General features: G+C 67.3%; 103 protein-coding genes (2 of these 103 only partly in view). 61 read left to right on the top strand and 42 right to left on the bottom strand.

The window, feature by feature from the left end; all coding sequences use genetic code 11:
- The 4 genes from GV027_RS02765 to GV027_RS02780 all read left to right on the top strand — a co-directional run.
- Positions 1–1,771: the 3' portion of a TonB-dependent receptor gene (locus GV027_RS02765; protein WP_236559019.1), read on the top strand. 1,271 nt of this gene lie to the left of the window's left edge; the window shows 1,771 of its 3,042 coding nt (coding positions 1,272–3,042); its start codon lies beyond the left edge, outside the window; it ends in the stop codon at positions 1,769–1,771.
- A gap of 137 nt (positions 1,772–1,908) precedes the next feature.
- Positions 1,909–2,628 carry a SapC family protein gene (locus GV027_RS02770; protein WP_159510912.1) on the top strand — a complete coding sequence of 240 codons (720 nt, stop codon included), beginning with the start codon at positions 1,909–1,911 and terminating at the stop codon, positions 2,626–2,628.
- A gap of 5 nt (positions 2,629–2,633) precedes the next feature.
- Positions 2,634–3,665 carry a cupin-like domain-containing protein gene (locus GV027_RS02775; RefSeq protein WP_159510913.1) on the top strand — a complete coding sequence of 344 codons (1,032 nt, stop codon included), beginning with the start codon at positions 2,634–2,636 and terminating at the stop codon, positions 3,663–3,665.
- An 11-nt stretch (positions 3,666–3,676) separates the two neighbouring features.
- Entirely contained in the window at positions 3,677–5,179 is a 1,503-nt protein-coding gene (locus GV027_RS02780; protein WP_159510914.1) for a tryptophan halogenase family protein, read from the top strand.
- A gap of 36 nt (positions 5,180–5,215) precedes the next feature.
- Here GV027_RS02780 and GV027_RS02785 read toward each other — a convergent pair whose 3' ends face one another.
- Positions 5,216–5,707, bottom strand: coding sequence for a nucleoside deaminase (locus tag GV027_RS02785; protein ID WP_159510915.1), 492 nt, complete (start codon positions 5,705–5,707; stop codon positions 5,216–5,218).
- Between the two features lie 215 nt (positions 5,708–5,922).
- Here GV027_RS02785 and GV027_RS02790 point away from each other — a divergent pair, with 215 nt between their 5' ends.
- Together GV027_RS02790 and GV027_RS02795 are read left to right on the top strand one after the other, a co-directional pair.
- Entirely contained in the window at positions 5,923–6,231 is a 309-nt protein-coding gene (locus GV027_RS02790) for a hypothetical protein (RefSeq protein ID WP_159510916.1), read from the top strand.
- Between the two features lie 86 nt (positions 6,232–6,317).
- Positions 6,318–6,554: a hypothetical protein gene (locus GV027_RS02795; RefSeq protein ID WP_037528414.1), complete on the top strand. Its 237-nt coding sequence runs from the start codon at positions 6,318–6,320 to the stop codon at positions 6,552–6,554.
- A 54-nt stretch (positions 6,555–6,608) separates the two neighbouring features.
- Here the strand turns inward: GV027_RS02795 and GV027_RS02800 are convergent, their stop codons facing one another.
- Together GV027_RS02800 and GV027_RS02805 are read right to left on the bottom strand one after the other, a co-directional pair.
- Positions 6,609–8,471 carry a glycoside hydrolase family 15 protein gene (locus GV027_RS02800; RefSeq protein ID WP_159510917.1) on the bottom strand — a complete coding sequence of 621 codons (1,863 nt, stop codon included), beginning with the start codon at positions 8,469–8,471 and terminating at the stop codon, positions 6,609–6,611.
- 161 nt (positions 8,472–8,632) lie between these two features.
- Positions 8,633–9,475 (bottom strand): response regulator, encoded by an 843-nt coding sequence (locus GV027_RS02805; protein ID WP_159510918.1) that lies wholly within the window; start codon positions 9,473–9,475, stop codon positions 8,633–8,635.
- Between the two features lie 141 nt (positions 9,476–9,616).
- Here GV027_RS02805 and GV027_RS02810 point away from each other — a divergent pair, with 141 nt between their 5' ends.
- The 3 genes from GV027_RS02810 to GV027_RS02820 are packed head-to-tail and all read left to right on the top strand — an operon-like array spanning position 9,617 to position 12,452.
- On the top strand, positions 9,617–10,336 hold the full coding sequence (locus GV027_RS02810; protein WP_159510919.1) for a response regulator: 720 nt from the start codon (positions 9,617–9,619) through the stop codon (positions 10,334–10,336).
- Complete coding sequence (locus GV027_RS02815) at positions 10,333–11,709, top strand: ATP-binding protein (RefSeq protein ID WP_159510920.1); 1,377 nt, start codon at positions 10,333–10,335, stop codon at positions 11,707–11,709. Before GV027_RS02810 ends, GV027_RS02815 begins: the two co-directional genes overlap by 4 nt.
- 26 nt (positions 11,710–11,735) lie before the next feature.
- Positions 11,736–12,452, top strand: coding sequence for a hypothetical protein (locus tag GV027_RS02820; protein WP_159510921.1), 717 nt, complete (start codon positions 11,736–11,738; stop codon positions 12,450–12,452).
- A gap of 9 nt (positions 12,453–12,461) precedes the next feature.
- On the opposite strand, the gene GV027_RS02825 is transcribed toward GV027_RS02820, so the two are convergent.
- From GV027_RS02825 to GV027_RS02835, 3 genes are all read right to left on the bottom strand, one after another.
- Positions 12,462–12,965 carry a Spy/CpxP family protein refolding chaperone gene (locus GV027_RS02825; RefSeq protein ID WP_159510922.1) on the bottom strand — a complete coding sequence of 168 codons (504 nt, stop codon included), beginning with the start codon at positions 12,963–12,965 and terminating at the stop codon, positions 12,462–12,464.
- A 346-nt stretch (positions 12,966–13,311) separates the two neighbouring features.
- Positions 13,312–16,134, bottom strand: a complete 2,823-nt coding sequence (locus tag GV027_RS02830) for a TonB-dependent receptor (protein WP_159510923.1) — start codon at positions 16,132–16,134, stop codon at positions 13,312–13,314.
- 389 nt (positions 16,135–16,523) lie between these two features.
- Positions 16,524–16,850: a hypothetical protein gene (locus GV027_RS02835; RefSeq protein WP_031394510.1), complete on the bottom strand. Its 327-nt coding sequence runs from the start codon at positions 16,848–16,850 to the stop codon at positions 16,524–16,526.
- Between the two features lie 225 nt (positions 16,851–17,075).
- On the opposite strand from GV027_RS02835, the gene bamA reads away from it, so the two are divergent.
- Positions 17,076–19,679 carry an outer membrane protein assembly factor BamA gene (gene bamA, locus GV027_RS02840; protein ID WP_159510924.1) on the top strand — a complete coding sequence of 868 codons (2,604 nt, stop codon included), beginning with the start codon at positions 17,076–17,078 and terminating at the stop codon, positions 19,677–19,679.
- A gap of 206 nt (positions 19,680–19,885) precedes the next feature.
- Positions 19,886–20,722 (top strand): glycoside hydrolase family 16 protein, encoded by an 837-nt coding sequence (locus GV027_RS02845; RefSeq protein ID WP_159510925.1) that lies wholly within the window; start codon positions 19,886–19,888, stop codon positions 20,720–20,722.
- A 12-nt stretch (positions 20,723–20,734) separates the two neighbouring features.
- Here the strand turns inward: GV027_RS02845 and GV027_RS02850 are convergent, their stop codons facing one another.
- Together GV027_RS02850 and GV027_RS02855 are read right to left on the bottom strand one after the other, a co-directional pair.
- The gene (locus GV027_RS02850; protein WP_201302563.1) at positions 20,735–21,958 is read right to left on the bottom strand and encodes an MFS transporter; all 1,224 of its coding nucleotides are present in this window, start codon (positions 21,956–21,958) and stop codon (positions 20,735–20,737) included.
- An 82-nt stretch (positions 21,959–22,040) separates the two neighbouring features.
- Positions 22,041–24,338, bottom strand: a complete 2,298-nt coding sequence (locus GV027_RS02855) for a beta-glucosidase (RefSeq protein ID WP_236559020.1) — start codon at positions 24,336–24,338, stop codon at positions 22,041–22,043.
- 203 nt (positions 24,339–24,541) lie between these two features.
- Here GV027_RS02855 and GV027_RS02860 point away from each other — a divergent pair, with 203 nt between their 5' ends.
- The 7 genes from GV027_RS02860 to GV027_RS02890 all read left to right on the top strand — a co-directional run bounded on the left by GV027_RS02860 (position 24,542) and on the right by GV027_RS02890 (position 34,821).
- On the top strand, positions 24,542–27,598 hold the full coding sequence (locus tag GV027_RS02860) for a TonB-dependent receptor (RefSeq protein ID WP_159510926.1): 3,057 nt from the start codon (positions 24,542–24,544) through the stop codon (positions 27,596–27,598).
- 112 nt (positions 27,599–27,710) lie between these two features.
- The gene (locus GV027_RS02865; RefSeq protein WP_159512693.1) at positions 27,711–29,264 is read left to right on the top strand and encodes a tryptophan halogenase family protein; all 1,554 of its coding nucleotides are present in this window, start codon (positions 27,711–27,713) and stop codon (positions 29,262–29,264) included.
- Positions 29,264–29,980: a SapC family protein gene (locus tag GV027_RS02870; protein WP_192139024.1), complete on the top strand. Its 717-nt coding sequence runs from the start codon at positions 29,264–29,266 to the stop codon at positions 29,978–29,980. The genes GV027_RS02865 and GV027_RS02870 overlap by 1 nt, the downstream gene beginning before the upstream one ends.
- On the top strand, positions 29,973–31,007 hold the full coding sequence (locus GV027_RS02875; RefSeq protein WP_159510927.1) for a cupin-like domain-containing protein: 1,035 nt from the start codon (positions 29,973–29,975) through the stop codon (positions 31,005–31,007). The genes GV027_RS02870 and GV027_RS02875 overlap by 8 nt, the downstream gene beginning before the upstream one ends.
- Positions 31,004–32,521 carry a tryptophan halogenase family protein gene (locus GV027_RS02880; RefSeq protein WP_159510928.1) on the top strand — a complete coding sequence of 506 codons (1,518 nt, stop codon included), beginning with the start codon at positions 31,004–31,006 and terminating at the stop codon, positions 32,519–32,521. Before GV027_RS02875 ends, GV027_RS02880 begins: the two co-directional genes overlap by 4 nt.
- Positions 32,514–33,572 carry a LacI family DNA-binding transcriptional regulator gene (locus GV027_RS02885; protein ID WP_236559021.1) on the top strand — a complete coding sequence of 353 codons (1,059 nt, stop codon included), beginning with the start codon at positions 32,514–32,516 and terminating at the stop codon, positions 33,570–33,572. The genes GV027_RS02880 and GV027_RS02885 overlap by 8 nt, the downstream gene beginning before the upstream one ends.
- A 154-nt stretch (positions 33,573–33,726) precedes the next feature.
- Positions 33,727–34,821: a metallophosphoesterase gene (locus GV027_RS02890; RefSeq protein WP_159510930.1), complete on the top strand. Its 1,095-nt coding sequence runs from the start codon at positions 33,727–33,729 to the stop codon at positions 34,819–34,821.
- Here GV027_RS02890 and GV027_RS02895 read toward each other — a convergent pair.
- A complete protein-coding gene (locus GV027_RS02895; RefSeq protein ID WP_159510931.1) occupies positions 34,784–36,055 on the bottom strand; it encodes an NAD(P)/FAD-dependent oxidoreductase in 1,272 nt (423 codons plus the stop codon). The genes GV027_RS02890 and GV027_RS02895 overlap by 38 nt on opposite strands.
- A 196-nt stretch (positions 36,056–36,251) precedes the next feature.
- On the opposite strand from GV027_RS02895, the gene GV027_RS02900 reads away from it, so the two are divergent.
- From GV027_RS02900 to GV027_RS02925, 6 genes are all read left to right on the top strand, one after another.
- A complete protein-coding gene (locus tag GV027_RS02900) occupies positions 36,252–36,812 on the top strand; it encodes a gluconokinase (RefSeq protein ID WP_236559022.1) in 561 nt (186 codons plus the stop codon).
- 84 nt (positions 36,813–36,896) lie between these two features.
- Entirely contained in the window at positions 36,897–38,006 is a 1,110-nt protein-coding gene (locus GV027_RS02905; protein WP_236559023.1) for a Gfo/Idh/MocA family protein, read from the top strand.
- Positions 38,006–38,491 carry a cupin domain-containing protein gene (locus tag GV027_RS02910; protein ID WP_159510933.1) on the top strand — a complete coding sequence of 162 codons (486 nt, stop codon included), beginning with the start codon at positions 38,006–38,008 and terminating at the stop codon, positions 38,489–38,491. The genes GV027_RS02905 and GV027_RS02910 overlap by 1 nt, the downstream gene beginning before the upstream one ends.
- Before the next feature lie 326 nt (positions 38,492–38,817).
- A complete protein-coding gene (locus tag GV027_RS02915) occupies positions 38,818–39,333 on the top strand; it encodes a MucR family transcriptional regulator (protein ID WP_236559024.1) in 516 nt (171 codons plus the stop codon).
- 128 nt (positions 39,334–39,461) lie between these two features.
- The gene (locus tag GV027_RS02920; RefSeq protein WP_159510934.1) at positions 39,462–40,241 is read left to right on the top strand and encodes an NUDIX hydrolase; all 780 of its coding nucleotides are present in this window, start codon (positions 39,462–39,464) and stop codon (positions 40,239–40,241) included.
- Entirely contained in the window at positions 40,241–40,972 is a 732-nt protein-coding gene (locus tag GV027_RS02925) for an extensin-like domain-containing protein (RefSeq protein ID WP_159510935.1), read from the top strand. The genes GV027_RS02920 and GV027_RS02925 overlap by 1 nt, the downstream gene beginning before the upstream one ends.
- A gap of 4 nt (positions 40,973–40,976) precedes the next feature.
- Here GV027_RS02925 and GV027_RS02930 read toward each other — a convergent pair whose 3' ends face one another.
- From GV027_RS02930 to GV027_RS02945, 4 genes are all read right to left on the bottom strand, one after another.
- Positions 40,977–41,519 carry a hypothetical protein gene (locus GV027_RS02930; protein ID WP_236559025.1) on the bottom strand — a complete coding sequence of 181 codons (543 nt, stop codon included), beginning with the start codon at positions 41,517–41,519 and terminating at the stop codon, positions 40,977–40,979.
- A 264-nt stretch (positions 41,520–41,783) separates the two neighbouring features.
- A complete protein-coding gene (locus GV027_RS02935) occupies positions 41,784–42,092 on the bottom strand; it encodes a hypothetical protein (RefSeq protein ID WP_056407889.1) in 309 nt (102 codons plus the stop codon).
- Between the two features lie 93 nt (positions 42,093–42,185).
- Positions 42,186–42,977: a transglutaminase-like domain-containing protein gene (locus GV027_RS02940; RefSeq protein ID WP_031393946.1), complete on the bottom strand. Its 792-nt coding sequence runs from the start codon at positions 42,975–42,977 to the stop codon at positions 42,186–42,188.
- An 82-nt stretch (positions 42,978–43,059) separates the two neighbouring features.
- Complete coding sequence (locus tag GV027_RS02945; RefSeq protein ID WP_159510936.1) at positions 43,060–43,809, bottom strand: Bax inhibitor-1/YccA family protein; 750 nt, start codon at positions 43,807–43,809, stop codon at positions 43,060–43,062.
- 119 nt (positions 43,810–43,928) lie between these two features.
- On the opposite strand from GV027_RS02945, the gene thpR reads away from it, so the two are divergent.
- Positions 43,929–44,531 (top strand): RNA 2',3'-cyclic phosphodiesterase, encoded by a 603-nt coding sequence (thpR, locus tag GV027_RS02950; protein WP_159510937.1) that lies wholly within the window; start codon positions 43,929–43,931, stop codon positions 44,529–44,531.
- 12 nt (positions 44,532–44,543) lie between these two features.
- On the top strand, positions 44,544–45,080 hold the full coding sequence (locus GV027_RS02955; RefSeq protein WP_159510938.1) for a superoxide dismutase family protein: 537 nt from the start codon (positions 44,544–44,546) through the stop codon (positions 45,078–45,080).
- Between the two features lie 42 nt (positions 45,081–45,122).
- Here the strand turns inward: GV027_RS02955 and GV027_RS02960 are convergent, their stop codons facing one another.
- From GV027_RS02960 to GV027_RS02970, 3 genes are all read right to left on the bottom strand, one after another.
- The gene (locus GV027_RS02960) at positions 45,123–46,721 is read right to left on the bottom strand and encodes a spinster family MFS transporter (RefSeq protein WP_159510939.1); all 1,599 of its coding nucleotides are present in this window, start codon (positions 46,719–46,721) and stop codon (positions 45,123–45,125) included.
- 81 nt (positions 46,722–46,802) lie between these two features.
- Positions 46,803–47,666 carry a hypothetical protein gene (locus GV027_RS02965; protein ID WP_159510940.1) on the bottom strand — a complete coding sequence of 288 codons (864 nt, stop codon included), beginning with the start codon at positions 47,664–47,666 and terminating at the stop codon, positions 46,803–46,805.
- A gap of 11 nt (positions 47,667–47,677) precedes the next feature.
- Positions 47,678–48,874, bottom strand: a complete 1,197-nt coding sequence (locus GV027_RS02970) for a TIGR04063 family PEP-CTERM/XrtA system glycosyltransferase (protein WP_159510941.1) — start codon at positions 48,872–48,874, stop codon at positions 47,678–47,680.
- Between the two features lie 18 nt (positions 48,875–48,892).
- Here GV027_RS02970 and GV027_RS02975 point away from each other — a divergent pair, with 18 nt between their 5' ends.
- The 3 genes from GV027_RS02975 to GV027_RS02985 are packed head-to-tail and all read left to right on the top strand — an operon-like array spanning position 48,893 to position 51,571.
- Complete coding sequence (locus tag GV027_RS02975; RefSeq protein WP_159510942.1) at positions 48,893–49,147, top strand: hypothetical protein; 255 nt, start codon at positions 48,893–48,895, stop codon at positions 49,145–49,147.
- Positions 49,140–50,483 (top strand): putative O-glycosylation ligase, exosortase A system-associated, encoded by a 1,344-nt coding sequence (locus GV027_RS02980; RefSeq protein WP_159512697.1) that lies wholly within the window; start codon positions 49,140–49,142, stop codon positions 50,481–50,483. Before GV027_RS02975 ends, GV027_RS02980 begins: the two co-directional genes overlap by 8 nt.
- Entirely contained in the window at positions 50,480–51,571 is a 1,092-nt protein-coding gene (locus GV027_RS02985) for an acyltransferase family protein (RefSeq protein WP_159510943.1), read from the top strand. Before GV027_RS02980 ends, GV027_RS02985 begins: the two co-directional genes overlap by 4 nt.
- Before the next feature lie 36 nt (positions 51,572–51,607).
- Here GV027_RS02985 and GV027_RS02990 read toward each other — a convergent pair whose 3' ends face one another.
- Positions 51,608–52,171, bottom strand: a complete 564-nt coding sequence (locus GV027_RS02990) for a type 1 glutamine amidotransferase domain-containing protein (RefSeq protein WP_031394328.1) — start codon at positions 52,169–52,171, stop codon at positions 51,608–51,610.
- Positions 52,172–52,257: 86 nt separating this feature from the next.
- Here GV027_RS02990 and GV027_RS02995 point away from each other — a divergent pair, with 86 nt between their 5' ends.
- Together GV027_RS02995 and GV027_RS03000 are read left to right on the top strand one after the other, a co-directional pair.
- The gene (locus GV027_RS02995) at positions 52,258–53,289 is read left to right on the top strand and encodes a DNA topoisomerase IB (protein ID WP_236559026.1); all 1,032 of its coding nucleotides are present in this window, start codon (positions 52,258–52,260) and stop codon (positions 53,287–53,289) included.
- 11 nt (positions 53,290–53,300) lie between these two features.
- Complete coding sequence (locus GV027_RS03000; protein WP_159510944.1) at positions 53,301–54,476, top strand: mechanosensitive ion channel family protein; 1,176 nt, start codon at positions 53,301–53,303, stop codon at positions 54,474–54,476.
- A 320-nt stretch (positions 54,477–54,796) separates the two neighbouring features.
- Here the strand turns inward: GV027_RS03000 and putA are convergent, their stop codons facing one another.
- Complete coding sequence (gene putA / locus GV027_RS03005) at positions 54,797–57,847, bottom strand: bifunctional proline dehydrogenase/L-glutamate gamma-semialdehyde dehydrogenase PutA (RefSeq protein ID WP_236559302.1); 3,051 nt, start codon at positions 57,845–57,847, stop codon at positions 54,797–54,799.
- Positions 57,848–57,980: 133 nt separating this feature from the next.
- Between putA and GV027_RS03010 the strand changes: the two genes are divergently transcribed.
- The 3 genes from GV027_RS03010 to GV027_RS03020 all read left to right on the top strand — a co-directional run bounded on the left by GV027_RS03010 (position 57,981) and on the right by GV027_RS03020 (position 60,231).
- The gene (locus tag GV027_RS03010; protein WP_082451336.1) at positions 57,981–58,439 is read left to right on the top strand and encodes a MaoC family dehydratase; all 459 of its coding nucleotides are present in this window, start codon (positions 57,981–57,983) and stop codon (positions 58,437–58,439) included.
- Positions 58,440–58,491: 52 nt separating this feature from the next.
- The gene (locus tag GV027_RS03015; protein WP_159510946.1) at positions 58,492–59,670 is read left to right on the top strand and encodes an acetyl-CoA C-acyltransferase; all 1,179 of its coding nucleotides are present in this window, start codon (positions 58,492–58,494) and stop codon (positions 59,668–59,670) included.
- Between the two features lie 78 nt (positions 59,671–59,748).
- Positions 59,749–60,231 (top strand): pyridoxamine 5'-phosphate oxidase family protein, encoded by a 483-nt coding sequence (locus GV027_RS03020; protein WP_159510947.1) that lies wholly within the window; start codon positions 59,749–59,751, stop codon positions 60,229–60,231.
- Positions 60,232–60,300: 69 nt separating this feature from the next.
- Here the strand turns inward: GV027_RS03020 and GV027_RS03025 are convergent, their stop codons facing one another.
- A complete protein-coding gene (locus GV027_RS03025; RefSeq protein WP_159510948.1) occupies positions 60,301–61,533 on the bottom strand; it encodes a polyhydroxyalkanoate depolymerase in 1,233 nt (410 codons plus the stop codon).
- Positions 61,534–61,718: 185 nt separating this feature from the next.
- Here GV027_RS03025 and GV027_RS03030 point away from each other — a divergent pair, with 185 nt between their 5' ends.
- Positions 61,719–63,494, top strand: coding sequence for an ABC transporter transmembrane domain-containing protein (locus GV027_RS03030; protein ID WP_159510949.1), 1,776 nt, complete (start codon positions 61,719–61,721; stop codon positions 63,492–63,494).
- Here the strand turns inward: GV027_RS03030 and GV027_RS03035 are convergent.
- Entirely contained in the window at positions 63,491–63,841 is a 351-nt protein-coding gene (locus tag GV027_RS03035) for a TfoX/Sxy family protein (protein ID WP_159510950.1), read from the bottom strand. The two genes, GV027_RS03030 and GV027_RS03035, sit on opposite strands and share 4 nt — an antisense overlap.
- Before the next feature lie 101 nt (positions 63,842–63,942).
- Between GV027_RS03035 and GV027_RS03040 the strand changes: the two genes are divergently transcribed.
- The 3 genes from GV027_RS03040 to trhO all read left to right on the top strand — a co-directional run bounded on the left by GV027_RS03040 (position 63,943) and on the right by trhO (position 66,917).
- Positions 63,943–65,100, top strand: a complete 1,158-nt coding sequence (locus GV027_RS03040) for a saccharopine dehydrogenase family protein (RefSeq protein WP_159510951.1) — start codon at positions 63,943–63,945, stop codon at positions 65,098–65,100.
- 78 nt (positions 65,101–65,178) lie between these two features.
- Positions 65,179–65,850 carry a PAS domain-containing protein gene (locus tag GV027_RS03045; protein ID WP_159510952.1) on the top strand — a complete coding sequence of 224 codons (672 nt, stop codon included), beginning with the start codon at positions 65,179–65,181 and terminating at the stop codon, positions 65,848–65,850.
- 38 nt (positions 65,851–65,888) lie between these two features.
- On the top strand, positions 65,889–66,917 hold the full coding sequence (gene trhO, locus GV027_RS03050; protein WP_159510953.1) for an oxygen-dependent tRNA uridine(34) hydroxylase TrhO: 1,029 nt from the start codon (positions 65,889–65,891) through the stop codon (positions 66,915–66,917).
- Between the two features lie 112 nt (positions 66,918–67,029).
- Here trhO and GV027_RS03055 read toward each other — a convergent pair whose 3' ends face one another.
- From GV027_RS03055 to GV027_RS03070, 4 genes are read right to left on the bottom strand one after another with little or no spacing between them, the layout of a single operon-like run.
- Positions 67,030–67,569, bottom strand: coding sequence for an ankyrin repeat domain-containing protein (locus tag GV027_RS03055; RefSeq protein ID WP_159510954.1), 540 nt, complete (start codon positions 67,567–67,569; stop codon positions 67,030–67,032).
- Complete coding sequence (locus GV027_RS03060) at positions 67,562–68,749, bottom strand: glutathionylspermidine synthase family protein (RefSeq protein WP_159510955.1); 1,188 nt, start codon at positions 68,747–68,749, stop codon at positions 67,562–67,564. Before GV027_RS03060 ends, GV027_RS03055 begins: the two co-directional genes overlap by 8 nt.
- Positions 68,749–69,498, bottom strand: coding sequence for a PspA/IM30 family protein (locus GV027_RS03065; RefSeq protein ID WP_031440688.1), 750 nt, complete (start codon positions 69,496–69,498; stop codon positions 68,749–68,751). The genes GV027_RS03060 and GV027_RS03065 overlap by 1 nt, the downstream gene beginning before the upstream one ends.
- 27 nt (positions 69,499–69,525) lie before the next feature.
- Positions 69,526–69,960, bottom strand: a complete 435-nt coding sequence (locus tag GV027_RS03070) for a YjfI family protein (protein ID WP_201302564.1) — start codon at positions 69,958–69,960, stop codon at positions 69,526–69,528.
- A 313-nt stretch (positions 69,961–70,273) separates the two neighbouring features.
- On the opposite strand from GV027_RS03070, the gene GV027_RS03075 reads away from it, so the two are divergent.
- From GV027_RS03075 to GV027_RS03085, 3 genes are read left to right on the top strand one after another with little or no spacing between them, the layout of a single operon-like run.
- Positions 70,274–70,915, top strand: a complete 642-nt coding sequence (locus GV027_RS03075) for a DUF2491 family protein (RefSeq protein ID WP_159510957.1) — start codon at positions 70,274–70,276, stop codon at positions 70,913–70,915.
- A gap of 31 nt (positions 70,916–70,946) precedes the next feature.
- Positions 70,947–71,360, top strand: a complete 414-nt coding sequence (locus tag GV027_RS03080) for a DUF350 domain-containing protein (protein ID WP_159510958.1) — start codon at positions 70,947–70,949, stop codon at positions 71,358–71,360.
- Positions 71,361–71,371: 11 nt separating this feature from the next.
- Entirely contained in the window at positions 71,372–71,944 is a 573-nt protein-coding gene (locus tag GV027_RS03085) for a DUF1190 domain-containing protein (protein ID WP_159510959.1), read from the top strand.
- Between the two features lie 36 nt (positions 71,945–71,980).
- On the opposite strand, the gene GV027_RS03090 is transcribed toward GV027_RS03085, so the two are convergent.
- Both GV027_RS03090 and GV027_RS03095 read right to left on the bottom strand, forming a co-directional pair.
- Entirely contained in the window at positions 71,981–73,474 is a 1,494-nt protein-coding gene (locus tag GV027_RS03090; protein ID WP_159510960.1) for an MFS transporter, read from the bottom strand.
- Complete coding sequence (locus tag GV027_RS03095; protein WP_159510961.1) at positions 73,471–74,508, bottom strand: LacI family DNA-binding transcriptional regulator; 1,038 nt, start codon at positions 74,506–74,508, stop codon at positions 73,471–73,473. The genes GV027_RS03090 and GV027_RS03095 overlap by 4 nt, the downstream gene beginning before the upstream one ends.
- 236 nt (positions 74,509–74,744) lie before the next feature.
- Here GV027_RS03095 and GV027_RS03100 point away from each other — a divergent pair, with 236 nt between their 5' ends.
- The 4 genes from GV027_RS03100 to GV027_RS03115 all read left to right on the top strand — a co-directional run bounded on the left by GV027_RS03100 (position 74,745) and on the right by GV027_RS03115 (position 83,233).
- Positions 74,745–77,582 carry a TonB-dependent receptor gene (locus GV027_RS03100; protein ID WP_159510962.1) on the top strand — a complete coding sequence of 946 codons (2,838 nt, stop codon included), beginning with the start codon at positions 74,745–74,747 and terminating at the stop codon, positions 77,580–77,582.
- A gap of 97 nt (positions 77,583–77,679) precedes the next feature.
- Entirely contained in the window at positions 77,680–79,518 is a 1,839-nt protein-coding gene (locus GV027_RS03105) for an alpha-amylase family glycosyl hydrolase (protein WP_159510963.1), read from the top strand.
- A complete protein-coding gene (locus GV027_RS03110) occupies positions 79,518–81,134 on the top strand; it encodes an alpha-glucosidase (protein WP_159510964.1) in 1,617 nt (538 codons plus the stop codon). The genes GV027_RS03105 and GV027_RS03110 overlap by 1 nt, the downstream gene beginning before the upstream one ends.
- Positions 81,131–83,233: a glycoside hydrolase family 97 protein gene (locus tag GV027_RS03115; protein WP_159510965.1), complete on the top strand. Its 2,103-nt coding sequence runs from the start codon at positions 81,131–81,133 to the stop codon at positions 83,231–83,233. Before GV027_RS03110 ends, GV027_RS03115 begins: the two co-directional genes overlap by 4 nt.
- Before the next feature lie 48 nt (positions 83,234–83,281).
- Here the strand turns inward: GV027_RS03115 and GV027_RS03120 are convergent, their stop codons facing one another.
- Complete coding sequence (locus GV027_RS03120; RefSeq protein ID WP_159510966.1) at positions 83,282–83,908, bottom strand: glutathione S-transferase family protein; 627 nt, start codon at positions 83,906–83,908, stop codon at positions 83,282–83,284.
- A 106-nt stretch (positions 83,909–84,014) separates the two neighbouring features.
- On the opposite strand from GV027_RS03120, the gene GV027_RS03125 reads away from it, so the two are divergent.
- Positions 84,015–85,442, top strand: a complete 1,428-nt coding sequence (locus GV027_RS03125) for a dihydrolipoyl dehydrogenase (protein ID WP_159510967.1) — start codon at positions 84,015–84,017, stop codon at positions 85,440–85,442.
- A 3-nt stretch (positions 85,443–85,445) separates the two neighbouring features.
- On the opposite strand, the gene GV027_RS03130 is transcribed toward GV027_RS03125, so the two are convergent.
- From GV027_RS03130 to GV027_RS03140, 3 genes are read right to left on the bottom strand one after another with little or no spacing between them, the layout of a single operon-like run.
- Positions 85,446–85,646 carry a hypothetical protein gene (locus GV027_RS03130; RefSeq protein ID WP_159510968.1) on the bottom strand — a complete coding sequence of 67 codons (201 nt, stop codon included), beginning with the start codon at positions 85,644–85,646 and terminating at the stop codon, positions 85,446–85,448.
- A 56-nt stretch (positions 85,647–85,702) separates the two neighbouring features.
- Entirely contained in the window at positions 85,703–86,086 is a 384-nt protein-coding gene (locus tag GV027_RS03135) for a MerR family transcriptional regulator (protein WP_031440676.1), read from the bottom strand.
- Positions 86,083–87,786, bottom strand: a complete 1,704-nt coding sequence (locus tag GV027_RS03140; RefSeq protein WP_236559027.1) for a long-chain-fatty-acid--CoA ligase — start codon at positions 87,784–87,786, stop codon at positions 86,083–86,085. Before GV027_RS03140 ends, GV027_RS03135 begins: the two co-directional genes overlap by 4 nt.
- Before the next feature lie 133 nt (positions 87,787–87,919).
- On the opposite strand from GV027_RS03140, the gene GV027_RS03145 reads away from it, so the two are divergent.
- The 4 genes from GV027_RS03145 to GV027_RS03160 all read left to right on the top strand — a co-directional run bounded on the left by GV027_RS03145 (position 87,920) and on the right by GV027_RS03160 (position 93,420).
- Positions 87,920–89,056, top strand: coding sequence for a thiolase family protein (locus tag GV027_RS03145; protein ID WP_031395136.1), 1,137 nt, complete (start codon positions 87,920–87,922; stop codon positions 89,054–89,056).
- Positions 89,056–91,374 carry a 3-hydroxyacyl-CoA dehydrogenase/enoyl-CoA hydratase family protein gene (locus GV027_RS03150; RefSeq protein WP_159512700.1) on the top strand — a complete coding sequence of 773 codons (2,319 nt, stop codon included), beginning with the start codon at positions 89,056–89,058 and terminating at the stop codon, positions 91,372–91,374. Before GV027_RS03145 ends, GV027_RS03150 begins: the two co-directional genes overlap by 1 nt.
- A gap of 292 nt (positions 91,375–91,666) precedes the next feature.
- Positions 91,667–92,077 (top strand): DUF2147 domain-containing protein, encoded by a 411-nt coding sequence (locus GV027_RS03155; protein WP_031395134.1) that lies wholly within the window; start codon positions 91,667–91,669, stop codon positions 92,075–92,077.
- Positions 92,078–92,127: 50 nt separating this feature from the next.
- Positions 92,128–93,420, top strand: coding sequence for an OmpP1/FadL family transporter (locus GV027_RS03160; RefSeq protein WP_159510969.1), 1,293 nt, complete (start codon positions 92,128–92,130; stop codon positions 93,418–93,420).
- A 36-nt stretch (positions 93,421–93,456) separates the two neighbouring features.
- Here GV027_RS03160 and cobU read toward each other — a convergent pair whose 3' ends face one another.
- Positions 93,457–93,993, bottom strand: a complete 537-nt coding sequence (cobU, locus tag GV027_RS03165) for a bifunctional adenosylcobinamide kinase/adenosylcobinamide-phosphate guanylyltransferase (RefSeq protein ID WP_443029519.1) — start codon at positions 93,991–93,993, stop codon at positions 93,457–93,459.
- 102 nt (positions 93,994–94,095) lie between these two features.
- On the opposite strand from cobU, the gene GV027_RS03170 reads away from it, so the two are divergent.
- From GV027_RS03170 to GV027_RS03180, 3 genes are read left to right on the top strand one after another with little or no spacing between them, the layout of a single operon-like run.
- A complete protein-coding gene (locus GV027_RS03170) occupies positions 94,096–95,070 on the top strand; it encodes a threonine-phosphate decarboxylase (RefSeq protein WP_159512701.1) in 975 nt (324 codons plus the stop codon).
- Positions 95,063–96,001 carry an adenosylcobinamide-phosphate synthase CbiB gene (gene cbiB / locus GV027_RS03175; RefSeq protein ID WP_159510971.1) on the top strand — a complete coding sequence of 313 codons (939 nt, stop codon included), beginning with the start codon at positions 95,063–95,065 and terminating at the stop codon, positions 95,999–96,001. Before GV027_RS03170 ends, cbiB begins: the two co-directional genes overlap by 8 nt.
- Positions 95,989–97,479 (top strand): cobyric acid synthase, encoded by a 1,491-nt coding sequence (locus tag GV027_RS03180; protein ID WP_159510972.1) that lies wholly within the window; start codon positions 95,989–95,991, stop codon positions 97,477–97,479. Before cbiB ends, GV027_RS03180 begins: the two co-directional genes overlap by 13 nt.
- On the opposite strand, the gene GV027_RS03185 is transcribed toward GV027_RS03180, so the two are convergent.
- Positions 97,447–97,722, bottom strand: a complete 276-nt coding sequence (locus tag GV027_RS03185; RefSeq protein ID WP_159510973.1) for an adenosylcobinamide-GDP ribazoletransferase — start codon at positions 97,720–97,722, stop codon at positions 97,447–97,449. The two genes, GV027_RS03180 and GV027_RS03185, sit on opposite strands and share 33 nt — an antisense overlap.
- Before the next feature lie 100 nt (positions 97,723–97,822).
- Positions 97,823–98,305 (bottom strand): hypothetical protein, encoded by a 483-nt coding sequence (locus tag GV027_RS21360; protein ID WP_236559028.1) that lies wholly within the window; start codon positions 98,303–98,305, stop codon positions 97,823–97,825.
- Here GV027_RS21360 and GV027_RS03190 point away from each other — a divergent pair.
- On the top strand, positions 98,250–100,652 hold the full coding sequence (locus GV027_RS03190) for a glycoside hydrolase family 3 protein (RefSeq protein ID WP_236559029.1): 2,403 nt from the start codon (positions 98,250–98,252) through the stop codon (positions 100,650–100,652). The genes GV027_RS21360 and GV027_RS03190 overlap by 56 nt on opposite strands.
- Positions 100,653–100,674: 22 nt before the next feature.
- Here the strand turns inward: GV027_RS03190 and GV027_RS03195 are convergent, their stop codons facing one another.
- A complete protein-coding gene (locus GV027_RS03195) occupies positions 100,675–102,309 on the bottom strand; it encodes a hypothetical protein (RefSeq protein ID WP_236559030.1) in 1,635 nt (544 codons plus the stop codon).
- A gap of 335 nt (positions 102,310–102,644) precedes the next feature.
- Positions 102,645–102,815 carry a hypothetical protein gene (locus GV027_RS03200; protein ID WP_156363498.1) on the bottom strand — a complete coding sequence of 57 codons (171 nt, stop codon included), beginning with the start codon at positions 102,813–102,815 and terminating at the stop codon, positions 102,645–102,647.
- A 274-nt stretch (positions 102,816–103,089) separates the two neighbouring features.
- Here GV027_RS03200 and paoA point away from each other — a divergent pair, with 274 nt between their 5' ends.
- The 4 genes from paoA (at position 103,090) to GV027_RS03220 (ending at position 107,535) form a co-directional block, all read left to right on the top strand.
- Positions 103,090–103,731 carry an aldehyde dehydrogenase iron-sulfur subunit PaoA gene (paoA, locus tag GV027_RS03205; protein ID WP_037529025.1) on the top strand — a complete coding sequence of 214 codons (642 nt, stop codon included), beginning with the start codon at positions 103,090–103,092 and terminating at the stop codon, positions 103,729–103,731.
- Positions 103,728–104,678, top strand: a complete 951-nt coding sequence (locus tag GV027_RS03210) for an FAD binding domain-containing protein (RefSeq protein ID WP_159510976.1) — start codon at positions 103,728–103,730, stop codon at positions 104,676–104,678. The genes paoA and GV027_RS03210 overlap by 4 nt, the downstream gene beginning before the upstream one ends.
- Before the next feature lie 5 nt (positions 104,679–104,683).
- On the top strand, positions 104,684–106,885 hold the full coding sequence (paoC, locus tag GV027_RS03215; RefSeq protein ID WP_159510977.1) for an aldehyde oxidoreductase molybdenum-binding subunit PaoC: 2,202 nt from the start codon (positions 104,684–104,686) through the stop codon (positions 106,883–106,885).
- A 125-nt stretch (positions 106,886–107,010) separates the two neighbouring features.
- A complete protein-coding gene (locus GV027_RS03220) occupies positions 107,011–107,535 on the top strand; it encodes a gamma carbonic anhydrase family protein (protein ID WP_056678790.1) in 525 nt (174 codons plus the stop codon).
- 49 nt (positions 107,536–107,584) lie between these two features.
- Here GV027_RS03220 and GV027_RS03225 read toward each other — a convergent pair whose 3' ends face one another.
- Entirely contained in the window at positions 107,585–110,170 is a 2,586-nt protein-coding gene (locus tag GV027_RS03225) for a M1 family metallopeptidase (protein ID WP_159510978.1), read from the bottom strand.
- Between the two features lie 128 nt (positions 110,171–110,298).
- On the opposite strand from GV027_RS03225, the gene GV027_RS03230 reads away from it, so the two are divergent.
- Complete coding sequence (locus GV027_RS03230) at positions 110,299–111,273, top strand: NAD(P)H-dependent flavin oxidoreductase (RefSeq protein ID WP_031441824.1); 975 nt, start codon at positions 110,299–110,301, stop codon at positions 111,271–111,273.
- A gap of 36 nt (positions 111,274–111,309) precedes the next feature.
- Here the strand turns inward: GV027_RS03230 and GV027_RS03235 are convergent, their stop codons facing one another.
- Together GV027_RS03235 and GV027_RS03240 are read right to left on the bottom strand one after the other, a co-directional pair.
- Positions 111,310–111,771, bottom strand: a complete 462-nt coding sequence (locus GV027_RS03235) for a DUF1465 family protein (protein WP_031441823.1) — start codon at positions 111,769–111,771, stop codon at positions 111,310–111,312.
- 168 nt (positions 111,772–111,939) lie between these two features.
- On the bottom strand, positions 111,940–112,137 hold the full coding sequence (locus tag GV027_RS03240) for a YdcH family protein (RefSeq protein ID WP_031393918.1): 198 nt from the start codon (positions 112,135–112,137) through the stop codon (positions 111,940–111,942).
- 221 nt (positions 112,138–112,358) lie between these two features.
- Here GV027_RS03240 and GV027_RS03245 point away from each other — a divergent pair, with 221 nt between their 5' ends.
- A complete protein-coding gene (locus GV027_RS03245) occupies positions 112,359–112,514 on the top strand; it encodes a YdcH family protein (protein ID WP_081874429.1) in 156 nt (51 codons plus the stop codon).
- A gap of 185 nt (positions 112,515–112,699) precedes the next feature.
- Here GV027_RS03245 and GV027_RS03250 read toward each other — a convergent pair whose 3' ends face one another.
- From GV027_RS03250 to GV027_RS03260, 3 genes are all read right to left on the bottom strand, one after another.
- Positions 112,700–113,122, bottom strand: coding sequence for a PilZ domain-containing protein (locus tag GV027_RS03250; RefSeq protein WP_235188463.1), 423 nt, complete (start codon positions 113,120–113,122; stop codon positions 112,700–112,702).
- A gap of 87 nt (positions 113,123–113,209) precedes the next feature.
- Complete coding sequence (dksA, locus tag GV027_RS03255) at positions 113,210–113,671, bottom strand: RNA polymerase-binding protein DksA (RefSeq protein ID WP_031393916.1); 462 nt, start codon at positions 113,669–113,671, stop codon at positions 113,210–113,212.
- A gap of 523 nt (positions 113,672–114,194) precedes the next feature.
- On the bottom strand, positions 114,195–114,851 hold the full coding sequence (locus GV027_RS03260; RefSeq protein ID WP_236559031.1) for a hypothetical protein: 657 nt from the start codon (positions 114,849–114,851) through the stop codon (positions 114,195–114,197).
- A gap of 1 nt (position 114,852) precedes the next feature.
- On the opposite strand from GV027_RS03260, the gene GV027_RS03265 reads away from it, so the two are divergent.
- Positions 114,853–115,107 carry a PEP-CTERM sorting domain-containing protein gene (locus GV027_RS03265; protein ID WP_107934354.1) on the top strand — a complete coding sequence of 85 codons (255 nt, stop codon included), beginning with the start codon at positions 114,853–114,855 and terminating at the stop codon, positions 115,105–115,107.
- A gap of 77 nt (positions 115,108–115,184) precedes the next feature.
- Here the strand turns inward: GV027_RS03265 and GV027_RS03270 are convergent, their stop codons facing one another.
- Positions 115,185–115,343 carry the 3' portion of a host attachment family protein gene (locus tag GV027_RS03270; protein WP_031441820.1) on the bottom strand. It continues 282 nt past the right edge of the window, so 159 of the gene's 441 nt are visible here — the last part of the coding sequence; the start codon falls outside the window, past its right edge — the gene reads right to left on this strand; its stop codon occupies positions 115,185–115,187.

The following is a 115,343-nucleotide window of genomic DNA, read 5'->3' on the forward strand; positions in this document are numbered from 1 at the left end:
CGAGACGATCAACGACTGCACCGCAACCAACGGTGGTCGCGGCGGCAACTGCAACAACACGCTCGACATCGCGGATCTGGGCAGCCAGGTCGCGCGGAAGATCACGTCGACCCAGGAAGCCCGGATCAACCAGTTCGGCGGCGACGTCGCCTGGGACCTGGGCGGGGGCAGCAAGTTCAACGTCGGCGGCAACTATATCGACGCGAACATGCGCTCGACCACGGTCAACACGATCCAGACGCTCGGTGACTGGGGCATCACGGATACCGGTCGCGTCGCAGAACTCGCCGGCGATCTCGTCGACACCTTCTGCCTGACCTGCAAGTTCGACAAATATGATCCGAAGTCGACAGGCTCGTCACTGGTCGCCTTCCGCGCCAACGCGGTCGATCTGCTCAACGTGTTCGAGCCTTATTATGCCGGCCGCGGCAACGCGGTCTCGCCGAGCCCGTCCTCGGACGACACCGTCGGTGAAAAGACCTGGGCAGCTTATGGCCAGATCACCTGGGCCGGCGAACTCGGCGGACGCCGTGCCAATGCGCTGATCGGCGCCCGCTATGAAAAGACGCGGGTCAAGTCGATCGGTATCCAGTCGGTGCCGAGCGGCATTCGCTGGTCGCAGGACAATGATTTCGCGGTCGATGGCGGGCCGCCCAGCGGCGCCGTCACGGTCAAGGCGAGCTACGACAATCTCTTGCCATCGCTCGATTTCAACATCGAACCGATCGACAACGTCATGGCGCGCGCCTCGTTCAGCCGCACGCTCGCCCGTCCCGACTATGGCAACCTCTTTGCTTCCGTCAGCGCCGGGGCACCGAACCGCCCGACCGCGCTCGGCGCAGCTCCTGCGGGCGCAACGCGCCAGGATCCGGCGCTGCTGCCGCTGGTCTCGGACAATTTCGACGTGTCGCTCGAATGGTATTACAAGCCGGAGAGCTTCGTGTCGGTCGGCTTCTTCAACAAGGACGTCCGCAACTTCATCGGCAACCAGGTCACCAGCGGCAATCTGTTCGGGCTGCGTGACCCGGGTTCGGGCGCTGCCGGTTCGCGCTCGGGTACCGCGCTGGCCTATCTCCAGGCCAACGGCCTCCCGCTCAGCGATATCAACCTGTTCTCCTACACCGCGTTGCTGACGCAGAATAACGGCAACCAGGCGGCCGCATCCGCCGCGTTCCAGAACAATATCGATCCCGCGACGGGTGGCCTGAGGACGCAGTTCGTCGTCGATCTGGCCAATGCGGTCGATATCGTCGCCGATCCCAACGATCCCCTGTTCAATTTCGCGATCAGCGGCCCGGTCAACAACCGCGAGGGCAACATCCACGGGTTCGAGGTCGCCTGGACCAACTTCTTCGGTCAGACCGGCTTCGGCTTCGCGGTGTCGTACACCAAGGTCAATGGCGACGTGAACGTCGATCCCTATGCCGATCCCAACGTCAACATCTTCGCCCTGACCGGCCTCGGCGACAGCGCGAACCTGACCGGGATCTATGACAAGAACGGGCTTTCGGCGCGTGTCTCGTACAACTGGCGCGACAAATATCTGTCGGGCACAAACCAGGGCGGCAACCGCAACCCGCTCTTCACCGCAGCCTTCGGGACGCTCGACGCGAGCATCAGCTACGACATCGCGCAGAGCTTCTCGATCTCGCTCGAGGCGGTCAATCTGACGAGCGAGCCGTTCCGCCAATATGCCCGCACCGAGACCAATCTGGTCTATGTGCAGGAATTGAAGCCGCGCTTCTATCTCGGCGCGCGCTACCGCTTCTGAGCACAGGCCGGCGTGCGCCTCGGCGCGCGCCGGACACCGCATCGGGCAATGGAGGGGCCGCAGCACCGTGCCGCGGCCTTTTCCTGTTGTCCGACGCCGCCTGGCTGATAGACCCGGATAAAAAGGGACCGGAGCGGATGAACCCCGTACAGATCAACAATATCGATCATGCCGACCTGCGCGTCAGCCCGCGCGCCGGCGCCGCATTCAATGACGCGGCCAATCAGGCGCTGGTCTTCCCCGCCGAATTCGAGGAACTGCAACGCGAATTCGCAATCGTGTTCCGCCGCCGCGACGAAGGTCTTCAGGCCTATGCGCTGCTGGGGCTCGACCGTGACGAAAATCTCTTTCTCGCCGACGACCGCTGGACCAGCCGCTACGTTCCCGCCAGCCACCGGCGCGGTCCCTTCTCGATCGGCATGACCCGGTCCGCACCGGACGATGTCGGCGAGGCGATGCTGCAGGTTGATCTGGACGATCCGCGCGTCGGTGACCCGGCGGGTCTGCCGCTGTTCCTCGAGCATGGCGGCAACACGCCCTATCTCGATCATGTCACCGGCGTATTACGGCTGCTGTACGAGGGGATGGAATCCGCGCCCGCCGCCTATGTCGCGCTTGACGCCGCCGGGCTGCTCGCGCCGTTCACGCTCACGATCGATGTCAGCGACGAACGCCGCTACACCGTACCCGACGTACTCGTCGTCGACCTAGAGCAGCTCGCGGCGCTCAGCGGCGCCCCGCTCGAACAGCTGCATCGTTCGGGCATCCTGCGGCTCGCCATCCTTGCCGCGTCATCGCTCGGCAATATCCAGCAGCTGATTGCACACAAGCAACAGCGGCTCGCGGCAGTCGGTTGACCCCGGTGCCCGCCATCACCCGCCGGACCCGCGTGATCGAAGGGGCGGACGCGCGGACCCTGCCCGTCGCCGATCTGATCGCGGAGGGCCGCCCGACGATCCTGCGAGGGCTCGCACGCGACGTCCCGCTCGTCGCCGCGGCCCGTCAGGGTCCCGCGGCCGCGGTCGGCTGGCTCAAGCAGTTCGATGGCGGCCAGCCGGTGACGGCCTATATCGGCGACCCCGCCATAGGCGGCCGCTTCGGATACACGGCCGACTGCACCGCGCTCAACTTCACCCGCGAGCGCGGGTCGCTGTCCGCCTATCTCGACCGGCTTCTCGCCAGCATCGACGATCCTGCCGCACCCAGCATCTATATCGGCTCGACCGACATCGATCAGTATCTCCCCGGCCTCCGGGGCCAGGCGGTGCTCCCCTTCGGCGACCCCGAACTCATCGAACATCCGCCGCTGGTCAGCATCTGGATCGGCAACCGGACGACCGCGTCGGCGCATCACGACATGTCGAACAACATCGCGGTCACGTTGGTCGGGCGGCGGCGCTTCACTCTCTTCCCGCCCGATCAGGTCTCCAACCTCTATCCAGGGCCGCTCGAACCGACGCCCGCGGGTCAGGTCGTCTCGATGGTCGATTTCGACGCCCCCGACTTCACCCGCCATCCCGGCTTTGCCGATGCGCTGGCCGTGGCCGAAGTCGCGGAGATGGAGGCCGGCGACGCGCTCATCTACCCCGCCTTGTGGTGGCACCAGGTCGAGGCGCTCGATCCGTTCAACGCGATGATCAACTATTGGTGGAACACGACGCCGCGCTTCATGGACACGCCGCAGAACACGTTGCTGCACGGCCTGCTCAGCCTGCGCGACCGGCCCGAGCATGAGAAGCGCGGGTGGCAGGCGCTGTTCGACTATTATGTCTTCGGCGATGCGGCGCGCGCCGGTGCGCATCTGCCGGCAGACGCGCGGGGCGCACTCGCACCGCTGGATGCGATGGCCGCGCGAAGGCTGCGCGCCACGCTGTTGCAACGGCTCAATCGATGAAGGGATATGCGATGGATACCCCGCCAAAGACCCGCGTGATCATCGCCGGCGGCGGCACCGCCGGCTGGCTCGCCGCGGCGCTGCTGACGCGACAACTCGGCGCGCTGGTCGACGTCACGCTCATCGAGTCGGACGAAATCGGCACCGTCGGCGTCGGCGAAGCGACCATCCCCACGGTCCAGGCCTTTCACGCGCTGCTCGGCCTCGACGAGCGCGCGTTCATGGCCGCCACCGGCGCGACCTTCAAGCTCGGCATCGCGTTCGAGGGCTGGGCACGCCCCGACGATCGCTATGTCCATTCGTTCGGCGATGTCGGGCGGTCCACCTGGATGGGCGACTTCCAGCATTTCTGGCTCGAAGCCCGCGCCAACGGTCTGGCCGGCGACTTTGGCGACTATTGCCTTGAGCTCCAGGCCGCAGAGGCGCGCCGCTTCACCATCGGCCAGCAGGGTTTGCAGCTCAACTATGCCTATCATTTCGACGCGGGCCGCTATGCCCGCTTCCTGCGCGAGCGCTGCGAGACCGCGGGGCTGACCCGGATCGAGGGACGGATCGCCGGGATCGATCGCTCGGCGGAGACCGGCCATATCGATGCGGTCATCCTTGCCAACGGATCGCGTGTCGCAGGCGATCTGTTTCTCGACTGCAGCGGGTTTCGCGGGCTGCTGATCGGCGATGCGCTGGGTGTCGGCTATGAAGACTGGAGCCACTGGCTCCCCGCCAACCGCGCACTCGCGGTGCAGACGACGTCGGTCGAGCCCGCCCGGCCCTATACCCGCGCGATCGCGCATGATGCCGGCTGGCAATGGCGGATCCCGCTGCAGCACCGCGTCGGCAACGGCATCGTCTATTCGAGCGAGTACCTCTCCGATGATGCGGCCCGGGACCGTCTGCTGGCGTCCGTCCAGGGCCAACCGCTGACCGACCCGCGCCTGCTGCGCTTCACGACCGGTCGTCGCCTGCGCGCCTGGGAAGGCAATTGCATCGCGCTAAGCCTCGCCGGCGGGTTCGTCGAACCGCTCGAATCGACCAGCATCCATCTCGTCATGACCGCGCTGACGCGGCTGCTCCGCGCCTTCCCCTTCGACGGGATCAGCCCCGCGGTCGTTGCGCAGTTCAACGCGCAGACGCGGCGCGAGATCGAAGGGGTGCGCGATTTCGTCATCCTCCACTATCATTTGAATCAGCGCAGCGAACCGTTCTGGAAGGCCTGTGCCGCAATGCCGATCCCCGACACGTTGGCGGAGCGCATCGCGCTGTTCGCCGACGCAGCGCAGGCCTATCAATCGCCGGACGACCTGTTCCGCGTCAGTTCTTGGACCCAGGTCATGCTGGGCCAGCGGCTCGAGCCGCGCGACTGGCATCGCCTCGCGCGGATGATGCCGCCCGAACGGCTCGGATCGTCGCTCGCGGAGCTGAAGGCGGGGATCGCGCAACAGGTCGACCGGCTGCCCGCGCACCAGGCGTTCGTCGATCGCTATTGTGCCCAGGCCGCGACCGGGGTCGCCGCTTGAGCGTCGGCAAACCCTGACCCGACGCGTCGCCTCAGCTCAGAGATTGGCCTGTTCATCGGTCGGCAGCTCCGCGTCCGGGCCATAATAAAGCACGGAGCATTCTGCCTTCAGACACCCGCCCTCGATGACGATGTCGTCGCGATAGGCGTCGTGGATGAAGGCGAGCGTGTCGACGTGCTTCGCCTCGAAATACATCGGATGCACGTCGTCGCGGCCAGCGCCATAGACGACGCGCCCGACCTTCGACCAGATCGACGCCATCGTGCACATCCCGCAGGGTTGCAGTGTCGAGTAGAGTGTCGCCCCGCGCAGTTCGAGTTCGCCGGTATCTTCGCAGGCGCGCCGGATCGCCATCATCTCGGCATGCGCGGTTGCGTCGGGAAGCTCGTGCGTCTGGTTGCGTTCGCCCGCGATGATCTTGCCGTCGAGCACGATCACGCAGCCCAGCGGTGAGGTCGACGGATCCGATCCCTTCGACCGTGCGATCGCGATCGCCTCGCGCATCCAGCGTTCATCATCCTGCATCATGGCGTCACCTCCCGGAATCACCGTGTAACGCACGGAAGCAGGTCTTGTTCGCCCGGTCCGGCAGAGCGAGCCCGTAAATCGGAGATCGGCCTTTGCCGCCGGGTCAAATTCTTTGAAACGGCTGGGCGAAATCCGCCGATGCGCGTTGTTATCTCGCGTTGCAGGACGGCCGATAGCCCGTCGTGCAGGACCTTTCGCATCCCGAGGAGCCATTGATGCCGACCACTCTCAAAGCCAAGTTCGACACGCGCCGCGAAGCCGAGATGACGGTGGAACGTCTCGTCCAGGAAATGAAGGTCGAGCGGACCGATATCTTCATCACGACCGACGGCGCGGACAACAGCGCTGGCGACGAACGCGCCGGTGCCGACACTGCAGGCGATAATCCCACGCCCGCGTCGCGCGCCGACGCCGCGCTCGAGGGCAAGATCATCGTTTCGGTCGATATCGCGGACGCCGGGCGCGCCAGCGACATCAAGGCCGCATTCGCCGAATTCGACGCCTCCGAGGTGGCAGAGCGCTAAACGCCGTGAGGGCGGGGCGGACGACACGGTGTCCGCCCCGCCCCTGCGACCGTCTCTACTCCCTCCCCGACACCATGGAATCCGACATGACCGACACCACCGCCATCATGGCCCGCCAGCGCGAGATCGCGTCCGAACATCTGCTGTTCAAATTGATGGAATATGTCGAGGCGCAGCACCCGGGGCTGCTCGACTTCATGGAAGCCAGCCTCGACCATCTCGGCGACCCGGCGACCGACGAGACCAAGGATGATGCCGGAGTCCGGCAGATTGCCGCGCGCATGATCACCGGCGCGCGCAAACAGGGCGTCGACGCGGGCTGACACGTCCGGTGACAGGCTGACGGCGGGGCGGCGAAACGCCGCCCCGCCCCGTCGCTAGCAGGCGTCCTGTCCGCCAAGCACGTCGAGCGCCATGACGTGCGCAAGGTGCGACAGACCCTGCGGCAGGTTGCCGAGAAACATGCCCGTCTTCGGATCGGCCATTTCCGTCATGATCCCGACACCGCGATTAAGCGCCTCGGAAATGCCCGCAAGCGCCGCCTCCGCCCGATCACGCTGGCCGAGTAGCGCACGGGCCTCGATCATCCAGAAGGTGCACGCCAGGAAACACCCTTCCTCGGACCACACGTCGCTGTAGCGATAGTGATAGGGCCCCGCCCCCAGTTCGCGGTCGATCGCGTCGAGCGTCTTTTCCAGCCGCTCGCGCCCGTCGAAGCCGAACCGCACCGCCAGCGCGAGCGACGCGTCGAGCTTGTCGCTGCCAGGATAGAAGACGAACGCCTGCTTGGTCTCGGACCAGCATTCATCCTCGATCCACTGCGCGATCCGGTCGCGTTCGCGCGACCACCGATCGCGGCACGTGGTCGGCAACTGCCCCTGGTCCGCCAGTTCGACCGCGCGCGCCAGCGCCTGCCAGCAGCTGATCTTCGACATGGTGTAATGCTGCGACTCCTCGAGCTCCCAGATGCCCGCATCCTTCTGCCGCCACGCGTCCGCACACCGGTCCGCCAGATGCGACAGCAGTTCGGCGCTCGACGCGTCGAGGATATTGCCGCAACTGACGAAGCGGGCGGCGGTCTCGAATATGTCGCCATAGACGCCGTGCTGGTTCTGGTCGGTCGCGGTGTTGCCGACCTGCACGGGTTTCGACCGCCGATATCCCGGCACGTCGATTTCGCTCAGATCGGGGACCAGCGCGCCGTCGAGCGTATAGCAGACGCGCGGCCCGTGTTCGGCCAGCCGCTTCAACAGCCAGGTGAATGCCGCCTTGGCCTCCATCTGCGCCCCCGCGGCGAGAAACGCCTTGATCGTATAGCCGGCGTCGCGGATCCAGGCGTAGCGATAGTCGTAATTCTTCTTGCCGCCGATCCCCTCGGGGACCGAGGTGGTCGCGGCGGCTGCGATCGCGCCGGTCGGTGAATAGAGCAGCAGCTTCAGCGCGAGGACGCTGCGGATGAACGCGGGGCGCCGTTCGCCGTCATAGTCGATCCGGTGCGACCATTGCCGCCACTCCGCGTCTGAAATATCGATACGCTCGTCGATGTCGGCGATCGTCGGCACGACTAGCGGCTCGTCCTCACCCGCGACGATCGCGACGACCTCGCGCTGCCCCTGCGCGACCGTCAGCACGCCCGTCACCGCCTCGTCAGCGCGCTCCACGACGACGCCGTCGCTGTGCAGAAACAGGCCCAGCACGCGGTCGACATGGAAGACCGGATATTCGCCGATCTTCGACTGATACGGGCTCGCCCCGCTGGCCCTGCGTCCCGGGCGCATCTCGAGCGCGAACCGGACTGCACCGTCGAGCCCGTCGATCCGCCGTGCAAGTTCGGTCCAGGGCAACCGGCCCGCCGTACCGCTGTTCATCGATTCGGTTAGCCGCGCGCGGCCGCCATCCGTGATGAAGAGCGTCTCGAGCACGTTGCTGCCGGGCAGATAGCGGCGCTCGACGATGAACGGCTCGGTCGGGGTGATGCTGAACCGTCCCCCCTCCTCCGGATCGAGCAGCCGGTCGAACAGCGGCTGCGAATCGAGATTGGGCACGCACCACCAGTCGATCGACCCGTCCGCGCCCGACAGCGCGACCGACCGCCCGTCGCCGAGCGCGCCATAATCCTCCAGCCGAAGATAGCCGTCTTCGCGCACCCCCTCGCGCGCGCCATCGCGTGCGTCGTCGCGCGCGGGCCGGGTGGTGGCGCGCAGCACGTCGCTAGCCAATGCGGCAAGGGTCTTGGCCATGGAAGTGTCTGTCCGATCGCGTCTTTGCCCCCCACCAGGCCGGGTATTCGACGCTGGGAAAGCCGTGGTCGGACATGAACGCCGCGGGATGCGCCAATATCCCGCCCCTGCGCTATTTTCTGGCGGCAGCGCGCAACGCGCCGGCCGGGTCGGGCCGCCGCTCAGAGCGGGGACACGTCGGGCATGAAGATATAGCCGTTGCCGCGTACCGTCCGGATCAGTTCGGTGCGGTCGTGCCGCTGAACCTTGCGCCGCAGCCGGCTGATATTGACGTCGATCGTGCGGCCCTTCGCCGGACCGTCGCTGCGCCCCAGCGTCGCGATCATGTCGTCGCGCGAATGGATCGTCTGCGGTTGCGCGACGAACAGGTGGAGCATCTGGAACTCGCCATCGGTCAGCCGGACATTGGTGCCGTCGGGGGCGGTCAGTGTCCGCATCCGGCAGTTCAGCGCCCAGCCCGCAAAGCCGACCAGATCGTGGCTCTGGACGGGACTTGCGGCGCCAACGGGTCGCTCGGCCGGCGCGGGGTCGGCAGGATCGGGCGCCGCGCCGTTCGCAAGCTGCGCCCGTTGACGCCGCAGGACCGACCGGATCCGCGCGAGGATCTCGCGCGGGCTCGACGGCTTGGTGACATAATCGTCCGCGCCCAGCTCGAGCGCGACGACCCGGTCGATCTCGCTCGACAGCGCGGAGAACATGATCACCCGCGGCGGATCCTGAGTCTGCGTCAGCGCGCGCAGCACCGACAGGCCGTCCTCGCCGGGCATCATCATGTCGAGCACGACGAGATCGCAGGGGCGATGCGCGAGCCGGGTCCGCAACGCGGCGCCGCTCGCCACGGCTTCGGCGCGCAGGCCGTGATCGACCAGAAACCCCGTCAGCAACTCTCGCAGCCCGGGATCGTCGTCGACGATGACGATCCGCGCGCTGTCATCCGCCCCTCGCGTGCCGGCATGGAGATCAGGGCCGGGCACGGCGACGGAAACGCTGTTGGTCAAAATCATGCGCCTCGCCTGCAGGTCAGTTCTTTCCGGCATATGTCTGGATGTTGCGCAATCCGTCGCGCCGGCAACGACCGGCGGTGGCGTGGCATGATGCGAAATCGCTGAAACATCACGAACACATACGTGGCATAGTGGCCGGCGATGCACTGCGCCGCTCCCGAACCCGCCGATACGATGCTGCTCGTGGTCGATGACGACCATGCGATCCGGACGCTGCTCGCGCAGAGTCTGGGGATGCACGGGTACCGCGTCGAAACCGCGACGAATGCACAGGAAATGGACGTCGCGCTCGCACGGCATCCGATCGCGCTGATCCTGCTCGACGTGATGATGCCGGGCGAGGACGGTCTTGCAGCCTGTCGCCGCCTGACCCGCAAGGGCGCGCCCCCCGTCGTCATGCTCAGCGCGCTGGGCGACGAACCCGACCGGATTCTCGGGCTCGAGATCGGCGCGAGCCATTATCTGACCAAGCCGTGCAGCCCGCGCGAGATCCTCGCCACGGTCCGCGCCGCACTGCGCGAACGCAATGGCGCGGCTGTCGAGACCGGCCGCAGCTATGGCTTTCTCGGCTGGCGGGTCGATTTCGCCGCGCACGAACTGCTCGACGGCGACGGCATGCTCGTCGACCTGACCGACGGCGAATTCTCGGTGCTGCGCGCCTTTGTCGAACGCCCGCGCCGGGTGCTTGCGCGCGACGCGTTGCTGGAGGCGGCGCGGGGTCCGGATACCGACGCATTCGACCGGGCGATCGACGTCCAGGTCAGCCGGCTGCGACGCAAGCTGCGTTCGCGCGGTGACGAGATCATCCGGACGATCCGCAACGAAGGCTATTTCTTCGTTCCCCGCGTGATCCGGCTATGACCACGCCGCCACGCACGGCCGGCGCGAATCCGGCCGGCACCAGGGTCGGGCATCCGCGGCGCTGGCCGCTGTTCCTGCGCATCTTCGCGTTCATCCTGTTCACCGTCCTGCTCGTCCAGCTGCTCAATTTCGCCGCCGTCCTTCTGGTCCCGCCGCCGACGCCGGTGGTCTATTCGACCAGCCGGATCGCCTCGGTCGTGCGCGCCGGACGCGACCCGAGCGGGCTGCTGACGATCGCGGTTGCGACCGCCCCGCCGACCGAGCAGGGCGATGCGCGCGACCGCCATCTCGGCCGGGTGATCGCCGCCGATCTCGGGGTGCCGGCACGCGCGGTGATCGTCGAGGCGCGGCGCTATGGTCCACCCTTGATGGCGGGCGCGTTTCGTCCGCCCATGCCGATGGGCATGCCCAAGATGCCGCCACAGTCGGTCGTCGACAACACGCTGTTCGGCGCGTTCGTCGTCTGGGTGCATGCCCCCGACGGCCAGTGGCGGACGATCCGCCCGGCGCGTCCGGCGTTCGGCTTGTGGCAGGCGCGGCTGATCCTGTGGTTCCTCGTCGCGATGGCGGTCGCGGCACCGGTCGCACTGGTGCTGGCGCGGCGCATCGCCCGGCCCGTCGCGCTGTTCGCCGCCGCTGCCGACCGGCTTGGTCGCGACCCCCGCGCCGATCCGATCCCGCTAACCGGACCGCCCGAGATCATGGAGGCCGCGACCGCCTTCAACGTCATGCAGGAGCGACTCAATCGCTATGTCGAGGATCGCACGACCCTGATCGCCGCGGTCGCGCACGATCTGCGCACGCCGCTGATGCGTCTCGCGCTCCGGCTCGAAAAGGCGCCGGACGAGATCCGCGAGGCGAGCGAGGAGGATATCCAGGAGATGAGCCAGCGGATCGGCGCGGCGATGGCGTTCGTCCGCGACATGACCCGGCATGTCCGCCGCCAGCGGCTCGACCTGCGCTCGCTGGCGGAAAGCATCACCGACGATTATGCCGACCGCGGCGAACAGGTGGTGCTGTCGCCCGGTCCATCGCTTGCGATCGACGGCGATGCGCCCGCACTCAAGGCGTTGCTGGTCAATCTGGTCGACAACGCGGTCAAATATGCCGGGCATGCCGAGGTCCAACTCTACCGCGACCGCGACACGGTGGTGATCGAGGTCGGCGATCGCGGTCCGGGCCTGTCCGCCGCCGATGCGGCGCATGCCTTCGAGCCGTTCTTCCGGGCGGAGCGGTCGCGCAACCGCGATACCGGTGGCACCGGCCTCGGGCTCGCCAGCGTCCGCGCGGTGGCGCATGCGCATGGCGGTGCCGCGTCGCTGGAAAATCGCCCCGAAGGCGGTCTGATCGTGCGCGTCATTCTGCCGGCATGATCCGGCACCGAAACAGGAGAAGACCGATGTCGATGCGCGCATGGACCGTGATCGCCGGCGGGATGCTGGCCGCGGTGGCGCCCGCCCCGAATGCCGCGGCAACAGCGCAGTCGAGCCCCGAGCCGGCGCGATCCCCCAGCCAGCGCCCGCAACAGGGCCGCGGCCAGCTGTTCATCAGCCCGATGGGCGAGCCGTTCCGCTCGACCCAGAAGGCCGGCGCGGCGCAGGCGTTATGGTTCCAGGGTGCCGACCGCGACGGCGATGGCCGGATCACCCGTGCGGAGTTTCAGGCGGATGCGACCCGGGTCTTCGCGCATTTCGACCGCGGCCGCGACGGCGAGATCGACCCTGAAGATATCGCCTGGTACGAGAATATCCTCGTCCCCGAGATCCGCGTCCGCGGTGGAGGACGGGGCGGATCGGCGGGACGGCCCGACACCGGGTCCGGCAAGCGTGGCAGCGCCGCCAGCCGCAGGACCAGCACCGCCGACGCGACCTTGCGGATCGGCGCCGGCCGCTTCGGCCTGTTCGACCTGCCCGAACCGGTGACGTCGGCGGATCTGGATTTCAACCGCGGCGTCGACCGGGCAGAGTTCGCCAAGGCCGCCGCCGACCGGTTCGCCGCGCTCGACCGCAATGGCGACGGCGCGATCCGGCGTCGCGAAGTGCCGCGCGCGGGCGGCGACACCTGGCGCAACGGCGACGACCAACTCGGGGCGGCACCGCTGACGCCCGCGCGCTGACAGGCCGCATCAGCCGGGTGGCGGCCCGGCCCCCAACGGACCGCCCGGCCCACCCGGCCCCGGAGGCGCATGGCGAAGCCGCATCAGCGCCTCGAACCCCGCGCGCTGGGGCGTGTCAAGACTGTCGTAGAAGCTGCGGGCTGCGATCAAGCGCGACCGGTCATGCGCTGCGTGCGCGGTCGCCTGCGCCTCGAACCGTTCGAGATGGCGGGCGAAATCCTCGCTACCCGGCATCGACGGGCCCGGGCGCATGTTCGGCCCCTCCCCGCCATCGCGCGGCGGCGGAGGCGGCCCCCACTCGGACAGGAACGCAACGAGCGCGCCACGCTGATCGGGCCGCAGGCGCAGCAGCAGCGCGATATCGTCAGCCTCCCGGGTCCGCATCGCATCGACATTTGCGGGCCCACGCTCCGGCCCGCGCGGGCGCTCGGCACTGGCAGTGCATGTCACACCGAGCAGCAGCATCGCGGCCAGCCAGCGTGCCGAACGTGGTTTCTGCAAAATCATCGTCATCGTCCTTCCCCCGGTATCAGCCGAGCATCCCGGATATGATCCAGCGTCGGCTAAGCGCAGATTTGGTGATCGTCGCCCCGCATCCACGGCAGGCGGCGCGCTGGATCGACGCGCCAGCGACGTCGCGGTGCCGCGACCGGGGCAGATGACGCCCGACGCTGCAATCAGTGGTGCGCGGTGATGGCATCGACATGGCTGGCTCCCCGGTTCATTCCGTCGGACCGGATATCGCAACTCCGTTTGTCCTGAATATTTCCGCGAGCTGCCCCCCGGGCGACAGACGCGAAAAAGCCCCGCCATCACGATGGATGGCGGGGGCGTTTCGCGGTCGTACCAGTCCTCGTTCCTAGAACTTCACGTTGGTGCTGACGAAGAAGGCGCGACCATAGGGGTCGTAGGTCGACGGATAGGTGTTCGCCTGTTGCTGATTGTCGCCCAGGATCGGCGGCTGCTTGTCGAAGACGTTGTTGACCCCGACCGACCAGGTGAAGCCGTCCTTGATCCGGAAAGCCGCGGTCAGGTCAAAGTAATCATAGGCCTTGATCCGCTCGACCGCATAGGTCGTCGCGCTGTCGTCGTCCTTCACCGCCGACAGGTGACGATACAGCACCGATACCGTCATCGGCCCGGTCGAATAGGTCGCCCGCGTCGACAGCCGCCATTTCGCATAGGGGTTGCCACAGGTCTGACCGAACTTGCCCGCACAGTCGATCGTCAGGTCGGGAATCGCCGCCAGCGGGTTATAGTCGAACGCGATCAGCCGCGTACCGCTGAAGCGCAGGTCGAGCCGGCTGGTGTCGCTGCCGAACGCCCCGAAGCCGAGCGGCAGGCCGTAACGCGCCTCGAAATCGACCCCGCGCGTCGTCACGCCCCCCGTATTGGCCAGCGTGTTGGCCGCATCGGTGATCGCAAAGCTGTTCGCGTCGCGCGGCAACGACCCGCAATAGCTCGCGTCATAGGGCGTGTAGCCATTTTCGGCGTCGCCGTAACAGGCGCGGATCAGGTTGGTCGTGCCGACCGTCGAGATGTAGTTCGCGATCTTGATCTTGTAGTAATCCGCGGTGAACGAGAAGCCGGGCAGGAAGCGCGGCTGGAGCACGATGCCCGCGGTATAGGTGTCGGACGTCTCCTCGCGCAGCGCGGGGTTGCCGCCATTCACCGTCTGGATCTGCGTGCTGCCGCCGTCATAGGCGGTGCCGATCACCGACGCCGCGACACCGTTCGACAGGCAGCTCGCATTCAGGTTGGTGTTCGTCAGCGCCACCGCGGTCGTGCACGGATCGGTCGCGGCGGGAAAGTCCTGCGACGCGCCGCTGAACAGGTCCGACACGGTCGGCGCGCGCACTGCCCTCGAATATTGGCCGCGCAGTGCGATGTCGTCGATGAGCGACCAGACCGCGCCACCCGAATAGGTGTTCACCGATTTCGCCGCGGTCGAATAATAGGAATAGCGATAGGCGCCGTTGACCTCGAGCTTCTTCACGAAGGGAAGGTCCGCGAGCAACGGCACCGCAACCTCGGTATAGACTTCCTTGACGTTATACCCGCCGCCCAGGCCTTCGCCCGCGTTGAAGCCGACCACGTCGCCCGACGACAGCGAGAAATCGGGATTGTAGCTGCCCTGCTCGCGGCGATATTCGGTCCCGAACACGATGCCCACCGGGCCCGCCCCCAGATCGAACAGCTCGCGATTCGAGATAGACGCGCTGGCGACCTGCTCGCTGATCGTGCTCGAATTCTGCACCGGAATGGTGATGAACGCGGCGGCCGCGTCGCTGATGTTGCCCGCCCCGAAGATGTTCAGCGGGACGCAGCCATTGCTCGTATCCGAACACACCAGATTGCCGCCGGTGTCATAGGTCGTCCGCAGCGCCTGGAGCACGCGGCTGCGTGAGACGTTCCCGGTTTGGCTCTCGATCGATTTGGTCCGCGAATAGCTGTAATAGGCGTCGTAGTTCCAGCCGCCGCCGATATCGCCCTTCGCGCCCAGCACGGTGCGATAGGCGGTGTTGTCGAGGCTCGACACGCGATTGCCGACCTCGCTCAGCCGCCGGTAGATGGTCGAGGTGACAAAGCCGTCGCCATCCGTATCGAGCCCCTGGAGCAGCGCGCGCGAGCCTGTGGAGAGAAACGAGGAATCGGCGTCGAGCGAGACCGACCCGGTGAACGGCGTCGGCGCAAGCTGGTTCTTCACGCGGTTGTTGATGAACTGGCCCTCGGCATAGACGGTCAGCGCATCGCTGACGTCGTAATGCGTTTGCGCGCTCATCAGGAACCGCTCCTGCGGGACCTGCAGATAGTTGGACGGCGCGTAATTATAGGCGTCGGTCGCGGCGCTATAGGCCGAAAAGCTCCCATCGGGTTCGAACTTGCGGTTCACCCCGCCGATCGCGAACCGCGTGCCCTCGATCGAGCCCGACCCGCCTGCGATCAGGCCACCCTCGCCGTCATCGACCTGCGCCTGTCGCGAATAGTCGCGCGCCGACTGCAGGATGCCGTTGCGCTTGGTATAATCGAAATAGACCGTCGCGTTGCCGCGTCCGTCCTCGAAATTTCCCCCGAGCAGCAAATTGCCGTTGAACGTGCCGCCATCGCCCGCTTCGTTGATGCGGTAGTTCGCATTCACCTCCGCGCCGCTGAAATCCTTCTTCATGACGAAGTTGATCACGCCCGAGATCGCGTCGGAACCATAGACCGCGGACCGGCCACCGCTGACGATGTCGACGCGTTCGATCAGCCCGGCGGGGATGGTGTTCAGATCGACGACCTGGTTCGAGTCATAGGCGACGTAGCGACGGTTATCGACGAGCACGAGCGTTCGCGTCGAACCCAGCCCGCGCAGATCCGCGGTTGCCACCCCGCCCCCGGGATTGTTCGACGCACCCGTCGTGCTCGGCACCAGCTGCGGCAGATCCTTCAGGACATTCTCGACATTGGGCTGGCCCGACAGTGCGAAGTCCTGCGCGCTGACCACCGCGATCGGTGACGCCTGCTGCAACTGGAGACCGCCCAGCCGCGATCCGGTGACGACGATCGTCTCGCCATCGGCCGGCGCGGCGTTGTCCGGCACCGCCTGCGTTGCCGGGTCGACGGTCTGCGCGACGGCCGGTGCACTCAAGCCAAGCAGAAGCGTGGACGCCAGAAGGCGTTTGCGAAAGTCCAGACGCATGGTGATACTCCCTGAGCCGCAACACTTTGGGTTGCGCGGCATTTTTTGCGATGACGGATATGGTCCGCCCCGCAAAGCTGCAGGGATTTGACGGGGTCGACAACGGCTAAGTCGTCATCGAACCGTCATACGTTCGACCTGTTGTTACGCAGCCACGGTTTGTTACAAACCGTGTCGCAAGCAAGACTGTATCGTGACTTTGATCGCAGCGCGGACATCAGGCATGCATCACGCCGCCGGTCGGCGGAACACGACGGTCACGCTCCGCACGCGCTGATCCACAGGTCGGCTCTGTACTCTAACGCCAAACCGCAGCGCTTCGATCGCCACGGTAAAGCCGGTGGCCGACGACCCGCGGATACCGGCTGGGGGCGGCACGGTCGCGCGGCTCATTGGAATGTCGACCCGGCGGCCATCGCCTTGCTCGGGCTCAGCCCCTGCTGCTCGAGGAACTGGTTCAGCGCCGCGACCAGATCCTGCGCGGCGCCGCTGGTCAGCGCAACCCGCCCGACGACGACCCGCTCGACCGATGGCGCGTCGCGCGTGTGATCGCACCGCGCACTCTCCAGCGTCAGCACGATCACGCCCGACAGATTGGCGAGCCCGGCGAGCCCCGTGGCAAAGACTTCGGGCGCGAACGGATTGTCGACGAGCGGCGGCAGCGTCGGCGCGCTGATCGGCGCGGATGACGGGACGGATTTGATGGCGACACGCATGGCGATGGTCCTCGCAGGATGAACGGGCGAGCCGATTGGCCCGCACGGCGCTCTAGCCAGCGACCATGTCCCGAACATTTCCCGCCACTTGCTCCATGTGTCAGCCGGGCCCGGCGACCGCGCGGTCACGGTCGTTGATGACCCAGTGTTGCAATCCGGCCGGCGCGCGCCATCCGCCGGAAACATCGCCCGCCCAGGCGCCCGGTCTCACCCGGAGACCTCCCCATGATGTTCGAATTTGGCGCCAGTACGATGGCCCTGGCCTTGGCCGGCACGCTCGGCGGCACGGCGGTCGCAGCGCCCGTCCAGCATGCGAAGCCCCCCGCCCCGACGCCACCGGCCGATCCCGCAGTCCGGACGATCCGCACCTTGCGCGTCGAGGGCGCGCAGCGGATCGAGCCCGAAACCGTGCTGAGCTACACCAAGCTGCGCGCCGGCATCCCCTACACGGCGGAGACGCTCGATCAGGCGCTAAAGGATCTCCAGGCCAGCGACCTGTTCGCCGATTATTCGATCGCCGGGGTCGAGGACGGCAATATCGTCGTCCGCATCCGCGAGAACCCGATCATCAACCGCATCGTCGTCGAGGGCAACAAGGCGCTCAAGAGCGACAAGATCACCAAGGAGATCAGGCTCGCACCGCGGCAGATCTTCACGCGCAGCGCGGTGCGGCAGGATGTCGCGCGGATCGTCGAGCTCTATCGCCGGCAGGGCCGCTTCGCCGCGATGGTCGATCCCAAGATGGTCAGCCTCGACCAGAACCGCGTCGACATCGTCTTCGAGGTCAGCGAGGGCCCGAAATCGAAGGTCCGCCAGATCAACATCCTCGGCAACAGCGTGTTTTCGGACGCACAAATTCGCGGGCAGATGGCGACCAAACAGGCGCGGCTCAGCCGCATGCTGTCGTCCGCAACCAGCTACGACCAGGATCGCCTGAGCTACGACCAGCAGAAGCTGCGGCAATTCTACCTGACGCAGGGCTATGCCGATTTCCGCGTGACGTCCGCGGTCGCCGAACTCACCCCGGACAAGAAGGACTTCATCATCACCTATGTGGTGGAGGAGGGCAAACGCTACACGTTCGGCGCCGTCACCGTCGACAGCCAGATCCGCGACTTCGACAGCAGCAAGCTCGCCGCCACGCTGCCGCTCAAGAAAGGCGCCTGGTACAACGCCAAGCAGGTGGAGGACGCGGTCGACAGCCTGAGCCAGACCGCAGGCCTGTTCGGCTATGCCTTCACCGAGGTCAATCCGGAGTTCCAGAAGGACGCCGATACGCTGACGATGGGGATCAACCTCAACATCGCCGAAGCCAAGCGCACCTATGTCGAACGCGTCGAGATCAACGGCAACACACAGACCAAGGACAAGGTCGTGCGGCGTGAAATCCGCTTGGCGGAGGGCGACGCGTTCAACAGCTTCCAGGTCAAACGCTCGGAGGACCGGATCAATTCGCTCGGCTATTTTCAGGACAAGACGGAGATCAAGCAGAAGCCCGGCTCCGCGCCCGATCGCGTCATCCTCGAGACCAACCTCGAGGAGAAATCGAGCGGCGAGCTCCAGCTCTCGGCCGGCTATTCCAGTCTGGAGAATTTCATCGCGTCCGCCACGATCACCCAGCGCAACTTCCGCGGCATGGGACAGGAGCTACGGGCCGGGGTCAGCTATTCGAGCTATTCGAAATCGGTCAATCTCGGCTTCACCGAACCCTATCTGTTCGACACCAACATCGCGCTGGGCGGCGACATATTCCGGCGGGATTACAGCTCGTACAGCACCACCGGCGACACCGACAGCACGACCTATGAACAGATCTCGACCGGGTTCCAGATCCGCGCGGCGGTGCCGCTGACCGAATATTGGTCGGCCACCGCCCGCTACGGCCTGTCCTATGATCAGGTCACGCTCGACGCGGACACCTATTACACGAACGGCGCGTGCGATCCCGCGGTCGCCGGCCAGTATCTGTGCGACGCGGTCGGCAATCGCTGGACCTCGTCGATCGGCTATTCGCTGGTGTTCGACAGCACGAACAGCCGCACCCGCCCGTCCAAGGGCAGCAAGTTCAGCGTCAGCCAGGATTTCGCCGGTCTCGGCGGCGACACGCGGTATCTCCGCAGCACCGCCAACTATTCGAAATATGTCGATCTCGGCTCGCGCTTCATCCTCACCGCGCATGCCGAGGGCGGCTATATCAGAGGGCTCGGGCAGCAGGTGCGACTGACCGACCGCTTCTATCTGGGCGACCCGCAGATGCGCGGCTTCGATATCCGCGGCGTCGGACCACGCGTGACGCGGACCTATTACGACACCAGCACGATCCCTGCGACGATCTCGACCGACAGCAGTTCGAACACGCAGACCGCGCTGGGCGGCACGGCCTATTACCAGGCCCGCCTCGAGGTCGAGCTGCCGCTTGGCTCGGGCGCGCGCGAACTCGGTCTGCGCCCCTCCGTCTACATGGACGTCGGCGCGGTGTTCGGCGGCAGGACGCCGACGCTGACCGACAGCTGCGCTGCCGCGAACGCGACCTCGATCGCGTGCGTCGCTGCGACCCGCCAATATACCGACAGCGCCGGCAATCTGCTCTATCTCGATTCCGCCGGCGCAAGCACGACGACCAACACCGGCACGCCCTACAGCTATTCGCTCGGCGCCTATCGCGAGACCTATACGGGCAATAGCGCCAGCCCGCGGCTGTCGGTCGGCATCGGCGTCAACTGGGCCTCCCCGTTCGGCCCGCTGCGGATCGATCTCGCCAAGGCACTGCTCAAGGCCGATGGCGACGACAGCAAGCTCATCACCTTCAATATCGGCGGCCAGTTCTGATGTGCACGGCCTCGCGCTGCGAAACGCCCTGCGCGCGGGGAAGCCGCCCGGTTGAGCTTGCCGCGGGGCTGCCCTAGACCCGTCACGCCACCGGCTCGCGTCCGCACATCGCGGCGACGATCCGGGGCGTGATGGAGAGCGCCGCGCATGTATTCTGACCCCGCCCCGAAGCGCAAAGCTGCGAAGCCCCCGACGGCGGTGACACGATGATCCTCCTGCTGCTGGCCGCGCAGGCCGCGACGCTCGGTGCGACCAATTACGGGCTCGACGCACCGATGCCGACGCCCAGGACGACGCCAGCCTTTGCCGACGAATTCAACGGGCGAACGATCGATCGCAACAAATGGCGGTTCGACACCTCGCGCAATGCCGAGGGCTGGGCCAATCACGAGCGCCAATATTATGCCAAGGACCGGCCCCGGAATGCACGGATCGAAAAGGGCTCGCTGATCATCGAGGCGCGTCGCGAGACGCTGTCGAAGGCGCGCTTCCCCGACTGGGGCGGCCAGAGCTACAGCTCGGCCAAGCTCGTCTCGCGGGTGCCACGCGGCTATGGCTTCTACGAAGTCCGCGCGATGCTGCCCTGCGGTCGCGGCAGCTGGCCCGCGGTCTGGCTGCTGCCAAGCGGCGGCCGCTGGCCCGACGAGGGCGAGATCGACATCGTCGAGCTGGTCGGATGGGACCCGAACGTCGTCCATGCGACGGTACACAGCGGCGCGTTCAACCACACCAAGGGCACCCAGCGCGGCGCGCAGAAGCGCGTGGCGACCGCCTGCACCCGCTATCATCGCTATCAGCTCGACTGGCGCGCCGATGTCATCACGATCGGCGTCGACGGCCGCGCGGTCATGCGCGTCGCCAATGACCAGCCCGGCGGCAAGGCGGCCTGGCCGTTCACCCGGCCCTATGACCTGATCCTCAACCTTGCGGTCGGCGGCGACTGGGGCGGGCAGAAGGGGATCGACGACACAGCCTTCCCGCAGCGCATGGCGGTCGACTATGTCCGCTACTGGCGCCCTGCCCCGAACCGGTCGCGCCGCTGATCGCCATCAGCCTCAGCGCCGCCCGCGCGCGGCGAGCAGGATCATCCCCCCGCCCAGCGTCAGCACCGCGAGCACGACCAGCACCGCATCGAAATCGCGCGGCGTCGCCAGCGCCCAGGTGATCACCGGCCCGAGCAGCCCGGGCAGGGTGTTGGCGAGGTTGAGCAGTCCGAGGTCGCGTCCCCGGTGCCGCGCGCTCGGCAACAGCTGCATCGCAAAGCCCGCGTGCAGCGCCAGGAAGACGGACGTCCCGCCCGTATAGACGCAGAACGCCGCCGCACCGCTGGTGAAGTCGCGCGCCGCCATCATCGCGATCAGCCCCGCCGCCGCGACCAGCGCCGCCGCGAACAAAAACGGCTTGGTCCGCCCGGTCCGATCGGCAAGCCGGCCGACGAGCACCGCGATCGGCAGCGGCACGCTATAGGCGACGATCATCACGGTCCCCATCCTTGCGGCGAGCACCGACTCCGGTACCGAGGGGGCGACGGTCTCGAAATAATAGAGAAGATAGACGAACAGCGCGCTGCCCGCGATCTGCACGAGCAGCCGCGCGGTCCAGGCGAGCAGCAGATCGCGCCGCAGCATCGACCGCAACACCGGCGGCGGCGCCCCCGCCTGCCGCGTCCCGCGCACGATCACGAGCGGGAGTGTGCACATCGCGACGGTGACCGCGATCACCGCGAACCGCGCCGGCTCGCCGAACCGGCTCGCCCCGACCAGCGCGGCGGACAGCGTCGCCGCGACCGGATTGGCCATTGCCAGCAGCCCGCCCGCGACCCCCTTGCGGCCATCGGGCACCTCTTCGGCGATGATCGCCATCAGCGGCGCGATCACCGCGTTCAGCGCGACCTGGAACAGGACGATCCCCGCCACCAGCAAGGCAGGCGTGGTCGCGGCCGCGAGCCCCGCATAGGACGCCATCGTCGCAACGACGCCCCCCGCCATGATCCCGCGGCGGCCTCCGCCCCGGCTGACCAACCGGTCGCCCAGCCAGCCAAAGCCGATATTCGCCACGCTAGCCGCGATCGCTCCCGCGATCACCGTCACCGTCAGCAGATCGAGACGACCGTCGCCCGCCACCTGATCGACCTTGATCGGCAGCAGCAGCGTCAGCAGCGGCAGATAGCCGACGACCGCCCCCGCATAGGCAAGCGCGCAGACGAAGAGGAAAGCTGCCGGTCGCGGCGCGGGTGACGGCGACCGGCCATGCGGGGAGGAGGAAACGGTACGCGGCACGATGGCGCCCTTGTGACCCGCTCGCCGCCGTCGGGCAACTCGGAACCACCCCCGCCGCCGCCGCGGCTGGTCTACGCCCCGGTCAGGGTTTCATCGTCATCGGCTCGAGCGTCGTCGTCAGCAGCTGCGACCGATCTGCGGCATCATGCGCCAGCGCGACGCGGTAGCGGCCCCCGGCAATCCGCCACCCCGGCAGCGCGGTGTCGTACTGCGCGACGACCCGCGGCTCCGCGGTCAGCGTCACACGCCGCGACTCGCCCGGTTTGAGCGTCAGCCGCGTGAACCCCGCAAGCCGCATCGGCGTCGCCGTCCCCGCCCCGTCCGCCGCCGCCTGCGCGACATAGATCTGCGGAACGTCCGCGCCCGCACGGCGCCCGGTGTTGACGACGTCGAACGTCACGCTGAGCCGCCGGCCGCCGGTCACCACCGGATTGCGATAGGCGAAGCTGGTGAAGCTCAGCCCGTGCCCGAAGGCGAACAGCGGCCGCTGGCGCTGCTTCTCGTACCAGCGATAGCCGACGTCCGCGCCCTCGAAATAGTCGACCGGAAAGCTTTCGAGCTGGATCGCGGCGGCGTTCGCCGGATTGGCGGCCGCCTGCGCCTCGACCGACGTCAGCCGGTCGAGACCGACCGGCGCCGGGCGTGGCGCCTGGGACGCGGCGGCGGGGAAGGTGATCGGCAGCCGGCCCGACGGCGACACCCTGCCGGTCAGGATGTTCGCGATCGCCTCGCCGCCGCGCTGTCCCGGATACCAGGCCTGCAGCACCGCCGGCACCGCATGGATCCAGGGCATCAGCACCGGCCCGCCGGTTTCGAGCACTGCCACCGTCCGCGGCTGCGCCTTCGCCACCGCCGCGATCAGCGCGTCCTGATTATCGGGCAGCGACAGCGTCGGCACGTCCTGCGCCTCGGTCGTCCACTGCGTCGCAAAGACGATCGCCATGTCCGCGTCGCCGGCGGCGCGCGCCGCCGCATCCGTATCCTTGCCGTCGACAAAGGTCACCACCGCGCCCGGCATCGCCGCGGTGATCGCCTTGAGCGGCGACGAGGCATGATAAGTATAGCGCGCGAACGACATCGCCGCGCCCGAGGTCAGCGGGATCTCGATCGGCGCGCCACCGACCGAGCGGACCTGGCTCGATCCCCCGCCCGACAGCACGCCAACGTCCGCTCGTCCACCGATCAGCACGATGCGTTTGGCGGTGCGTGCGATCGGCAGCATGTCGCGGTCGTTCTTGAGCAGCACGATCCCCACTTCCGCCGCGTCCTGCGCAACGGTGGCATGACGCGCATAGGGGATCGGCGCCTCTGCGGCGGGCATCGGCGTGTCATAGGCGCCGGTTTCGATCAGGCCGGTCAGATAGCGGACGATCATGTCGTCGAGCCTCGCCCGAGACACGCTGCCGTCAGCCACCGCGGCCTTGAGCGGCGCGCCGAAGTAGATCGCCTTGTCGAGTTCCTGTCCCGACTGCTGGTCGAGCCCGGCATTGGCCGCCTTCGCGGTCGAATGCACCGCACCCCAGTCGCTCATCACCCAGCCGCGATAGCCCCAGTCGCGCTTGAGCACGTCGGTCATCAGATGCTTGTTCTCGCACGCCCAGTCGCCATTGACCTTGTTGTACGCGCACATCACCGAGCCCGGCTTCCCGCGCTCGATCGCGATCTGGAACGCGAGCAGGTCGCTCATCCGCAGATCGGCCTCGCCGATCCGCGCGTCGACGACCATGCGACCGGTCTCCTGCGCGTTGAGCGCGAGGTGCTTGACGGTCGAGACGATATGGTTCGACTGGACCCCGGCGATATGCGCGCCGGCCATCGAGCCCGCCAGCAGCGGATCCTCGCCGAGATATTCGAAGTTGCGCCCGTTCCAGGGATCACGCGTCAGGTTGACGCCCCCTGCCAGCAGCACGTTGAACCGCTTCGCCCGCGCCTCCGCGCCGATCATCGCGCCGCCTGCGCGTGCGATTTCGGGGTCGAAGCTCGCCGCGGTGGCAAGCCCCGACGGCAGCGCGGTCGCGACGTCACCCTTGCGCTGTTCGACCTGGTTGGCGACGCCGAGCGACGCGTCGCTCTCGCGGACCAGCGGCACGCCCAGCCGCGCAATGCCGTCGATATGACCCGCCGACGGGATCAGCGTGTCCGTCGTCTTGCCCGCCGCCATCGGCGGGAACAGGCCGTGTGCCAGCTTGATCTTCTCGTCGATCGTCATCCCCGCGACGATCGCCGCAGCCCGCCGTCGCGCATCGGGTCCGGCGTCCTGCGCCGCCGTCGCTGGCGCCTTGGGCGGAGCGACCTTCGCAGGCGTCTCGCGCGCCTCGACCATGGCGGCGATCCCCATCAGTGACACGCCCAGCATCAGCGCCCGATACCCCGTCGACATCCTCATTCCCTTCCGATTTTTCGCCTCCCCCTGCGGACTGCGACACGCGTCCGGCCGGGCTGTGGCACCATTGTCACTATTCACAGCATATTTAGTGAACGTTCACAACCAGCAGCCCAAATCCTTGACACGAATCGCGAAAAGGGAAAGTGAACGTTCACACGGAAGGCGCACTCATAGCGTCGGCTACAGGGAGGATTACCATGCGTGGCTTCACGGCTCGCTCGCTTTCGCGTCTTGTCATCGGCACATCGGCACTGGCGCTCGCCGCTATTCCCGGCGTCGCTCTGGCGCAGGATGCCGCAGCCACGGTCGGCAATCCCGGCCCGTCCGACATCGATCCGCAGGCCGCACCCGCCACGCCCGCCGATCCGAACGCGGTCACCGACGACATCGTCGTAACCGGCATCCGCGCGTCGCTGCGCGAGGCGATCGACATCAAGCGCAACGGCCAGGGCGTGGTCGACGCGATCTCGTCCGAGGATATCGGCAAGTTCCCCGATACCAACCTCGCGGAATCGCTCCAGCGCATCACCGGCGTCTCGATCGACCGCTCGAACGGCGAAGGCTCGACCGTCACGGTCCGCGGCTTTGGTCCTGAGTACAACCTCGTCACGCTCAACGGGCGCCAGATGCCGACCTCGACGCTCGGCGACGGTGCCAGCGCGCCCGCCTCGCGCTCGTTCGATTTCGCCAACCTCGCCTCCGAAGGCGTCGCCGCGGTCGAGGTCTACAAGACCGGTCGCGCCGCAGTCCCGTCGGGCGGGATCGGCTCGTCGATCAACATCCGCACCCCGCGTCCGATCGACAAGCCCGGCACGCGCGGCAGCATCGCGGTCAAGGGCGTGCTCGACAGCTCGCGCAACGGCAAGGATCCGATCACTCCCGAAGTGTCGGGCATCCTGTCCACCACCTTCGCCGACGACCGCATCGGCGTCCTGCTCAGCGGCGCGTATCAGCGGCGCAAGGCGAGCAACAATTCGGCGGGCGTCGGCTTCCGCGACGGCTTTCTCGGCGCGGAGAACAACTGGGGCACGCTCGCCCAGCCCGGCACGCCCGGCGGTGCGAACATCACCAACCGTCCCGGCCCGACCGACGTCTACGAAATTCCGCAAAGCGCCAATTACGATGTCGTCGACATCGATCGCGAGCGCATCAATGGTCAGCTCGTGCTGCAGGCCAAGCCGACCGACACGCTGACCGCCACGCTCGACTTCACCTATTCGAGCAACAAGGTCGAAGTCCGCAACAGCAGCGTCGGCATCTGGTTCAACTTCGGCGACACGCGCAGCGCCTGGACCGATGGTCCCGCGGCTGGCCCCGTCTTCTATTCGGAGAATTTCGCGCCCGGCAAGGATCTGTCGTACAGCAGCTCGCTGACCGCGAACAAGTCCGAGAACAAGTCGCTCGGCGGCAACCTGACCTGGGAAGCGCCCGGCAACGTCACGATGTCGCTCGACGCGCATCATTCGACCGCGGTGTCGAAGCCGACCAACGATTACGGCAGCAGCACGTCGATTGGTGGCGCGATCTTCGGCGTCCAGTCGCAGAGCATCAATTTCGAGAAGGACCTGCCGGTCATCTCGTACCAGATGTATCCCGGCATCGACCCGCTGAACGCGTCGCTGATCACGCCCACCGGCAACGCGTTCCGCAACGCCTATTTCAAGAACGAGATCAACCAGCTCCAGCTGAAGGGTCATTACGACCATGACGGCGATTTCCTGAGCAGCATCGACTGGGGTTTCTCCTATGTCGATAACAAGGTGCGCTCGGCTTACGGCTTCATCCAGAACGAGACCTGGGGCGGTGTCGACCCGCGCGGTGCGTCGTTCGGCGCGGCGGCCGTGCCAGACGATTTCTTCAACCTCACCAGCCTGCCCGACAAGTTCAAGGGCGTCGCCGGATCGAACGATCCCGCGCTGCCGCCGTCGATCTACACGTTCAATTTCGAGCAGATGGCCGAACTGCTGCGCTCGCAATATGCGATCTGCAGCGCACCGCAGACGGGTGTCGCGGCGGAAGGCACCTGCCTTGCCAATTACACCAACGATCGCCGCATCCGCGAACGCACGATCTCGCCCTATATTCAGTTCAACGGCAAGTTCGACATGTTCTCGATGCCGGCGCACCTGATCGGCGGCGTCCGCTATGACGAAACGCAGGTGAACTCGTCGGCGCTGGTGCCGATCCCGAACGGTACGCGCTGGACGGGCGCGAACGAATTTGCGCTCACCTACGGCGCCAATTCGTTCACCTCGCTGAAGGGCCGCTATCACAACTGGTTGCCCGCGGTCGATTTCGACATCGAACCCCTCCGCAACGTCAAGCTGCGCGCGTCCTACAGCCACACCATCACGCGCGCCGATTACGGCAGCCTGCAAGGTGGCCTGAACATCGATTCGAACCCGCGCATCGGTGGCGGCACGGGCAGCCAGGGCAATCCGAACCTCGTTCCCTTCAAGTCGAAGAACATCGATCTGTCGGCGGAATGGTATTACGGTGCCGAAAGCTACATCTCGGTCGGCTATTTCAACAAGGACGTGAAGAACTTCATCGGCACGACCCAGGTCAACACGTCCGCGTTCAACCTGCGCAACCCGGGCTCGGGGCCCCGCTATCGTCAGGCGGTCGCAGCGCTTGGAACGACGGACAATCTCCAGGTTCGCGATTACATCCTGCGCAACTTCCCCGCCTCGTCGCAGGTCACGGGCACCAGCGATTCCGGTCTGCTGAACGGCAACATCTTCGGCCTGCCCGAAGACGACCTGTTCAACTTCCAGCTGAGCCAGCCGTTCAACAGCGACCAGACCGCCAATATCGACGGGTGGGAATTCGCGCTGCAGCACAGGCTCTGGAACACCGGGCTCGGCGTCATCCTGAACTACACGATCGTCAATGGCGACGCGAAGTATGACAACACGCTCGATCCAAACATCGGCCAGTTCGCGCTGACCGGGCTCAGCGACAGCGCCAACGCGGTCGCCTATTACGACAAGAACGGCATCCAGGCGCGTGTGGCCTATAACTGGCGCGGCGAATTCTATGCCGGCGGCGCCTTTGATCCGCTCTATGTCGAATCCTATGGGCAGGTCGACGCCAGTGCGAGCTATCAGGTCACCACGGGGCTGGCGGTGTTCGGCGAGGTCATCAACCTCACCGGCCAGGGCCGTCGCGGTCACCGTCGCTCTGACAATTTCGCCACCTTCGCGCAGCCGGGCTATGCCCGCTACGCAGCCGGCCTGCGGTTCAACTTCTGACCCGCGGCGCCGCCCGACCTACGGAACGACCACTCCCCCACGGGGGGTGGTCTTTTCGGCGCCGGGGCGGCACAAAATGACAGTGTCGGACATGCAAACTGACGGGCTGGACATGGATCGGGCGATCACCTCGATCGTGATCGTCGGCGGTGGCACCGCCGGATGGCTCGCCGCGTGCCTCATCGCCGCCCGCGCGGACCGTGATGCTGAGCGACCGCTTCAGGTCACCCTGATCGAATCGCCCGACGTCGCAACGATCGGCGTGGGTGAAGGCACATGGCCGACGATGCGCCGTACGCTCGAACGGATCGGGATTTCAGAAACCGAATTCCTCCTCGCCTGCGATGCCGCGTTCAAACAGGGATCGCGCTTCGACGGATGGCGCACCGGCGCGCCCGACGACCGCTATCTCCACCCCTTCACGACCCCCGCCGAGGCAGCCCCCCGCGATCTCGCCTCGGCTTGGTCCGACAGCGGCGTGGCCTATGCCGAAGTGGTCTGCGCGCAACATGCCGTCTGCAGCCAGGACCTTGCCCCGCGTCAGCGCGCGATGCCCGATTATGCGGGCACGCTGAACTATGCCTATCATCTCGATGCCGGCAAGTTCGCCGCCCTGCTCGCCCGGCACGCGACCGAACGACTCGGGGTGCGCCATGTGCGCGACCATGTCGTCGGCGTCGATGGCGCGGCCGATGGCGACATCGCCGCGGTCCGCACGCGCGTATCGGGCCGGATCGAAGGCGACCTGTTCCTCGATTGCACGGGTCATGCCGCAATTCTGATCGGCGAGCATTACGGCGTCGGCACGATCGACCGCGGACGCGAACTCTTCAATGACCGCGCGCTCGCAGTCCAGCTGCCGGTCGCCGCCGACAGCGCGATCGCGTCGCAGACCAATGCCACCGCGCACGCCGCGGGCTGGATCTGGGATATCGGCCTGCCAGCGCGTCGCGGCATCGGCTGCGTCTATTCGTCCGCGCATCTCGACGACGACGCGGCCGCCGACACGCTCACCCGCTATTTGCGCGCGACCGCCCCCGACGCACCGCTCCCCGACTTTCGCCCCCTGCGGTTCCAGTCGCGCCACCGCGACCGTTTCTGGCACCGCAACTGCCTCGCCATCGGCCTGTCCGCCGGCTTCCTCGAACCGCTCGAGGCATCTGCGATCGTGCTCGTCGAGCTCTCGGTCGACGCGCTGCTCGACAATTTCCCGGCCACCCGCCGCACGATGGATCTCCACGCCGCGCGCTTCAACACGCTGTTCCGCTATCGCTGGGACCGGATCGTCGAGTTCCTCAAGCTGCATTATGTCCTCAGCCAGCGCGACGAGCCCTATTGGCGCGACCACCGCGATCCCGGGTCGATCCCGCCGCGTCTCGCCGAGCTGCTGCAGCTATGGGCGGACCAGCCCCCGTCGCACGCCGATTTCCCGATGGTCGACGAGATCTTTCCCGCGGCGAGCTATCAATACGTGCTCTACGGCATGGGCTTTCCCGCGCCGCGCCGCACGCCAGTCCGCACGGGCGCGCGCGGTGCCGCCGACATGCTCGTGCAGCAGGTCGACCGGCACGGTCGCATGCTCGCCGCCGCCCTGCCGACCAATCGCGCCTATCTCGATGCCCTGCGGCATGCGATGACAAGCGCTACCATGGAAACGAGAGCCTGATGCCCGACCACGCGATCCTGACGCCCGAAGAGCACCGCGACCTGCGGATCCGCACCGACCGGTCGGATGCGCTCGGCGACGCCGTGATGGCGTGCATCACCGTCCCCAGCGAATTCCGCCGCGTCCAGACCCATTATCCGATCCTCTTCCAGCGCGACCAGACCCGCGACGGCTTCACCGCGCTCGCGATGTTCGGGTTCGAAGCGGGCGAAAACCTGTTTCTCGAGGGCGGGCGCTGGGATGCCCGCTATCGCCCGCTCGCGATCGACAGCCAGCCCTTCCTCGTCGGTCGTGGGCCGGAGGGTTCGTCGCTGCGCCAGGTGCATATCGACATGGCGAGCCCGCGGATCGGCGCCGGCGAAGGCATGCGCGTGTTCGACGATACCGGTCGCCCGACGCCGTTTCTCGAACGTATCGCCGATCAATTGCGCGCGCTCGACGAGGATTATGTCGCCGCGACCGCGTTCTTCGCCGCGCTCCAGCGCCACGACCTGCTCGAACCGCTGACACTCGACGTTACGCTCGAGGATGGCTCGAAGAACCGCCTGGTCGGCTATCACGTCATCGACGAGGATCGCCTGGAAGCGCTCGATCCCGCATCCGTCGCCGAGCTTCACGCCGAAGGCCATTTGCTGCCGATCTTCATGGCGCTCGCCTCGCTCGGCCAGATCGGGGATCTCGTCGCGCGCAAGAACCGACGGCTCGCGCATGGCTGACGCCGGCACCGCGGGGATCTTCGCCGCCCTGCCGCGGATCCGCGAAGTCGACATCAGCGGGGCGGCGGCGCTCGACACGCTGCTGCGCGAGGCGACGACGCCGTTCATCGTCCGCGGGCTCGTCGCCGACTGGCCGATGGTCGAGGCCGGACGCCAGTCGGGACGTGCGGCGCGTGATTATATCGAGCGCCATGCCCGGCCCACGCCCTTTGCCGTCTCGGTCGGTGCGTCGCAGAGCGGCGGCCGGCTCTTCTACGGCGACATGCAGGGCATGAACTTCCAGATGATGCGCGCGCCGCTGCCCGAGATCTTCGCGCGGATGACCGAGAATGAGGGGGTCGACGGCGCACCGTCCATCTATCTCGCCTCGATCGACATGCAGAATTTCTTCACCGGGCTGCACGAGGCCAATCACGTCGATCTCGGCGACCGCACGCCGCTCGCGAGCATCTGGATGGGGACGCCGACCCGGATCGCGGCGCATAACGACGCGCCCGACAATCTGGCCTGCGTCGCGGTCGGTCGTCGCCGCTTCACGCTGTTTCCGCGCGACCAGTTCCGCAATCTCTATCTCGGGCCGGTCGACAATACCCCCGCGGGCCGCGCGGTGAGCATGGTCGACTTCCACGACCCCGACTTCGCCGCCTATCCCGGCTTCCGCGATGCGCTGGCGCAGGCGCAGGTCGCCGAGCTCGACGCCGGCGATGCGCTCTATATCCCTGCCCTGTGGTGGCACCATGTCGAGGGGCTTTCGGACTTCAACGTGCTGGTCAATTACTGGTGGCGCGACACGCCGCGCTGGCTCGGCCAGCCGCAGGATGCGCTCAACCACGCGCTGCTCGCGATCCGCGACCTGCCCGAGGACGAGAAACGGCACTGGCGCGCCATGTTCGATCATTATGTCTTCTCCGACGACCCCGCGGTCGCGGCGCATATCCCCGAGCCCGAACGCGGCGTCCTCGCCCCGCTCACCCCCGACAGCGCAGGCAAGCTGCGCGCCTTCCTCCTGAGAGCACTCAGCCGATGACCACGCCCCCGATCCACCGCGTCGTCATCGCCGGCGGCGGCACCGCCGGCTGGATGGCCGCCGCCGCGATCGCGCGGACGATGGGCCGCACGGTCGCGGTGACGCTGGTCGAATCCGAGGCGATCGGCACCGTCGGCGTCGGCGAATCGACGATCCCGCCGATCGTGACGTTCAACCGCCTGCTCGGGATCAACGAAGCCGAGTTCATGCGAGAGACGCAGGCGACGTTCAAGCTCGGCATCCTGTTCGACAACTGGAAGGATCGCGGCGACACCTATTTCCATTCGTTCGGCACGACCGGCAAGGATCACTGGTCCGCAGGCTTCCAGCATTTCTGGTTGCACGGCCTGACGCGCGGCCATCACCAGCCGTTCGACGATTACTGCCTCGAACTGCGCGCCGCATTGCAGGGCAAGTTCGCACATCTTCCCGATGGCCGGATGAACTATGCCTATCAGCTCGATTCAGGCCTCTACGCCCGCTTCCTGCGCAAGATGGCGGAGGCCGACGGCACGACCCGGATCGAGGGCCGGATCGCGCAGGTCGAGCTCAACGGCGAGAGTGGCGACATCGCCGCGCTGACGCTCGACTCGGGCGATCGGATCGAGGGCGACCTGTTCCTCGACTGTACCGGCTTTCGCGCTCTGCTAATCGAACAGGCGCTGCATGCCGGGTTCGACGACTGGACGCATTTCCTGCCGTGCGATTCCGCGATCGCGGTCCAGACCGAAAGCGTCCGGCCCGCCCTGCCCTATACCCGCGCAATCGCGCACGACGCCGGATGGCAATGGCGCATCCCGCTGCAGCACCGCACCGGCAACGGCATCGTCTATTGCAGCCGCTATCTCGATCACGATGCCGCGCTCGAGCGTCTGCTCGGCACCGTCGAGGGACCGACATTGACCGAGCCGAACAGGATCCGCTTCGTCACCGGCGCGCGACGCCAGCAATGGCACCGCAACTGCGTCGCGATCGGCCTGTCCGGCGGGTTCATGGAGCCGCTCGAATCGACGAGCATCCACCTGATCCAGCGCGCCATCCTCCGTCTGCTGCGGATGTTTCCGTCCGCCGGGATCAGTCCGCGCGACGTCGCCGAATTCAACGAACAGCAGAATACCGACATGCTGCAGATCCGCGATTTCCTGATCCTCCACTACAAGGCGACCGACCGCCGCGACAGCGCCTTCTGGCGGCAATGCGCGTCGATGCCGGTGCCCGACTCGCTCGCGCACAAGATCGCACTGTTTCGCGAAACCGGCCGCGTCTTCCGCAAGAATGACGAACTGTTCGCCGAAAACAGCTGGGTCCAGGTGATGCTCGGCCAGGGCATCGTCCCGGAAAGCTATCACCCGATCGCGACCAAGATGCGCGACGACGAACTTGTCCGGCTGCTCGGCGGGCTGCGCGACACGACCAACGCGACCGTCGACGCGCTGCCCGATCATGCCGCCTATGTCGCGCATTACTGCAGTACAGCGCCGTCCGCCTCGGCGGGATCCCCGCATCTTGGCTAGGCGCCGTCAGGCTGTGACGATCAAGCATGTTGCAGCGGACGCCGGCGTCTCGCTGCAGACGGTCAGTCGCGTCGTCAACAAGGAAACCGGCGTCCGCCCGCAAATGGCCGAGCGCGTGCAGGCGTCGATCGACCGGCTCGGCTATGTCCCCTCGATCGCCGCCCAGCGGATGGGCGGTTCGCGCTCCTATCTGATCCTCGCGCTCAACGACCGCGAACGCACGATCGCCGACTGGCGCGCGCGACAGGGGACCGACTGGGTCGACCAGATGCTGCTCGGCGGGATGCTCACCTGCGCCGAACATGGCTATCGCCTGATCGTCGAGCTGGTCGATACGCACAGCGATCATATCGAACGCGAGCTGCTGGGCGCGATCGCCGCGCTGCAGCCCGACGGGGTGATCCTCACCCCGCCGCATTCGGGCAATCCGCTGATCATCGACCTGCTCGAGGCGCAGGACATCCGGTTCGTGCGGATCGGCTCGATCAGCGAAGGCCCCGGCGTGCGCCTGATGATGGACGACGCGCGCGCGGCGCGGATCGCGACCGAGCATCTCGTCGCGCTCGGTCACCGCCGGATCGGCTTCATCGCCGGGCCTGCGGACTATGAACTCAGCGGCTGGCGCGTCGATGGCTGGCGCGCGGCGATGGCGGATGCAGGGCTCGACAGTACCGATCTGCTCGCGTCGGGGGATTTCAGCCATACTTCGGGCCGGGCCGCCGCCCGTACCCTGCTCGCGCTCTCCGAGCCGCCGACCGCGATCATCGGCAGCAACGACCAGATGACGCTCGCGACGCTCGAACTCGCGCGCGAAACCGGGTTGCGCGTGCCCGAGGATCTGTCGCTGATCAGCTTCGACGACACGCCAATCATCCGCCTCGCCCACCCGCCGCTGACCGCGATCGTCCAGCCGATCGCCGAGGCGTCGGCGCGCGCGGTGAGCCTCATCATCGCCGGGCTGGCGGGCGATCCTCCGCCGGACCTACCGATCACCGTCGCGGCGGAACTGACAGTCCGCCGTTCGACCGCGCGCCCACCCGCGAGCGGTTGACCGGTCTGCTCGCGCCAACGGGTCCGGCGGGCCTTGCGACGCCCGGCCAACTCCCCCACAGGCGGCGCGGGGACGAACGGAGACCGTCATTTTCAATCTCATTTTCGCGACGCCCTGTCTGGTCGTCCTTGCCCGCTGGCTCTGGCCGCTGTCGATGTCGCTCTGGCTCAAGGCCGGCGTGGCGCTGCTCCTGCTGTTCGCCTCACAGTTCCATTTCTGGAACCGGCTGTCCTCGGGATCGATCTTCGCGCCTGAATTTCCGCGTAGCGTCGTCATCCTGTTCAACTGGGCGTTCGCGGCGATCGTGCTGCTCGCGATGCTCCAGCTGCTGCTCGACATCGGCACGCTCGCGACCGCGATCCTGCGTCGCAGCACCACCGCCGCGCCAGACGGGCTGCGTTATGCGATCGCGGGGCTCGCGGCACTGATCTCCGCGATCGGGGTCTCGAACGCGCTGCGCGTGCCGCCGGTCAAGGACGTCGCCGTCACGATCGCCGGCCTGCCGCCGCGGTTCGAGGGGTATCGCATCCTCCAGCTCACCGATTTGCACATCAGCCGGCTGTTCCCCGCGCGCTGGGCCGAGGCAGTGGTCACCCGCGCCAATGCGGCAGGCACGAACCTGATCGTCGTCACCGGCGACTTCATCGACGGATCGGTTGCGATGCGCCGCGCCGACGTCGCCCCGTTGCGCGCGCTCCGCGCCCCCGATGGCGTCTATGCGATCCCGGGCAATCACGAATATTTCTTCGATTACGCCGCCTGGATGCGGCACCTCGACGGGCTCGGCTTCCGCATGCTCCCCAACAGCCACGCCATACTGTCCCGCGACGACGCGCAGCTGGTGCTTGCAGGGCTCACCGACCTGTCCGCCCCTTCGGCCGGCCAGCCGGGTCCCGATCTCGACGGCGCATTGCGCGGCGCGCCGGCTGGTGCCCCGGTAGTGCTGCTCGATCACCAGCCCCGCAATGCGCGCAACGCCGCGGCGCACGGCGTCGCACTCCAGCTGTCGGGGCATACGCATGGCGGCGTCGCGCCCGGCTTCGACCGCCTGTTCGCGCGCGCCAATGGCGGGTTCGTGTCCGGCCGCTACGACGTCGCGGGGATGACGCTCTATGTCGGCAACGGCACCGGGTTGTGGCCGGGCTTCGCGGTCCGGCTCGGCCGCCCGTCAGAGATGACGCGGTTCACGCTTCACGCCGCCGGGTCGGACGTCAATCCACGGGCACCAGCGTCTTCAGGTCGACCGTGATATCGGCCAGCAGCGCCGGCTCGACCTCCGCCGACGCGACGACCAGCGCGCGCCCCTGCACATAATCCCGCGTCTTGTTGACGCAGTCGAGCGCGACCACGCGGCCCCCCTTCAGATACACCACCGAGAAGCTGCGGCTCGCCGGGTCGCCGCGCAGCAGCGCGAGATCATGCCCCGTCGACAGCCCGACGCTCTGCAGCTTCAGGTCATACTGGTTCGACCAGAACCACGGCACCGCATCATACGCCTCCTCGACGCCCGTCAGCGCCTTGGCGACTATCGCCGCCTGGTCGTTCGCATTCTGCACCGATTCCACCCGGATCACGTCCCCGCCGGCAAAGCGACTGGCATGCGCCGCGCAATCGCCGACCGCAAAGACATCGGCCAAGCTCGTGCGACACTGCGCGTCGACCATCACACCGTTACCGCCCGCCGAACCGGCCCCTGCCGCGATCAGCGGCGCGACCGCGGGCACGATGCCGATCCCGACGATGACTATTTCGCACGGCAGCACCGTACCGTCCGCCAGCCGCACGCCCGACGCGGCTCCGCCAGCGCCCTCGATCGCCGCCACCGTCACACCGGTTCGCAGGTCGACGCCGTGCGCGCGGTGCTCGGCCTCGTAAAAGCGCGACAGCGCCGCCCCCGCCACCCGCGCGAGCACCCGGTCCTGCGCCTCGAGCACCGTCACCTGCTTGCCGAGCTTGGTCAGCACCGCCGCCGCCTCCAGCCCGATATAGCCGCCCCCGACGACCACGACCCGCGTGACACCCGGCAGTTCGGCGATCATCCGGTCGACATCGTCGCGCGTGCGCACCCCGTGGACCCCGGCGAGATCATGCCCGTCGCACCCCAGCCGTCGCGGCGATCCCCCCGCGGCCCAGACGAGCGTGCCGTAGTGCAGGATCGTCTCGTCGGCGCTCTCGGTCACCTGCGCGTCGACATGGCTGACGCAGTGCGCGGCCGCGTCGACCCGGGTCACGCGACGCCCGGGGATCAGCGTGATCCCGCGCTCCCCCCAGAAGCTGGCCGGGCGCAACAGGATGCGATCGAACGCCTTTTCGCCGGCCAGATAGTCCTTCGACAGTGGCGGCCGCTCATAGGGGGGCGACGTCTCGTCACCGATCAGCCCGATCGTCCCCGCATAGCCGCGTTGCCGCAGCGCGATCGCGACCTGCGCTCCGGCATGGCCGGCCCCCACGATCAGGACGTCATGATGATTGCGAGCGGACATGCATCGACCTCTGTGATTGGCCGGTCTCGATGCCCGTCCCGACGCCGGTCGACAAGGGCGCGACGATGGTCGTAATGGCCAATTGTCGCGATCGACCGGATAGAGGCCTGGAACCAGGCGCCGCCGGACGCGCTCAACCCGCGAGTCAGGAACTGTGCAAACCACCCCCTCCCCCCAGGCCCGCTCCGCTGACGGCATGCCCCACGCGATCCCGCGCGGTTGCGCGATCATCGTCATGGGCGTCAGCGGCAGCGGCAAGTCGACGCTCGGCCAGCGTCTCGCCGATCAGACCGGCCACCGCTTTCTTGAGGGCGATGGCTTCCACAGCGCGGAGGCGGTCGCAAAGATGCGCGCCGGCCATCCGCTCGACGATGCCGACCGATGGCCCTGGCTCGACCGCGTCGGTCACGCGGTCGGCGATGCGGTCGCGGCCGACGGCTTTGCGGTCGCCGCCTGCTCCGCGCTGAAGCTTGTCTATCGCGAGCGGCTCGGCGCTGCGGCGGGCGTACCGCTGCTGTTCGTCCTGCTCGACACGGATCCGGCGGAACTCGCACGACGGCTCGGCGCGCGCGCGGGGCATTACATGCCGGCCAGCCTGCTCGACAGCCAGCGCGCGACGCTCGAGCGCCCCGGGCCCGACGAAGCCGCGATCACGCTCGATGCGCAGGCGACGCCCGACACGCTGGTACGCGACGTCTGGGCCTGGATCGATGACCGCGCCAGCGCGGATGGCGCTGACGGCACCGATCGGCGATAAGACCGACCAAGGTCGTAATGGCCACGCGACAACTGGTAGCCGAACAGGGTGACCGACAGCGCTTGCAGGATGGGGGATCTGATCGTGACGATAGGACGACGCGAATTTGTCATCGGCGCAACCGCGCTGGCCGCGGTGCCCGCGATCACGCAGGCGGCCGACCCGACACGCAAGCTCGGCTATGCGATCGTCGGGCTGGGCTATTATGGCCTCGACGTCATCATCCCCGAATTCGCCAAATGTGCGCACAGCCGGCTCGCCGCGGTGGTCAGCGGTGACCCCGCCAAGGCGCGCCGTGTCGCGGCGGCGCATGGCCTGCCCGACCGGTCGGTCTACAGCTATGCGACCTTCGACCGGATCCGCGACAATCCCGATATCGATATCGTCTATATCTGCCTGCCCAACGCGATGCATGCCGAGTACACGATCCGGGCCGCGCGCGCCGGCAAGCATGTGCTGTGCGAAAAGCCGATGGCGGTCTCGGTCGCCGAATGCGAGGCGATGATCGCGGCCTGCAAGGCGGCGGATCGCAAGCTGATGATCGGCTATCGCTGCCATTTCGAGCCCTGCAACGTCGAGGCGATGCGGCTCGCGCGTGCGGGAACGATGGGCAAGACGCGCTATGTCCGGTCCGAACATGGCTTCGTCCAGCGTGATCCGTCGAAGTGGCGGCTGAACAAGGCGCTGGCGGGCGGGGGCTCGTTGATGGACATGGGCATCTACAGCCTCCAGGCGGCGCGCTACATGACCGGCGAGGAGCCCGTCGCGGTGACCGCGCGCGAGTCCACCGATCGCACCGATCCGCGGTTTCGCGAGGTCGAGGACATGATCGACTGGACGCTCGAATTCCCGTCCGGCGCGATCGCCAGCTGCCAGTCAATGTACAGCGCGAACCAGAACCACATCCTGCTGATGGGCGAACGCGGCCGGATCGAGCTCGAACCCGCGACCCGCTATGCCGACAACCGGATGTGGACGGGCGCCGACGGGCGCGAGCGCGATGTCACGCCAGCAGCATCCGGCCGAACCCAGTTCGCCGGCCAGCTCGATCATCTCGTCACCTGCATCCGCACCGGCCGCGAACCGATCGTGTCGGGCGCGGAGGGCCTGCGCGACCTGCGTATCGTCGAGGCGATCTATCGCTCGGCGCGCGAAGGGCGGACGATCCGGCTGGCGTCGGGCACCAAGGCGTGATGCGCCTCCTGCTCGCGCTGGCGACGCTCGCGGTCGCCACGGTCGCGCCGGCGCAGAAGGCGGCGCGTGATTTCGCCGCGGCGACCGATATCCCCCGCGCGGTCGCGGCGCTCGGAGCGACGATGAAACCGGGTCAGGGCTTCGCGATGCAGACGCTCGTCAGCGGCGGCGGCAGCGTCGTCGCGCTCGAATATTGGAAAGCCGAAGGCCGTCCCGCGGTGCATCCCGATGACAATGAATATGCGACCGTCGTCGCGGGATCGGGGACGTTGCTTTCGGGCGGACGCCTCGTCGATCCGCATGTCGTCAATCCCGGCGTCACCGACGGCGCGCGGATCGAGGGCGGCACGACCCGCGCGCTCCGCCCCGGCGACGTCCTGCTCATCCCCGCCGGCGTTCCGCACGGCTTCGGTGTCAGCGCGAACGGGCTGGTCCTGCTCGGTACCAAGATCACGCCGCGCCGACCGGCTGCCCCTGCGCGATAAGATGCATCTGCCAATCGCGACGTCCCGATCGGGCGTCTCGATCCGCACCCTGATCTGCCGGATCTGATGACTGCGCCGGATGTCGGACCCGCTGCGAGAGCACGCATGCTACAACCGCGAATGCGCGTATTTGTGAGGATCTATAGGGCTGGTCTGGCGCGCGTATAACATCAGCAAACCGCAAGATCAGCGCTCGGATTCGACGTCGCGAACAGAATTCCCGGTCAATTGAGCGCTTTAATAATAATTGCGGGTGTCATTTTCTGCCAATAGCGCGTAGTCGCGCGAATGGAGGGGGAAAATTTTTCAACAATCAAGGATCCCGTGTGACCGAAACCATCAATACCGTCGAACTGGCGGCAGAACTGACGGCAGCCTGGCTGGCGAACCCCAACACCCGCACCGCTGCCGAAGACGTTCCTGCGTTTCTCCTGTCGATGCACACCGCCGTGACCAAGCTCACGACCGGCGCAGAGATGACGGGCGATACCGCCGAGGCGACGACCTATGAGCCCGCCGTGACGGCGCGCAAGTCGCTTGCATCGCCTGACCATATCGTCTCGATGATCGACGGCAAGAAGTACAAGACACTGCGTCGCCACCTGACGACGCATGGCATGACGCCGCAGCAGTATCGCGAACGCTTCAACCTGAAGGCCGACTATCCGATGGTCGCTGCGACCTATTCGGAAGCACGCCGTGCGATGGCGAAGTCGATCGGCCTCGGCCGCAAGGCTGGTTCGAAGGTCGAAGCCGCTGCGGAAGACGCAGGCAAGACTTCGCGCAAGACCGGCAAGGCCGCGCTCGATGCCGCCAAGCGTACGCTCGGCAGCGACGATTGATGCGCCACGGGGAGGGCTGATCGCCCTCCCCGACCGTTAAAGCCATCCTGAGCGCTCTGCCGATCGCGCTCTGAATCACGCTATAATGCCGTCTGGCCCGATCCGGGTTTCGCGCGTTACACAGATCGATGACCGAACCGATCTCCCCCGCCATTCCGGCTGCCACGTTGGTGATCTTTCGCGATCGCCCGTCGCTCGCCCCCGAACTGCTGATGGTCGAGCGCGCGGGATCGATGGCGTTTGCCGGCGGTGCACTCGTCTTCCCCGGTGGCCGCGTCGACCCTGCCGACCGCATGCTAGCAGAGCAACTCATCCAGCAGCCCGCTGATCAGACCGCGATCGAAGAGGTCGCCGCCCGTATCGCCGCAATCCGCGAGACGATCGAGGAGGTCGGGCTCGCCATCGGTCTTCATCCCGCACCGTCCGCCGATACGCTCGCGACACTGCGCGCGGCGTTGCATGCCGGACAGGAACTGGGGCCGATGCTCGACGCGCTAGGGCTCCGCTGTGATCCGCACATGCTCACCTATTTTGCGCGGTGGCGTCCGGCGCATCATCTGACCCGCATCTTCGACACGCGCTTCTATCTCGCGCGCCTGCCTGCCGACGCCGCCCCCGCCCGCGTCGACGAGACGGAGAATGTCCGCCTGCTCTGGGCGACCGCTGCCGAGATCCTCGCGCATGCCGATGCCGGCCGCGCACAGGTGATCTTCCCCACCCGCCGCAACCTCGAACGCCTCGCGCTGTTCGCTGGCTTCGACGACGCGGTCGACGACACACGACGCAGACCGGTCCGCACCGTGACGCCGTGGATCGAGCCGCGCGACGGGATCGACCATTTCTGCATCCCCGATGATCTCGGCTATCCGGTGACCAGCGAGCCCGTCACGCGTGTGGCGCACGGTTGATGCGTGCGGTGCGAAGGACGCTGGGCTGGATCGTCGCACTGGCGGTGATCACGGGCCTCGGCCTGATACTCTGGTCGACGCTGCGCGGTCGTCCGCAGGACCTGCCCTGGACCCCGCTCGACCTCGGCCAGCCGATCGGGCTGATGACCGGGCGCAAGCTCAACGCGCTGACTCAGTCCTATCCCGCCTGTCAGGCCGCGCTCGAGCGTGCCGGTGTCCGCTACACCGCGCTGCCGCCTCGCAGCGGTGAAGGCCAATGCGGCTATAGCGACGGCGTTCGGTTCACATCCGGTGGCGCGCGACGGATCGACTTCGCGCCCGCGGGTCTCGGCATCGCCTGTCCGGTCGCCGCCGCGCTCGCGATATGGGAATGGAATGTCGTCCAGCCCGCGGCCGAACGGCATTTCGGCACCAAGGTCACGAGCATCGACCATTTCGGCAGCTATAGCTGTCGCCGCATCTACGGCCGCGATGCCGGCACGTGGAGCGAGCATTCGACCGCCGACGCGGTCGACATTGCCGGCTTTCGGCTGGGCAATGGCACGCGGATTACCGTAGCCCGCGACTGGAAAGGCGATGCCGCCAAGGCCGCCTTCCTCCGGGAGGTACGCGACGGCGCCTGCCAGCTGTTCGCGACGACGCTCTCGCCCGATTACAACGCCGCACATGCCGACCACTTCCATCTCGATCAGGCGGATCGCGGCGCGATGGGCTGGCGCGCCTGCCGCTGAGCCGTCAGGTGGCGAGCGACGTCCCGCTGTCGACCTTCTCCACCCAATAGGGAAAGAAGACCGGCTCCCGGCTCGACCAGCCCGACGCGGTCGCCGCGGCTTCGCTGATCGATTGGAGCAGCTTGCGGCGCAGTTCGGGGTGGAGATGCGGCAACGCCGCCGCGGCGCAGAAGGCGGACGGCAGCCACGGTCGGACATCCGCGCCGGCAAGCCGCTCGTACAGGAACCGGAACGCGGAAAAGCTCGTCAGCCGCCCCTGCCCCAGATCGAACGCGGCCAGCGTCACCAGCTTTCCCAGAAACCGGTCCGCCCCGCCGAGCCCCGCATCCTCGGGCAGAAGCTCGCGAAGATCGTCAAGACCAAGATAGAGCCGCGCCTGTGCACGGATGCTGGCCTCCTCGACCACGTCGCGCGACCAGCGCGTCATCGCATCCTCGCGGTCGAGGCCGACATCGAGCGAGCGCCGGATGTAGCGCTGCGTCGCGCTGGAAAAGCCTGCGAATTCCTTCATCTCGGCGAGCGTCGTGATGCCCTTTGCCGGTTTCATTCGTGAAGCCATATCGTCACCCCGCCTTGCTGCAAGTAACAGGCGTTCCCATGCATTTGGGGCAGAGGAGGGTCCCTAACGCATCGTCACGTCACGGTTATAAGCGACCATGAAATCTGTTGCGCTGCAACACGCAATGCGACCAGTCGAGGCCAGGCATCAAACTTTTCGCCAGTGGCGGTATTTACGCAACATTCGAACTTGGAACGGTGGAGCGCCGCCCGCGCCCGGCATCGGCCAGGCGCGAGCAGACTCCAGGATAGATCAGCTATTCTTTTCGGCCAGCTTGCGTTCTGCTTCGGCATCATAGCCCGACGACGGCGCCGGCCCCTGATTGTGCACCGGCTGAGTCGAGGCGGGCGGATCGCTCGCATCCATCGACTCGTCGAGCGCATTGTCGAGACGCGCATCGTTGCTCGACGGGTTCTTCTGCAGCCGCTTGCCGATCGACTTGTCCTGACCGGCCTCCTGGCGCGGGTCGCGGCCGTCGGTCCGGCCGTTGGCAGCATCGCCATCCTGCCCATCCGGTGCCACCGACAGGCTGTCGAGCGCGCGTTTGTCGATATCGGTCATGTCGAGACTCCTGTGAAAATCGTTACGGACGCAAACGGTTCAGCACGCTCGGTGTTCCTGCCTCTGCGACGAGCGACTCGCGTCGCGGACCGGTCACGCCGTTTCGTCGTCGAGCGCGCGGACCCGGACGGTCTGCGTCCAGAGCGTCGCCTGCCCGAACACCGTCATGAACGCGATGTCGGTGGCGTCGCGCCCGATGCAGACACGCGCGATATCGCCGCACGATGCCATCCCCGTCGGATCGACCAGCCGCCACGCGCCGTCGAGCCAGAGCTCGGCGACCGCGTGAAAGTCGGGCGGATCGACCCCCGGCGCATAGGCCGACACGCAGCGCGCCGGGATCCCGCCTGCGCGCGCGAGCGCGACCAGCAGATGCGCATAGTCGCGGCACACGCCCGACCGCGATGCGAAGGTGTCGAGCGCGGTCGTCTCCCCCGAACTCGATCCCATCCGGTAATCGAGCGCATTGCCGACCCAGGCACTCAGCGCCGCCGCCAGCGCGCCGCCGTCGAGCCCGGGAAACTCGCGCGCGACGAACCCCTCGAACCGGTCCGACTGGCAATAACGGCTGGGCATCAGATAGGCGGTGACGTCGCCGGGCAGCAGCCGGGGCGGCGTCGTGCCATAGGCGCCGAGCGCGACGACCGGCCGCTCGACCTTCACCACCGCGCGGTACGCCGCGGTCAGCCGGCCATGCCCCCGCGCCCAGCAGCGCTGGCCGATGCCGTCCTCGCCCGGGACTGCGCGGATCGGGCTGTCCGACCAGATCGTCAGCGACTGTTCCTCGATCCGCTGGTCGGGCATCGCCGCCGCCTCAATCTGCAGTAACACGTCGGCGTCGCCGGCAATTCCATAATCCAGATGAACGTCGATCGAGAGACGCATTGTGGTCTTAAATCCTGGCCAGGATGCAAAAACGGCCCGGCAGTTTCCCGCCGGACCGTCACTGAGAGAAGGTGCGAAGCGCTTAGTTGCGGCTGCTGCCGAACAGGCGAAGCACGAACATGAACATGTTGATGAAGTCGAGATACAGGCTCAGCGCCGACATGATCACGACCTTGCCGACCATGTCCGTACCCGCGACCTGCATGTACAGGCTCTTGGTACGCTGCGTGTCATAGGCCGTCAGACCTGCGAACAGCAGCACGCCGACGCCGCTGATGACCAGCTGCATGACACCCGACTGGAGGAAGATGTTGATGATGCTCGCCACCAGCAGACCGACGACGCCGATGATCAGGAACGTCCCGAACGCCGACAGATCGCGCTTCGTGGTGTAACCGTACAGGCTCAGCCCGGCAAAGCCGGCAGCCGTCGCGAAAAACGCGCTGGCGATCGACGTGCCGCTATAGACCAGGAAGATCGTCGACAGCGACAGACCCATCAGGATCGCAAAGCCCCAGAACAGCATCAGCAGCGTCGCGGTGCTCATCCGGTTCTGGCCAAAGCTCATGCCGAACACGATCGCGAGCGGCGCGAACATGATGACGTACTTCAGCGGACCGCCGCCCATGAACACCTGTGCAGCAGGCGACGATGCACCGCCCCAGGCGAACAGCAGCGCGACGATGCCGGTTAGCAGCACGCCCGAGCCCATATAGTTATAGACCGACAGCATGTACGAACGGAGACCCGCGTCATACGCTGCCGAACCGGTGGTGGTGGCCGTCGCTCCGAACGGCGCGGCACGAGGCCGGGGATCAGACCAATTAGCCATTGAAATTACAACTCCTCTATCCGGCCACATGCCGATTGCGTGCAACATCGGTGCTGGAAGGACGATTTTCAAGCGGAGACGTTCCCAATTCGGGGCGATCGGCGCTATGATTCCTGCCGATGTTACGCCTGTTTCTCGCGCTCCGCCCGCCCCTCGACATCCGCGAACAGCTGTTCGATCTGATGGACGGGATCGGCGGTGCGCGCTGGCAGGATGACGAGCAGCTTCACGTCACGACCCGCTTCCTTGGCGAGGTCGATCCGCGTCTCGCCGACGACATCGTGACCGAGATCGACCGGCTCCGCCTGTCGCTGACGCCGGCGGCGCCAACGGTGGCGTTGCATGCGGTCGGCCAGTTCGCGAGCCGCGGGCGTACCGACACGCTCTGGGCGGGCGTCACCCCGCACGCCGCGCTCACCGCGCTGCACCGCAAGGTCGATCAGGCGGTAGTCCGCGCCGGGCTTCCCCCCGACCGCCGCGCCTATCTGCCGCACGTCACGCTCGCCCGGCTGCCGCGGTCGCTCGGCACGTCGCCGGAGATCGACGGCTGGATCGCCCGCCATGCCGGGCTCGCCAGCGCGCCGTTTGCGATGACCCATCTGACGCTGTACCAGAGCCACCTCGGCCGCGACGGTGCCTGGTACGAACCGCTGCTGCGCTGGCCGCTCGAACCCGACGCCGGAACCGCCGGCGACTTTGGCGGGTTCGCGTCGGATCAATAGGGAGAGACGGACATGCGGATTGCAACATTTGCGCTGGTCGGTGCAGCGGCGCTCACGCTGGCGGCCTGCGATCAGAAAGGGCTCGAGACCGGCACGCCGGTTGCAGGCGGGCAGAGCGCACGCGCGATGCTGATGAACGCCGCCGGGGTCGATGTCGGCCGCGCGACCGCGACCGACGTCGCCGGCGGACTGCGCTTCACCGTCGATGCCAAGGCGCTGCCGCCGGGCACGCACGGCGTCCACATCCACACGACCGGTCGCTGCGACGCCCCCGACTTCACGACCGCGGGGGGCCACTGGAACCCGACGTCGATGAAGCACGGGTCGATGAACCCGCAGGGGCCGCATGAGGGCGATCTGCCCAATCTGATCACCGGCACCGACGGCCGCGGCACGGTCGGCGTCACGATCCCCGGCGCGACGATGGCCGGGCTGCTCGATGCCGATGGTTCGGCGTTCGTGGTCCATGCCGGTCCCGACGATTTGATGACCGACCCCGCCGGCAACAGCGGCGGCCGCATCGCCTGCGGCGTGTTCCAGCCGAGCTGAACCACTTAGCCTAGCCATGGCATCCTCGGCGAGGGGCCATGGCTAGGCGACCTCCCCCGCCGCCCGGGCCCGCGCCTCGCGCGTGGCCTCGGCGGCGGGGACCAGCCGGTACGCCGCGACCGCCGTGGCCAGGGTGATCGGCACGCTGACCAGCAGCGACAGCATCCCGACCGACAGGCTCCCGCTGAGCGTCGACACGCGACCCGCCAGATACGGCCCGAGCGCCAGTCCGATCAGCGTCGTGCCGATGAAGAAGGTGGCGGTCGCCGTCCCCCGCATCCGCGGCAGCACCAGATCCTGCGTCGTCGCCGCGGCCGCGCCGAGCGCACAGCTCGCGGTGATCTGCGCGAGGAAGATTCCGGCATAGAAGGGCAGCGGCGCCGATGCGGTGAACGCGAGGCACAGGAACGGCACCGGCACGACCGCGCCGAAGATCACGACCAAGAGCCGCCCCGCCGGGTTGGTCCGCCGCAACCGGTCGGAGACGACCCCACCCATCGTCAGCCCGAGAAACCCCGCAAGCGCGCCCAGCCCGCCGAGCAGGAACCCAGCGCTCGACGGCGTCGCGCCGAGCACGCGCAGCGCATAGGGCGCCGCCCAGAAGCTCGCCGCATAGCTCAGGAACGCGTTCAGGCCATAGGCGACGACCGTGCACAGGAACGCCGGCGTGCCGATGATCAGCGCGAAGGTCGGCGGATCGCGACGGCGCAGCGCACAGGCCCAGGAGAACACGGCATAGACGCCGGTCCCGATCGCCACCCATTGCGGCCAGGGCTCGCCCGCGGCCACCAGTCCGACCACCGCCAGCGTGACGATCGCCAGCCCGGCAAGGTTGACGACGAACGCCCCGACCCCGCCCATCGCCGCACCGATCAGCGTCAGCGGCGGCACGATCGTCAGCAGCTCGCCGGCAAAGGCGCGGAACGGCGCGGGGTGCGGCGCCGGTTCGGGAAGCCCCTCGACATGCCCGCGGATCGGTTCCCTCAGCGTCGCGATCCAGATCGCGAGCAGCAGACCCGGCACGCCGACCGCCATGAACGCCGCCTGCCACCCGACGAGGCCGAAGGGCCCGCCCCCCGGATAGGCCCGGTTCCAGCCCTGCACGATCGCCCCGCCAATGAACAGCGAGCAGCCGCCACCGACATAAAGCCCGGCCGAATAGATCGACAACGCGGTCGCACGCAGCCTTTTGGGGAAATAATCGGAGATCAGCGAATAGGCCGACGGGCTGGCGGTCGCCTCGCCGATGCCGACGCCGATCCGCGCCGCCGCGAGATGCCCGCCGGTCCGCGACAGGCCGGACACCGCCGTCATCACCGACCAGAGCGTCAGGCCGATCGTCATCAGCCGGACGCGGTGCCAATTGTCCGCAAGCCGCCCGAGCGGTATGCCGAACAGCGCATAGAAGACCCCGAAGGCGGTCCCGTAGAGAAACCCGAGATCCTGATCCTTCAACCCCAGATCGCGCTTTATGTCCTCGGCAAGGATCGAGATGATCTGCCGGTCGACGAAGTTGAGCACATAGACCAGGAACAGGATCGACAGCACATACCAGCCATAGCGGGTTGCCCCCGCCTGCCCGTCCGGCTCCGCAGGCGGCGCCGCTTCTTCGAACTTCGATTGATCCGCGACCTGCGCCATGACCCCTCCGACCGTCGTTTTCGAGCAATCGGTATCAGAGGTTTCTTCGTATCAACAGCGGTTTCACGCGGTCGCGGTATGTCAGCCCGATGTGGCCTGACGACGCCGGGTCGCGCCCTGCTCCAGCCGCCGCAACAGCGACTCGATCGAGGGCGGTGACGCCGATGCAGCCGGCGCCGGCGCATCGACCAGACGCGGCTCATGCCGCGCCGCACCGTTGACGGCGCCAACTGACGGTGGAGCCGATGATGGCGCTGACCAAGCCACCGAGACCCGCGGTGCAACCGGCTCGCTCACCATGATCGGGACCGTCGCGGCCTCCGCCGGCTCGTTGATCGCGACGGATTCGTCAGCTAATGCTTCGACCCGCTCATCGTCTTCCACCGGAGCGGCTGGCGCGACCGGCGGCGTCTCGGCCTGGACCAGCGGCGTGACCGGCCGGATCGGCGCCATCGGCACCGGCAGGATAGCATGCGGGTCGAACGCCGCGAGCGGCTGGTCGAGGTCCGCCGGGATCGACCGCTCGAGCGTGACCGGGTTCGCCGCGGTCACCTCCATCATCGGCGTGCCGAGATCGGCGGCAGTCATCGGCCGGCGTGGCGGCGCGTCGGGATGCGCATCGGCCCGGCGGACGACCGGCACCCCGTCGTCGCGGCGACGCGGCGGACGGACCAGCAAGCCCCCCGGCCCCACCAGCAAGAACAGCGCCGACCAGGTCACCGCCGCGCCGATGACCGCGGTGGCGAGCGCGAGGACGACGCGCGCGGTCATCCCCAGCGGCGGCTGTGCGGCGGGGATCAGCGCGGCGACGCCGGTCCGCCAGACCAGCTCCTCGAGCATCGTCCCCGGCATCGCGACGAAGCCAATGATCGCGGCGACCGCGACGAGCAGTGCTGCGGCAACGGGAAGGTGGCGGATCGGGGACTGTCGATGGAATTCGGTCATGCCATGGTCCGTCATTCGGCCTGTATCAGCCGATGGTAAAGCGGTTCGTAACGCAAAATGTTTGACGACCAGTTACGGTCGCGCTCGACGAACGCCCGCGCGCGCTGGCGGCGCGACGGCCAGTCCGCGCGATCGTCGAACATCCCCGCCAGTGCCGCCGCGATCGCTGGCGGATCGTCGGGTGCGAACAGCGTGCCCGTATCCCCGTCACGAATCAACTCGCGGTGTCCGCCCACGTCCGACGCGGCCACCATCCGCCCCTGCGCCATCGCCTCGAGCGGCTTGAGCGGCGTCACCAGATCGGTCAGCCGCATCCGCTTGCGCGGATAGGCGAGGATGTCGATCAGCCCGTAATAGCGCTCGACCTCGGCATGCGGCACCCGGCCGACGAAATGGATCGCGTCCGCGACCGGCGAGGCCGCGGCCTGCGCCGCCAGCGCATCCGCCATCGGCCCGCCCCCGACCAGCAGCAGCCGCGCGTCCGGCCGTGCGGCGACCAGCGCGGGCATCGCCGCGATCAGGTCGTCCAGCCCTTCGTAATCGTAGAAGCTGCCGATGAAGCCGACCACGTCCCTGCCGTCGAGCCCCAGCGTCGCCGCCAGCGCGTCATCGCGCGGCGGGACCGCCCCGAACAGCGTCAGGTCGACGCCGTTGGGCGACACCATGATCTTGCCCCCGTCGATCCCCCGCGCGATCAGGTCGTCGCGCAGCCCCTCGCAGATCACCGCGACGCCGTCCGCACGACCGACCGCCCAGGTCTCGAGCGCGCGCGTCGTCCGATAGGCGAGCGATCCCTCGGTCCCGGTCCCGTTGCCAACCGCGGCATCCTCCCAGAACGCCCGGATCTCGTAGACCAGCGGCAGTTTGCGCCGCCGCGCGACGATGAGGCCGGCCAACGCATCGAGCACCGGCGAATGCGCGTGCAGGATATCGGGGCGAAAGGCATCGACCGCCGCCTCGATCCGCCGGGCAAAGGCGCGGATCCCGGCAATCTCCCCCAGCGGCCCCGACCGGCGCGTCGCCGGCGTCCGGTGAAAGGTCAGCCCGTCGACCGACTCCACCGCGGCGGCGGCCGACCCATGACGCTGCCCGGTCACCGCCGCGACCGTCCAGCCGCGCGCCTCCTGCGCCTTGAGGATCGCCCGCGTGCGAAAGGTATAGCCGCTCTGCAGGGGCAGGCCGTGGTCGAGGATATGAAGAATGCGCATCGTGAGTAGCGTGTTGCCATGACAGCGCTTAACGGCGCGTCAACCGCCATGGCCTATGCCGCGGCGACGGACACAGGCGGCAACGGGACCGCGCAGACACGGAAAGGCGGGCCGATGATCGACAATTTCGCGCTGGGCCTGACGCACGGCCTGATGATGATCGCCGCGATCCTGCTCCTGCGCCGCCCCGATCTCGATTCCGAGCCGAAATCCGACGACGATCGCACGGGTACCGACACGCTCGACCGTGACGGACGCCGCCCGCGTGCGTGATCTCGCCTTCATTGCCTTTCTGGGTGCGATCTTCGCGCTCGGGTTCCGGCGTCCGTTCCTGCTCGTCCTCGCCTATGTCTATATCGACATCGTCTCGCCGCAGCGGCTGACCTATCTGCTGCTCAACACCGTCCCGATCTCGCTGATCGCGGTCGCGCTGGCGGTCGGCGGCTGGCTGATCGCCGACGACAAGCGCGACACCCGCGTCGCGCCGCGTCAGCTGCTGATCGTCGTGCTGCTGCTCTATTGCTGGGCGACCACGCTCGCCGCCGACTTCCCGATCGAGGCGAAGGACAAATGGGACTGGGTCTGGAAGGCGCTCGCCTTTGCCGCCTTCCTGCCGCTGACGCTGCGCACCCGGCTCCGGATCGAGGCGCTGCTGCTGTTCATGATCCTGTCGGCGGCCTCGATCATCATCGTCGGCGGGATCAAGACGATCGCCAGCGGCGGCGGCGGCTATGGCCAGCTGAACCTGATGGTCGACAATAATTCGGGGCTCTATGAAGGCAGCACGATCAGCGCGGTCGCGGTCGCGATCATCCCGATCATTATCTGGTTCATGCGCTACGGGACGATCTTCAAACCCGACTGGCGCGTCCGCGGCTTCTGCGTCGCGCTCGTCTTCGCCTGCCTGCTGATCCCGGTCGGCACCTCGACGCGCACCGGTCTGCTCTGCATCGCGCTGCTCGCGGTCCTGTCGCTCCGCGTCGTCAAGCGCAAGGCACTGTATCTGGCGGGGCTGGCCGCACTCGGGCTGATCGCGATCCCCTTCCTGCCCTCGACCTTCACCGACCGCATGAACACGATCAAGACCTACCAGGCCGACGAATCCGCCTCGACCCGGATCGCGGTGTGGCAGTGGACGATCGACTATGCGAAATCGCATCCGTTCGGCGGCGGGTTCGAGGCGTATCGCGGCAACCGCATCCGCTACGACCTCGCCGGCACCGGTGCTGCGACGCCGGGTCGGGTAGAGGAAGACAAGGCGCGCGCCTATCACAGCGCCTATTTCGAGATGCTTGGCGAACAGGGCTATTTCGGGCTCGCGCTGTGGCTGGTCCTCAATCTGGGCGGCCTCGTCCGGATGGAGATACTGCGCCGCCGCTACCGCGATCCCGTGGGAGAGTTCGCCTGGGCTGGTCCGCTCGCCGCCGCGCTGCAGAGCGGCCATCTCGTCTATCTGCTCGGCGCGGCGTTCATCGCGATCGCGTTCCAGCCGTTCATCTACATGTTGATCGGCGCGCAGATCGGGCTCGACACCTATCTCGGGCGCAAGCGCCGCGACGCGAGCTTCCGGCCGATGCGTCGTCCCGCCCCCGGCCCCCTGCCGGCATGACGGAACTCCAGGCGCTGACCGGCGCGCGCGGCGTCGCCGCCTGGTTCGTCGTGCTGTTCCATCTCCGCGCCGCGCTCGGCGTGTCCGACGGCGTGGAGCGCGTTCTCGCCAAGGGCTATCTCGCGGTCGACTTCTTCTTCCTGCTTTCGGGCTTCGTGATCTGGCTGAGCTATGCCGACCGGATCGCCGTGCAGCGCTGGCGCGCCATCCCCGGCTTCCTGCGCCGCCGGGTCGCGCGGATCTGGCCGCTCCACCTCGTCATGCTCGGTTTCGCGCTGCTCATCGTCGCTGCGCTCGCGCTGACCGGACGACCGCCCGACCCGCGCTTCCCGCTCGACCGCTTGCCGGTGCATATCCTCCTGCTTCAGAACTGGCCGATGACGCGCGACTGGTTCGGCATCACCGCGCTCGACTGGAATGATCCCGCCTGGTCGATCTCCAGCGAGATGTTCGCCTATCTCGCCTTCCCGCTGCTCCCGCTCGTCATCGACTGGCGACGCGTCCCGACACTCGGCCTGATCGGGGCGATCGCCGTCGCGCTGGGCCTGCTCGCTTACGTGATGCGATCGAACGGCATGACGACGCTCGGCCAGGCGATCCCCTGGTTCGGCGTCCTGCGCTGCGTCACCGAATTCGCAGCAGGCACCGCGGTCGCAGCCCTTTGGCTGCGCCACCGCGAGCAGCCCCGGCGCGCACTCGTCGCGGCAGTGTGCGTCAGCAGCTTGGGCTTTGCGAGCTTCGCAACCGGCCTTCTGAACGAGATCGTCGCGATACCGGCCGCGCTCGCGGCGCTCCTGCTCGCGCTCGCGCTGACCTCCAATCGGCCCCGCAACCCGCTCGCCTCCTGGCCGCTGCACAGTCTCGGCGAGATCAGCTTTTCGACCTATCTCAGCCATTCGCTGCTCTGGACCGCGTTCAAGATGGCGTTCGTCGCCAGAGCGGTCGCGGTGCCGCCGCTCCTGATCGGCGCGCTTCTCATCGGGATCCTGCTGGCCTCCCTCGCGCTGTACCACGGCGTCGAGCGGCCCGCGCAAGCCTGGATCAACCGCGTTGGACAAACACCAAAAAGGGGCCAGCAAACGCGCTGACCCCCCCTGTATCTCGTCGCCTCTGGCCGTCGAGCGTCAGTCGACCGGCTCGTCCGCCAGTTCTTCCTCGAGCGCGGCGATGATCGCCTTGTTGAACGCGGGGATGTCGTCGGGCTTGCGGCTGGTAATCAGATTGTCGTCGACCACGACCTCCTCGTCGACCACGTCCGCGCCGGCATTCTCCAGATCGGTGCGGATCGACGGAAAGCTCGTCAACCGCCGCCCGTCGATCACATCCGCCTCGGCCAGCAGCCAGGGCGCATGACAGATCGCCGCGACGATCTTGCCGTCCTCCATGAACTCGGTGATGATCTCGATCGCGCGCTCCTGGACGCGCATCGCGTCCGGATTGGCGACGCCGCCGGGCAGCACCAGCGCGTCGTAATCGTCGGTATCGACCTCGTCGAGCGTCAACTCGGGGGTGATCGTCTCCGCCTTGTTGATGTCGCCCTTCATGCCCTGGATCGGGTCGGTCTTGATCGACGCGAGCGTCACCTTCGCGCCCACCGCCTCGAGCGCCTTCTTGGGTTCGAACAGCTCGACGGTCTCGAAACCGTCGGTGGCGAGGATCAGAATGCGTGCCTGGGAAAGATCGGCCATGTCATGTCTCCAGTGAAATCCCGTGCCCCCTCAACCCCGCGCCGCGCGGGTCGTTCCGGAACGATGCGCCCGCCCGAACATTTCGAATGTCGGCCGGAAGGAGCGACGCGTTGCCCAGCAGACTCGTATATTCAGATGACAGCAAGCCCGGCATTTCCCGCCGCAAGATGCGCGCCGGCTGGGGCTATTGGGACGCATCGGGCACCCGCATCACCGACCGCGACGAAATCGACCGGCTCAACGCGGTCGGCCTGCCCCCCGCTTATACCAACGCCTGGTTCTGCCCGAAGCCCAATGGTCACATCCAGGCGGTCGGCTGGGACGAGAAGGGTCGCAAGCAATATCGCTACCACGCCGGCTTCCGCGAAGCGCAGGACGCCGCGAAATACGAACGCTGCGCCGATTTCGGTCTCGCCCTCCCGAAGCTGCGCAAGGCGGTCGAGGCCGATCTGCGCAAACGCTCACTCAGCCGTGACCGCGCCGTCGCCGCGGTCCTCCGCCTGCTCGACGGCGGGCATATCCGCATCGGGAACGAGGCCTATGCCGCCGCGAACGAGAGTTTCGGCGCGACGACGCTCCGCAAGCGCCACGGCGCGGTTAAGGGCGCCACGCTCCGGCTCGAATATAAGGGCAAGTCGGGCAAGATGCGGACGCTCAGGATCACCGATCGCTCGCTCAGCAGCTTCGTGAAGAAATGCCAGGATCTCGACGAACAGCATCTCTTCGCCTGGCTCGACGATGACGGCGTCGCGCATCCCGTCACGTCGAGCGACGTCAACGCCTATATCCAGGCGGTCACCGGGACCGACTTCACCGCCAAGCACTTCCGCACCTGGGCAGCCAGCGTCGCCGCGTTCGAGGCGCTTGCCTCGGCCGAGCGCGATCTCAGCCTGAAGGCGATGCTCGAGCCGGTCGTCGCGCGGCTCGGCAACACGCATGCCATCGCGCGGAAAAGCTATGTCCACCCCGCCCTGATCGACCTCGTCAAGCAGGGGCAGTCGACCTTCCGCAAGGCGCTCCGCCTCCCGCGCGCCAAGCGCTATCTCAGCCGGGAGGAATGCGGCCTGATCGCCTTCCTCGAAGCCGGCACCCCCGCGACAATCGCCGTCGCGGCCTGACGAGTATCCAGATGTCCAATACGAACAGCGTCGCCAAAGCCCCCATCTTCAACGCGAGCGATGTCGGCAGCCAGGCACAGGGCTTTGTCACCGCCAGCCTCGCTTGGGTCCAGGCCTATTGGCTGCAGATCCTGATAGCGTTCGGCGCCGGCGCGCTGATCGTCCTCGCGCTGCATACCGCCCGGCGTTTCGGCAGCCGGCTGTGCGAACGCCCGCGCGCGCTCAACGGCTGGGGTATCGTCGTCGGCAAGGCGGTCTCGCGGACCAGCAACTTCTTCATCGTCATGCTCGCCGCCAAGCTCGTCGACGGCTATTCCGCCGCACCGGGCGAGGTCGCGACCACGGTCAATTTCCTCTTCACCGTCGCCGCGGTGTTCCAGGTCGCGGTCTGGGTGCGCGAGATCATCCTCGGCGCGATCGAGCACCGCACCCAGTCCGAACATTATTCGGGTGAGGCGCTGCTCTCGGCGATGGGGCTGATCCGCCTGCTCGTCACCTTCGTCGTGTTCGCGGTAACGATGGTCGTCGTGCTCGACAATCTCGGCGTCAACGTGACCGGGCTCGTCGCGGGCCTCGGTGTCGGCGGCATCGCGATCGGTCTGGCCGCGCAGGGCATCTTCGCCGATCTGTTCGCCGCGCTCGCGATCATCTTCGACCGTCCGTTCCGCCGCGGCGATTCGATCAGCTACGACACCGCCTCGGGCAGCGTCGAAGCGATCGGCCTGAAATCGACCCGCATCCGCGGCATCGATGGCGAGGAGCGCGTCATCTCGAACAAGAACCTCCTCAACAAGGAGATCCTCAACAACACGCAGCGCAACCACCGCCGCGCGAAATTCATCATCGGCGTCACCTATTTCACCCCCGCCGAAATCTGCGCGCGCATTCCCGACATGCTGAAGGACGTGGTCGAGGCGCAGGGCAAGATCTTCGTTCGTGCAGGCTTCACCGGCTTCGGCGCATCAAGCCTCGATTTCGAGGTCCAGTTCGACAGCGACGGCCCCGACTATGCCAGCTTCTACAACGGCCGCACCGCCGTCGGCATCGCGATCCTCCAGCGGTTCAACGACGAGAAGATCGAGATCGCCTTCCCCACCCAGGTCAACCTCACCGCCGCCCCGGACGGGTCGATGGTGATGCCATTCCCGGAGGTGCAACAGTCGCGCGCGGATTCACCATCCACCTGACGCCGCTCCCCGGTCTGAACGTGCTCGCCACACCAACCCAGTACCCCTCCCCGGCGAAGGCCGGGGCCCAGTTGGTGAGGCTGCAGTAACGGAACGCACCCGTCGTCAATCACGTCCCCCAACTGGGCCCCGGCCTCCGCCGGGGAGGACGAAGAAAGCGCGGCAGGCCTCGTGTAAGGTGCAGCCCACCCCCCTACGTCATCCCCGCGAAGGCGGGGATCCATATACTCAACAGGTCGAGATACCCCCCACCGCCAGCCACTATGGATCCCCGCCTTCGCGAGGATGACGAGGCGAAGGAAAATAGGCGAAGCCCCCCCTCAGATCCCGCCCTCATCCAGCGACAGCAACGTCGCATTCCCGCCCGCCGACGTCGTATCCACCGACACCGCGCGCTCCGCGCAGAAGCGGTAGAGATAGCGCGGCCCGCCCGCCTTGGGCCCGGTCCCCGACAGCCCCTCGCCGCCGAACGGCTGCGAGCCCACCACCGCACCGATCATCGACCGGTTGATGTACAGGTTGCCGACCGCGGCCTCGGCCTCGATCACCTCGGCCGCGCGCGCGATCCGGCTGTGCAGCCCCATCGTCAGGCCGTAGCCCTTGGCGTTGACCCGCGCGATCGTCTCGCTCAGCTTGCCCGCCTCCCAGGTCGCGACATGGAGGATCGGCCCGAACCACTCCTCGTTCAGATCCTCGATCGCGCCGATCCGCACCAGAGTCGGCGGCACGAACAGGCCGTCCGCGGGCACGTCGAGCGTCTTGACGGTCTTCGCCGCCACCCGCGCGCGATACGCCATCAGCCGGTCATAGGCGGCTTGGTCAATCACCGGCCCGACATCGGTCGCCGGATCGCCCGCACGGCCGATCCTCAGCGTGTCCATCGCGCCCGACAGCATCTCGATCACGCCGTCCGCGATATCCTCCTGCACCAGCAACAGCCGCAGCGCCGAGCAACGCTGTCCCGCCGAGCGGAAGGACGAGGCGATCACGTCCGCCACCACCTGTTCGGGCAGCGCGGTCGAATCGACGATCATCGCGTTGATCCCGCCGGTCTCCGCGATCAGCGGGACGATCGGCCGGCTGTCGTCCTCGAGCAGTGCGCGTGCGATTCTGCGCGCGGTCGCGGTCGACCCCGTAAACGCGACGCCCTGGATCCGCGCGTCCGCGGTCAGCGCCGCGCCGACCTCCGGCCCGCCCGTGACCAGGACCAGCACGTCGGCCGGCACGCCGGCTTCGTGCGCGAGCTCGACTGCCCGCGCGGCGATCCGCGGCGTCTGCGGCGCGGGCTTGGCCACCACCGCATTGCCCGTGACGAGCGCCGCCACCGTCTGCCCCAGGAAGATCGCCAGCGGGAAGTTCCACGGCGCGATCGTCGCCCAGACCCCGCGCCCCTCGATATGCAGCATGTTGCGCTCGCCCGTCGGCCCCGGCAGCTCGATCGGCTGCAGCTTCGCGCGCGCCTGATGCGCATAATAACGACAGAAATCGACCGCCTCGCGCACCTCGCCGATCGCGTCCGGGATCGTCTTGAACGCCTCCTGCACACAGATCGCCATCAGCTCGTCGCGATGCGTCTCGAGCAGGTCGGCCAGCCGGTCGAGACACGCCGCCCGCTCCTCCACCGGCGACCGCGACCAGCCCGGAAACGCCGCATGCGCGCGGGTGATCGCGGCCGTGACCTGATCCCCGCCCGACCCTTCTGCTCCCCCCCGGCGAAGGCCGGGGTCCAGTTGGGAAGGCTGTCGTGACGACGCGCCGTCCTCCGTCACATCACCGCCCCCAACTGGGCCCCGGCCTTCGCCGGGGTGGTGCCCTGACGAAGCGACCGGCGCATTCACCACCTTAACGGTCGCCGCCAGCGTATCCACGTCACTCAGATCGAGCCCCGCCGAATTCCGGTGCCCGCCCGCCCCGAACAGGTCGACTGGCAACGGAATGCTCGGATGCCGCTTGCCCCCGACCGCCGCGATCTTCGCCACCGGATCCGCGAGGATCTCCCCCTCGGTCAGCCGCTCGTCCGCCAGTTGATGCACGAAGCTCGAATTCGCCCCATTCTCCAGCAGCCGCCGGACCAGATACGCCAGCAGGTCGCGGTGCCCGCCGACCGGCGCATAGACGCGGCAATGATAGCCATTCTCCTGCACCAGCCGCTCGTACAGCCCGTCGCCCATGCCGTGCAGCCGCTGGAACTCGAAATCGCGGCTGTTGCCCGCCCATTCCATGATCGTCGCGACCGTCAGCGCATTGTGGCTCGCAAAGGCCGGCCGGATATTCTCCGCCGCCAACATGTCCTTGGCGACTGCCAGATACGACACGTCGGTCGCCGCCTTGCGCGTGAACAGCGGATAGTCCGCCAGCCCCTCGACCTGCGTCCGCTTGATCTCGCTGTCCCAGTACGCGCCCTTGACCAGCCGCACGTTCATCACCCGGTCGAGCCCGTTCGCCCATTCGATTACCGGCCGCGCGCGCTTGCCGTACGCCTGCACCGCCATGCCGAACCCGTCCCAGCCCTTCAGCGACGGCAGCCCGGCGACCGTGCCGATGATGTCGAGGCTCATCTCGAGCCGCTCGGACTCCTCCGCATCGACGGTCAGCGCGATGCCCTTCGATGCGGCCTGCACCGCCAGTGCTTCGAGCATCTCGGTCAGCGCGGGCACGCACTCGCTCCACCGCGCGACCTCGTAGCGCGGGTGCAGCGCGGACAGCTTTACCGAGATCGAATGCCCCGCCGCCGGGTCACGCCCGACCGCATCGACCGCACCGACATAGGCCTGGAAATAGCGCTGCGCATCGGCATGCGTCCGCGCCGCCTCGCCCAGCATGTCGAAGCTCGCGGTGAAGCCCTTGTTCTCCGGCCGCCGCATCCGCTTCATCGCCTCGTCGATGGTCCGGCCCATCACGAAGATCTCGCCCATCATTTTCATCGCGGCACCCACCGCCTGCCGCACGAACGGCTCGCCAGCACGGCTGATCAGCCGGCGCAGCGGCCCGGTCGCACCCTCGCCGACCAGCACGCGGCCGACCACCAGCCCCCAGGTCGCCGAGTTGACGAGCTTCGAGTTCGACTTGCCCGCATGCGCACGCCAGTCGGCATCGCCCAGCTTGTCGGCGATCAGCAGGTCCGCGGTCTCGGGATCGGGCACGCGCAGGAACGCCTCGGCGAGGCTGAGCAACGCGACCCCTTCCGACGAATTCAGCCGATATTCCTGGAGGAACTGGTTCACCCAGCCCTTGCTCTGCGCCGCGCGCAGATCGGCGAGCAGGCCGAGCGCATGACCCATCACCCGCTCGCGCGAATCCGAATCGAGCGCGGCACGCTCCAGCAGCGGTTTTAGAACATCGGGTTCGCTTGCGCGGTACAGCTTTGCCATGGTGTTACGGGCATTGGACGTTACGGCAGTCGACATTTTCCAGCTTCCGGTTGGGTGAGGCTTGCGGTCGGCCAGCCTGTACGCCTAGAGACGTCGCTGCGCTTAGCGCCAAACAGGCTAGGAGGGGAATGCCGTGGCGACGATCACCACTGCCGAGATGCAGAACCGCGTCGGCACCGAGACGCTGTCCGACTGGGTCGAGGTCACGCAAGGCATGATCGACAAATTCGCCGACGCCACCGGCGACCATCAGTTCATCCATGTCGATCCCGCCCGCGCGGCGCAGACCCCGTTCGGCGGGACGATCGCGCACGGCTTCCTCACGCTCTCGCTGATGCCGCTCCTGTCGTCGAAGATCCCCGACGCACCGACCATCGAGGGCGCGAAGATGGGCGTCAATTACGGCGGCAATTCGGTCCGCTTCCTCACGCCCGTCCGGTCGGGATCGAAGGTCCGCGGCCGCTTCAAGCTGCTGTCGTTCGACGAGAAGCGCCCCGGCCAGTGGCAGCAGACCAACAGCTTCGCGGTCGAGATCGAGGGCCAGGACAAGCCCGCCCTGATCGCCGAATGGATCAGCCAGGTTTTCGTTTGATACCGCTCCCCTCGCGCTTGCGGGAGGGGACTTCAGAAAAAAGGATAGCATCATGCGTTCAGCCGTTATCGTCTCCACCGCCCGCACCCCGATCGGCCGCGCCTATCGCGGTGCGTTCAACAACACCCCCGCGCCGACGCTCGCCTCGCATTCGATCAAGGCCGCGGTCGAACGCGCCGGGATCGACGGGGGCGAAGTCGACGACGTCGTCTTCGGCTGCGCGCTGCAACAGGGGCATCAGGCGGGCAACATCGCGCGCACCTCGCTGCTCCGCGCCGGGCTGCCGACGACCGTCAGCGGCATGTCGCTCGACCGCCAGTGCGCCAGCGGGCTGATGGCGATCGCCACCGCCGCCAAGCAGATCATCACCGACCAGATGGACATCACCATCGGTGGCGGGGTCGAGAGCATCAGCCTCGTCCAGACGCCGCAGATGCGCGTCGCCCCAGATCCCGAACTGCTCGCGATGCACCGCGACGTCTATATGCCGATGCTCCAGACCGCCGAGGTCGTCGCCAAGCGCTACGGCATCACGCGCGACGCGATGGACGCCTACGCACTCCAGTCGCAGCAGCGCACCGCCGCCGCGCAGGCCGCGGGCCATTACGACGCCGAGATCGTCCCCGTCACCGCGAACATGGCGATCGTCAACAAGGAGACCAAGGACGTCACCTACAAGGAGGTGACGATCGCCCGCGACGAGGGCAATCGCGCCGACACGACGCTCGAGGGCCTCCAGTCGCTGAAACCCGTGATGGGCCCCGACATGACGATCACCGCGGGCAATGCCAGCCAGCTGTCCGACGGGTCGTCCGCCTCGGTGCTGATGGAGGAGAAGATCGCGTCGCAGCGCGGGCTCCAGCCGCTCGGCCGCTATATCGGCATGGCGGTCGGCGGCACCGAACCCGACGAGATGGGGATCGGCCCGGTCGTCGCGATCCCCAAGCTGCTCAAGCGCTTCGGCCTCAAGATGGACGATATCGGCCTCTGGGAGCTGAACGAGGCGTTCGCGGTCCAGGTCCTCTATTGCCGCGACACGCTCGGCATTCCCGACGAACTGCTCAACGTCAGCGGCGGCGCGATCTCGATCGGCCATCCCTACGGCATGACCGGCGCGCGCGCGACCGGCCATGCGCTGATCGAGGGCAAGCGCCGCGGCGCAAAGCATGTCGTCGTGACGATGTGCGTCGGCGGCGGCATGGGCGCGGCGGGCCTGTTCGAAGTCCTGTGATGCTCGCGGGGCGGCGGTGGCAACCATCCTCCGCCCCGCCCGTTCTCTGTGGCAATCCAAGCCAATAGGAGAACGACGATGGCCGACAAGGATACCCCGCAGGAAGTCGCGAACACCTTCCTCGACAAGCTGAAGTCCAGCCCGTTCGTGATGATCGGCCTCGACGACGGCCAGCATTCCGAGCCGATGACCGCACAGCTCGACGACGATCAGCCCAACGTGCTGTTCTTCTTCGCCGGTCGCGACAACCGCATCGCCAAGGGCGGCGCGGCGATGGCGCAGTTCGTCGGCAAGGGGCATGATTTCTTCGCGTGCATGGCCGGCACCGTCTCGCAGATGAACGACCGTACGCAGATCGACAAGCTGTGGAACAACCAGGTCGAGGCCTGGTTTCCGGGCGGCAAGGAAGACCCCAACCTCACGCTGCTGCGCTTCGATATCAACAGCGCGGAACTCTGGGAAACCGACGTCTCGCTGACCGGTCGCGTCAAGATGCTGTTCGGCGGCACGATCACGTCGAGCGAGTCGAGCAGCCACGCCGTCGTCGACTCGGTCGGCTGACCCAGATACCGATCGCGACCGCCGGTTTCAGGACCGGCGGTCGCGATCGACCTTTATAGTGGCGGATAGTTATCCGTTCGCGGTGATGAACTCCTCGACCACCGGCGCGATCGTGTTGCGCCAGCGCGATCCGTTGAAGATCCCGTAATGACCGGCCCCCTCGGCCATCAGATACCGCTTCTTTGCCTCGGGAAGAGCGGTCGCCAGCGACAGCGCGGCCTTGGTCTGCCCCAACCCCGAAATATCGTCGCGCTCGCCCTCTATCGCCAGCAGGCCGATGTCGGTGATCGCCGCCGGATCGACCGGCCGTCCGCGGTGGGTCAGCAACCCGCGCGGCAGCGCGTGCGTCTGGAACACCACGTCGATCGTCTGCAGATAGAATTCGGCGGTCATGTCGCAGACCGAGCGATATTCCTCGTAGAACCCCTTGCTCGCCATCGCGCTCTCGCCGTCGCCCTGGACGAGATGCTTATACATCTCCCAGTGCGAGACCATGTGGTTGCCGAGGTTCATCGACATGAAGCCGGCCAGCTGCAGGAAGCCCGGATAGACCTTGCGCCCCGCTCCCGGGTAATTCGCCGGCACCGTCGCGATGACATTCTGTTCGAACCACGTATGCGGACGCTCGGTCGCCAGCGTGTTGACCGCGGTCGGCGCCTCGCGCGTATCGACCGGCCCGCCCATCAGCGTCAGCGTCTTCGGCCGGCACGGATTGCCGTCCGCGCTCATCAGCGCCGCCGCGGCATAGCAGGGCACCGACGGCTGGCAGACCGCCAGCATATGCGTACCGCCCTGCCCCTCGTTCGCGCCGATCGCCTCGAGGAACGCGATCACATAATCGATATAATCGTCGAGATCGAACCGTCCGGCGGACAGCGGAACGCTGCGCGCGTCGCGCCAGTCGGTGATGTACACGTCGGCGAACGGCAGCATCCGCTCGACCGTGCCGCGCAGCAGCGTCGCATAATGCCCCGACATGGGCGCGACGATCAGCAGCTTGGGGCCGCCCTCGACGCCCTCCCGCACGAACCGCTTGAGCTGGCCGAAATCCTTGCGCAGCACGATCTCCTCACGGACCGCGAATTCGCGTCCGTCGATGATCGTGTGGTCGAGGCCGAACGCCGGCTTCCCGCGAGTCGCATTGACGTGCGCGAACACCTCCAGCGCCGATCCGACGACCGCGCCGCCGCCCAAATAGGCGAATGGGTTTGCTGGATTGTTCAGCATTCCCGCCCCGAAACTGGCCATTCTGCTGGCACCTGCCATCATCGACCGCTGGAATTCATAGGCATCGTAGAGCATTCGGTATCCTCTACCCCAAAAGGGGTTAACATTTCCGTAACGCAATTATGCTGCCGCGCAACAGAGCATTGCCGGGACGCAGGCGCGCGCGTGTCCCAAACCCGTGCGCGTCCTGCTCGTCCAACGTCCCGGCCGTCATGCGGTTGCCGTTGAGCGCGACCCCCGCCGCTGCTAGGCGATCCGCCATGGCCAAGCCGATACTCGACGAAAAGACGCCCCGCCGGATCGGCGACCTTGCAATGGTGTGGCGACACGCCGCGAACTATCCGCGCCAGATCACCTTTGCGGGACTCGCGCTGGTAACCACCTCGGCCGCGACGATCGGCATACCGTACGGCTTCAAGCGCGTGATCGACCGCGGCTTCGGCCCGGGCGCGAGCGGATCGGTCGGGACCTCGTTCCATTACCTGCTCATGATCGTCGTGGTGCTCGCGGTCGCGACTGCGGTGCGCTTCTATTATGTGTCATGGCTCGGCGAACGAGTCGTCGCGGACATCCGCACCACGGTCCAGCGTCACCTGCTCACCCTGACGCCGCGCTTCTTCGAGGAGAATCGCCCGTCCGAGATCGCCTCGCGGCTGACCTCGGACACCGCGCTGATCGACCAGGTCGTCGGCAGCACCGTCTCGATCGCGCTGCGCAACACCTTCACCGGGGTCGGCGGGTTGATCTATCTGTTCGCGATCTCGCCCAAGCTCGCCGGGCTGCTGATGATCGGCATCCCCCTGATCGTCCTGCCGATCGCGCTGCTCGGCAAGCGCGTCCGCAATTACTCGCGCACCTCGCAGGACCGCGTCGCCGATGTCGGCTCGATCGCCACCGAGACGCTCGGCGCGATGAAGGTCGTGCAGGCGTTCGGGCAGGAAGACCGCGAGGCGACCCGCTTCGGCGACGCGGTGCGCGCGACCTTCGCCGCGGCGCGCGCGCGGATCCTGTTGCGCGCGATCATGACCGCGATCGTCATCGGCCTGCTGTTCGGCTCGATCACGCTGGTGCTGTGGGAAGGCGCGGTCGACGTCGCCGCCGGGCGGATCAGCGGCGGCGCGATCGCCGCCTTCGTCCTCACCGGCGGGATCGTCGCGGGCGCCTTCGGAGCGCTGACCGAGGTCTATGGCGATCTGCTGCGCGGCGCGGGTGCCGCGGGGCGGCTGTCCGAACTGCTCCGCGAGACGCCCGAGATCGCGCCGCCCGCCGTGCCCGTCGCGCTGCCACAGCCGTCGCGCGGTGCGCTCGCCTTCGAGGGCGTCCGGTTCCATTACCCCACCCGTCGCGACGTCGCCGCGCTCAACGGCTTCTCGCTCGACATCAGGCCGGGCGAGACGGTCGCGGTCGTCGGCCCCTCGGGCGCGGGCAAGACCACGCTGTTCCAGCTCGTCCAGCGCTTCTACGATCCCGATGCGGGTCGCGTGACGCTCGACGGCGTCGACCTGCGCGATGCCGATCCCGCCGCGGTCCGCGCCCGGATCGCGATGGTGCCGCAGGAAACCGTGATCTTCGGCGCCTCGGCGCGCGACAATCTCCGCTATGGCGACTGGACCGCAACCGACGACCAGCTCTGGGCCGCCGCCGAGGCCGCCAACGCCGCCGAATTCCTCCGCAAGCTCCCCGAAGGACTCGACACCTTCCTCGGCGAGGGCGGCGCGCGGCTGTCGGGCGGCCAGCGCCAGCGCGTGACGATCGCGCGCGCGCTGCTTCGCGATGCCCCGATTCTGCTGCTCGACGAGGCGACCAGCGCGCTCGACGCTGAGAGCGAACGGCTCGTCCAGGAGGCGCTCGAACGGCTCATGGCGAACCGCACCACGCTCGTCATCGCGCACCGCCTTGCAACCGTCCGCGCCGCCGAACGGATCATCGTGATGAACGACGGCCAGATCGTCGAGGAGGGCTCGCACGGCGCGCTGATGACCAACAGCGGCCTCTATGCCCGGCTCGCCAGCCTGCAGTTCAACGACGCGGCCTAGCCCTTCGGCGGTTTCGCGCGCTTTGGCTTGGGCAATGGCAGCTCGGCGGCCGAGATCCGGACGATCTCGGCCATCCAGTCGGCATCGTCCCAGCGATCCGCGTCGATCACCAGACAGGGTTTCGCCCCCGGATAGGGCGATGCCTCCTCGACCGCTGCGCCGTCGTTGCCCGCGAACGCGCGCCCGCCCGGGGTCGGCTTGAGGAACAGCCGGTCGTCGCAGATCAGCGCGACCATCCGCCCGTCGCAATAGACGCCATATTCGCCGAACATCGGCCGCGCGGCGACATCGCCCGCGGCGGCGATCTGCTCGACGATGAACGCGACGATGCTCGGGTCGGAGGCCATTGCCCGATCCTGCCAGATCCGCCCCGCCTTGACGAGACGCGGCGTTTCGCTTGCGGGGCGGCGCCGGTCGGGGCAGACTTGCGACAAAACGGGAGATGGACATGCGCGACTTCGACATCGTCATCTATGGCGCGACCGGCTTCACCGGCCGGCTGGTCGCCGAATATCTGGTCCAGGCCTATCCGACCGGCCTCAACTGGGCGATGGCCGGGCGATCGCGCGCCAAGCTCGAGGAGGTTCGCGACCTGATCGGCGCGCGCGCCGACACGCCGCTCATCACCGCCGACTCGGCCGATCCGGCAAGCCTGCGCGCGATGGTCGAGCGCGCGACCGTCGTGATCTCGACCGTCGGGCCCTACCAGCTCTACGGCTCCGACCTCGTCGCCGCCTGCGCCGCATCGGGCACCGCCTATGTCGATCTGTGCGGCGAACCCGCCTGGATGCGCCACATGATCGACGCACATGAGGGAGAGGCCACGCGCACCGGCGCCCGGATCGTCTTCTCCTGCGGCTTCGACAGCATCCCGTTCGATCTCGGCGTGCTCACGCTCCAGGAGGCGGCCAGGGCGCGTTACGGCAGTCCCGCGCCGCGCGTGAAGGGCCGCGTCCGAACGATGAAGGGCACCTTCTCCGGCGGCACCGCGGCCAGCCTCAAGGCGACGCTCGCCGCCGCCGCGCGCGATCCCGGTATCGTCAAGCTGCTGACCAGCCCGTTCGCACTCACCCCCGGCTTCACCGGGCCGCATCAGCCGAGCGGGCTGCTCCCCGAATATGACTCGACGCTCCAGACCTGGGTCGCACCGTTCGTGATGGCGCCGATCAACACCAAGAACGTCCACCGCACGAATTTCCTGCTCGGCGAGGCGTATGGCGCGGACTTCGTCTATGAGGAGATGATGGTCGCGGGGCTCGGCGACATGGGCAAGGCCGCGGCGGAGGCGATCGCGAAGTTCAATCCCTTCGCGGGCGACAAGGGCCCGAAGCCCGGCGAAGGCCCCTCCAAAGCCGAACGCGATGAAGGCCATTACGATCTGCTGTTCGCAGGGATCATGCCCGATGGCAGCCGCATCGACACGGTCGTGACGGGCGACCGCGACCCGGGCTATGGATCGACCAGCAAGATGATCGCGGAATCGGCGATCTGCCTCGTGCGCGATGTCGCGGGCGATGGCGGCATCTGGACGCCGGGCGCGCTGATGGGCGCCAAACTGCGCGACCGGCTGATCGCGCATGCCGGGCTGACCTTCGTCACCAGCTGAGCGATCACGGCGTAAACATTTGATATAAGGGTGATCGCGCCCTATCTGAACGGGGGATTACAAAGGACTCCCGCCTCGATGCTCGTCGGCCATTCCCTGTCGGACCCGAACGGTCTGCTACTGACGATGGACCAGATCGTCGAGGACCTGCTGCAACGGCCGCTTAGCGAACTCGTCGGGCGGTCCTATGCCGACGTCACCCACCCGGACGACCGCGTCCGCAACATCGATCGGGTCACCATGCTCGCGCCCGGCGCGGGCCCGGTCTGCATCCGCAAGCGCTATCTCCAGCCCGGCGGTGCGGCGGTGTGGGTCGACGTCCATGTCTCGCGGCTCGACCGCGGGCTCGAGGCCGGCCGGCTCGTCGGCACGCTCTACCTCCCGCAAGCCAAGGCGCTCACCGCGGTGCCCGACGTCGTCATGCCCGAACGGCTCTGGCAGGTCGCGCTGAAGGTCGACCGGAGCCTGCACCGACGACGCGAACAGCTGGGCGACGACCTGTTCGGCGACCATGCCTGGCTCGTGCTGGTGCAGATCTATCTCGCCGAGGCCGAGGGTCGGGTGATCGATGCGGCGACGCTGGGCGCACTGTCGCTGCTCGATCTGCCGCGCACGCACCGCTGGATCGGCGCGCTCGCCGAAAAGGGCCTGGTCGAACGCCCCGACTGCAGCGCGGGCGTGATCCAGCTCACCGCCACGGGCCTCGCCAGGACCGAAACCCTGCTCGCCACCTACTCCGACTTGGCGTAACAGCGGCGGCGCCATCTTCGATCCGGACCGTCCTGCCCATGCCTGCCGACCCCTTACCCGCCGCCGATCTTCTGGCGAGCCACCCTGAGTCCCTCGGACCGGTCCGCGTCGCCGCGCTCTATCGCTTCACGCCCTTTGCCGACATCGCCGCGATCAAGCCGCCGCTTGCCGCACTGTGCTGCGCGCAAGGCGTGAAGGGCACGCTGCTGCTCGCAGCCGAGGGGATCAACGGCACGATCGCAGGGACCAACGCGGCGATCGACACTGTCCTCGCGCATATCCGGTCGCTGCCCGGCTGTGCCACGCTCGACGTCAAGGATTCGCGCGCCGAAACGATGCCGTTCCACCGCATGAAGGTCCGCCTCAAGCGCGAGATCGTGACGATGGGCGAACCCGATATCGATCCGCTCGGTGATGTCGGCCGCTATGTCGAGCCCGGCGAGTGGAACGCGCTGATCGCCGATCCGGGCACGATCGTGATCGACACGCGCAACGATTATGAGGTCGCGGTCGGCAGCTTTGCAGGCGCGATCGACCCGAAGACGCGCAGCTTCCGCGACTTCCCCGCCTGGTTCCGCGAGCACCGCAACCAACTCGTCGGCGACGGCCCGCCGCCGAAGATCGCGATGTTCTGCACCGGCGGGATCCGTTGCGAGAAGTCGACCGCGTTCCTGAAAGCGGAAGGGTTGGACGAGGTCTATCACCTGAAGGGCGGCATCCTCAAATATCTCGAAACCGTGCCCGAGGCCGAGAGCCTGTGGGAAGGCGAATGCTTTGTCTTTGACCAGCGCGTCGCGGTCGGCCACGGCCTCGCCCCTGGTACCCACGCCCTGTGCCATGCCTGCCGCATGCCCGTCAGCCCCGCCGACCGCGCCTCGCCGCTCTATGTCGAGGGGATCAGCTGCCCCGCCTGCCATGACGCGCGCGACGCGACCCAGCGCGCCGGCTATGCCGAACGCGAACGCCAGATGCGCCTCGCCGAAGCCCGCGGCCAGACGCATGTCGGCGCGGTCCTCCCGCAGACGCACGCGGATGACGACGGCAACACCCCTTCTCCGTCATCCTGACGAAAGTCAGGACCCACACCCCCTTCCCGTCATCCTGACGAAAGTCAGGATCCAGAGTAACGGGCGGCACCTTCGTGGCTCTGGGTCCTGACTTTCGTCAGGATGACGAGGTTCAGGCGACGGATCCCGACGCGTGCGAACCCTCAGCAAACCGCGCCGCCAGCGCCGCATTCCCCTGCGACATCGCCAGCGACGCCACGCTGTTCCCCGCCGCATCGACCACCGCCGGATCCGCACCCTGCTCGATCAGCAGGTCGATGATCGCCCCCTGATTGAACAACGCCGCCATCATCAGCGCGGTCTGCCCGACGCCGTTGCGCCGGTTCACGTCCGCCCCTGCCGCGATCAGCATCCGCGCGATCGAGGTATAGCCCTTGAAGCACACCCCCATCAGCGCGGTATTGGCGGTGCTCGCCGGATCGCCATCGACTAGTGCGCCCGCGTCGAGCAGCAGCCGCGTCGTCGACTCCTGCGCATTGTAGCTGGCGAGCACGAGCGGCGTGTACCCCCGCGCATCGGTCACCTCGATATCGACCCCCGCCTGCAACAGCGCGGGGATCATCTCGTCCCGCCCCATCCGCGCGGCATCGAACATCAGTTCGACCAGCCGCTCGATCGGCGGCAATGGCGGCAGCTCGCGTACGTCAGTCATCATTCGCCTCGATGATATGCGGGACGAAGCGCGCCATGTTGCGCGTCACCACCGTCTCATCCTCCCGAACGCCGATCCCCGCGGCTTCGTTGCCGACGATCCACGCACCGATCACCGGATGCCGCCCGTCGAACACCGGCGGCGGCGCATAGGCCTGGAGGATCGCCCCTTCGGCACCATAGCCCTGGTCGAGAATGGCGGGCGTGCCGCCCTCCCCGCCGACGATCTCGACATTGGCACCCTCGCGCGAGAATAGCGGCTTGCGGACATGGCGCGGCCCCAGGATCGTCGCCGCCGGATCGCCGTCAAAGAACGCCGGCAGCAGATTCGGGTGCCCGGGATGCCGCTCCCACAGCAGCGGCAGGATGCCCTTGTTCGACAGGATCGATTTCCACGCCGGCTCGATCCAGCGCACGTCCGCGCGTGACAGGTTCGGCGCATAGGGTTCGCGCAGCATGAACTCCCACGGATAGAGCTTGAACGCCGCCTGCACTTCGAAGCCTTCGGGGTCGACGAATCGGCCATCGGCGGCGAGGCCGATATCCTTCATCTCGACGAACTTCGGCTCGATCCCGACCTGGCTCGCCAGATCCTCGAAGAACCGCACCGTCTGCCGGTCCTCGATCGCGGTCGCGTCGGCTGCGAAATGGACGAAGCCGCCGCTCGGGAACAGCGCGCGGAAGCGTTCGCGGAGCTTGTCGAACAGGCTGTTGAACTGGTCGGTCCCCGCCGGCATCGCTCCGCTCGCGAGCAGGTCCTCCAGCCACATCCACTGGAACGTCGCGCATTCGAACACCGATGTCGGCGTGTCCGCGTTATATTCGTAGAGCTTGGCCGGTCCCGTCCCGTCATAGGCGAAGTCGAACCGGCCATAGAGTGACGGCTGGCGCGTCCGCCACGTTTCCGCGACGTAATTCCACTGCTCGCGCGGGATGGCGAGCCGCTCCATCAGCTGCTGGTCGCGCACCACCTCGTCGACCAGGTCGAGGCACATCGCGTGCATCTGTTCGGCCGCGGGTTCGAGATCCTCCTCGATCTCCGCCAGCGTGAAGGCATAGGCGGCGCTCTCGTCCCAATAGGGTTCGATTGCGTCGCCGACCGCCGTGCCGTGATAGACGAACCCGATCGCGTCGGCCCGTTCGCGCCAGTCGCCGCGCGGGTCGACCGCGATCCGGCGCATCAGTTGTCCTGCGTCTTGCTGTCGTCGCGCTGCTCGATCCGCAGCGTCTGCCCGAGCTGGTCGGTCTTGGGCGCGGTCAGCCGGGCGAGCACGTCGTCCGCGGACGACTGACCCGGCAGGATCCCCGCCTGGCGCAGCTTCTCGTCGAGATCCGCGCCGGTGCGCCGGTCCTCCAGCTCGCCGGCCGCCTTGATCCGCTCGCCTCGGATCGCCTGCCGCTCGCGGATCCGCGCGAGGCTGTCCGCCGCGGAGCCCAGCTTGTTGCCCGCGCCGATGCTGCCCGATGCGACCGTCGCCTGCGCCTTCTGCACCGACTCGTTGACCTTGACGACCTCGACCTCGCGGCGAAGCTGCTCGATCTTGCGGTCGGTCTGCGCCACCGCAGTGTGGATCTGCTCCTCGGCGGCGCGCATGTCTTCGACCTGCGGGCTTTTCAGCGCGATGTCCTGTTCGAGATCGGCGATCCGCTGCGCGACCTGCCGCGCAAGGTCCATATTGCCCTTCTCGACGGCGATCCGCGCCGAGGCCTCGTATTTCGCGGCCTGCGCGCGGAAGCTCTCGACCTCGGTCTCAAGGATGCGACGGCGGGCGACCAGCCCGGCCAGGTCGTCGCGCGCTTTCCCTTGCGCCTTGTCCGCGTCGCGGATCTCCTGGTCGAGGATCCGCAGGGCGTTCGCGTCGACGACCGCCGCGCCGGCTTCATGCGCGCCCGCCCGGCCGAGGGTGAAAATCTTGCTCCAGATGGCCATGCCAGTCTCTCCGTATGATGCTTTGGGTCAGGCGGCGGGGATCTGCGCGTTGCGCAGGTCGGTGGCCGCATCGATCGCGTTCTCGGCCAGCGTGCGCATCTCGATCACTATCGTGTCGAGCCGGCTCGACGTCGCGAGTTCGCCGAACAGTTCATAATAATCGCGCCCTTCGACGCTGCCGATCCCGAAGTTCGACAGCGGCACCAGCTTCTGCGTCTTCAGCAGGAACGCGTTGAACGCCGCCTGGTCCTCCTGCTCGTCGCACGGCCAGAGCAAAGTGGACGCCGAGATCTGCGCCTCGCTGACATTGACGAACAGTTCGAGGTCACCATGCTCGTGCATCGTGACGAGCAGGATCGGATCGGCCCCCTCGACGATACGGACGCTCAACTCCCCCGTTTTCGCAGGCTCGGACGTATCGAGCGCGGCCTTCAGGCTGCGGACGGTCCAGATGTCGGTCAATGCAAGAACTCCCATGCGTGGCTCGTGCGCCAACATAGGACGTCTCGGAAAGCCTTGCTATGCCGTTCGCTCGCGAAAGCGGCGGCATCCGCATCCCCCTCCGTCATCGTCCGACTCCGCCCCCCCCCACTCCGTCATCCTGACGAAAGTCAGGACCCAGGGTTACTATGCGATGCCCTTGATTACCCTAAGTCCTGACTTTCGTCAGGATGACGAGAAAAGACACGATGACGGGACACACCCCACCCCGCCGCCCTTTGCGACCGCCACCGCTTTGCCCTATGCAGGCCGTCAACACAGATGCGAGGATTGCATGTTCGATCGCCTGTTCGGCCGCAAGCAACCGCTTGAAGGCTCCGGACTTCCCGTCATCCGCAACGTCACGCTCGGCCGCACGGTGACCGTCGACCCGCTCGCCTGGCGCCGGTTCGGGTCGGAGCTGCTGTTCCCGTTCGACCGCGACACGCTGGTGATCGTCGCGCAGGGTCTCGTCGACCTCAACGAGGGCGGGTTCGTCCACCGCTTCTACACCGATGACGACATCATGTTCCAGGCGGTCTCGAACGACCGCGCTGGGCAGGACGTCACCGACGTCACGATTTTCGCGCCCTGGGAGAGCGCCTACCCCTCCTCCGCCGCCGAACGCCCCGCCTGGAAGTCCCGGCTCAAGGCGCGCAGCTTCACCGCCGAGGGGCTCCCCGACTATGACCGCGTCTGGTTCGGCCCCGAGGCGAGCGAACAGGAACCGGTGACCTTTTGGGAGGACCTCCACGACGACCGCGACGGCATCGTCGACCGTCGCATCTTCCAGACCTGCATGCTGTTCGGCCGCGACCTGCCGGGCGACGACGGCCGCGAACTGCTGCTCGCGATCGACCAGGAGAATGAGGCGGGCGAGGTCTCGTTCGAGATCATGCTCGGCGTCGCACTGGAACTCGGCGAGTTCCGCGCCTAGCATCGTCGCATCAGCGTTCCGGGGGATTCAGATGATCGACTATTACAGCTTCGGCGCCAGCGCGGCGGCCTTCCTGATCGCGTTCGTCGCGGCCGGGCTCTTCACCATCGCGTTCAAGATCATCTTCCAGGCGACCACGCCCTATAACGAGAAGGCGCTGATCCGCGACGGCAATACCGCCGCGGCGATCACGCTGGGCGCGGCGTTGCTCGGCTATGTCCTCCCGCTCGCCTCCGCGCTGACGCACACCGTCACGCTGGTCGAGTTCGCAGTGTGGGCGGTGCTTGCAGGCGTGATCCAGATCGTCGCCGCGCTCGTCGTCCGCCGCCTCGTGATGCGCGACATTCACGACCGGATCGTGCGCGGCGATATCGCCGCCGCCACCTATATAGGCAGCATCTCGCTCTGCGTCGGCATCCTCAATGCCGCGTGCATGACGAACTGAGAGGCAAAGACATGAAGCGTTCCAGCTCGATCGTCCTCACCGGCCTGATCGCGGGCTCGGGCATCTCGCTGACCGCCTGCGACGGCGATGTCGGCGGCAAGCCCGTCGACGCGCAGAGCTACGCCTCGGTCGCCGAATGCCGCTCGGCGGGGGCGATCCCGGCCGCGCAGTGCGACAGCGCGTACGAACAGGCCAAGACCGACGCCGCCAAGACCGCACCACGGTTCGAGGACAAGCAGACCTGCGAGGAGCAGTTCGGCGCCGCACAGTGCGAACCGCGCAACAATGGCAGCGGCGGCAGCTTCTTCACGCCGTTGCTCACCGGGTTCATCATCGGCCAGGCGCTCAACGGCGGCTATGGCTATCGCGGCGCGCCGATGTACCGCGACCGTCAGGGCAATTATTATGGCGGCGCCGGCGGCCGCATCAGCCGCGATTACGTCACCGGCCGCACCCGCGTCGGCTCGGACGCCTTCACCCCCACCACGGCGCGCGCGCCCGCGCGGGTCCAGACCCGCAGCTCGGTGATCTCGCGCGGCGGGTTCGGCGGCGGCTTTGGCGGCCGCGGCGGCTTCGGCGGCTGACCCCTGATCCTCCCCCGCCAGGGGGAGGGCAGTATCTCAGGCGTCCCGCGGCACCCGCAGCATCGCCAGCGCCGCGAAGCCCATCACTCCCGCCGCGATCAGCATCGCCCAGACCGGATCGCCCGGGAACACCGTCCGCATCACCTGCCCCATCACCGACGACACGATCAGCTGCGGCAGCACGATGAAGATGTTGAACAGCCCCATGTAAACGCCCAGCTTGGCCTGCGGCAGCGCGTTGGACAGCATCGCATAGGGCATCGTCAGAATCGACGACCAGGCGATCCCGATCAGCACCATCGACCCGATCAGTGCATAGGGATCGCGCAGCACCAGGAACGACCCGAACCCCGCCGCGCCGCTCAGCAACCCCAGGATATGCGCATTGCGCCGCCCGATCCGGCCCGCGAGCCACGGCATCACGAACGCCCAGACCGTCGCCACGCCGTTATACACCGCGAACAGCACCCCGACCCAGTTCGCGCCGTCATTATACGCCGCACTCGCCGTGTCGGTCGTCCCGAACGCGCGCTGCGTGACGATCGGCGTGGTGTAGATCCACATGATGAACAGCGCCGACCAGGTGAAGAACTGGACCAGCGCGAGCCGCTTCATCGTTTGCGGCATGGTCGCAAGATCGCCGACGATCTGGCTGAGAACATTGGACTCTCTGCCCGACCGGACCAGCGCGGCGCTGACCAGCAGTGCGACACCGAACGCGATCAGCCCGGCGCCGAGCAGATAGACCGGCTTGTCGAGCCCGAACCGCGCCACCGCCGCGATCACGATCGCCCCCAGCGCAATCCACACCGGCGCCAGCCGCGCGCCCGATCCGACCGGTGCCGCTATCGCCGGCCCCGCCTCGACCACGCCGCCGTCCTGCTCGAACGCGGCCATCTCGTCGGGCGAATATTCCTTCGTCGTCACCACCGTCCACAGCACCGCGCAGAACAACGCCGCCGCGCCGAGATAGAAGCCATAGCGCACCGATGGCGGGATCCCGCCGCCCGCCGCGGTATTGGCGACGTGGAAGACGTCGGTCAGGATCAGCGGCGCCAGGCTGCCGATCACCGCGCCCGCGCCGATGAAGCCGGTCTGGAACGCATAGCCCGCGGTCCGCTGCCGGCTGCCCAACATGTCGCCGACGAACGCGCGGAACGGTTCCATCGCGACGTTGAGCGAGCCGTCGAGCATCCACAGCAACGCCGCCGCAACCCACAGCACGGGCGCGTTCGGCATCCCCAGCAACGCGATCGTCGCCAGCACCGCACCGCCCAGGAAATAGGGTCGCCGGCGCCCGAGCCGCCCCCAGGTCCGGTCGCTGTAATGCCCGATCACCGGCTGGACGAGCAGCCCGGTCAGCGGCGCGGCGATCCACAGAAAGGCGAGGTCGTCGACGCTGGTGCCGAGCGACTGGAAGATCCGGCTGACATTCGCATTCTGGAGGGCGAAACCGATCTGGATCCCGAAGAACCCGAACGAGATGTTCCACAGACCCCAGAAACCCTGACGCGGCTTCTCGCGCGTCACGCGGCGGCCTCGCCCGACGAGCGCCGTACGACGAGTTGCGTCGGCAGCACGATGCTCGTCACCGGCCGATCGTCGATCCGCGCGAGCAGCATCTCGACCAGCCGCCGGCCGCCCAGCACCGTGTCCTGCGCCACCGTCGTCAGCGGCGGGTTGGCGAGGCTGGCGGCGGGAATGTCGTCGAAGCCGACGATCGCGACGTCGTCGGGCACGATCCGCCCCGCCCCCGCCAGCACCCTCATCGCCGACAGCGCGATCAGGTCGCTCGCCGCGACGATCGCATCGAACGCGACCCCGCGCGCGAGCAACGCCTGAGCGGCGCGCGTGCCGTCCTCCTCGGTCGTGATCGCATCGACCTGCAAGTGCGGATCGGCATGCAGGCCATGTTCCGCGAGCGCCGCGAGATAGCCGCGGTGCCGGTCGTAAAACTCCGGATAATGGTCGGTCGCATCCCCCAGGAACGCGATCCGCCTCCGCCCCTGCGCGATCAGGTGCCGCGTCGCCTCCGCACCGCCCGCGACATTGTCGCACCCCACGGTCAGCCCGGGCTGGTCGTGCCGGACCGATCCCCAGCGGATGAAATGCGTCCCCTGCGCCACGAGATGATCCAGCCGCGCGCGATAATCCGCATAATCGCCATAGCCGAGCAGGATCAGCCCGTCGGCACGGTGGCTGTCCTCGTAGTCGGTATGCCAGTCGGACGAGAAATTCTGGAACGAGACGAGCAGGTCATAGCCGTGATCGGCACACGCCCCCATCATCGCGCCCAGCATGCCCAGGAAGAACGGATTGACCTCGGTCTCGTCGGGCGTCGGATCGCGGAACAGCAGCAGCGCGATCGTCCGCGTCTTGCCGCTGCGCAGGTTCGAGGCACTGCGGTCAACGGTATAGTTGAGCTGCTTGGCGATCGCCTCGATCCGCTGCCGCGTCGCCGGGCTGACCGTCGGGCTGCCACGGAGTGCGCGCGACACGGTCGGCTGCGATACGCCCGCGGCCTGCGCGATGTCGAACGACGTGGATTTGCGCTGGGCACTCAAGACAGGGATCCTCTCGGGGGCGCTCGGACGGCGTCGCCGTCGCAATCATCACTCCAGTTTCGGCACAACGTCAACGCATTGGCCCCCGCGATCCGTGGCAAATCGGCAACACGGCCGGAACGGCCGCACTGAATACGTATGTCGATTGATTGGCTTTCGTGAGGCGGAATTCCATTGGAACGCCACACACGGCCCACGGCGCGAAAGATGCAGCGGGGCTTTCAGGGGAGTTGAACATGACGACGTCCAAGCGTTTCCCGGCATCTGCCGCGCATCACCTTTTCACCCTATCGGCCAGCGGCACCGCGCTCGCCGTGGCGCTCTTCGCCGCGTCGGTCGCCGACGCGCAGGTCGCGACCGATCCCGCCCCGGCCTCCGCCGACAACACCGTGTCGAGCGCACCCTCGACGCCCGCCCCGACCGTCGCGACGCAGGACGCCACCGCCCCGAGCAGCGGCCCTGCCGCCGAGTCCAGCGACGACATCGTCGTCACCGGTTTCCGCGCCAGCCTGCGCTCGTCGATCGCGGTCAAGCGCAACCTCGACGTCGTCGCCGAGATCGTCTCGGCCGAGGATATCGGCCGCTTGCCCGACGTCTCGATCGCCGAGTCGCTCGCCCGCCTGCCCGGCGTCACCTCGCAGCGTACCGGCGGCCAGGCCTCCGCGATCAACATCCGCGGGCTCAGCCAGGATCTCGTCTCCGCCACGCTCAACGGCCGCGAACAGGTCGCGACCTCGGGCAACCGCGTCATCGAATTCGACCAGTACCCGTCCGAGCTCATCAACCAGGCCGCGGTCTACAAGAGCCCCAAGGCCTCGCAGATCGAAGGCGGTGTCGCCGGCAAGGTCGAGCTCAGCACCGCGCGCCCGCTCAGCATCCCCGGCAAGACGCTCGTCAGCGTCAACGTCCGCGGCGTCTATAACGACCGCGCCGGCCAGAACCCCGACGCCAGCGAATTCGGCTATCGCGGCAGCGCCTCGATCCAGACCAAGCTGCTCGACGACACGCTCGGCCTCGCGGTCGGCTATGCCCGGCTGAAGCAGGCGAACGTCGCGACGCGCTTCGTCGGCTATGATTACACCGCGACCGGCCAGAACGGCAGCCCGGCGATCCGCGACCTCGACGGCAACGGCCGCGCCGACGCGATCGGCTATGGCTTCGAGGCGGTCCAGTCGGGCGGCAACGAGACCCGCGACGGCGTGCTCGGCAGCATCCAGTATGAGCCGACCGACACGTTCCGCGTCCTGCTCGACGGCTATTATTCGCGCTTCAAGTCGGACGTGTTCCGCCGCGGCATCCGGGTCGAGAACCTGCAGCAGACCAGCAGCAACCTGACCGACCCGACCGTCATCGGCAACACGATCGTCGGCGGCAACGCCTCGGGCATCCGCACCCGCACGATCCAGCAGAACGAGAACCGCCTCGACAAGCTCTACACCTTCGGCGGCAACGTCCAGAAGGACATCGGCCAGCTCACGCTGACCGCCGACGGCTCCTATTCGCGCGCGTCGAGCTTCTTCAACAATTCGGGTCTCGACGACAACGGCAACACGACCGCGACGCCGACGACGCTCAGCTACAAGCTCGACGGGCTCAACGTCGGCTCGTTCGCGACCAACGCCAACTACACCGATCCGGCCGCGAACACGTTCGAGGGCTTCTACATCGTCCCGCAGAAGGACACCGACCGCCTCTATGCATTCGCGGGCAGCGCGCTGCTCAAGATCGACGGTCCGTTCCTCAAGTCGTTCGAGGTCGGCGGCCGCTATGGCAACCGCAAGGCGGAGCGGACGATCACCAGCTTCAACGCGTTCAGCTTCGCTGCGCCCGTCACGCTGACCGGCTCGAATTCGACGACCGCGGGCTTCAAGGGCAAGTTCTCGTCCTTCCCCGACTTCATCGTCGCCGATATCGGCAGCATCTTCGACTCGCAGCTCGGGCCCGACCGCGTCGTCGACCAGACCCAGGCGTTCACGCAGGACCAGAGCTTCACGATCGACGAGAAGACCTATGCCGGCTACGGCCAGCTCAACTTCGACACGATCGCCGGCTCGCTGCCGTTCAAGGGCAATATCGGCCTGCGCGTCGTCCACACCGACCAGAGCTCGTCCTCGACGATCTCGGACGGCGGCACCGGTCGCTACCTCAACACCCGCGGCCGCAAGTTCACCGACTGGCTGCCCCAGGCGAACTTCATCCTCGGCCTGACCGAGAACGACCAGGCCCGCCTGTCGCTCTCGCGCCAGATCTCGCGTCCGCGCTTCTTCGACTTCCGCAACTCGATCAGCACCAACCTGGTCAGCATCGGCGGCACCGCGGCGCGGCTCGACGGGTCGGGCGGCAACCCCGCGCTCCAGCCGTTCCGCGCCAACCAGTTCGACGCAACCTATGAGCATTATTTCGGCAACAGCGGCTCGCTCGTGCTCGGCGCCTTCTACAAGGACGTCCGCAGCTTCGTGATCGGCGGCGTCATCCCGAACTACGACTTCGCCGCCAACGGCATCAGCACCCCGCCGCTCGCCGGGACCGGCTTCACCAGCGTCGTCACGACCGGCAATCTGTTCGCACCGATCAACGGCAATGGCGGCTATGTCTATGGTTTCGAAGGCGCCATCACCAAGACGTTCGACTTCCTGCCGGCGCCGTTCGACGGCCTCGGCGCGGTGCTCAACATCTCGTACAACCAGTCCGACGTCAGCATCACCAACGCGATCAGCGGCAACACGCTCTCGCTGTCGCTGCCCGGCCTGTCGAAGATCGTCTCCAACCCGACGCTCTTCTACGAGAAGAACGGCTTCCAGACGCGCGTCTCGATGCGCTACCGCTCGAAGTTCGTCGCGCCGCAGTTCGGCCTCAGCGAGCAGATCGTGACCAATGCCGCAGAGACCGTGTTCGACGCGCAGATGAGCTATGAATTCCCGCAGGGCAGCCCGCTCGCCGGGATGACGCTGCTCGCGCAGGCGAACAACCTGACCGACCAGCCGACCCGCTCCTATTTCGGCCAGACCGCACAGACGGGCACGCTGCAATATTTCGGGCGTCAGTTCTATCTGGGTGCAAGCTTCCGCTTCTAAGTGCCTGCAATACCGCCGTCCGCCCGGGGTCATCCCGGCGGACGGCGACCCGGCGCCGGTGGCGCCGTCACCGATTCCGGTGCGAAAAGGACATCCGATGATCAAGAGCGTCGCCACCATTCTGGCAGGGTTGCTCGCGCTCTCGCCCGCCATCGCAGACCCCGGCCCTGCACCGAAGCCCGCATCCTCGACCGACTATCGCGCGCGGCTGCCGCAGGACGAGGTGATCTATTTCGTCCTCCCCGACCGGTTCGAGAATGCCGATCCCGCCAACGACCGCGGCGGCCTCACCGGCGATCGCCGCGTCACCGGCTTCGACCCGACCGCCAAGGGCTTCTACCATGGCGGCGACCTCAAGGGCCTGACCAAGCGCCTCGGCTATCTCCAGCAGCTCGGCGCGACCGCGATCTGGCTCGGTCCGATCTTCAAGAACAAGCCCGTCCAGGGCGCGCCCGGCAAGGAATCCGCCGGCTATCACGGCTACTGGATCACCGACTTCACACAGGTCGATCCGCATCTCGGCACCAATGCCGACATGACCGCGCTCGTCACTGCGGCGCATGCGCGCGGGATGAAGGTCTATATGGACATCATCATCAACCACACCGCCGACGTGATCCAGTACCGCGAATGCACCGAGGGCACCCCCTGCGCCTATCGCGACCGCGCCAATTATCCCTATCAGCGCAAGCTCGGCCTGCGCGGCAAGCCGATCAATCCCGGTTTCGCTGGCGACGCCGTCCGCACGCCTGAAAACTTCGCGCGGCTGACCGACCCCGGCTTCGCCTACACGCCCTATGTCCCTGCGAAGGAACAGACCGTGAAGGTCCCCGCCTGGCTCAACGACCCGATCTACTACCACAACCGCGGCGACTCGACCTTCACCGACGAGAGCTCGACGATGGGCGACTTCTCCGGCCTCGACGATCTCGCGACCGAGAACCCCCGCGTCGTGTCGGGGATGATCGACATCTTCGGCGGCTGGATCGATCGGTTCAAGGTCGACGGCTTCCGCATCGACACCGCGCGCCACGTGAATCCCGAATTCTGGCAGGCCTTCACGCCCGCGATGCTCGACCGCGCCAGGGCGAACGGCATCCCCAATTTCCACATCTTCGGCGAGGTCGCCTATGGGACGATGGATCCGGGCTATCTCGCGCGCTTCACCCGCGTCGACAAGCTGCCCGCGGTGCTCGACTTCGGCTTCCGCTGGGGCGTGACCGACGTCGTCGCGGGCAACAAGGGCACCAACGAACTCGCCGCCTTGTTCGACGGCGACGCGCTCTACGAACACGGCGCCGACACCGCGATGATCCTGCCGACCTTCCTCGGCAATCACGACCAGGGCCGCTTCGCCCGCGACGTCCGCCGCCTCAACCCGAATGCGAGCGAGGCCGAGGTGCTCGCACGCGTCAAGCTCGGCCATGCGATGCTGCTGACGATGCGCGGCGTGCCGACCATCTATTCGGGCGACGAGCAGGGCTTTGCCGGCGACGGCGACGACCAGGACGCACGCGAGGACATGTTCGCCTCGAAGGTCGCCGTCTATAACGACAACCGCCTCGTCGGTACCGACGCCACCACCGCGACCGCCAGTTTCGGCACGACCCACCCGCTGTTCCGCCAGATCGCCGCGCTCGCACGCCTCCGCGTCGCGCACCCGGCGCTGACCCGCGGCCGCACGCTCGTCCGCGCGCGCGGCGACACGCCCGGCCTGTTCGCGGTCTCGCGCTTTGATCCCGTGACCGGCGCCGAGATGCTCCTTGCGTACAACACCAGCGCCAAGCCGCTGACCAGCGCGATCCAGGTCGAGACTCGCTCGACCCGCTTCGATACGCTCGCCGGCGCTTGCCCCGCGCGCGCGACCGCCCCCGGCAGCGTCACGCTGACCATCCCCGCCTTTGGCTATGCGGTCTGCGCCGCGGAGACCCGCTGATGCCCGACGATACGAGCCTGCCCGTGCACCGACCCTGGTGGAAGGGCGCGGTCATCTACCAGATCTATCCGCGCAGCTTTGCGGATTCGAACGGCGACGGCATCGGCGACCTGCCCGGCATCACCCGCCATCTCGACTATGTCGCGAGCCTCGGCGTCGATGCAGTCTGGCTCTCGCCCTTCTTCACGTCGCCGATGAAGGACTTCGGCTATGACGTTGCGAACTACCGCGATGTCGACCCGATCTTCGGCACGCTCGCCGATTTCGACACGCTGATCGCGCGCGCCCACGCGCTCGGGCTGAAGATCATCATCGACCAGGTCTACAGCCACACCTCGGACGAGCATCCCTGGTTCGTCGAGAGCCGTTCGTCGCGCACCAACCCCAAGGCCAACTGGTATGTCTGGGCCGACGCCAAGCCCGACGGCAGCCCGCCGTCCAACTGGCAGTCGGTCTTTGGCGGCCCCGCCTGGACCTGGGACGCGCGCCGTCGCCAATATTATCTGCACAATTTCCTGAAGGAGCAGCCACAGCTCCACCTTCACGACGCGGACGTGCAGGACGAGATCGTCGACACCGCCAAATTCTGGCTCGACCGCGGCGTCGACGGCTTCCGTCTCGACGCGATCAACTTCGCGATGCATGACCCCGCGCTGACCGACAATCCGCCGGTCACCGACAACAGCCTGAAGACGCGCCCCTTCGACTTTCAGGCGCATGTCCACAACCAGAGCCATCCCGACATTCCCGCCTTTCTCGAACGGCTGCGGCGGCTGATCGACGGCTATGGCGACCGCTTCACCGTGGCCGAGGTCGGCGGCGCCGACAGCGACCGCGAGATGAAGCTGTTCACCCGCGGCCAGACCCGGCTCAACAGCGCCTATGGCTTCGACTTCCTCTACGCGTCGAACCTCCGCCCCAGCACCGTCGCCGACGCGATCACGCTCTGGCCGTCGGACGCGGAGATGGGCTGGCCGAGCTGGGCGTTCGAGAATCACGACGCCCCCCGCGCCGTCTCGCGCTGGATCGGCCCCGATGACCGCGACGCCTTCGCGCGGATGAAGATCGCGCTGCTCGTCTGCCTGCGCGGCAACATCTTTCTCTATTATGGCGAGGAACTGGGCCTGACCCAGGTCGAGGTGCCGTTCGACCAGCTCCAGGATCCCGAGGCGATCGCCAACTGGCCGCTGACGCTGTCGCGCGACGGCGCCCGCACGCCAATGCCGTGGCGGGCCGATGCGCCGCATGCGGGCTTCACCGATGCGTCGCCCTGGCTCCCCGTCGGCAACGACCATCCCGAGCTCGCGGTCGACCGGCAGGAGGGCGATCCCGACTCTCTGCTCGCGCTGACCCGCCGCCTGCTCGCGCTGCGCCGCGCGATCCCCGCGCTCGCGATCGGCGATCTGGTCCTGACCGAGGTCACCGACACGCTGCTTGCCTTCGAACGCCGTGACGGCGACCAGATCCTGCTCTGCGTCTTCAACATGGCCGCGACGCCCGTCGCGTGGAGCCCCGCTACCCCCGAACACTGGCGCGTCCGCGACAGCATCAACGACGCAACGATAGGACGACTGGGCGGCTATGCCGCGCTGATCGTCGAAAGGACCGGATCATGAAGACCCTCTCGCTGACGCTGGCGACCCTGCTCGCGACCACCGCACCCGCGATCGCGCAGGATCAGCCCGCCCCCGCCGTTACCACCCCGGCCGTCACGACGAACGAGACGATCAAGCCGCAGCCCGTCCCGACGATCCCCTCGGCGATCGCGACCTCGCCCGACGGCAGCATCGCGGTCACCGTCGCGACCGACGGCGAAGGCCATGCGACCTACAGCGTCACGCGCAAGGGCACGCTGATCGTCAAGCCGTCGCGGCTCGGCTTCCTCTTCACCGATGCGCCCAAGTTCGACCGGCATCTGAAGATCGAGACCGTCACCCGCGACAAGGCGGATTCGACCTGGACGCAGCCCTGGGGCGAGTGGAAGACGATCCGCGACAACCACACCGAGATGCGCGTCCGCCTGCGCGAGACCGACCGGCTCCAGCGCGCGATCGACGTCGTGTTCCGGCTCCAGGACGACGGCATCGGCTTTCGCTACGTCTTCCCCGACCAGCCCAATTTCAAGACGATCAACATCGCCGAGGAGCTGACGCAGTTCGCGTTCGCCGAGGACGCGACCGCCTGGTGGAAGCCCGGATTCGAATGGAATCGCGAGGAATATCTCTACAACCGCACGCCGCTCGCCGATGTCGGCACCGCCGCGACGCCGATCACGCTGAAGCTCGCGGGCGGCACGCATGTCGCGCTGCACGAGGCCGCGCTCATCGACTATGCCGGCATGAACGTCGCCAAGGTCGAGGGCAACACGCTGAAGGCGGTGCTGACGCCCGGCGCCGGCGCGCCCAAGGTCACGCGGACCGGCCCGTTCGCGACGCCGTGGCGCACGCTGATCCTCTCGGACGACGCACCCGGCCTCTACATGAGCCATATCGAGCTCAATCTGAACGAGCCGAACAAGCTGGGCGACGTCAGCTGGGTCAAGCCCGGCAAGTTCGTCGGCGTCTGGTGGAACATGATCACCGGCAAGTGGAGCTGGGCGACCGGCCCCAATCACGGCGCCACGACCGCGCATGTGAAGACCTATATCGACTTCGCCAGCGCCAACAAAATCCCCGGCGTCCTCGTCGAGGGCTGGAATGTCGGCTGGGACGGCGACTGGTTCGGCGACGGCACCGCGATGCAGTTCGACACGCCGACTCCCGATTTCGATGCCGGCTATCTCGCCAAATACGCCAAGTCGAAGGGCGTCTACCTGATCGGCCATAACGAGACCGGCGGCTCGGCCAGCCATTATGACGGCCAGCTCGACCGCGCCTTCGCCTTTGCGCGCGATCACGGCATTCCCGCGATCAAGACCGGCTATGTCACCGACGCGGGCCAGATCGAGCGCGTCGATCCCGACGGGTCGCAGCACCGCGAATGGCATGAGGGCCAGTGGATGGTGAACCACTATACCCGCGTCGTCACCACCGCCGCCAAGTACAAGGTGTCGATCGACAGCCACGAGCCCGTCAAGGACACCGGCCTGCGCCGCACCTATCCCAACTGGATCGCGCGCGAGGGCTCGCGCGGGATGGAATATAACAGCTGGGCCGGCAAGAACCCGCCCGAGCATGAGGCGAACCTCGCCTTCACGCGCATGCTCGAGGGGCCGATGGACTTCACCCCCGGCGTGCTCAGTCTCAAGGGCACCGACGACAGCGATCTCCTGTCGACCATCGCCAAGCAGCTCGCACTTTACGTCGTGCTCTATTCGCCCGTCGTGATGGCCGCGGACACGCCCGAGAACTACGCGAAATACCCCGCCGCGTTCCAGTTCATCAAGGACGTGCCGACCGACTGGTCCGACACCCGCGTGCTCAACGGCGAGGTCGGCGATTTCGTCACCTTCGCACGCAAGGACCGCAAGTCGAACGACTGGTATGTCGGCAGCGTCACCGACGAGAATGCCCGGACGCTCACCGTCGCGCTCGACTTCCTCGACGCCGGCCGGACCTACACCGCGCAGATCTACCGCGACGGCCCCGGCGCCGACTACAAGACGACCGCACGCCACGCGATCACGATCGAGACCAAGCGCGTCCGCAAGGGCGACACGCTGACGCTCGCGCTCGCGCCCGGCGGCGGTCAGGCGATCCGCTTCAAGGCGCGCTGAGCCGGCAGGACCGGCGCTGCTGTCTCGCAGCGCCGGTCCCCTTACCCGTCAGCGCCGCGGTGGCGACAGCGGCCCGCCGATCTCGATTGCCTTCTGATAGCCCGGCACCGCCTTCAACCGCTCGAAATACGCGGAAACCTCCGGCTGGTCCCTGAGCAGCCCCGCGCTCTCCGCGGTCGCGAGCAGATACGACATCTGGATATCCGCCAGCGTCAGCTTCGCCCCCATTAGATACGGCCCCTCGCCGACCCCGTCGGCGATATACGCAAACGTCTTGGCGACCTCGGGCTCGGAGAATTTGCCGAGGCCCTCGGGCAGCCCGCCCATCATCTTGCCGATCACCGTCATCATGATCGGGAACGCCGCCGAACTCTCGACATAGTGCAGCCATTCGTCATGGATCGCCGCCTCGGGTGTGCCTTCGGGCGGGCTCAGCCGCGCGCCGCCGTACTTGCGATCGAGATAGGAGAGGATCGACGCGCTCTCGGCGAGCGTCAGCTCGTCGTCCTGCACGATCGGCGCCTTGCCCAGCGGATGCACCGCCTTCAGCGACGCGGGCGCACGGAAGCTCGCATCGCGCTCGTACCGGACCAGCTCATAGGGCAGCTGCAGTTCCTCCAGCAGCCACAAGATGCGGAAAGACCGGGAGAAATTCAGGTGATGGACGGTCAGCATGGCGGGTCCTCGGATCGTGGTGATTATCGGATCGGCATGCGGAACGGGTCAGGCGGTTGGAAGGTTTCGCTGCCATGACCGGAATACTCCGGAGACGGAGTCGATCATGCCGAACACCAGCCCCGATTCAACCTGCGACGTCGCGATCATCGGCGCGGGCACCGCCGGGCTCGCCGCCGAACGCAACGCGCGGCGCAACGGCGCGCGCACGCTGCTGATCGACGAGACCTTCTCGGGCACCACCTGCGCCAGCGTCGGCTGCATGCCCTCCAAGCTGCTGATCGCCGCCGCCCACGCCGCGCACGCAGTCCGCCAGGCATCGGTCTTCGGCATCACCGCCGAGCCACGGATCGACGGGGCCGCAGTCATGGCGCGCGTCCAGCGCGAGCGCGACGCGTTCGTCGCGGGCGTCTGCGACTCGCTCGACAAGCTTCCCGACGGCGTGAAGGTCCAGGCCCGCGCGCGCTTCGTCGACGCGACCACGCTCAGCCTCGACGACGGCCGCACCGTGACCGCCAAGGCCATCGTGATCGCGACCGGCTCCTACCCGAACATTCCCGACAATTTCGACGCGGTCCGCGACCGCGTGCTGACCAACGAGACGATCTTCGACCTGCCGACACTGCCCGGCTCGGTCGGCGTGATCGGCGCGGGTCCGATCGGCCTCGAACTCGCCCAGGCGCTCGTCCGGCTCGGCGTCGAGACGATGGTGTTCGACCAGTCGCCCGGCCTCGCCGCGCTCAAGGACGAGAAGGTCTCGGCGGCGCTGCACGGTATCCTCGACAAGGAACTGCCGATCCATCTCGAGATGAAGCTGAAGGCCGAACCCGACAGCGGCGGCGTCCGCCTGTCCTGGTCGGGCGAGCAGTCGGGATCCCGCTGCTTCAACTATCTGCTCGTCGCGACCGGCCGCCCACCGCGGCTCAAGGGCCTCGGGCTAGAGACCACCGGGATCACGCTCGACGATCACGGCACGCCGGTCTTCGACAGGACGACGATGCAGTGCGGCGACGCGCCGATCTTCATCGCGGGCGACGCGGATCACGACCGCACCGTGCTCGGCGAAGCCTCCGCCGAGGGCATGATCGCCGGCCGCAACGCCGCGCAGTTCCCCGACGTCACCCCGGGCCCGCGGATGGTCCCGCTCGCGATCATGTTCACCGACCCGACCGTCGCGGTCATCGGCGACATCACCCCCGACGAGCAGGACGGCATCGTCATCGGCGAAGCCTCCTACGCGGATCAGGGTCGCGCGAAGGTCATGGCGCGCAACGCCGGGCTGATCCGATTCTATGCGGAGGCGGGCACCGGCCGGCTCACCGGCGCGACGATGGCCGCCCCCGGGGTCGAGCACAGCGCGCACCTGATCGCCTGGGCGATCCAGCAGGGCCGCACCGCGACCGACCTGCTCGACATGCCCTTCTATCACCCTACCCTCGAGGAGGGGCTCAAACCCGCGCTCCGCGCGATCTGCAAGGCGGTCAGCGCGCCCGTCCCCGCCGACCGCGACGACGGCTTCACCGCCGGCGCCTGAGCTTCATTCGTCAAGGTCGAGATAGGCGACGACGTCATTCTCGGTCGCGATATACAGCCCCGCCTGGACCTCCTCGGGCTGCTGCGCGGCGATCGCCAGCGCCTCGCCGAGCGGGCCGTAGAACAAGGTCGTCGCCGCCCCGCCCTCGAGCGCATCGTCGAGATGATAGAGACGAACGCCGACGGCGGAGGAGATGGTACGCATCGCCCGTCCCTGCCGCGCTGCGCCGCGCAGTGCAACCGCCGCGCGTTACACGCCGATCAGGACGCGATCCGCTCGAGCGCCTGCGCCTCGATCTTCTCGAGCTCCTCCAGCGTCTGCGCGATCGCCGCCTGCTGCTGCTGGAGGTCGTCGATCCGCTGGCGACAGCGTTCGGCAAGCGCACGCATCTGTTCGACATGCTGCGGATCCGCATCGTACAGGACGAGAAACTCCTCGATGTCGCGCAGCGAGAATCCCAGCCGCTTGCCGCGCAGGATCAGCTGCATCCGCGCGACGTCACGCCGCGTATAGACGCGCGTCGTCCCGATCCGGCACGGCTCGATCAGCCCCTTGTCCTCATAGAAACGCAGCGTCCGCGCGCTGACCCCCAGCGCCTGCGACACGTCCTGAATCCCGGTAAGATCGTCCTGCCGCTCGTTCACGGTGTCGCTCCCCTCTCCCCCGACGCCGCCCCGGCCGGCATCGCGCGTGCCAGCCTGGCTTCTTCCTCCGCGACAAGTTCCTTTTTGGATAGCTTGCCGATCAACGTCTTGGGCAGAGTGTCGCGGATTTCGACCTCGCGGGGAAGCTCGATCTTGCTGATCTTGTCGCGCAGAAAATCACGCAATTCCACAGGGGTTGCGACCGCACCTTCGACCAGCGTGACGAACGCCTTGGGCGCCTGTCCGCGATAGGCGTCGGCGACCCCGATCACCACCACCTCGGCGACCGCGGGATGCTCGTACAGCGCCTCCTCGATCACGCGCGGATAGACATTGTAGCCGCCGCACAGGATCAGGTCCTTGATCCGGTCGACGATGAACAGATAGCCGTCCGCGTCGAGATGCCCGACATCCCCGGTGCGCAGCGCCCCGTCCGCGAACAGCGCAGCGCTCGCTTCCGGCTTGTGCCAATATCCTTGCGTAACCTGCGGGCCACGCGCGCAGATCTCGCCATTCTCACCGACGGGCAGCAGCCGGGTCGGGTCCTCGCGGTCGCGGATCTCGATGATCGTGCCGGGAAAGGGCAGCCCCGCCGATCCCGGCTTGTTCAGCCCCTCGATCGGATTGCAGGTGATGATCGGCGACGCCTCCGACAGGCCGTACCCCTCGACCAGCTTCGACCCCGTCGCCGCCTCGAACGCGGTGCGCACCTCGGCGGGCAGCGGCGCGCCGCCCGAGATGCACGCATGGATCGACGACAGGTCGATCGGCTGCGTCTCCGCCGCCTTGGTGATCGCCGCATAGATGGTCGGCACCGCGGGGAAATAGGTCGGCTTGGTCCGCACGATCGTCTTGAGCAGCTGCTGCAGCTCGAACCGCGGCAACAGGATCATCTGCGCGCCCGCGCGGATCGAATAGGTCAGCACCGTCGTCAGCGCGAAGACATGGAACAGCGGCAGCGCCCCCATCACCCGGTCCTGCTCGGGCGTCTCGCCGCCGACGAACGTCATCATCGCATCCGCGTTCGACACCAGATTGGCGTGGCTCAGCATCGCCGCCTTGGGCTCGCCGGTCGTCCCCCCGGTATATTGCAGCACCGCGACCTCGTCCGGCGTCACCGCGACCGGCGCGGGCGCGCCCTTTGCGCGCACCAGCGAGTCGAAGCTGCGATGCCGCGCGTCGTTCGGCGCGCGGGCGATCTCGGCGCGCTTGAAGATCCGGTAGGCGATCGACTTCAGCGTCGGCAGCGCGCCCGCAATCGGGCAGGTGATGACATGCCGCAGCCCCGCCTCGCCCGCGACCTTCAGCACGCGCGCATGGATCTCGGTAATGTCGCAGGTCGCGATGATCTCCGCGCCCGAATCCTTCAGCAGGTGGCACAGCTCGCGCTCGACATAGAGCGGGTTGACGTTGACGACGATCCCGCCCGCCTTCAGCACCGCGAAGAACAGCACCGGATAATAAGGCGTGTTCGGCAGGCACAGCGCGACCCGCGTCCCCTTCACCACGCCCAGATCCTGCAGGCCCCGCGCCGCATGCGTGACCGCGTCGCCAAGCTCGGCATAGGTCATCGTCGACCCGAGGAAATCCAGCACCGTCCGCGACCCGAATCGGCGAACCGCCGTGTCGAGCATGTCGCCCAGCAAACGCGCTTCGCCTTCTAGCGGTACGCCGATCGCACGGCCGTCGGTGTCCAGCATCTCTCTCTCCTTTTCGGCGTGCGCTCTCGACTGATATTGTAGGCCGCATCACCTTGACGTATAGGAGAGGTATCGCACCTTAAGGGTAGCCCGCAAGTCTTAAGCGGACCGATTGCAATTGGAGAGGATCATCGTGACCAACGTCGTCATCGCCGGGTACGCCCGCTCGCCGTTCCATCTTGCCGGCAAGGGCGACCTCGCCCGCGTCCGCCCTGACGATCTCGCCGCGCAGACGATCCGCGGTCTGCTCGACAAGACCGGCGTCGATCCCGCCGCGATCGAGGACATCATCCTCGGCTGCGCCTTCCCCGAGGGCGAGCAGGGTCTCAACGTCGCGCGGATGATCGGCCTGCTCGCCGACCTGCCGCTGTCGGTCGGCGGCATGACGGTCAACCGCTTCTGCGGCTCGTCGATGAGCGCGATCCACATCGCGGTCGGCCAGATCAACATCGGCGCTGGCGACGCGTTCATCTGCGCCGGTCTCGAATCGATGAGCCGCGTGCCGATGGGCGGCTACAACCCGCTCCCCAACCCCGATCTCTTCAAGAAGAACGCCGGCGCGTACATGGGCATGGGCGAGACCGCCGAGAACGTCGCGCGCGATTACCAGATCACCCGTGCCGAACAGGATGCGTTCGCGGTGAAGAGCCAGGACAAGGCCGCCGCCGCGCGCGCCGATGGCCGCCTGTCGGACGAGATCGTGACGATCCAGACCAAGGCCGGCCCGGTCAGCCAGGACGGCACGATCCGCGCCGGCACGACGACCGAAGCGCTCGCGGGCCTCAAGCCTGCGTTCAGCGCGGACGGCTCGGTTACCGCCGGCACCTCCTCGCCGCTGACCGACGGCGCCTCCGCCGTCCTCGTCACCTCGGAAGAGTTCGCGACGAAGCACGGCCTGACCATCCTCGCGCGGATCAAGTCGGTCGCGGTCTCGGGCAACGAGCCGTCGACGATGGGCCTCGGCCCGATCTACGCCTCGCAAAAGGCGATGGAGCGCGCCGGCATCACCGTCGCCGACCTCGACGTGGTCGAAATCAACGAGGCGTTCGCCAGCCAGGCGATCGCCTGCATCCGCGACCTCGGGCTCAAGGACGAGACGATCAACCTCGATGGCGGCGCGATCGCGATCGGCCATCCGCTCGGCGCGACCGGCGCGCGCATCGTCGGCAAGGCCGCGGCCCTGCTCGCCCGCGAAGGTGGCCGCTATGCACTCGCCACCCAGTGCATCGGCGGCGGTCAGGGCATCGCAACGGTGCTGGAGCGCGCATGATGGACAACGCCGTAAAGAAAGTCTGTGTCATCGGCGCAGGCGTGATGGGCGCGGGTATCGCCGCGCAGGTCGCCAATGCCGGCATCCCGGTGCTGCTGCTCGATATCGTGCCCCGCGAGGGTGACGATCGCGACGCGGTCGCCAAGGGCGCGGTCGCGAAGATGCTCAAGACCGACCCCGCCCCCTTCATGTCCAAGCGTGCGGCCAAGCTGGTCGAGACGGGCAACATCGACGATCATCTCGACCGCGTCGCGGAATGCGACTGGATCGTCGAGGCGATCGTCGAACGGCTCGACATCAAGCAGGCGCTTTATGCCAAGCTCGAGGCACTGAAGCGTCCCGGCACCGCGGTCTCGTCGAACACCTCGACGATCCCGCTCGGCCATCTCGTCGACGGCCGCTCGGACCAGTTCAAGGCCGACTTCCTCATCACCCATTTCTTCAACCCGCCGCGCTACATGCGGCTGGTCGAGATCGTCCGCGGCGAGCATACCGACGTCGCGGTCGCCGGGAAGGTCGAGGATTTCGTCGATCGCTTCATGGGCAAGCGCATCGTCCGCGCGAAGGACACGCCGGGCTTCATCGCCAACCGCATCGGCACCTACTGGCTGGCGATCGCGATCAACGCGGCGATGGATCAGGGGCTGACCGTCGAGGAGGCCGACCAGATCGGCGGCCGGCCGATGGGCGTGCCCAAGACCGGGATCTTCGGGCTCGTCGATCTCGTCGGCGTCGACCTGATGCCGCTGCTGTCGAAGAGCCTTTCCTCGACGCTCCCCGCGGGCGACCCCTATTTCGACACCGTCCGCGACATGCCGCTCGTCGACAAGATGATCGCGGAGGGGTTCACCGGCCGCAAGGGCAAGGGCGGCTTCTACCGCTTCGACAAGGCGACGCGCACCAAGCTGTCGCTCGACCTCGCGACCGGCGACTATCGCCCCGAGGCGAAGCCCGCCGAGCTGCCCGGCAAGACCGGCAAGGATCTCGCCGCGCTGATCGCCGAGCCCGGCAAGATCGGCACCTATGCCTGGACGATCCTCGGCAACACGCTGGCCTACGCCGCCATGCTCGTCGGCGAGGCGGCGAACGATATCGTCGCGATCGATGACGCGATGAAGCTCGGGTACAACTGGAAATACGGGCCGTTCGAACTGATCGACCGGATGGGGCCGGGCCTGCTCGCCCAGCGTCTCGCCGCCGAGGGCCGCGACGTGCCCGCGATCCTGACAACCGCGGGCGACCGCCCCTTCTACCGCGTCGAGAACGGCAACCGACAGTATCTGACCACGGCCGGCGACTATGTCGACGTGCCGCGCGCGGACGGTGTCGAACTGCTCGAGGACATCAAGCTGCGGTCGCAGCCGGTCCTGACCAACGCCTCGGCGTCGCTCTGGGACGTCGGCGACGGTGTCGCCGCGCTCGAATTCCACACCAAGATGAACGCGCTCGACGATCAGGTCATCGCGCTCATCGAGGAAGCGGTCCCCGTCGTGCGCGAGCGCTTCAAGGCGCTGGTCGTCTATAACGAGGGCAGCAACTTCTCGGCCGGCGCCAATCTCGGCGCGGCGATGTTCGCGGTCGGTGCGGGCCTCTGGGACATGGTCGAGGCGAGCGTTGCGCGGGGCCAGCAGGCGTACAAGGCGCTCAAATACGCGCCCTTCCCCGTCGTCAGCGCGCCCGCGGGCCTCGCGCTCGGCGGCGGCTGCGAGATGCTGCTCCATTCGGACGCGGTCCAGGCGCATGCCGAGACCTATGCCGGCCTCGTCGAATGCGGCGTCGGGCTGGTGCCGGGCTGGGGCGGCAATGGCGAGATGCTCGATCGCTGGACCAAGTCGCGCACGCTTCCCAACGGGCCGATGCCCGCGCTGACCAAGGTGTTCCAGGCGGTCTCCACCGCGCAGGTCGCCAAGTCGGCGGCGGAGGCGAAGGAGATGATGATCCTGCGCAAGGACGACGGCATCACGATGAACCGCGACCGCCTGCTCGCCGACGCCAAGGCGAAGGCCTTGTCGCTGGTCGAGGGCTATGTCACCCCCGAGCCGCCGACCTTCCGTCTGGCGGGCGCTAGCGGTCGTACCGGTCTGTCGATGGCTGTGTCCGACTTCCACAAGAAGGGCATGGCGACCGACTATGACGTGGTGGTCGCCGACCGTCTCGCCGAGGTGCTGACCGGCGGCGAGGCCGACCTCGTCGACACCGTCACCGAAGCGCAGCTCCTCGACCTCGAACGCGCCGCCTTCATGACGAGCGTCAAGGACCAGCGCACCCAAGCGCGCGTCGTCCACATGCTCCAGACCGGTAAGCCACTGCGCAACTGAACACCCGTCATCCCCGCGAAGGCGGGGACCCATAAGGGCTGACCTGCGTGCGTGATCGCGCCGTCAGCCCCTATGGGTTCCCGCCTCCGCGGGAATGACGGCCGTGACCCCGATGACCATGTTTTTAACCGCCCCGGATCCGTAAGAAGACTTGACTTGTCTTTGTACAAAACTAAGGGCGGAACGATTACTGCCGTATACGGCAACAAGGTCGCGCTTACGTCGCTGATCTTGCGAGATATTCACGATCGTACACATACGACGACCCCGGAACCTTAGGAGAGGATAGACGATGTCCCTGATGATGATCGCCGCGCTGCTCGCCGGCGCGCCCGCGACCGCCGACACCGTGGTCGGCCGCTGGCGGACCGAGACGCACAACGCCATCGTCGAGATCGCGCGTTGCGGCCCCTCGATCTGCGGCAAGATCCTGACCTCCGACGCGCTGCGCGCCAACCCGTCGATGAAGGACGCCAACAACAGCAACACCGCGCTGCGCAGCCGCCCGATCCAGGGCATGCAGATGCTCAGCGGCTTCAAGTCCGACAAGGACGGCGTCTGGAGCAGCGGCCAGGTCTACAATGCCGAGGACGGCAAGACCTATAGCGGCAAGATCACCCCGGTCGGCGCGAACCAGCTGAAGCTGCGCGGCTGCGTCTTCTTCCCGCTCTGCAAGACCCAGACCTGGACGCGCGTCCGCTGATCCCAGGTCCCTTTCATCTCCCCAAAAGTTAGCGTTCAGGAATTTTGTAAATGTCGTTTCGTACCAAGGCCCCGTTGCTGGCCGTGACCGCGCTCGTCTCCGCTTTCGGATGCGCCAGCACCGCCTATGCCGACGCCTTCTATCTCCAGGCGCAGTCGGCGCGCGGCGCGGGCCGTGCGTTTTCGGGTGAGGCCGCCGATACCGGCGCCGCGTCGCTCTGGTGGAACCCCGCCGCGATCGCCGGCATCCGCGACGGCAGCGCGACGCTCAGCGCCAGCGCGATCATCCCGCGCGGCGACGTGATCGACACCGGCTCGCAGATCTGCCGTCCGGGCGGCCAGCCCTGCACCGCGATCAGCGGCCAGTCGAACTCGAGCGACCCGGTCAACAAGGGCGTCGTCCCCTCGGGTGCGGTCGCCTATCCGCTGACCGACCGGATCGCGGTCGGCCTCGTCGTCACCTCGCCGTTCAGCTTCACGACCAACTATGACGCCGACAGCTGGGCGCGCTACAGCGCGGACAAGACCCGCCTGCGCACGATCGACATCCAGCCCTCGATCGGCGTCGAGCTGACCGACTGGCTCCGCGTCGGCGGTGCGCTCAACGTCGAATATACCGACGCGATCCTCAGCAACGCGCTGCCCAACGTCTCCGCGGCGCAGCCCGACGGCCGCCAGGAACTCAGCGGCGACGGCTGGGATCTCGGCTGGACCGCAGGCGTCCAGCTCCACAACGACTTCGCCACCGTCGGCGTCACCTACAAGTCGAGCATCCGCCACAAGCTGAAGGGCGACCTCGTCGTCACCGGCCTGCTCGGCCCGCTCGCCGGCGGCAACACCGAGGTCTCGGGCGCAACCGCCGAGTTCAACACCCCCGGTCAGGTCATCGTCGCGGGCCGCGTCCGCGCCACCGACCAGCTGACGCTCAACGCCCAGGTCATCGCGTTCAACTGGAGCAAGTTCGACACGATCGATCTCGGCGCGCCGCTCAACACCGCGATCCCTGAGAACTACCGCGACAGCTGGAGCCTCGCGGGCGGTCTCGACTATGACGTCACGCCCAAGCTGACCGTGCGTGGCGGTGTCCAGCGCACCAAGACGCCGACCCAGGACGGCCAGCGCGACGCGCGCGTCCCCGATGCGGATCGCTGGACCTATGCCGCCGGTGCCTCCTACCAGCTGACGCCGCGCATCGCGGTCGACGCCGCCGCGCAATATGTCGACTTCGAGAACACGACGATCGACCGCGCTACGTTGGTCGCGGGCAGCATCATCCGCACCAACGGCGCGCTCCGCGACGCCAGCGCGATCGTCACCTCGCTCGGCGCCCGCGTCTCGTTCTGACGCCGCCAGCCCCTCCCCATATCGGGGAGGGGCACCCTATCCCTTCATCCGGATCGTCAGCCCCGACACCGCGAGATCGACCGTCTCGACCGCAGCCGCGACCCGCTGGTTGAGCATCCCGGCCAGATCGCGGAACCGCCGCGCCATCGCATTGTCGGGCACGATCCCCATCCCGACCTCGTTGGTGACCAGCACCAGCCGCCCCTCGACGCGACCGATCGCATCCAGCAATGCGGCGATCGCCGTCTCCGCATCCGCCTCCGCCAGCATCAGGTTCGACGCCCACAAGGTCAGGCAGTCGACCAGTATCACCCCGTCCGGCGCATCCGCCTCGACGATCGCCGCCGCCAGCGCGAGCGGCGCCTCGACCGTCCGCCACCGTTCGTCCCGCTCGGCGCGATGCCGCGCGATCCGCTCGGTCATCTCGCCGTCGAACGCCTGCGCGGTCGCGATATAGACCAGCGCGTGGCCACCTGCCGCCTCTGCCCCCGCCTCTGCCAAAGCCTGCGCATGGCGGCTCTTGCCCGAGCGCGCACCGCCGGTCACCAGCACCGTCTTTCCAAACCCCTGCACGATCGTCTCCTCCATCGCCTCTTGCGCTATCCCCGGCGAATGGCGAAGGCCAGCAGCAACGCCGCGGCATCGCCGGCGCAGGGGACGCATGTGCACGCGCTGATGGAACATGGCGGCCGGATCGACAGCGCGCAGGCGCTGTACCCGCACGCGCCGCGTCCCTGGCTGGACCTGTCGAACGGGATAAACCCGTGCGCGTGGGAGCCGCCCGCCGATCTCGCGGTCGACCTGCGCAGCCTTCCCTCGCCCGCCGCGCTCGCCAATCTCGAGGCCGTCGCCGCGCGCCATTTCGGCACCGATCCCGCGCGCGTCATCGCGCTGCCCGGTACCGAGATCGGCCTCCGCCTGCTCGGCGATCTCGGCCTGCCTGCCCCCGCCCGCCATGTCGGTCCCAGCTACGCGACGCACGAAGCGGTCTTCCCCGCGCGTATCTCGATCGACAGCCTGACCGACGAAGCGGCACACGGCGGCACCATCCTGCTCGCCAACCCGAACAACCCAGACGGCCGGCTGGTCAGTCCGGACGCGCTCAGGCCAGTGATCAACGCGCTGGGCGAGAATGCAGGCTGGCTCGTCGTCGACGAGGCGTTCGCCGACACGCTGCCCGACGCCGGCCTGTCTTCGCATCTGTCCGCAGCAGATCCCGTCATCCTCTTCCGATCATTCGGCAAGTTCTTCGGTCTAGCGGGCGTGAGGCTCGGCTTCATGATCGCACCGCCTAGCATCGTCGCGCGGGTCCGCGACCGTCTGGGCAGCTGGCCGATCTCCGCCACCGCGCTCGCGATCGGCACCGCCGCCTATGCCGACCGCGACTGGATCGACACGACGCGAACGCAGCTCGTCACTCGCGCGGCCGCGCTCGACGCGGTGCTTCTCCGCCATGGGCTGACCACGACGGGCGCCTGCCCGCTCTTCCGCCTCATCGCAACAGACGACGCCAAGTCCCTGTTCGAACGCCTGAATATGGCGGGCATCCTGACCCGACCCTTCACCTATGACCCCCGCTGGCTCCGTCTCGGCGTCCCGGCCGACGCGGCCGCGCTGGCGCGTCTCGACGCGGCACTTGCGCATGGCTGATCCCGTCGCGCTCATCGCCCTCGCGCTCGACGCCGCCTTCGGCTGGCCGGAACGGCTCTACCACCGGATCGGTCACCCCGTCGGCGCGATCGCCGCGATCATCGGCAGCCTCGAAAAGGCTCTCAACCGTCCGTCATGGCCAGACGCGACGCGCCGCATCGCCGGGGTCGCGACGCTCGCGATCACGCTCGCGGTGACGGGCGGGATCGCCTGGGGCGCGACCTGGCTGCTCGCGACCTATCTCGGCGCCTATGCCTGGATCGGCATCGGCCTCCTCGCCGCCCCCGGTCTCGCGCAGCGCAGCCTCAACGATCACGTCGCCCCGATCGCCGCCGCGCTCGGCAAGGGCGACGTGCAGGGTGCGCGGATCGCGGTCGGCAAGATCGTCGGTCGCGACACCGACCGGCTCGACGCCGCCGGCATCGCCCGCGCCGGAATCGAAAGCCTTGCCGAAAGCTTCTGCGACGGCATCGTCGCGCCGCTCTTCTGGCTGCTCGTCGGCGGGCTCCCCGGCCTGTGGATCTACAAGGCGATCAACACCGCCGACAGCCTGATCGGCCACCGCGAGCCACGCTGGCGCGCGTTCGGCTGGGCCTCGGCACGGATCGACGATCTCGCCAACTGGATCCCCGCACGGATCAGCGGCGCCTTGCTGTGCCTCGCCGGCCCCGGCGGCTGGCACGTAATGCGGCGCGACGCGCGCAAGCACGCCTCGCCCAATGCCGGCTGGCCCGAAGCGGCGATGGCGGGCGTGCTCGACCTCCGCCTCGCCGGCCCGGTCAGCTATGACGGCGTCACCCAGCTGAAGCCCTGGATCGGCAACGGCCGCCCCGCCGCCACCGCCGCCGACATCGCCCGCGCGCTTCAGGTCTATCGCCGCGCCTGCCTGTTGCTCTGGATCGTCACGGGGGCGCTGCTGTGGGTGCGGTGATGCTCCAGGGCACCGGCTCCGACGTCGGCAAGTCGGTGCTCGTCGCCGGCCTCTGTCGCGCGCTCGCCAATCGCGGCCTCTCCGTCCGCCCCTTCAAGCCGCAGAACATGTCGAACAACGCCGCCGTCACCGCCGACGGCGGCGAGATCGGCCGCGCGCAGGCGACTCAGGCGATCGCCGCGCGCACCGCTGCGACCACCGACATGAACCCCGTCCTGCTCAAACCGCAGGGCGACCGCAGTTCGCAACTCGTCGTCCACGGCAAGGTCCGCGGTATCCTGCGCGCGAGCCGCTGGCGCGAGGGGCGCGAGGGGCTGATGGACGACGTGCTCGCCAGCTATCACCGGCTCCGGGCGCAGGCGGACATCGTCGTCGTCGAAGGCGCGGGCAGCCCCGCCGAGATTAACCTGCGCGCCGCCGACATCGCAAACATGGGCTTTGCGCGCGCCGCCGGCGTCCCCGTCATCCTGATCGGCGATATCGACCGGGGCGGCGTCATCGCCTCGCTCGTCGGCACGCGTGCGGTGATCGATCCCGCCGATGCCGCGATGATCCACGGCTTCCTCGTCAACAAGTTTCGCGGCGACCCCGCATTGTTCGACGACGGCTATCGCGCGATCGAGGCGCGGTCGGGCTGGCGCGGCTATGGCGTCATCCCCTGGCTCCCCGAGGCCGCCCGCCTGCCGAGCGAGGACGCGGTCATCCTCGAACGCCAGACCGGTCACGGCCGGCAGGGCGGCCAGGTCGTCATCGCCTGTCCGATCACCCCGCGCATCGCCAATTTCGACGATCTTGATCCGCTGCGGCTCGACCCCGACGTCACTTTGGTCATGGTCCCGCCCGGCGAACCGATCCCCGACGCCGACATGATCATCCTTGCCGGCTCCAAGGCGACGATCCCCGACCTCGCCTTTCTGCGCACACAGGGCTGGGACATCGACATCCATGCGCATCGCCGCCGCGGCCGCCCGGTGCTCGGGCTGTGCGGCGGCTATCAGATGCTCGGCCGCAGCATCGACGATCCGGACGGGCTGGAGGGTCCCGCCGGAATCGCCCCCGGGCTCGGCCTGCTCGACGTCGCGACGATCCTGTCCCCCGCCAAGACGCTCGAGCGCGTCGCCGGCACCGCGATCGGCGCACGGTTCGACGGCTATGAGATCCATATCGGCGAAACCACCGGCCCCGACACCGCGCGCGCCCTGACGACCCGCGACGATGGTCGCCGCGACGGCGCGGTCAGTCCCGACGGGCTCGTCTCCGGCAGCTATGTCCACGGCCTGCTCGGCCTCGCGGATCAGCGCCGCGCCTGGCTCAGCCGGCTCGGGGTCGATGCGGTCGGGCCCGACCATGCGGCGTCGATCGACGCCGCGCTCGATGCGATTGCGGAAACGCTCGAACGCCATCTCGATATCGACGCGCTGATCGCGCTGTCGGAGTTGGCGGGCTCAGACGCGGCCGGCAATGGCGATCGCGACTAGCATCCCGGTCTCGACGAATTCGATCCCCGCGCCGTGGCAATCCCCCGATACGCCCCCGACCCGCCGGACCAGCCACCAGCCGAATAGCGCGATCAGTGCAGGGGCCCCTGCAACGGCATGCACAGGCACCCCTAAACACCCTGTTACGCACCCCCAAAAGACCAGATCGTGCACCCTGATCTTCAAATAGCCGACAAAAATACCGACACTCGCATAACCTCCCTCGCGGAAGGCTTGGAGCATCTGGTTGTTTGCGACCTCAGCAACCAGACCGTGTGGCCGTTCGCTGCGGTGACACCCCTCTAGGGCCCATCCCCAATCCCGTCAAACGCAAATTTCACTTTTATGGCAATTTTTGCGAACTGGCGCGTTCTGCGCCCCCGTGATGCTTGTAGCCGGCTTTCCGAGCGGTGCAGACAACACCGGAGTTCGGATGCCAGCTCGATCCTTCCCTTACCTTGTAACGTAAATGATTTGCCCGACGCCCCGCTGCGGCGATAGCAGGGTGGTAATGCCCGGGGGCGTCGGCATCAGTCGGAGAGCTTCGAACCGGGATCAGGGAGATAAGGATGTCGACGGGTTTCTCATCGGTGACGATCGCACTGCTGCTACAGACCGCGGCCGCGCCGATCGCGTCGCGACCGCCGGCCTCGCCGCCCCCTGCCCCTACCCCGACATCTGCTCCAATATCTGCCGTGCCAGCCGCGAGCCCGGCGTCCACACCGCTTTCGGCGGTCGCGAATCCAGATCTCTGGCCGACCGCCAAGGCCATGCCTTTGCGCGATGCGAAGATCGAGGCGCGGCTCGACGCGATCGTCGCGCGCATGTCGATCGAGGACAAGGTCGGCCAGCTGATCCAGGTCGACATCGCCAGCATCACCCCCGCCGACCTGCGCACCTACAAGCTCGGCTCGATCCTCAACGGGGGCAATTCGGGGCCGAACGGCGACGATCTTGCGCCGCCGATCGAGTGGCTGAAGCTCGCGGATGCCTTTTATGATGCGTCGATGGCGCGCAGCGACGGTCGGCCCGCCATTCCGGTGATCTGGGGCACCGACGCGGTGCACGGCAACAACAACATCCCCGGTGCGACGCTCTTCCCGCACAATATCGGCCTTGGTGCGACGCGCGACCGCGACCTGATGCGCGAGATCGGCCATGTGACCGCGATCGAGACCGCCGCCGCCGGGATCGACTGGACCTTCGCGCCGACGCTCGCGGTGGTTCGCGACGATCGCTGGGGCCGCACCTATGAAAGCTATTCGGAAGAACCCGCGGTCCAGACCGATTTTGCCGGCGCGGTGATCGAGGGCGTGCAGGGCAAGGTCGGCACCAGGGATTTTCTTGCCCCCGACCGCGTGATCGCGACGACCAAGCATTTCCTCGGCGACGGCGGCACCGGCGGGCGCGACCAGGGCGATGCGCTGATCCCCGAAACGGCGCTGCGCGACATTCATCTCGGTGGCTACCCCGCCGCGATCGAGGCAGGCACGCAATCGGTGATGGCGAGCTTCTCGAGCTGGAACGGCGCCAAGATGCACGGCAACAAGAGCCTGCTGACCGGCGTGCTCAAGGACCGGCTCCATTTCGACGGCTTCGTCGTCGGCGACTGGAACGGCCACGGCCAGGTCGAGGGCTGTTCGAACGAGAGCTGCGCCGCCGCGATCAATGCCGGGCTCGACATGTTCATGTATTCGGGCAACGGCTGGAAGACGCTCTACGCCAACACGCTGAAACAGGCGCAGTCGGGCGAGATTTCCGCCGCGCGGCTCGATGACGCGGTCCGCCGCATCCTCCGCGTCAAGCTGCGCGCGGGCACGTTCGACCGCGGGCGGCCGTCGTCGCGCGCGCTCGCGGGCAAGTTGGAGCGGATCGGCGCGGCCGACCATCGTGCGATCGCGCGGCGGGCGGTGCGCGAATCGCTGGTGCTGCTCAAGAACCAAGGCGGGCTGTTGCCGCTCAAGCCCTCGGCCAATATCCTGGTCGCGGGCGGCGGTGCCGATGATATCGCGCAACAGGCGGGCGGCTGGTCGCTGACCTGGCAGGGTAGCGGCCTCACCAATGCGAACTTCCCCAATGCCCAGTCGATCTGGTCGGGCATCGACGCGGCGGTCAAGGCGGCGGGCGGCACCGCGACGCTGTCGGCGAACGGCAGCTTCGCGAAGAAACCCGATGCAGCGATCGTCGTGTTCGGCGAACAGCCCTATGCCGAGTTCAAGGGCGACCGCCCGACGCTCGACTATAGCCCCGACGACAAGGCCGATCTCGCACTGCTCCGCAAGCTCAAGGCGGCGGGCGTGCCGGTGGTGGCGGTATTCCTTTCCGGCCGGCCGCTCTGGGTGAACGCCGAGCTCAATGCCGCCGATGCGTTCGTCGCGGCGTTCCTGCCGGGCAGCGAGGGCGGCGGCGTCGCCGACGTGCTGTTCCGCAACAAGGACGGGCGCATCGCTAACGACTTCCGCGGCAAGCTCAGCTTCTCCTGGCCCAAACGCCCCGATCAATATGTGCTCAACCGCGCAGACCCCGGCTATGACCCGCTGTTCGCCTATGGCTATGGGTTGAGCTACGCGAAGCCGGGCACCGTCCCGAAGCTCGACGAGACGCGCCCCGCCGGACTCGCCGTGGCATCGAGCGGCATCGTGTTCGGCAAGGGTCGCGTCCCCGAAGGCTGGTCGCTCGTCCTCGCCGAACAGGGACAGTCGAAGGTCCGCCTTCTCGGCGTCAATGCGACGACGACGAACCGGCGGCTCACGGCCTCGGCGGTCGACCGCCGCCGCCAGGAGGATGCACGCAGCCTCGTCTGGTCAGGCGGTGCGGCCGAGGCACGCATCGAGGCGGATCGTCCGCTCGATCTCACGCGGGAGAGCAATGGCGAGTTGAGCCTCGTCGTCGACCTGCGCGTCGATCGCGCCGCCAGCGCACCCGTCACGCTCGGCATGGTCAGCCATGACGGCGCTGCGGTGACCGTCCCGATCACCAAGATGCTCGCCACCGGTACGCCGGGCGAATGGCGCCAGGTCGTCGTGCCGCTACAATGCTTTGCCAAGCGCGGTGTCGACATGGCGGATGTCACCGCGCCCTTCGTGCTGGCGACCGGCGGCGCGCTTGGCGTGTCGGTATCCGACGTGAGGATCGATTCGGCGCCGGTGCCGATGACCCAGTGCGGCGACTGAGGTCGATCGGCGTCGCGGCCGCCTAGACCGCGTTCGCGTCCAGCGGCGTCGTCCGCGGTTGGAGGCGGAACGGATCGAACCCCTGCGGCAGCCCGGCGCTGACGGGATTCGGCAGGATCCGCCCTACCCGCGTCGCCGCGGCGACGACGTCGGGCGCGGTCCGGACCGCGTCGTCGACCGGGTCCGTCAACCGGTCGAGCGGCGTCGTCGTCGCGGAGCCGGTCGGCTGGACATAGCGCAGCGCCCAGTCGCGGGTCGTCTCGTCAGCGAGCCGGCGGATGACGAGCGCACGCGCTGCGGCCGGGTCGCCCCGACAGACATGCATCTGCATCGCGGCGCCCGGCACCAGTGCTTCGTCCAACAACACCTCTGCGGTGACGGGTTCGGCGGCAGCGTTCTGGCTGGTGCGGGCGAGCGCACAGGCCTGCCAGGCTTTGACGAGCAGGACGGACGCGCGGTTGACGTTGCTCCCGTATCGTTTCGCCCGATCGAGAAAGACGTCGGCGCGCGTGAGGACCTGCGGCCAGTCGGTCTCCATCGCCGCCAGCTGCAGATAGGCGCCGTCGAGATTGAGGCCATTGCCCTGGTCCTCGGCCGGCACGGTCGTCGCGACCCTGGCCAGCAATGCCCGAGCCTCGTCATAGCGCCCTTGATGCGCCAGCGCCCTGGCGACGATCGGGGCTAGGAACACGCCCTCGCCCCGCGGCGCGCCTGCGGCCCGCGCCTCCACGGGCACCGCCGCCCCGGCCTCGATCCCGTCGAACATCGGCAGGAACAGGCTGACCACCGCGGGATACGCCTCGAGGCGGGAGAGGCGACGCGCATAGGGTGTCGCGGTGTCGAAATCGGCAGCCGCCGCCCAGTCGCCGCGCAGCTCGTCGAGGTAGCGCCGCGACTGGGCGGCAAGATCGGCCCCGGCCCATTCGGCGATCCGCAGCCAGAGCGGCGCATAGCGTCGATCGATATAGAGTGTGAGCAGATCGTCCGGATCGCCGATCGTCGTGACGAGGTTTACCGCCTCGTCAGTCGCTGCGCCTGGCGACATCCGCATCGCCTCGCGCGTGCGGGACAAGGCTGCGGTCGAGCGTTCCGGCGCGAGCCCCGAACTGAATCCGATCTCGCCGAGCCGGGCGTTGAGCCGGTCTGCCCGGCTCCGATCGCCGATCTCGGTCAAACGCCCCGTCAACGCCATGACGACGTAGCGGTCGAAATGCCGCGTCATCTCAGGCGCAAGCCGGCTGGCCTGAATGAGGAGATCCGCGGCGCGCTGCGGCGAACCGGAAAACGTATAGATTCCCGTCGCGACGAGTTTCGGCCGCGGATCATCCGGCAGAAGCCGCAGCGCCTCCTCGATCGCCGCGACCGCGGGGCCGGTCGCCTGCGCGCTTGCGAGAACACCGGCCCGCACCGTCTGCACCATGCCGCGCAGCGGCGTCGGCCGCGGCAGTTTGGCAAGGACCGCATCGAGCCGGGCGATGTCGGGCGATCGTCCGGCGATCGCCGACGCTGCCTCCGCCATCACCGCGCGATCTGCGGGATCGGTCGTCATCGCTAGGGGATCTGCGACCTGGGCGCGGGCCACCCCTGGGGTCATGCCATAAGCCATCGTCGCGGCGACCGCGGTCAGCGCCATTCCAGATCTGAAAACCGGTCTCATGCTGTTCCCCTCTGCACAGATCCGAGCACAGGGGGCGCAGACTGTCCATCGCTCCATCTCCGACTTTTTTTGACGTCGAGTCGCGGCACCGATGAAAGCGCGAGGATGCGGACTGCGCGCGCGCTGCAGCAACCGGCAGCGCGCACAGTCAGGGCAAGAGACGCTGGTCACGGATCGCCGCCGTTATCGGCTGCCTTAACTGGCATCGGCCGCGCGCGAGCGGATCAAACGCAGAGACGGATCATGCCCAGACGGTCCAGCTGACGATCCTCAAGAACGAGACCTTTCCCCGGCGCCACGACTGACGTGGTTTCGACTCGCCGAGCGCCAGACCCTCAGGCGGGGTCCGCGCTGCCCTGTTCAGTGATCGGATGGAGCGCGGCGCGCACGTTGACCGACGTCAGCTCCTGTTCGATCCAGTCGACACAATCGCTGATCTTCGCCCCGACCAGCGCGTTGCCGCCCTCGTCCGCGATGCGCAACGCCTCCTCGAGGAGGAAAGCCATCGACCTCAGTCGAGCAACCGTCTGCGCGTAACTCTGCATCGCTCAATCCCTTGATCGTGATCATGACGATATCAGAATTGCGTGCGATTTGAAGGGTCAATGACGGTGTCGGATTGGGACTTTTGGCTTAGACCGTCGATTATCTCGGTCCCGCCCTATGGCGCGGCAGCCGCCTGATACCTATTTTTTCCGAGTTAGGGCGGATTCCGGCGTGGCGACGCAACCGGTTCCGTGGCGATCCGTTCGTTAGCGGATCAGGGAGCTTTAGATCTTTATGAACAGCAATGACGGATTTCCCGTATCGCGCCGTGGCGTGATCGCGGGTGGCGTAGCGACCGCGACCCTGACCGGGACCCCGGTGGGTGCGCAGGTTGCGGCACCGCAACAGACCCCACCGACGACGATGCCGGTGACGCTCAAGGTCAATGGCCGCAATACCCTGATCGAGGTCGATACGCGGACGACGTTGCTCGACGCGCTGCGCGAGACGATGAAGCTGACGGGCACGAAGAAGGGCTGTGATCACGGCCAGTGCGGGGCCTGCACGGTCATCGTCGAGGGCCGGCGGATCAACAGCTGCCTGACGCTCGCGGTGATGCACGAAGGCGACTCGATCACCACGATCGAGGGGCTCGGCACGCCGGAGAAGCTGCACGCGATGCAGGCCGCTTTCGTGAAGCATGACGGCTATCAGTGCGGCTATTGCACGCCGGGCCAGATCTGCTCCGCGGTGGCAACGCTCAACGAGATCAAGGAAGGCATCCCCAGCCATGCCACCGGCGACATCGCCGCCAAGCCGAAGGTGACGACCGCCGAACTTCAGGAGCGGATGAGCGGCAATATCTGTCGCTGCGGCGCCTATTCAAACATCATCGACGCGATCCACGACGTCGCCGGCACGGAGCGCATGGCATGAAGGCCTTTACCTTCGAACGCGCCAAGACCGCGAGTGCCGCCGCGGCAGCGGCGGTCCGTACGCCTGGCGCCAAGTTCATCGCGGGCGGGACCAACTTGCTCGACCTGATGAAGCTGCAGATCGAGACGCCGCAGCATCTGATCGACGTCAATGGCCTCGATCTCGATACGATCGCACCAACCAGCGACGGCGGCCTGCGGATCGGTGCGCTGGTTCGCAACACCGACCTCGCCGCCGACGCCCGCGTCCGCAAGGACTACGGCGTGCTCAGCCGGGCACTCGTGTCGGGCGCGTCCGGCCAGTTGCGCAACAAGGCGACCACCGCGGGCAATCTGTTGCAGCGGACCCGCTGCCCCTATTTCTACGATACCACCAAGCCCTGCAACAAGCGCCAGCCCGGCAGCGGCTGCGCGGCGATCGGTGGCTTCAACCGCAATCTCGCGGTCATGGGCACGAGCGATGCGTGCATCGCGACTCATCCGAGCGACATGGCGGTCGCGATGCGGGTGCTTGATGCGACCGTCGAGACGGTCAATTCGGCGGGCCAGACGCGCGCCATCCCGATAGCCGACTTCCACCGGCTGCCGGGCACGACGCCGCATATCGAGACCGCGCTCGCCCCGGGTGAGCTGATCACCGCGGTCACGTTGCCAAAGCCGATTGGCGGCACCCACATCTACCAGAAGGTGCGTGACCGTGCCTCCTACGCGTTTGCGTTGGTCTCGGTCGCGGCGGTCGTCCAGCCCGATGGTCGCGGGCGCCTTGCCTTTGGCGGCCTCGCGCACAAGCCGTGGCGGGTCGAAGCTGCCGAGGCGCAAATGCCCAAGGGTGCCAAGGCCACGGCCGCCGCCGTCTTGGCTGGTGCCCGCACGACGTCGCAAAATGCATTCAAGCTGCCGCTGATCGAACGCACGATCCACGCAGTGCTCGAAGAAGCGAAGGCCTGATCGCCATGAAGTTCGACACCCCCGCAACGACCAACCCGATCGACCGCATGAAGGTCGTCGGTCAACCGGTCGACCGCATCGACGGCAAGCGCAAGACCACCGGAACGGCGCGCTATGCCTATGAACGCAACGACGCCGCCCCCAGCGCGGTCTATGGCTATATTGTCGGCGCGGCGATCGCCAAGGGCCGGATCGAGCGGATCGATTTCGCCGAAGCCAAGGCTGCACCGGGCGTGCTCGCCGTCGTCACGCATGAAAATGCCGGGACGGTGGCCAAGGCGCAGGCGCATACCGCGCGCATGCTCGCGGGACCTGACGTCCAGCATTTCGACCAGGCGGTCGCGATCGTGGTCGCATCGACGTTCGAACAGGCACGCGCCGCTGCCAAGCTGGTCCGCGTCACCTATGCCCGCAGCGCCGGGAAATTCGATCTTGCCGCGGAGAAGTCCGCCGCGGTGAAGCCGAAGGACGGCAATCCCGATACGGCGATCGGCGACTTCGCCGGCGCCTTTGCCAAGGCCCCGGTCAAGCTCGACCAGACCTATACCACGCCCGATCAGAGCCATGCGATGATGGAACCGCATGCGACGACCGCTGCATGGACCGGGTCGAAGCTGACGCTGTGGACCTCGAACCAGATGCTCAACTGGGCGGTGCGCGACATGAGCGAGACGCTCGGCATCCCCAAGGAGGACATTCACGTGCTGTCGCCCTTCGTCGGCGGCGGCTTCGGGTCGAAGCTCTGGATCCGCAGCGATGCGGTGATGGCCGCGCTCGCCTCGCGCGCGATCGGTGGCAAGCCGGTTAAGGTCGCGCTGACCCGTCCGCAGATCATGAACAACACCACGCACCGGCCGGCGACGATCCAGCGTCTGCGGATCGGCGCGCGCAAGGACGGCACGATCACCGCGATCGCGCATGAAAGCTGGTCGGGCGATCTTCCCGGTGGCGGACCCGAGACCGCGCCGAACGTCACCCGGCTGCTCTATGCGGGCGCGAACCGGATGACCGCGACGCGGCTCGCGACGCTCGACCTTCCCGAGGGCAACGCGATGCGCGCCCCCGGCGAGGCGGTCGGGCTGCTCGCGCTCGAGGCGGCGATGGACGAGCTTGCCGAGACGCTGAAGATGGATCCGGTCCAGCTGCGCATCGTCAACGATACGCAGGTCGATCCCGAATCGCCCAAGCGCGCCTTCTCGCACCGCGATCTCGTCGGCTGTCTCAGGACGGGCGCGGAGCGGTTCGGCTGGAACAAGCGCAATCCCGTGCCGGGCCAGGTCCGCGAAGGCCGCTGGCTGATCGGCATGGGCATGGCATCCGCCTTCCGCGACAATGTCACGATGAAGTCGGGCGCGCGCGTCGGGATCGACAAGAAGGGCGTCGTCACCGTTGCCACCGACATGACCGACATCGGCACTGGCAGCTACACGATCATCGCGCAGACCGCGGCCGAGATGATGGGCGTGCCGCTCGACAAGGTGATCGTCCTGCTCGGTGACAGCAGCTTCCCCGTCTCGTCCGGTTCGGGCGGCCAATGGGGCGGCAACAGCTCGACCGCCGGCGTCTATGCGGCCTGTTCGGCACTGCGCGACAGCGTCGCACGCAAGCTCGGCTTCGACCCGACCGACATCGTCTTCGAAGACGGCAAGGTGAAGTCGGGCAACCGCAGCGTCTCGCTCGCCGAGGCGGCGGGCGATGCGGGCCTGTCGGCGGAGGACTCGATCGAGTTCGGCGATCTGACCAAGACCTATGCGCAGTCGACCTTCGGCGCGCATTTCGTCGAGGTCGCGGTCGATTCGGCGACCGGCGAGGTTCGGGTACGCCGCATGAGCGGTGCGTTTGCCGCCGGGCGAATCCTCAACCCCAAATCGGCGCGCAGCCAGGTCATCGGCGCGATGACCATGGGCGTTGGTGCGGCGCTGATGGAAGACGCGGTCGTCGACAAGAGGTTCGGCTATTTCGTTAATCACGACATGGCCGAATATCATGTCCCGGTGCATGCCGACGTCCCCTATCAGGACGTGTTCTTCATGAACGAGACCGATGCCAAGTCGTCACCGATGAAGGCCAAGGGTGTCGGCGAGCTCGGCATCTGCGGCGTCGGCGCTGCGGTCGCGAATGCGGTTTACAATGCCTGCGGCGTCCGGATCCGAGAATATCCGCTGACGCTCGACAAGGTGATCAAGGGCATGCCGCCCGTCGCCTGACAACCTGTCCTGCCGGCCTTGCAGACGATCCCGCCGTACCGCAGACATCGAACCGATGATCTGCGGTGCGGCGGTGTCGTTTCGGGCTTCGTCGCAGCCCGCGGGTTCGACGGAGAGACCTTGCGATGCCGCTTTATGCCCTGGGCGACAAACGCCCCACCTGCCACCCGACCGCCTGGGTCGCGCCAAGCGCGGACCTTATCGCCGATGTCCAGCTCGGAGAGGCGGCGAGCGTGTGGTTCGGGGCGGTCGTCCGCGCGGACAATACGCCGATCGTCATCGGCGCGCGCAGCAACATCCAGGAAGGCGCGATGCTCCATTCGGATCCCGGCGCGCCGCTTCGGATCGGCGAGGACTGCACGATCGGCCACCACGCGATCCTTCACGGCTGCACGGTCGGCGACCGGTCGCTGATCGGCATGGGGGCAATCCTGCTCAACCATGCGGTGATCCCGGAGGACTGCATCGTCGGCGCCGGCGCGCTCGTCACCGAGGGCAAGACCTTCCCCGCGGGCAGCCTGATCATCGGCAGCCCGGCCCGCGCGGTCCGGCAGCTCGATGCGCAGGCGATCGCGGCGCTCCGCGTCTCCGCCCAGCATTATGTCGAGAAGGCCCGCGCCTGCGCAACCGGACTGACGCGCATCGACTAGGGGTGAGCACCGGATCCCGGGACATCGCCCGGGATCCGGCGCCGTTGTGTCAGCCGGCGACCCATTTGGTGACGGCGGGACGCAGCTGGTCGGCGGCGGCCTTGCGGACCGCGATCGTCGACAGCGACCGCGTCACGCCGCCCCGTGACGAGGCGGGCAGATACTTGTCCGCGAAGGCGCTGATCTTGCCCGGCATCGCAGGATCGTTCGAGCCCGCGCCGAGCCCGACGATATAGCCCGATCGCGTGCTCGCCTCGAGGAAGCTCTCGACCAGCTCACGGTTCGCGACCGCCCAGTCGAACGCCAGGTCGGGATGCGCGCCCGCGACGGCGCGGAGCAGCCCGGCCTTTTGCGGCGCGGTGATCGTGTCGGTCTTGAGCAGCGCGAGCGCCCGCCCCGCGGTTGCGGGATCGCGCGCGGCCCCGAGCAGCGTCACGAACCGGTTCTTGGCAACCGGGCTCTTCTCCGCCTTGGCAAGCGCCAGCAGCGCATCCCATTCCGCCGGGGTCGCGTTGACGGCATAGGTCGACAGGATCGGCTGGCGGATCGCCGGCGGGATCGCGGTCGGATCGGTCGCCAGCGCCGCGACATAGCGCCGCGCACGGTCCGCGACGCCCGTATCGCCATTGGTGCCGAGCCGCCCGACCAGCGTCTCGCGCAAATTGCTCGTCAGCGGCGATTCGCCCGGTTTAGCCTCGAAGCCGATCCGCGCGAGCACGGGGCCAAGGATCGCGACCGACCGCGCGCGCAGCGGCGCCTCGAGCGGGGTGTCGTCGTACAGCCCGGTGATCCGGCCGAGCGCGCCTGCGACCGACGACCATTCGAGCGGATCGGCGTCCGGCCCGACCTTGTCCATCACCGCGAAATAACGCGACAGGTCCTGATAGCCGCCCGCCGCCAGTGCGAAATCATCGCCCAGCGTGCCCAGCCGGTCGGCGAGGTCTAGTCTGGCATAGTCGCGGACGATCGCGGCATGGCCCGCATCGTCGTACATCACGCGGGTATAGCTGCCCTTGCCGCGGTTGAGGACGACCGTACCGCATCCCCGGATCGTGACTCGCGACGGCGCTGCGCCCGTGACGATCGTCGCCGTCTGCGCACCGCCGAGATTGCCCACGACCAGCGGCACGTGCCAGGTCTGCGGCGTCTTCGATGCCGCATCCAGCCCGAACCGGCCCTGCGTCAGCATGGCGGTGGTAACGCCGCCGTTGCAGGTCGCGCCCGTCATCGTCACCAGCGGCACGCCGCCCTGCAAGGTGAAGTCGTGCGCGATCTCTGCGACCGGCTTGCCCGCGGCTGCGGACAATTCGGCCCAGAGCTGTTCGGTGACCGTGTTGCCGTATTTATACTTGGCCATGTAGCTGCGGATGCCCTTGCGGAACACGTCGGGGCCGAGCGTTGATTCGAGCATGCCGATCACGGCCTGCCCCTTCGAATAGGTGATGCCGTCGAACGCTTCGCCGATCTGGTCGACGGTCTCGACCTTGCGGATTATCGGGTGCGTCGCGGACGTTGCGTCGATCCCCATCGCCCCCTCGCGCTCGCCCGACACCGCGGCCGCCTCGGATTTCCACGCGGGCACGAGCACGCCGCTCGACTTGCCCTCCATCCACGAGGCGAACCCCTCGTTCAGCCACAGATCGTCCCACCAGGCCATGGTGACGAGGTCACCGAACCACTGGTGCGCCATCTCATGCGCGACGACGGTATAGATGCGCTGCTTGGCGCTTTCGGTCGCGCGCTTGGGATCGAACAGCAGCTCGTTCTCGAAATAGAAGATCGCGCCCCAATTCTCCATCGCGCCGAAAAACTGGCTGGATCCCGGCCCCGCGATCATGTCCATCTTGGGCAGCGGATAGGGCTGGCCGAAATAGTCGTTATAATAGGCGAGCAGGTCCTTCGCGGCGGCGAGCGCATAGTCGCCCTGATCGACGACGCCCTTGCGGCTGATGATGCCGATCTCGGTCTTGCCCGCCATCAGCGTCTTGCGCTCCATGTCCCCCATGCCGAGGAACAGCAGATAGCTCGACATCAGCGGCGTCTCGCCGAATTTGTAGAGCTGCGTGCCGTCCGCCTGCTTCGTGATCGCCGTCGCAGGCATGTTCGAGAAGGCCAGCTGAGCGCCCGGCGCGACTGCGGACAGACGGAACTTCGCCTTGAACGCGGGCTCGTCCCACATCGGTGCGAACCGGCGCGCGTCGGGGGCCTCGAACTGCGTCGCGAGCATCCGCGACGACGAGCCGTCGGCATTGGCATAGTCGATCGCGAACAGCCCGGACGCGGACTGGTTGATTTTGCCCGTCCAGGCAAAGGCCAGGCTGTGCCGCCCGACGCTCGCCGCCGCTGGCAGCGTCACCGTGAGCAGCTGCGCGGCAGCGTCCGCCTTCATGGTGGCGGGGCGGCCGTCGAACGTCGCCGACGTGATGTTCAAATCCGCCGCGTTCAGCTGGATCGTCCGGGTCGCCTGCTTGACGTCGATGGTCACCGTCTCGGTGCCGCTGAACGTCATCGCCTTCGCGTCCGGGCGCACCTGGATATCGTACAGGATCGGCACGACACTGCGCGGCAACTGACCTGCGGCAAGCGCGGGCGCAGACACGGACAGCGCCAGCAGGGCGATAACGGCAAACTTCATGGCGGCACATCTCCGGAACATTCTATGCCGACCGCTCTAAGCATTTGCGGTCACATGGCAATCACACGTGACTGCCGCTCTAACCAGAGTGCTGGCGCAGCCGTTTCGGCTGCGCTATGAAACGCGCCATGACCGTACCCGCTATTCTAAAGAGCCTGCGCCTGCCCGTGATCGGGTCGCCGCTGTTCATCATTTCCGGACCCGACCTGGTGATCGCCCAGTGCAAGGCGGGCATCGTCGGATCCTTCCCAGCGCTCAATGCGCGACCGCAGGCGATGCTCGACGAATGGCTCCACCGGATCACCGAGGAACTGAGCGCGCACAACCGCGCCAATCCCGATCGCCCCGCCGCGCCGTTCGCGGTCAATCAGATCGTCCACAAGTCGAACGACCGGCTCGAACGCGATCTCGAAACCTGTGCCAAATGGCAGGTGCCGATCGTGATCACCTCGCTCGGCGCACGTGAGGATCTGAACACCGCGGTGCATGGCTGGGGCGGGATCACGCTGCACGACGTCATCGATGACCGGTTCGCGCGCAAGGCGATCGAAAAGGGTGCCGACGGCCTGATCGCGGTCGCCGCGGGCGCCGGCGGCCATGCCGGACGACTATCGCCCTTTGCGATCATCCAGGAGATTCGCCAGTGGTTCGACGGTCCGCTCGCGCTGTCGGGCGCGATCGCGACCGGCGACGCGGTGCTCGCGGCACAGGCGATGGGAGCCGATTTCGGCTATATTGGGTCGCCCTTCATCGCGACGGTCGAGGCGAATGCCGACCAGGCCTATAAGGACGGCATCGTCGCGGGGCGCGCGGCGGACATCGTCTATTCGAACCTGTTCACCGGCGTGCACGGCAATTACCTGCGCGCGTCGATCGTCGCAGCCGGGATGGATCCCGATGCGCTGCCCGAGGGCGACCTTAAGACGATGAACTTCGGGGGCGGTGCCAATGCCGAAGGTGGATCGAAGCCCAAGGCGTGGAAGGATATCTGGGGATCGGGCCAGGGCATCGGTGCGGTTACCGCGGTCGAGAGCGTCGCCGACCGCGTCGACCGGCTCGAGCGCGAATATCGCGCGGCACGCACCCGGCTTGGCCTCGTCTAGGCCAGGCTCGTCTGACGGTACGCCCCGCCAACGGCATTAGAGGACGCGGGCGAGGCGATCCTGCATCGACAAGGCGGGGCTCGCGGCGGGCCGTGGCGCATCAAGCGCGGCGTCGAGCAGCGCGACGCGCCGGTGAAGCTGCATGCTCGCGGTGATCAACGCCCTCGCGCTGGGCGGAAACGCCGCCAGCATCGCGTCATCGGTCACCGGCGCCTCGCCGAGCCGCCGCGCCGGATCCAGCGCCTCGCCCCGCGTGAGTTCACCCGCCTGGACCGCGCGCTGCGTCAGCAACCACGCGAGGACATGGAGCAACCGGGTCGTGACCTTGAGCGATTCACAGCTCAGGCTGACGCGGACGAGCGGTTCGAGCCCGTCCCGGTCGGTCCGTCCCGTATCGTCGAAATAGGCCCGGGCCTCTTCGGCCAGCCGCATCGCCTCACGGTACAGCGCACCGATCATGCGGTCTTGCAGGGGCAGTTCGGGCGGTCGACCAATCATTCTGCCCGACTGCCATAGCCGCATCGCCGCGCCCATCGGGAAAACGCATCGATGCGCCAGGATGTGTCCCGAAACGCGCCGCTTCGATCGACCGCTCGATCTATATTATGACGCAATTTGAAGGCGCTGGCCGAAATCACGCCCCGCATCCGCGCGTGCTCGGACGGATCAGGCGATGATGTCGGGGATCAACTGGTCCTCGAACGCGGCAATTTCGTCGCGCAGCCGCAGCTTGCGCTTCTTGAGCCGGGCGATCTGCAGCTGGTCGGGAACGGTGAGCGACCAGAGCGCGGCGATCGCCGAATCGAGGTCGCGATGCTCGGTCCGGATTTCGTCCAGCCGGACCCTGATCTGTGCCTCGTCCACCATCATGTCCTTCGCCCACCCCTGCTACGCGGTCCTTAGCAAATGCATGGCATTGCGCGAGCACCAAAAACTGCCCGACGCGCGCCGTCCGTGGTCACAGGACTCGGCCCGTCGCACGCGACGGCTCGCCCGGTCGATTCACCAATCTTCGTTAAAGACTTTTAGCTGGGGCGATGGTTTACTCAGCACCCCAACACGAATGCAGAAGGAGTTTTTCCACCATGCAAACGACGCACCAGGCTGCGCTGGAAACCAAGCATCAAATGCTCGACCGCCGGATTTCCGAAGAGGTACACCGGCCCATGCCCGACGCGCTGGCGCTCGCAGGACTGAAGAAGCAGAAGCTTCGCCTGAAGGAAGAACTCGCCAACCTCTAGACCCCACGCCGTTCGTGGCGGCGGGCGATCGGCCTGTCGTCACGCGGTTCCGGCTTTTCCGATTCCTTCCCCCTCGGGAAAGCCGGACTGGCGGGGTGCCGGATACGCCACCACCGCCTCTTCAATCAGCCCCTCTATTAGACCGTCACCGGCAACCTACCGCTGCCCCGCTCCACCGGACGAGGTCACCGCGACCGCGGCTCCCGGAACACGATCGGCTTGGCAAAGGTCGGCGTCGTCTGCCCCTGCCCGACCGACTTGCGCGCCTTCATCGGGTCGATCGTCTCGTCGAGCGCGATTCCCAGACGACCCTGCGTGCACCACGCCACCCGTCCGGTAACCTCACCAATCCCACGCAGGTCGATCGTGACCGGCGTATCGACGGCAAGCGGCCGATCGAACTCGATCATCAGCCCGCCTTCGGACAGGTTGCGGACCCGCACCTCGTACACACCCGCACCGTCGGCATAGCTGAACCGCGCGATCATCAGCAGACTGTCACGGACCGGCCGGTTCTGGCCCGGGTCTGCGCTATCCTCGACGGACTCCCCGGCGCCGGCCCCTGCCGCACCCTCGGCGCCCAACGACCCTTGGTTTCTCATGTCCATCCGTATTCCTGTGTCCCGACGTCGAGATATGCGTCGCATATATCAGAAGGCGGACCACGTGCCTATGCGCTGTTCGCCGACCCGAAATCAGTCCTCGCGGGAGATTTTTTCGTTGCGCTCGTGGCGTTCCTGTGCCTCCACGGTCATCGTCGCGATCGGCCGCGCCTCGAGGCGTGCCAGGCTGATCGGTTCGCCCGTGACTTCGCAATAGCCATATTCGCCATCGTCGATCCGGCGGATTGCCGCCTCGATCTTCGAGACGAGCTTGCGCTGGCGATCCCGGGTCCGCAGTTCGATCGACCAGTCGGTTTCGCTCGACGCACGGTCGGTCAGATCCGCCTCGCGCAGCGAATCGACCTGCAATTGCGACAAGGTTTCCTGCGATTCCCGCAGGATAGCGTCCTTCCACTGCTGCAGCTTCTGCCGGAAATAGGCCTGCTGACGCAGGCTCATGAACGGCTCGTCCGCCGTCGGTCGATAGCCATCGGCATCATTGGCTGCTGCAAGATTGGTACCGTGCTCGTCTACGCGATTCATTACCGTTGCCATACCACTCTCCCTCTGGCCGGTCGGCGCGAAAAGCCGCGTCTCGAAGCCACCCCCAAATGGTAAAAGGGCCTATAGTCTTACGTGTTCCGGACCACAAGCGAGCAGACTTGCGCTTGGATCGATAATGAAGACACATTCTTGCGTACCGATGCATCCGGGTTACACCGCCTGCCTACGGCCTCAGCGAGTCCCGCGAACGAGCCCGTCGCCATGATCCTGGATGCGACAACTGTCCCGCCACGGCACGGTCTGCGTATTGAGCGCCCCGCCCGTCGCGATATTGTAAGAATGACCACCAGATCACGTCATGGGCGCTTGCGCTTAACGCTTTGTTTTGCGCTTTGTGCGATGACGGTGTCCGAGTGCCGTGAACGCGATCCGACGTCGTCTGCGCGTCGGCAACGAGAGAGACTTTGAGTATGTCGGTGCGGATGGCCTTGGCCAAATTATGCGCGTGCGCCTGCGGAGGCGCGATCATCGGCGGCGGCGCCGTCCATGTCGCCGAGCGTCCGAAGCGCGCGATTCAGGCCAAGACGATGACCAAGCGCGTTGTCCCCCGCCAGATTGGCGCCGTCGCCCGTCCCCGCATTCGTCGCGTCGTCACCACACGGACGACCGCCTGCGCGCCAGCGATGGTGACGGTCGCCAATGCGCCCCCTGTCCCCGTGGGGTTCGCCGACCCCTTCGTGGGCGGCGCCGGCAGCCCGACCGCCGTGCCGGTAAACAGCGGCGGCGGCTTCTTCGGCGGCGGCGGCCCGGGTGGCGGCTTTGGCGGCGGCGGCTTTGGCGGCGGTTTCTTCGGCGGCGGCGGCTCGGGCGGCAGCATCGTCATCTCGTCAACCTCGAGCGGAGGCTCGTCGAGCACGAGCAGCGGTTCGTCGAGCACAAGCGGTGGTTCATCGAGCACGAGCGGCGGATCGACCTCCAGCGGCGGCGTCAGCAGCACCTCGTCGACCGGCGGATCGTCGACGGGCGGATCGTCGTCCAGCACCGGCGGCGGGTCGGTGTCGAGCACCTCGTCTTCTGCCAGCGGCGGGAGCAGCGGTAACGTCTCATCCTCGTCCAGCGGGAACATATCCTCCTCATCCAGCGGTAACGTCTCGTCCTCGTCCAGCGGGAACGTGTCTTCCTCGTCCAGCGGCAACGTCGCCTCGTCGACGAGCAGCAGTTCGGGCGGCACCGTGTCGTCGACCAGCAGCGGATCAAGTTCGACCTCGTCGTCGAGCTATGGATCGAGCAGCGCAGGCTGGAGCAGCAATGGCGGCTGGAGCTCGAACGGCGGCTGGCATGGCTCGAACGGCGGTGGCAATGGCAGCACCGGCTCGAGCGGCGGGCCACCCGCCCCCGTTCCCGCACCCCCGATGGTGCTGCTGTTCGGCGCAGCGGCCGCGGCCCTCGTTGCCCGCCGGCGGTTCGCGAAGCGCGCCGCCGACTGATCCTGCATAAATCTCGAACATGAAAAAAGGCCCGCAACAACGTGTTGCGGGCCTTTTCAACTATCGGGTGGCAACGATCAGGCGTTCTTGAGCGCCGTCTCGATGTCCGCAATCGGATGCCCGGTGAGATCCTTCGCGAGCTCGCCCGCCAGCCGGCTGCTGACCGCCTTGTGATAATGTTTGCGCATCTCCCCCAGTGTCTTGGGCGGCGCGACGATGACGAGCGAATCGAAGTC

The sequence above is a fragment of the Sphingomonas sp. T1 genome (genome assembly GCF_902506585.1).
Classification (GTDB): Bacteria; Pseudomonadota; Alphaproteobacteria; order Sphingomonadales; family Sphingomonadaceae; genus Sphingomonas; species Sphingomonas aerolata.

Coding starts and splice junctions, on each gene's coding strand:
- GV027_RS02770 (WP_159510912.1), top strand. CDS start 1,909: ATGAACCCCGTACAGATCAACAATATCGATCATGCCGACCTGCGCGTC.
- GV027_RS02780 (WP_159510914.1), top strand. CDS start 3,677: ATGGATACCCCGCCAAAGACCCGCGTGATCATCGCCGGCGGCGGCACC.
- GV027_RS02785 (WP_159510915.1), bottom strand. CDS start 5,707: ATGATGCAGGATGATGAACGCTGGATGCGCGAGGCGATCGCGATCGCA.
- GV027_RS02790 (WP_159510916.1), top strand. CDS start 5,923: ATGCCGACCACTCTCAAAGCCAAGTTCGACACGCGCCGCGAAGCCGAG.
- GV027_RS02795 (WP_037528414.1), top strand. CDS start 6,318: ATGACCGACACCACCGCCATCATGGCCCGCCAGCGCGAGATCGCGTCC.
- GV027_RS02800 (WP_159510917.1), bottom strand. CDS start 8,471: ATGGCCAAGACCCTTGCCGCATTGGCTAGCGACGTGCTGCGCGCCACC.
- GV027_RS02805 (WP_159510918.1), bottom strand. CDS start 9,475: ATGATTTTGACCAACAGCGTTTCCGTCGCCGTGCCCGGCCCTGATCTC.
- GV027_RS02810 (WP_159510919.1), top strand. CDS start 9,617: ATGCACTGCGCCGCTCCCGAACCCGCCGATACGATGCTGCTCGTGGTC.
- GV027_RS02815 (WP_159510920.1), top strand. CDS start 10,333: ATGACCACGCCGCCACGCACGGCCGGCGCGAATCCGGCCGGCACCAGG.
- GV027_RS02820 (WP_159510921.1), top strand. CDS start 11,736: ATGTCGATGCGCGCATGGACCGTGATCGCCGGCGGGATGCTGGCCGCG.
- GV027_RS02825 (WP_159510922.1), bottom strand. CDS start 12,965: ATGACGATGATTTTGCAGAAACCACGTTCGGCACGCTGGCTGGCCGCG.
- GV027_RS02830 (WP_159510923.1), bottom strand. CDS start 16,134: ATGCGTCTGGACTTTCGCAAACGCCTTCTGGCGTCCACGCTTCTGCTT.
- GV027_RS02835 (WP_031394510.1), bottom strand. CDS start 16,850: ATGCGTGTCGCCATCAAATCCGTCCCGTCATCCGCGCCGATCAGCGCG.
- bamA (WP_159510924.1), top strand. CDS start 17,076: ATGATGTTCGAATTTGGCGCCAGTACGATGGCCCTGGCCTTGGCCGGC.
- GV027_RS02845 (WP_159510925.1), top strand. CDS start 19,886: ATGATCCTCCTGCTGCTGGCCGCGCAGGCCGCGACGCTCGGTGCGACC.
- GV027_RS02855 (WP_236559020.1), bottom strand. CDS start 24,338: ATGTCGACGGGGTATCGGGCGCTGATGCTGGGCGTGTCACTGATGGGG.
- GV027_RS02860 (WP_159510926.1), top strand. CDS start 24,542: ATGCGTGGCTTCACGGCTCGCTCGCTTTCGCGTCTTGTCATCGGCACA.
- GV027_RS02865 (WP_159512693.1), top strand. CDS start 27,711: ATGGATCGGGCGATCACCTCGATCGTGATCGTCGGCGGTGGCACCGCC.
- GV027_RS02870 (WP_192139024.1), top strand. CDS start 29,264: ATGCCCGACCACGCGATCCTGACGCCCGAAGAGCACCGCGACCTGCGG.
- GV027_RS02875 (WP_159510927.1), top strand. CDS start 29,973: ATGGCTGACGCCGGCACCGCGGGGATCTTCGCCGCCCTGCCGCGGATC.
- GV027_RS02880 (WP_159510928.1), top strand. CDS start 31,004: ATGACCACGCCCCCGATCCACCGCGTCGTCATCGCCGGCGGCGGCACC.
- GV027_RS02890 (WP_159510930.1), top strand. CDS start 33,727: ATGTCGCTCTGGCTCAAGGCCGGCGTGGCGCTGCTCCTGCTGTTCGCC.
- GV027_RS02895 (WP_159510931.1), bottom strand. CDS start 36,055: ATGTCCGCTCGCAATCATCATGACGTCCTGATCGTGGGGGCCGGCCAT.
- GV027_RS02900 (WP_236559022.1), top strand. CDS start 36,252: ATGCCCCACGCGATCCCGCGCGGTTGCGCGATCATCGTCATGGGCGTC.
- GV027_RS02910 (WP_159510933.1), top strand. CDS start 38,006: ATGCGCCTCCTGCTCGCGCTGGCGACGCTCGCGGTCGCCACGGTCGCG.
- GV027_RS02920 (WP_159510934.1), top strand. CDS start 39,462: ATGACCGAACCGATCTCCCCCGCCATTCCGGCTGCCACGTTGGTGATC.
- GV027_RS02925 (WP_159510935.1), top strand. CDS start 40,241: ATGCGTGCGGTGCGAAGGACGCTGGGCTGGATCGTCGCACTGGCGGTG.
- GV027_RS02930 (WP_236559025.1), bottom strand. CDS start 41,519: ATGAAACCGGCAAAGGGCATCACGACGCTCGCCGAGATGAAGGAATTC.
- GV027_RS02935 (WP_056407889.1), bottom strand. CDS start 42,092: ATGACCGATATCGACAAACGCGCGCTCGACAGCCTGTCGGTGGCACCG.
- GV027_RS02940 (WP_031393946.1), bottom strand. CDS start 42,977: ATGCGTCTCTCGATCGACGTTCATCTGGATTATGGAATTGCCGGCGAC.
- GV027_RS02945 (WP_159510936.1), bottom strand. CDS start 43,809: ATGGCTAATTGGTCTGATCCCCGGCCTCGTGCCGCGCCGTTCGGAGCG.
- thpR (WP_159510937.1), top strand. CDS start 43,929: ATGTTACGCCTGTTTCTCGCGCTCCGCCCGCCCCTCGACATCCGCGAA.
- GV027_RS02955 (WP_159510938.1), top strand. CDS start 44,544: ATGCGGATTGCAACATTTGCGCTGGTCGGTGCAGCGGCGCTCACGCTG.
- GV027_RS02960 (WP_159510939.1), bottom strand. CDS start 46,721: ATGGCGCAGGTCGCGGATCAATCGAAGTTCGAAGAAGCGGCGCCGCCT.
- GV027_RS02965 (WP_159510940.1), bottom strand. CDS start 47,666: ATGACCGAATTCCATCGACAGTCCCCGATCCGCCACCTTCCCGTTGCC.
- GV027_RS02970 (WP_159510941.1), bottom strand. CDS start 48,874: ATGCGCATTCTTCATATCCTCGACCACGGCCTGCCCCTGCAGAGCGGC.
- GV027_RS02975 (WP_159510942.1), top strand. CDS start 48,893: ATGACAGCGCTTAACGGCGCGTCAACCGCCATGGCCTATGCCGCGGCG.
- GV027_RS02985 (WP_159510943.1), top strand. CDS start 50,480: ATGACGGAACTCCAGGCGCTGACCGGCGCGCGCGGCGTCGCCGCCTGG.
- GV027_RS02990 (WP_031394328.1), bottom strand. CDS start 52,171: ATGGCCGATCTTTCCCAGGCACGCATTCTGATCCTCGCCACCGACGGT.
- GV027_RS02995 (WP_236559026.1), top strand. CDS start 52,258: ATGTCGGCCGGAAGGAGCGACGCGTTGCCCAGCAGACTCGTATATTCA.
- GV027_RS03000 (WP_159510944.1), top strand. CDS start 53,301: ATGTCCAATACGAACAGCGTCGCCAAAGCCCCCATCTTCAACGCGAGC.
- putA (WP_236559302.1), bottom strand. CDS start 57,847: ATGGCAAAGCTGTACCGCGCAAGCGAACCCGATGTTCTAAAACCGCTG.
- GV027_RS03015 (WP_159510946.1), top strand. CDS start 58,492: ATGCGTTCAGCCGTTATCGTCTCCACCGCCCGCACCCCGATCGGCCGC.
- GV027_RS03020 (WP_159510947.1), top strand. CDS start 59,749: ATGGCCGACAAGGATACCCCGCAGGAAGTCGCGAACACCTTCCTCGAC.
- GV027_RS03025 (WP_159510948.1), bottom strand. CDS start 61,533: ATGCTCTACGATGCCTATGAATTCCAGCGGTCGATGATGGCAGGTGCC.
- GV027_RS03030 (WP_159510949.1), top strand. CDS start 61,719: ATGGCCAAGCCGATACTCGACGAAAAGACGCCCCGCCGGATCGGCGAC.
- GV027_RS03035 (WP_159510950.1), bottom strand. CDS start 63,841: ATGGCCTCCGACCCGAGCATCGTCGCGTTCATCGTCGAGCAGATCGCC.
- GV027_RS03040 (WP_159510951.1), top strand. CDS start 63,943: ATGCGCGACTTCGACATCGTCATCTATGGCGCGACCGGCTTCACCGGC.
- GV027_RS03045 (WP_159510952.1), top strand. CDS start 65,179: ATGCTCGTCGGCCATTCCCTGTCGGACCCGAACGGTCTGCTACTGACG.
- trhO (WP_159510953.1), top strand. CDS start 65,889: ATGCCTGCCGACCCCTTACCCGCCGCCGATCTTCTGGCGAGCCACCCT.
- GV027_RS03055 (WP_159510954.1), bottom strand. CDS start 67,569: ATGACTGACGTACGCGAGCTGCCGCCATTGCCGCCGATCGAGCGGCTG.
- GV027_RS03060 (WP_159510955.1), bottom strand. CDS start 68,749: ATGCGCCGGATCGCGGTCGACCCGCGCGGCGACTGGCGCGAACGGGCC.
- GV027_RS03065 (WP_031440688.1), bottom strand. CDS start 69,498: ATGGCCATCTGGAGCAAGATTTTCACCCTCGGCCGGGCGGGCGCGCAT.
- GV027_RS03075 (WP_159510957.1), top strand. CDS start 70,274: ATGTTCGATCGCCTGTTCGGCCGCAAGCAACCGCTTGAAGGCTCCGGA.
- GV027_RS03080 (WP_159510958.1), top strand. CDS start 70,947: ATGATCGACTATTACAGCTTCGGCGCCAGCGCGGCGGCCTTCCTGATC.
- GV027_RS03085 (WP_159510959.1), top strand. CDS start 71,372: ATGAAGCGTTCCAGCTCGATCGTCCTCACCGGCCTGATCGCGGGCTCG.
- GV027_RS03100 (WP_159510962.1), top strand. CDS start 74,745: ATGACGACGTCCAAGCGTTTCCCGGCATCTGCCGCGCATCACCTTTTC.
- GV027_RS03105 (WP_159510963.1), top strand. CDS start 77,680: ATGATCAAGAGCGTCGCCACCATTCTGGCAGGGTTGCTCGCGCTCTCG.
- GV027_RS03110 (WP_159510964.1), top strand. CDS start 79,518: ATGCCCGACGATACGAGCCTGCCCGTGCACCGACCCTGGTGGAAGGGC.
- GV027_RS03115 (WP_159510965.1), top strand. CDS start 81,131: ATGAAGACCCTCTCGCTGACGCTGGCGACCCTGCTCGCGACCACCGCA.
- GV027_RS03120 (WP_159510966.1), bottom strand. CDS start 83,908: ATGCTGACCGTCCATCACCTGAATTTCTCCCGGTCTTTCCGCATCTTG.
- GV027_RS03125 (WP_159510967.1), top strand. CDS start 84,015: ATGCCGAACACCAGCCCCGATTCAACCTGCGACGTCGCGATCATCGGC.
- GV027_RS03130 (WP_159510968.1), bottom strand. CDS start 85,646: ATGCGTACCATCTCCTCCGCCGTCGGCGTTCGTCTCTATCATCTCGAC.
- GV027_RS03140 (WP_236559027.1), bottom strand. CDS start 87,786: ATGCTGGACACCGACGGCCGTGCGATCGGCGTACCGCTAGAAGGCGAA.
- GV027_RS03150 (WP_159512700.1), top strand. CDS start 89,056: ATGGACAACGCCGTAAAGAAAGTCTGTGTCATCGGCGCAGGCGTGATG.
- GV027_RS03155 (WP_031395134.1), top strand. CDS start 91,667: ATGTCCCTGATGATGATCGCCGCGCTGCTCGCCGGCGCGCCCGCGACC.
- GV027_RS03160 (WP_159510969.1), top strand. CDS start 92,128: ATGTCGTTTCGTACCAAGGCCCCGTTGCTGGCCGTGACCGCGCTCGTC.
- GV027_RS03170 (WP_159512701.1), top strand. CDS start 94,096: ATGGAACATGGCGGCCGGATCGACAGCGCGCAGGCGCTGTACCCGCAC.
- cbiB (WP_159510971.1), top strand. CDS start 95,063: ATGGCTGATCCCGTCGCGCTCATCGCCCTCGCGCTCGACGCCGCCTTC.
- GV027_RS03185 (WP_159510973.1), bottom strand. CDS start 97,722: ATGCTCCAAGCCTTCCGCGAGGGAGGTTATGCGAGTGTCGGTATTTTT.
- GV027_RS03190 (WP_236559029.1), top strand. CDS start 98,250: ATGCCTTTGCGCGATGCGAAGATCGAGGCGCGGCTCGACGCGATCGTC.
- GV027_RS21360 (WP_236559028.1), bottom strand. CDS start 98,305: ATGCGCGCGACGATCGCGTCGAGCCGCGCCTCGATCTTCGCATCGCGC.
- GV027_RS03195 (WP_236559030.1), bottom strand. CDS start 102,309: ATGAGACCGGTTTTCAGATCTGGAATGGCGCTGACCGCGGTCGCCGCG.
- GV027_RS03200 (WP_156363498.1), bottom strand. CDS start 102,815: ATGGCTTTCCTCCTCGAGGAGGCGTTGCGCATCGCGGACGAGGGCGGC.
- paoA (WP_037529025.1), top strand. CDS start 103,090: ATGAACAGCAATGACGGATTTCCCGTATCGCGCCGTGGCGTGATCGCG.
- GV027_RS03210 (WP_159510976.1), top strand. CDS start 103,728: ATGAAGGCCTTTACCTTCGAACGCGCCAAGACCGCGAGTGCCGCCGCG.
- paoC (WP_159510977.1), top strand. CDS start 104,684: ATGAAGTTCGACACCCCCGCAACGACCAACCCGATCGACCGCATGAAG.
- GV027_RS03220 (WP_056678790.1), top strand. CDS start 107,011: ATGCCGCTTTATGCCCTGGGCGACAAACGCCCCACCTGCCACCCGACC.
- GV027_RS03225 (WP_159510978.1), bottom strand. CDS start 110,170: ATGAAGTTTGCCGTTATCGCCCTGCTGGCGCTGTCCGTGTCTGCGCCC.
- GV027_RS03230 (WP_031441824.1), top strand. CDS start 110,299: ATGACCGTACCCGCTATTCTAAAGAGCCTGCGCCTGCCCGTGATCGGG.
- GV027_RS03235 (WP_031441823.1), bottom strand. CDS start 111,771: ATGATTGGTCGACCGCCCGAACTGCCCCTGCAAGACCGCATGATCGGT.
- GV027_RS03245 (WP_081874429.1), top strand. CDS start 112,359: ATGCAAACGACGCACCAGGCTGCGCTGGAAACCAAGCATCAAATGCTC.
- GV027_RS03250 (WP_235188463.1), bottom strand. CDS start 113,122: ATGGACATGAGAAACCAAGGGTCGTTGGGCGCCGAGGGTGCGGCAGGG.
- dksA (WP_031393916.1), bottom strand. CDS start 113,671: ATGGCAACGGTAATGAATCGCGTAGACGAGCACGGTACCAATCTTGCA.